The organism is Adhaeribacter rhizoryzae, from assembly GCF_008629685.1.
GTDB classification, from domain to species: Bacteria; Bacteroidota; Bacteroidia; order Cytophagales; family Hymenobacteraceae; genus Adhaeribacter; species Adhaeribacter rhizoryzae.
Genome location: NZ_VWSF01000015.1, coordinates 1 through 115,343, shown reverse-complemented (window position 1 = coordinate 115,343; position 115,343 = coordinate 1). Strand labels below are relative to the sequence as shown.

Genomic DNA, 115,343 nt, shown 5'->3' with positions numbered 1-115,343 from the left:
CGATCCGTGATCTGGACCCGCCAGGCCAGTATGAATGCCGACCGGTATTCTGTATTTTTCTGCTAATTCGTAATAGGGATATAGCCGCTCATCTGAAGGGGAGATGCCATAATATTGGCTAAGTACTTCTCCAATAAACTGAATTTTATTTTCTTTAATTAACTGTTCTACTAAATTAATATTGGGAAAATCTTTTTTGTCTTCAAAACAATATTGATTGCTGTAGGGAACCTTCCCATTTGGACAAACAAGCATTATGCCATGAAGGAAAGTAAAATCAGAAGTTGACTTGTAAGTACTTTGAATATTCCAAGATGTACTTATTGCCGCTTTGTATACTCCTGCCGCTTTTAATTTGGTTATTTGCGTAGCCGGATCGGTATTCCCATGAATATGTGTGTCAAATACTTTTTGCGCATGCACATAAGAAATAGTCGAAAGCAGCACTATGATAAGCTGAAAATATTTAATCATTCGGCAAATATTTTATTGTTCGATATTTTGGTATTGGTGGCAACGGTTGGGCTAGAAATGTTTTAATAATTTTTAGCTGTTGTGTGCGCCCAGTATGGGCATCAGGTACTGTAAGGTACCAAAATATTCCAGCGGGTGCAAGTCTCTTAGAGGCAAGTTGGTGGAGCCTGTTAATAAGCCGCAAGCTGGTTTACCCTGAGGTAAGCAGTAAAGCAAGCGGGACTGCAAAATCCGGTACTGACGAAAAGAAATACATAAGAAACCAATTAGTGCGGGTAAGCCAGCACCTCTTTGTAAAGCCCCTGACCAACAAGCGCTAATAGATGTACCAGGAATCGGAGGAAGGAGTATGTATGGTACCCCAAAAAATTAGGACAGGTGGATTAAGAATAAAAGCTGTTACCGACCAGGGAAGCCAGTGCACCTGATAATAAAATGCTAGAGTCGTGTTTAAGCCTTATCGATTAGCTATTTACGCCTATTCTTATTACGCTTCATTTTTAGATAAAATTTATTTGAAGAAATAAGCTTTTGCAAAATTAAATTAAAAAAGACTTGGAATAAAAAATTAAACCTTGTACTTTGGTTATGTAAGACATAATACAGGCTTTAAATAGCTGAACGCTTGCACTATAATTGAATCTGTTCTTAAAATTTTAATCGGAGCGGGTTTAACTTTATCATTCAGCTTATAACTAGTGTTCTACCAGTTTAGTCTTTAGAATCTTCTGAACGGTTAAGTTTTTCAATTTATCCTTTTTTATGGGGTATTGTCTGCTTAGTAATAATTAGTTTGGTGTAGTAGTGGTAAGTAAGCAGATAGTTATAAATAAATTTAAAATATTGATTATCAATAATCAATTAAATAATAGTAGAATTTATTTTTGTCTCTTTGCTTATGAGTTGCTTATGAGCTTTAACCATTTAATGCCTTAATATGTGTACCGATGACGTTCAGTTATGGCCAGACGAGAAACTACTTGTATTGATGCAATCGGATGATCAGGCTGCTTTTGAACAGATTTACAACAGATACTGGTCTAAACTCTATCTTTCGGCTTACAATATTGTGCGCGACAGACAAGCTGCAGAAGATATTGTGCAGGATGTGCTGGTGAGTTTATGGATGAGAAGAAACAGCCTGGTGGTTGATTCGCTCAATTCTTATTTATACACAGCTGTTCGCTACCAGGTATTTAAGATAATACGTGCCGGTCAGATGCGGGAGGCTCATTCTTATGTAATTGAAAATCCTGCTGTGGTTAATGTAGGAGAGAGTGCTCTTATGACAGCGGATATGGACCGGTTGCTGGAAAAGGGTGTTACGGAGTTACCGGAAAAGTGCCGGCAAATATTTCTGTTGAGCCGGAAAAAACATCTCTCTACCAAAGAAATTGCAAATTGGTTGGGAATAGCACCTAAAACTGTAGAAAACCAAATAACCATAGCTCTGAACCGACTGCGTACCACTTTAGGTGATTTCCTCCTCTGGACCGCTGTTTCTTTCATAAATGGGTGGTTTTAAATCTTTACAATTCTCCTGCTAATATTCTCCCACTACTTCGGATTGCCGCTTTATATTGTGTTCGTTTAACTGTTTAACGCACCTCTTTTAAACATCCCAGACGCAGCGTAACTTGCTAAAAGGTTACTTAGTAACCAACTCCTGTCTTCTTGTTTCATGCCAATAATTTAAACCACTAAACTCCTGTTCTTAGTTAAATCAACCGCTATCTGATACAGAATAGCAGAATTTTTGGTTAATGCACTAGTTGAGCTTTTGGTCTTATTTGTCTAGCCGGCGGCTAATACCCTGTTATGAGGTTACCTCTTAAGGCTGCTAAAGCTGCTTGTGCCTTGAAAGCGGCTGTAATATTTCTTTATTTCTTATTTGCCACTCCTTTAAGTTATTGCTCCTAAGCTTAACTCGTGGTCTGGTTGTGTTAATTTATCATACAAAAACATTTTTTACTTCTCTTTGGGGGTATGCCTGCCCTTTAGGTACCTACTTATGATTCCGGGTGAATTTTAATATGATGGATAAAGAAGAATTCGAAGAATTAGTGAAGAAATACCTTGCCGGTGAGGCGAGTAAGGCAGAGGAAACAATGCTATTTGAATATTATGATAAACTACAAGAGCAGAATCTAGATTGGAATACGGCCGAAATGGGGGAGCAGGGGAATATAAGAAATAAGCTTTATCACCAGATTTTACAGGATATTAAACATCGGGAAAGAAATAAATCCTTTATGCCGCGCCGTTGGATGGTGGCTGCTGCAATTATGCTGGCGGTGTTATCATCGGTTTTGTTCTTTTATCAACAATTCTCCCACGAAAGAGCTGTTGCCGAAAAAATAACCCTGTCCTCAAATAAAAAAGATATTCTTCCAGGAGAAAATAAGGCTACTCTGACTTTAGCTGATGGCTCTAAAATAGCTTTAGATGATACTGGCACGGGCGAGTTAGCCCGGCAACCAGGCGCCAGCATTATTAAAAAGGCTGATGGCCAAATTATTTATAATGTAACTGAGCCGGCAGTTGCGCATCAGGGGAAGGCCGAACTGGCTTATAATACCATTGAGATTCCCAAAGGGAGCTATTACCAGATAAATCTGCCTGATGGCTCGCGGGTATGGTTGAACGCCGGTTCTTCGCTGCGCTTTCCTACTAGGTTTACTGGTGCGGAGCGCGCGGTAGCATTAACCGGAGAAGCTTATTTTGAAGTGGCCAAAAACAAAAAGATACCTTTCCGGGTGGTGAGCCCGAAACAAACAGTAGAAGTATTAGGCACCCACTTTAATGTAAGTGCTTACGCCGATGAACCGCTCCTGAAAACCACTTTACTCGAAGGTTCGGTGCGGGTTTTGCTGCCCAACGAAACTAAAGGGAAATTGTTGGAGCCGGGCCAGCAAGCGCTTGTTCCGGCGGCCGGCAATTCAATCGCGGTTCAGCCGGTAGATGTGGAAGCCGCCATAGCCTGGAAGAACGGTTATTTCATGTTTGTAGAGGAAGATCTGCCAAGCATCATGCGTAAACTGGAACGCTGGTACGATATAGAAGTTGCTTACGAAGGCGACCTGGGGAATATGAAATTCGGAGGCATTGTCTCGCGCTCCAAAAGTTTGGCCGAAACGCTGAAAATATTAGAACTGACCGGCAATGTTCAGTTTAAAATAGCAGGAAGGAGGGTAACGGTTATGCCTTAACGGAATGCTTCTGCCCAAGAGTAATTCAGAAAAAGCCAGAAGTGCTGGTAACACTTCCGGCTAACACTAAGAATGCTCACCGAAATAACTCGCTTGCAACAGTCATCTCAATGAATAATTAAACATCCCCTAATGTATGAAAATATATAATTTAAAACCAGGCTGGTTTACCGGCCCGGGAAGTAATGTTTTGCTTGTTCTAAAGCTTACTTTTGTCTTGATGCTGTTTGCGTTAGGGCCGGTAAGTGCCGGCAGAAATGCCCAGAAAATTACCCTCTCCGAAAATAATGCACCACTGGAAAAGGTGCTGAAGGAAATCAGAAAGCAAAGCGGATATGATTTTTTTTACAACGAAGCCTTGCTGCAACAGGCCAAACGCGTTAGTATTCATGTGCGGAATGCTAGCCTGGAAGAAGCCCTGGCCCAGTCTTTTGCCGGGCAACCTTTTGTTTATACCGTGGCCCTGAATACCGTAGTAATAAATGAGGCCAAGAAACCCGAAAGTGTCAAAGCCACGCCACCCATTGATGTAAAAGGTAAAGTGGTGGATGAAAGCGGTAGTCCGCTACCCGGCGCCACCATTCTGGTTAAAGGAACACAAAACGGTGCTTCTACCGATGCCCAGGGAATTTTTGTTCTGGCTAATGTTCCGGATAATGCGGTTTTGGAAATAAGTTTTGTAGGCTACCTGAACAAGGAGGTAAAAGCCGCCACCGATCTGGGCACCATCAGGCTGGAGCTAAACGCTTCTAAACTCGAAGAAGTGGTAGTAGTAGGTTATGGTACGCAAAAGAAAGCCAACTTAACCGGTTCCGTATCCACGATCGATGCCAAAACGCTGGATTCCCGGCCGGTGCAAAACGTAGGGCAGGCCCTGCAGGGGCTTATCCCGGGCCTTAATTTACAGACCGGCGGTTTGGGTGGTGAGCTAAACCAAAACCTTAATTTTAATATCCGGGGTGCCGGCACCATTGGCGCCGGTTCTAACTCGGGCCCGCTGGTATTAATTGATGGCATGGAGGGGAACATGAATACCATTAGCCCGCAGGATATTGAATCGGTTACGGTTTTGAAAGATGCGGCAGCAGCCTCTATTTACGGTTCCCGGGCTCCTTTTGGGGTTATTTTAATTACTACTAAAAAAGGTAAGGCCGGTAAAACCAGTGTTAGCTATACGAATAATTTTCGTTCTACCAGTCCCATTGGTCTGCCCACCATGATGGATTCCCATACATTTGCCCAATATTGGAACGAAGCGGCGGCTAATGATGGCGAAGGTCCCAAATTCTCGCAAGAGGTACTGGACCGGATAGTTCAATACCAGCAAGGAGAAATTGACTATACCACAGTGGCGAATGCGAACGGCGACCGGTGGCAATATTATACTGGCTCCAATGCCAACACTGATTGGTTTAAAGAGCAGTATAAAAAATCAGCTTTCTCCCAGGACCATTCCCTAAGCATAAATGGGGGCACCGAAAACACGCAGTTTTTTGCTTCCGGTAGTTTCCTGGACCAGGGCGGTTTATCCCGTTATTCCGGCGACGAATTTAAACGTTATAATATTTCTGGTAAAATTAGTACCAAGTTAAGCCAGAGAGCCAAATTTGATTACACCACCCGGTATATCCGCGAAGATTACACGCGCGCCTCTCATCAGGATGGTTTGTTTTATCATAATATTGCCCGTCGCTGGCCTACCGTGCCGGCTAAAGACCCAAATGGCTTTTATTCTGACCCAAGCGAAATAGCCCAGTTGGTAAGTGGTGGTCGCTACAACGATCAAACCGATTTTCTTTACCAGCAAGGCCAACTAACGCTTACACCCCTGAAAGGCTGGAATATTATTGCCAACGGTAATTACCGGGTTACTAATACCAATTCTCACAACGATTTTTTACCGGCTTACAGCTATGATGTGGCAGGCAACCCATTTCCGGTTGCCGTAGGTAGTAATTCTGCCGGTTTAAGTTCGGTTTCGGAGTATGTCCGGAAAGATAACTTTTTTACTACTAATATTTTCTCCGACTACGTGTTCGCTATAAAGGAGAATCATCAGTTTAAAGTAATGGCCGGGTTTAACTCCGAATTAATGAAGTATCGTACTTTGTCTGGTTCCCGTACCGGTTTAATTACGCCTACGCTGCCCACCATTAGTACCGCTACCAACGATAGCCGGGCCAATGAAGGGCAATATCAGCACTGGGCTACCGCTGGTTTCTTCGGACGTTTGAATTATAATTATAAAGAACGTTACCTGCTGGAAATTAATGCGCGCTACGATGGGACCTCTCGCTACACCAGAGATAAACGCTGGAACCTATTCCCTTCTATATCTGCCGGCTGGAACGTGGCCAACGAAAGTTTCTGGGCTGTTAATGCAGTAAAACTGTTCAAAATCCGGGGATCTTACGGGGAACTGGGCAATCAGAATACGAGCAACTGGTATCCGTTTTATGCTAAAATGCCCATTGGGGTTAACAACGGTACCTGGTTAATTAATGGAGAAAGACCCAACACTGCCAGCGCACCTGGTTTGGTAAGTAGCCTCTTAACCTGGGAGCGGGTAACCAGCTGGAACGTTGGGCTGGACCTGGGACTTTTAGATAACCGCTTGTTTATAAACGCCGACTACTTTAAACGCAAAACTTTTGACATGGTAGGCCCCGCTCCGGAATTGCCGGTTACGTTGGGTACGGCGGTTCCGCAGGTAAATAATGCCGATATGGAATCTTATGGTTTTGAAGTAGAAGCTAAATGGCAGGATAAAATTGGCGAGTTTGGTTACGGCGTGCGTGCGGTATTAGCCGACGACCAGCAACGGGTAACCAGATACCCCAATACTACGGGCAATATCAGCACCTGGTACGATGGCCGGAAAGTAGGCGAAATCTGGGGTTATACCACCCTTGGCATAGCTAAAACCCAGGAAGAAATGGATGCCCACATCGAAAAAACAAAACAAAATATGGGCAGCAGATGGAGTGCCGGCGATATTATGTACGCAGATTTGGATGGGGATGGTAAGGTTGATGGCGGCTCGGCCGTGCTCGGAAATACCGGTGACCAGACCGTTATCGGTAACAGTTCGCCCAGGTTCCGGTATAGTCTGGATCTGACTGCCGACTGGAAAGGCTTTGATCTCCGGGTGTTTATGCAAGGCGTAGGCAAAAGAGATTATATGCCTAATGGCCCTTACTTTTGGGGTGCCAGTGGTGGTATGTGGCAATCAGCCGGTTTTAACGATCACTTAGACTTTTTCCGGGATGAAACTTCCGGTATGGTAAAATCCGGGATAGCAGGCGTTAACCTGGATTCTTACTTCCCTAAACCCTATTTTAATACCACCAAAAACCAGCAGACCCAAACCCGCTACCTGCAGAATGCAGCCTATTTAAGACTGAAAAACCTGCAGTTAGGCTATTCGCTTCCGCAAAACCTTACTGCTAAGGCGGGCATTTCCCGGGTACGGGTTTACATCTCCGGCGAAAACCTAATGACCATAACTAAATTAATTGGTGTATTCGACCCCGAAACCGTGGCTCTGAGTGGGTGGAATGATGGTAAAACGTATCCGTTGGCAAAGGTTTATTCCTGCGGCGTAAATATTAACTTCTAATTAATCTATTAACTAGATGATGAAAAAATCAATCAAAAATAAAATATGTACCTGTTTGGTACTCCTGGGCTTTTTGGGGGTAACCAGTTGTAACGAGTTTCTGGATCGGGAGCCCTTATCTGATGTAACGCCGTCTAATTATTTACAGAGCGAAGCCGATTTGGCAGCCTATACCATTGGCCGGTATAATTTCCCTACCCATAGTGGATTTACGGTTGGTACTTTCGGCAACGATAACCATACCGATAACCAGGCGACCAGCGGGTATGCCACGCGCTGGGTACCCGGCGAATGGCGGGTGCCGCAAGCAGGTGGTAGCTGGAGTTTTGATAACATCCGCCAGAACAATTATTTTATCGAAACGGTGGTGCCCCGCTGGAAAAACAGTAAAATTACCGGTAATGTGGCTAATATTTCCCACTATATTGGCGAAGCTTATTTCCTGCGGGCTTATGAATATTTTAGCAAGGTGCAGGCCCTGGGCGATTTCCCGATAATAAAGAAAACGCTTCCGGATAAATTAGAGGAGCTTACATTGGCGGCCAAGCGCCGGCCCCGTAATGAAGTAGCCCGTTTTATTCTGGCTGATCTTGATTCGGCGGTTATGTTGTTAAGTACCACGCCTCCCGGCGGCAAGAACCGGATTTCCAAACATGCCGCATTGTTGTTCAAATCGCGGGTTGCCTTGCACGAAGGCACCTGGCTCACCTATCATAAAGGTACTGCCCAGGTTCCTGGCGGGCCAAACTGGCCGGGCGCTGGTAAAGTAGAGAACTTCAGTATGAACATCGATACCGAAATCGACTTTTTCCTGACGCAGGCTATGGAGTCGGCCGCCCAGGTAGCCGATGCCGTTCAGTTAGTTAAAAACACGAAAGACAATGGTTATAATTCTTCTCAGAATACTTATTTAACCATGTTTGCCGATGCCGATCTGAATAAATATTCCGAAGTGTTATTGTGGCGTAAGTATGATCCGGCGAAGGGAATTAACCATAATGTAAACCATTATATTAACCAAAATGGTGGTAATACCGGTTATACCAGGGGTTTGGTTGATAACTTTCTTATGCAAAACGGCTTGCCTATTTACGCAGCCGCGTCCGGTTACCAAGGCGATGATACTTTCGAACAAGTTAAAGCCGACCGGGATAACCGCCTGCAACTGTTTATGAAAGCGCCCGGTGAAATGCGGTTATCGGACCGGAAAAATTCCGATGGAACCCCTATTTTGGAAGGTCGTCCGGACATTGTAGGGCTGGCCGAAACCCGTTACGTAACCGGCTATGGCGTTAAAAAAGGTCTTTCTTACCTGGGTGCCGAAGTGGAAGGCAGTATGGGATCTACGGGCAGTATTGTTTTCCGGGCCGTGGAAGCTTACCTGAATTATATTGAAGCTTCTTACCTGAAAAACAAAACCATCGATGCCAAAGCAGATCAATATTGGCGAGCTATCCGCGAAAGAGCGGGCATTAATCCGGATTATAATATTACGGTGGTGGCTACCCGAATAAACGAAGAAGCTAAAAATGACTTTGCTGCTTATTCGGCCGGTAATTTATTAACCGATGCCACCCTGTATAATATTCGCCGGGAACGCCGCAACGAATTAATTGCCGAAGGAATGCGGTTTTCAGATCTGAAACGGTGGCGCGCCCTGGACCAACTTAAAACCAATCCTTATATTATTGAAGGTTTCAAGATTTGGGGACCAATGCAGGACTGGTATAAAGCAACTAATGGTACCTCTTTGTTAATTGAAGCCGGCACCACCGGCAGAACGGCCAATATTTCTAAGCAAGCGGAGAGCCAATATTTGCGTCCTTACCGGATAAACCTGGCCAACACCAACCTGGTAAGAGAGGGTTACAAATGGACGGCGGCCCATTATCTAGATCCGATTGCCATTCAGCACTTTATTATCACTGCCGGTAATGCTACCGACCTGAGTTCATCGGTAATGTACCAGAACCCCGGCTGGCCGTTGCAGGCGAATGCCGGCCCTACGGAATAAATTTAAAAGCTACTTAAACAGCAATGCCAGCATATTTCTCGTTGCACTGCCAAAGTAGATAAATAACCAAAGGCTGACCTTAAGGCCAGCCTTTGGTTTATAGTTAAATATCTTGCGCAAGCCTGCAGCATATAGATAAGAATATTAACTGAATAATTAAATGATAATGCCAAGCCGGATGGTAAACCAATTGATTTTTGCAGGTTTGAAATAGGCTGTTAGATAAAGCTTTAGCATCAGAAATTAATAAGATTAGGACTTTCGCAAAACTATTGAAAGTCCCCCTTTGGAGGGGGTAGGGGGAGGATTTAAAGATTGAAAGGGCAACTTTGCATATATCCTAAAAATATTACTTTCCAGCCGGATATACATAACGGCAGAATTTAATAGAGAAGCATACAAAATAACCAAATTAGCATAGCACTAAACAACCATAAAAATATTTTAATGCGCCAGCGAATCTGCCTTTTTCTCTTGTTCTTATGTACCGGTTGTATTTCCCTGCCCCATAAAGAGAAAGCAGCCGGGTGGGTATTAAAATGGGAAGATGAATTTGAGCAGGCCGGCGTACCAGATCCGACCAAATGGGGCTTCTCTGGCCGCAAGTCGCCAAACTGGGCCTGTTATTGTGCCGATACTTCGGCCGTTACTTTTGTGAAAGGGGGCCAACTTTATTTACGGGGAATTTTAAACAGGGATAAAACAGATACGGCCCGGTACAAAACGGCCTGCATCCAAACCAAAGATAAATTTTATTTTAAATACGGTAAGATAGAAGTAAAAGCCAAAATTCCCCAGGGGAAAGGCTCCTGGCCAGCTATTTGGCTAATGCCCCAGGATAGCAAATACGGTGGCTGGCCTGCCAGCGGCGAAATTGATATAATGGAGCACCTGAATTACGATCCTTATATTTACCAAACCCTGCATAGCCAGTATATTGATAAACTAAACCAGAAAACCAGCCCGGTACACTCGGCTACTCCAGCTTATAAAGAAGGAGCATTTAATATTTACGGGTTAGAATGGTACCCAGACCGGCTGGATTTCTTTGTGAACGGAATAAAAACCTTTACTTATCCCAAAATAGCGAATGCCGATCATCAGCAATGGCCTTTTGACCAGGAATATTATATAATTCTGAATCAGGCCCTGGGTGGTAATTGGGTTGGTGCTATTGATGATAATGACCTGCCTGTACAGATGACCGTGGATTGGGTGCGGGTTTACCAAAAAGAATAAAATATTCCGTTAGCGGCAGATGAATAACATTAAAAGCAGCCGTTAATCTCTGAATATTAAATATCGGTATAAAAATAAGGCCGGTTAATATTTAAATATAGCCCCAGGAAGAGGCGTAGTTATAATGAGAATATTGATTAACTAGGCTACTGGCAATATTGATCAATCAACAATTAGAAAGAATAAATAGCGGCAAAATATTAGCCTTAAACCGAGTTATAATTTAAATGTAATAGCAGATGAGAAAGCTACTTTTATTCCTGATGCTCGGTATAACGCATTGGGGTTATGCGCAGAAAACCCCCAACGTTGTATTAATTTATGCTGATGATTTAGGTTACGGCGACCTGGGTTGCTACGGCGCTACCAAAATATCGACCCCAAATTTAGAGAAGTTGGCAAAAGAGGGTATCCGGTTTACCAACGGCCACTCCTCTTCGGCTACCTGCACGCCCTCCCGCTATGCCCTCATGACTGGCGAATATCCCTGGCGAAAACAAGGAACCGGCGTATTGCCCGGCGATGCAGCCCTGATTATTCCTACGAACAGATTAACGTTGCCCGCATTATTCCGGAAGGCAGGCTATCGCACCGGAATGGTGGGTAAGTGGCATCTGGGCCTGGGAGGGGCCGTCGAAAAGAACTGGAACGAAGATATTAAACCTGGTCCGAACGAAACCGGCTTCGATTATTCTTTTATTTTCCCGGCTACCGCCGACCGCGTGCCAACAGTTTTTATGGAGAATCACCGGGTATTGGGTCTGGATGCCGCAGACCCCATCGTGGTTGACTACAATAAAAAAGTGGGTAATGACCCTACTGGTAAAGATAATCCGGAATTATTAAAGATGAAGGCCTCACCCAACCACGGCCATAACCAAACCATTGTGAACGGCATTGGACGCATTGGGTATATGAGCGGGGGTACCAAAGCCCGTTGGACCGACGAAGAGGTACCTTTAACCTTCCTGCAAAAAGCCAAAGATTTTATTCAGACGAATCAAAAGAGACCTTTTTTCCTGTTTTATTCCTTAACCGAGCCCCACGTGCCCCGTATGCCTTCTACTATTTTCAAAGGTAAAAGCAGCCTGGGTTACCGGGGCGATGTTATTCTGCAGCTAGACTGGGCGGTTGGGGAAATCAGAAAAGAACTGGAACTTCGGGGGCTTTCTAAAAACACCATTCTTATTTTTACCAGCGATAACGGACCGGTACTGGACGATGGCTACGAAGACGAAGCGGTTACAAAACAAAACGGCCATTTACCTGCCGGGCCGTTGCGCGGGGGTAAGTACAGCGCCTATGAGGGCGGCACCCGCGTTCCCTGGCTCATGAGTTGGCCCGGAAGAATAAAACCCGGCGTTTCGGATGCCTTAATTTGCCAGATTGATTTAATTGCCTCTTTCGCCGATTTGCTGCGCCAGCCGCTGGCCGCCACCGATGCCCCCGACAGCTACAACCTGATGAACGCGTTGCTGGGCAAAACCAAACAGGGTCGGCAGGTACTGGTACAACAAGGGGGCGCTTTATCGCTGGTAAAAAACAACTGGAAATATATTGCGCCCAATAAAGACATACCCTTTAATAAACTTACCGGCATTGAAACCGGAAATGCCGAAGCGCCCCAATTATATAATTTAAGCACCGATATAAGTGAGAAAAATAATCTGGCCGAAAAGCATCCGGAAAAAGTAAAGGAATTGTCGGGGTTGTTGCAGCAGATAAAAACCGAGGGAAAGAGCAGATAATACAATTTAAATTAATACACATGAAGAAGCATTTATTTTTACTGATGGTGGGCCTTTTAACGGGCTTTACCACCTTTGCGCAGCAGAAAAAGAAGCAACCCAATATTCTTATTATTGTTTCCGACGATCACGCTTACCAGGCTATCAGCGCTTACGGCAGCAAGCTAATGCAAACCCCTAATATTGATCGGATTGCCAAGGAAGGGGTGCGGTTCAATAAAGCCTACGTTACCAATTCCATTTGCGGGCCAAGCCGGGCGGTACTCTTAACGGGTAAGTACAGCCACAAAAACGGCTTTAAAGATAACGAGAACTCCCACTTCGATGGGAGCCAGGACACCTTTATCAAGCAATTAGGGGCAGGTGGCTACCAGACCGCCTGGGTGGGCAAGTGGCATCTGGAGAGCAAGCCCCAAGGCTTCGACTTCTGGCAAATATTACCTGGCCAGGGCCACTACTACAACCCTGATTTTTTAATGATGGATGGTAACCAAAAACGAATAGAAGGCTATGTATCGGATGTAACGGCTGACGTGGCCGAAAACTGGCTAAATAAACGCAACACCGACAAACCCTTTTGCCTGGTAATTGGTCATAAAGCCACCCACCGCACCTGGTTGCCAGCCCCGGAAGATATGGGCATGTTTGATAAAGTCACGTTTCCGGTGCCTTCTAATTTTTACGACACTTACGAAAACCGCGAGGCTGCCCGGGTGCAGGATATGAGCGTAGCCAAAACCATGCAGATGGGTTATGACCTGAAAATGTTTCCGGCCGGAGAAGAAATAAAAGACGGTAACATTACGCGCATGAATGCCGCCCAGCGCGGTAAGTTTAATGCTTATTACCAACCTATTCAGGCCGATTTGATTGCCCGTAACTTAACCGGTCGGGCCTTAACCGAGTGGAAGTACCAGCGCTATATGCGCGATTACCTGAGCACCGCCGCCTCGCTAGACCGCAGCATCGGGCGTACCCTGGCTTACCTGGACGAGCATAAATTAACGGACAACACCATTGTTATATACCTCTCAGACCAAGGGTTCTTCCTGGGTGAGCACGGCTGGTTCGATAAGCGTTTTATGTACGAAGAGTCTTTTCGCACCCCCATGGTAATGCGTTACCCCGGGGTAGTAAAACCCGGCACTGTTTCTAACAACATGGTAATGAACCTGGATATTGCGCCCACCATGCTGGAAGCGGCTGGTTTGCCGGTACCGCGCCAAATGCAAGGTCAATCGCTGCTGCCGGTACTAACGAATACAAATGCCAAGGGGCGGGAGGCGCTGTATTACCATTATTATGAAAATGGAGAACATTCGGTTTCGCCGCACTTTGGCGTAAAAACCAGCCGGTATAAACTTATCAGATTTTATAAAAGGGTTGAAGGCTGGGAACTGTACGATTTGCAAAAAGATCCGCAGGAAATGCATAACTTATACGGCCAGAAAGGCTACGAAAAAATTACGGCCACTTTGCAAAACCAGCTCACCGGCCTGATAAATAAATACGAAGACGAAGACGCTAAAAAGTTATTGGCGAGTAACTAAATAGCCGATTTTACGGAAAATAATGATAAGAAGAACAACGTTATTTTTTTTGTTTGGGCTTGGCTTCTTAACCAGCTTCGCCCAAAATAAACCCAATATTGTTTTTATTCTGGCCGATGATTTGGGCTACGGGGATATTGGCGTTTACGGTCAGAAATTAATTAAAACACCCAACATAGATAAATTGGCGGCCAATGGCATCCGTTTTACCCAGTTTTATGCGGGTACCTCGGTTTGCGCACCTTCCCGGGCCGCCCTCCTGACCGGCAAACATACTGGGCATACTTCAGTGCGCGGAAATTATGAAATAAAACCCGAAGGGCAGTTTCCGTTAGCCGATTCTGTTTTTACCATGGCCGAAATGTTCCGACAGGCCGGTTATGCTACGGGCATATTCGGCAAGTGGGGATTGGGGTTTCCAGGTTCGACGGGTGAACCCAACCAGCAAGGTTTCGACCAGTTTTATGGCTATAATTGCCAGCGGCAGTCTCATAATTTCTTTCCGGACCATTTGTGGCATAACCAACAACAGGTAAATTTAATTAATACCCCAACGGTTCAGCAGCAATATGCCCCCGAACTGATTCAGGAAAAAGCCCTGGCCTTTATGGCGGCCCATACCCAAAAACCTTTTTTCCTGTACCTGGCCTACACCTTACCGCACGCCGCCTTGCAATTACCAGCCAACGATAAGGTTTTTGAAGCCTATAAAAAACAGTTTAATGAGCAGCTCAAATCTATTCCGGCTACCTGGAATGGCGTTGGCTATCAGCCGCAGGCTTACCCGCTCGCTACTTATGCCGCCATGGTTACGCGCCTCGACGACTACGTAGGCCAAGTGGTAAAAGAACTCAAAACGTTGGGCATCGAAAAAAATACGTTAATTGTTTTTACCAGCGACAACGGACCCCACCGCGAAGGCGGTAATATGCCGGAATATTTTAACAGCAGCGGCGGTTTAAGGGGCATTAAGCGCGATTTGTACGAAGGCGGCATCCGCACCCCCATGATTGTAAGCTGGCCGGCTGTAATTAAAAAAAATCGCCAGTCAAATTTTGTGGGTGCCTCGTGGGATTTTCTGCCCACCTTTGCCCAATTGGTAGGGCAATCTGTTTTGGCCAACCTCGATGGTGTTTCCATATTGCCCACCCTCCGGAACAAAGGAAAACAAGTGCAGCACGAATTTTTGTACTGGGAGTTTCATGAAGACGGCGGCCGGCAAGCTGTCCGGATGGGCAACTGGAAAGGCGTACGACTGAACGTAAAAAAAGACAGGAACAGCCCGGTGCAATTATTTAACCTGGCTACAGACCCGGCCGAGAAAAAAGATGTAAGTGCGGCGCATCCGCAAGTGGTAAAACAGATAGAATCTATTATGGCGCGGGAGCATACTGAAGATAAAAATTTTCCACTACTGGCTACAGAATAGGTTAATCAAAAGTAATAAGATTATTAGGGTAGAAATCTTGACAGAAGTATCTGGATATATTTAAATTAAGTAAACAGACAACATTAATTCTATTTTCAGGACTTACGCAACACCGGCGACCTGGTTGAGTCTAATGACCAGCTTGGGGAACCCGGATGTGTTTGCGTAAGTCCTGTTTTTATTTAGCGGAGTTAGTAAGCTTTCGGTTGTTAATAAGAAGGAAGGGGCGCTTACGGCGCAGTATATTTTTTGGTTGTTGGCTGAGCGCATAGTCAAACTACCAGAAAAATGCCAGCAGCTATTTTGGCTGAGCCGGAAAAAGCATCTCACCCAAAAATATTGCGCTGTAGCTAGGAATAGCGCCTGAACTTTGGGCAAAAGGGTATGCTTTACTCCAGTTAAAATTAAAACTTTTTTCCTCTCTTTGGGGGTATCCTCCCGCTAGTGGTACTTACATATAACCACAGTATATTATTTATTAAGGTACCGGGTCAGCCCGCTGAATTTACTACAATGCCTAATTAAATACCCAAAGATGTATGGAAATTTACCTCTCTAGCACCGGCAGATTTACCTGCCCGAAACCCAAAATCTTGCTGGGCCTGAAGCTAACGCTGGTCTTAATGCTCTCGGTCTTCATGCCGGTAAGCGCTACCGTTTATGCCCAACGGGTAACCCTTTCGGAAGATAATGTACCTCTGGCCAAAGTTTTAAAAGAAATACGGAAGCAAACCGGCTACGATTTTTTCTACAACGAAGCCTTACTGCAGCGGGCCAAGCGGGTAAGCGTGCACGTGCAGAATGTTACACTCGAAGAAGCTTTAGAAAAATCATTTGCCCAGCAGCCCTTTGTTTATACAATAGAGCTGAAAACTGTTATTATTAAAGAGGCAAAAAAAGCCGGGAGTAGCAGCGTTGTGCCGCCCATTAATGTGAAGGGTCGGGTGGTAGATGAAAACAACGATCCTTTACCCGGGGCTACGGTGCTGGTAAAAGGAACCAATAAGGGCGCTTCTACGAATGCACAAGGGACCTTTACTATACCTGATGTGGCCGATGATGCGATACTGGAAATTAGTTTTGTAGGCTACCTGAACAAGGAAGTTAAAGCCGCCGCCGATTTGGGCACTATTTCGCTGGAATTAAACGCTTCTAATCTCGAAGAAGTGGTTGTAGTGGGTTATGGTACCCAAAAAAAAATTAATCTGACCGGTGCGGTATCGGTGGTAAGCGCCACCGAACTGGAAAACCGGCCGGTGGTAAATGCTACCCAGAGTTTACAAGGGTTAGTACCGGGTTTAAACGTGAACATAGGCGGCAATACTAAACCGGGGCAAAGCTTTAATTTAAACGTGCGGGGTATGGGCAACATTAGCGGCAGCGACAACCCTTATGTGCTGGTAGACGGTTTGGAAATGTCATTAGCCGATGTTAATCCCAACGATATTGAATCCATCTCGGTTTTAAAAGATGCTTCGGCCTCTGCTATTTACGGATCGCGGGCCGCTTACGGGGTTATTCTGGTAACCACCAAAAAAGGCAGCGCCGACTGAACTAACTTGTCTTATACAAATAACGTGGGCATAACCACGCCCAATCGGCTGCCCAATATGGCTAATTCATTACAATTCGCTAATTTTTTTAATGCGGCTACTTTTAATGCCTTGGGTACCCGGCAATATTCCGAAGAAAAATTGAAACTGCTGGAGCAGTTTATTCAGAATCCGGCCGGCATGTCTATTTTCCCCGAAGTAAACAGCAACGATTACGCCAACTGGGAAAACAGCGCCAACGGCGTGGCCAATACCAACTGGTTTAACCTGCATTACAAACCTTATTCCCTAAAGCAAAACCACAACGTGAGTCTCAGCGGCGGCAACAAAACCACTCAGTTCTTTGTGTCGGGCGGTTATTACACAGAAGGGGGCAGTATGCGTTTTGCCGATATTGATTACAACCGGTATAACCTGAATGCCACGGTAACTTCCCAGGTACAGAGCTGGGTTAAAGTAAAAGCCAATACCAAATATACCCAATCAAAATATACCAGCCCGTTTTCCGGGTTCGAAAACCTTTTCTTTCATAACCTGGCCCGGATGCGGCCCAACGTATCGCCGTACGATTTAAACAGCAACTGGACCGAACAGTCGATGGTGCCTTATTTACAGTCTGGTTCCGAATCCAGGGAAGATGAAACCAACCTGGCTATTTTAACCGGTCTGGAGTTTGAGCCTGTAAAAAAATGGAAGATCAACGTAGATTTAAACTTACGCCAATCTACCTCAGAACAAACCAACCTGAAACTGCCGGGCACCATTTACGGCATAAACGGCGCGCCCATAACGGTAAACCGCTCCGAATACAATATTCCGCTGAAAGGCAGTTATGGCCGTAACATGTTAAGCTCCCGCTACATTTCGCCCAATATTTATTCTTCTTACAGCCTTACTATAAAAGAAAACCATGGTTTAGATATTCTGGTAGGGTTTCAGCAGGAACTAAATGAATTTAAAAGCCTGGCTGCTACAGCCCAGGATCTGATTAGTAACAGCCGGCCCGGTATTTCTTTGGCTACCGGTAGCCAGGCCATTAGCGAATCCCGGACGCACTGGGCTACGCGGGGCGGGTTTGCCCGCTTATCTTATAATTATAAAAGTAAATATTTGCTGGAGTTAAACGGGCGTTACGATGGTTCCTCCCGATTTGCCGCCGACTCCCGTTGGGGATTTTTCCCCTCTGTTTCGGCCGGGTATAACCTGGATCAGGAAACTTTCTTACAGGAAAATGTGGCCTGGTTAAACCAGTTAAAAATCCGGGGTTCGTACGGTTTCCTGGGTAACCAGTCCGGTGCCGGTTTGTATTCTTACGCCGAGAACATGGGCATTACCGTACCGGGAATTGGAACGGGTGGCCGCTGGTACTACGGTGCCGGCCGCGAAGCCTATATTACCGTTCCGGGCGCTTTTAATCCATTTATTACTTGGGAGAAAATAGAAAATGCGAACGTTGGCCTTGATTTTGGCGCATTTAACAGCCAGCTTACCGGTAGCTTCGATATTTATCAGCGGAACACCCGCGACATGCTGGGGCCATCGCTGGATATTGCCGATATGTATGGCGCTACGCCGCCCCAAACCAACAACGCCGATTTGCGCACCCGCGGCTGGGAATTATCCCTGAACTGGCGGGGCCGCATCAACAGCAATATTTCCTATAGTTTCGGTGGCTTGCTGGCCGACAATAAATCGGTGGTAACCAAATACCAAAACCCGAATAATAATGATCCGCGGGGTGCCTGGTACGTAGGTAAAACCGCGGGTGAAATCTGGGGTTTCCGTTCACCGGGCCTGGTGCAGAACCCGGAAGCAGCCGATGCCTTTAACCGCCTCGACCATTCTTTCTTGTCGGCGCAACCCTGGAAACCCGGCGATGTAATTTACGAGGACCTGAATAGCGACGGCAAAATTAACCAGGGCACCAATCAACTGGGCAACATGGGCGATTTAACCATTATTGGCAACAGCAATGCCCGCTACTCTTACTCCCTGAACGGATCTGTTTCCTGGAAAGGGTTATCGCTAAGTATGTTGTGGCAGGGGATAGGCAAGCGCGATTTTGCGCCGGCCCTGCTGGATGCTTATTTCTGGGGCTCGGGCTCGCTGGCTCAGGTAACGGTATTTAAAGAACACCTGGACTACTGGACACCGGAAAATCCGGGAGCTTATTATCCCAATCCTTACGCCTCGCCGGTAGGTTCCATTAATTCTTTTGTCGGAAAAACCCAGCAGATTTCGGACCGCTATCTGCAGAATGCCGCTTACCTCCGCCTGAAAAACCTGACCATTAATTACAACCTGCCGGTTAGCTGGGTACAAAGAGTAAAATTGAGTAAAGTTAATGTATTCTTCTCCGGCGAAAATTTACTTACCCAAACCAAACTGGCAAAAATGTTTGATCCCGAAACCCTGGTGGGCGGCGCCGCGCCCGGTAAAATATACCCATTAAGCAAAATTTATTCTTTTGGCCTTGGCCTTAGCTTTTAATTCTGATCAAGATGAAATATATTCTTAAAATATACTTTTTAGCGAGTGTTTTTGCAGCTTTTTCCTGCCAAGACGACTTCCTGGATCGGGAGCCGCTCGATGTGCTGTCTACCGCAGGTAGTTTGGCTACCACCAACGAACTGCGGCTGTACGTAAATCAGTTCTACGAAAGCTTTCCAGGCCACCCAACCATAACCGGTAACACCGGTATTGCCTTCTCCGATGCTACCAGCGATAATATGATTATTACGGCCGTGGATACTCGGCTAAACGGTAACTTGTCGCAGGGTAATGCCGCGCGCCTGACCGAGTACAACAACATTAGGTCGGTTAATTATTTTCTGGCTAATTATAAAAATGCCGGCGGCGACCAAGCCCTGATTAACCAATACCTGGGAGAAGCCAAGTTTTTCCGGGCCTGGTTTTATTTTAGCCTGATTAAAAAATACGGCGATGTAACCTGGGTAAATACCGTGTTACCCGCCGATCAGGAAATGACACAGTTGGCCCGGGATTCGCGGGTGGTGGTGGTTGATTCTATTCTGGCCGATCTGGATAAAGCCATTGCGCTTATACCAGCGGTGAGTACTAACGCCGGCATGCGCGTGCACAAAGATGTGGCGTTGGCATTTAAATCGCGGGTAGCCTTGTTTGAAGGCACCTGGCAGAAATACCACAAGCAGGACGCCGACCCATTCTGGACTAAAGATATTTCGGATGATAAAATCGCGAATTATCTGGCCCAGGCCAAACAAGCGGCAGAAACCATTATTACCAGCGGCCGCTGGAGCATTTATACTACCGGCAAACCCCTCGAAGATTACGGCAATTTATATACCACCCTTAACCTGGCAGGTAATAAAGAGGTAATGCTATGGCGGAAATACGATGCCAACGAAAATATTGGCCACAGCATCAGTAAATATTTATCTACCGGCGGCGGCGATATTGGCGTAACCTTGTCTTTGGTTGATGATTACCTTACCCGGACCGGAACGCCATTTGTAGGTGCTGCCCGCACCGAAGCACAGGCTGTTTACGGCCGCGAATTATCTCCCGACCTCCGCGACCCACGTCTTTCCCAAACGGTGGCCGTGCCGGGCAAACCCCTGAAGCCAAGTGCCGTGGTGCCCGCTTTTCCGCCCATTAATCAGAGCGGGTTTAACCGCAGCACCACCGGGTATCCTTTGTATAAATATATAGAGTACAACAGCGCTTCGGCTACTTTCGACGATAATAAAAGCTCGGTGCCGGCCATTCTGTTTCGGTACGCCGAAGTTTTACTAAACTATGCCGAAGCCATGGCCGAACTAGGTGAATCACCGGCCTTGGTAGCGCAAGCGCTGCAGCCGCTGCGGGCCCGCGTTGGTATGCCAGACGTGGATTTCGACCGGGAATATAACAATGATCCTGATTACTCTTTCCGCAACCTTGATAAGGTTATTCAGAGCGTTCGCCGTGAGAGAAGGGTAGAACTGGCTGCCGAAGGCATGCGGCTGGACGATATTTTCCGGTGGTCGGCGGCCGATGTGCTGATTGCGGGCAAAAGGCCGCTGGGCGTTTTGTTTGTGGGCAGCAATATTGCCCAGGAAAACACCGCCACCGGTCTCTACAAAGACGCCCTGTTGTATTACGATAACGCTCCATCCGGCAAATCGGTTAATTTTTACTTAACCGGCAATGCGCAGGCTTCGCTCCGTTATGTCGATCCTTACCAGCGGGTTCTTCCCAACGGCTTTGGGTTTAATCTATCCCGCGATTATCTCTTACCTATTCAGGACCGGATGATGCAACTAACTAACGGCTTATGGACTCAGAATCCGGGTTGGTAAAATATTATGTACAAAATAATAGCGCTAGAAATGAAAAATACCAAGATAAATTACCTCGCGGGCTTAACTATACTGTTGTTGCTGTTTATTACCGCCTGCAAAAAAGAACCCATGCCGTATAAGCCGGAACCTTCGGCCTTTACCGTAGAACCTAAAGGTACGCTAGCAGCTTTGCCGGCTGCTGGCGGCAAACTAGATGTAGTGGTTAATGCCAATTCGAATGGGTGGTGGATAGTGTTACCGGAAGAAAGTAAAGCCTGGTGCAAACCAAGCAAATTATTTGGGTCCGGTAACCAAAACATTGCCATTACGCTTTCGCCCAATACCTCGAATGTGGCCCGTAAAACCGAACTAATAGTTAATCCCACATTTAACCTGGAGCCGGTTAAACTGGTAATCGAACAACTGCCTAACTAAATTATCTCTCAAAAGCTTACAAAGAGGAGCTTAGTTAGAGAACTTTTATCATGACTATGGCAAGCCGGCCTACTCAATAAAAAGGCTCCTTCTTTAAATAAGACTAAAGAAATTAAATATTAGTCCTAAGCGGCATGCCTGGGACAGGGCAAAATCAGCCTGAAAACTAGCATACATATTTATTACCAATAATGATTCATAACCAAAATAGCATTACCTGTTTTCTTTTATTTTTCTTATTTGGATTTTTATTTCCGGCCCGGGCACAAGTAAATATTATTCCCCAACCGGCCAACCTTAAAATGAACAGCGATCATTTTGTTATTGATAAGTACACGGTTATTCAGTACAAACGCACAGATAAAGAGCTGGCAGCCCTGGCCACTTATTTTGCCAACCAGGTTAAAAATATATCGGATTATGCGTTGCCGGTGAATAAAAAAGAAAAGAAGAATATTGCGTTTGTGCTGGAGAAAGTAGCTGAAGTAGGCCCTGAAGGGTATAAAATGGCCGTAACGCCAACAGCCATCCAAATAAAAGCTAATACCAAAGCCGGTATATTTTACGGCTTGCAATCGTTGCTGCAAACCCTGCCGGCCCTGCGCACGAACGAGCCGCTACAGGTGCCCTGTATGGAAGTAACCGATGAGCCACGCTTTGGCTGGCGGGGCATGATGCTGGATGTAAGTCGGCATTTTTATTCGGTAGCAGCCATTAAGGAATATATTGATTTGCTGGCGCGGTACAAAATGAATGTGTTTCACTGGCACCTGACCGACAACGAAGGCTGGCGGCTGGAAATTAAAAAATATCCAAAGCTTACCGCGGTGGGTGCCTGGCGCAAAGAAATTCCGGGCAGCATTTATTACAAACCCGATTCTGCTTATACCCAACCTTTAAACAACACCCCTTACACCTACGGCGGATATTATACGCAGCAGGAGGCCAAAGAAATTGTGGCTTATGCCCAAGCCCGGCATATTACTGTAATTCCGGAAATTGAAATGCCCGGCCACTCTGGCGCGGCTTTAACCGCGTACCCGCAGTTTGCCTGCGCACCACATGCGCAGGAAGTGCCCAATGCCTATACCTGGAGCGGGGCCGTGGATGTAAAAAAACTGAATTTGAATTATTGCGCCGGCAACGACAGTTCTTTCCTGTTTCTGCAGGGTGTGCTGCAGGAAGTAATGGCCATCTTTCCCTCGGAATATATTCATATTGGCGGGGATGAAGTAGACAAATATTACTGGAAACAATGCCCGCGGTGCCAGAAACGGATTCAGGCCGAAGGCTTAAAAAATGAAGAAGAACTGCAGAGTTATTTTATTCGCCGGATGGAGAAATATTTGTTGGCGCATAACAAAAAATTACTGGGCTGGGACGAAATTCTGGAAGGCGGCCTGGCGCCATCGGCCACTGTTATGAGCTGGCGGGGCGAAAAAGGCGGCATTGCAGCGGCAAAAATGGGGCACCACGTGGTTATGTCGCCGAGCAACCCGCTTTACTTTAACCGGTACCAGGCCGACCCGGCCGACGAACCGTTAGGTGCCAAGTTTTCGCTGAACACCCTGGATAAAGTTTACCAGTATAATCCGCATTCGGCGGCGCTGAGCGAAACCGAAAAAAAATTAATTCTGGGCGGGCAGTTCGCCATCTGGACCGAATTTATTTCGTCGGTAGCGCACCTGGATTACATGTTGCTGCCCCGGATGCCCGCTATTGCCGAAGCCCTCTGGACCCCAGTAGAGAAAAAAGACTTTAACAGTTTTGTAAACCGCTTAAACCAGGGGCATTTCCCGAACTGGGAACAGCAAGGTATCCGGTTTCACCCGCTATTTTATAAAAGCCGGTCGCACGAAGCCAACCGAAAATAAACCAACACTTATGCGGGAATTTAGACGCTAACAGACGCACGCCGGTGCCTGTTCCGGGTGCTCTGTTGCCCTGATAAACCAGCAACCGGAATAAATATTCTGGTTGCTTGGCCCCGCTAAGCCTTGGGTTTGCTGCAACTGTAGGTTTTGGCCTGCTAAACCCAGCATTAAATCATAACCTGATGCAAACGGATGGGGCTCAGGAAAACTATCAACGGGCAATACCCCAGAACTAAACGCCTGCCGCACCAGCAACGGTTTTAAGCAATACCCTATAAACCTGAATAATAAAATACCACAGTAATATTTCTTTTTAACCCTAAACCATAATAGACGCAGCCCACAGAAAGAATAAAATATTACCGCCGCCCAAAGGTGCCTGGTTGCCGCAACCGGTAGCATAACCCGACTTAACCGGAATAAGCACCACCATTTTAACTAACCTCGAACCCGCTCAGGCAAAAAATACCTGATTTTCTAACCACCACATTCACCTGCTGTCATGGCCGGATAGCCTTTATGCACCCGGCAACCCAATTTACCTGATGATAGCTTTAACAGGCAAGTGCATGTTTATAAGTAGTTTACTCCTATTTAATTATGTATTATTCTAAAGCTTAGTTATGAAGAAAATAATTACCTTATTGTTAATGCTCACTTCAGCTTTTACGGTTGCCGGGCAGGTTCAGAATAAAGCCGCTAGCTTTGCCGGCGCTGCTACGAGTAAGGCGTCATTCGGAAATATCAGCGAAATAAACGGGGTATCCCAGTTCACTTTTGAGGCCTGGCTGTACATCGATCAGTGGCGGGAAAACAGTTATGTATTCAGTAAAATTGGTTCAACGAGCAGCCGGATTGACATGCAGCTGGGTACGGCAGCTAACCGTCGCCTGTTTTTTCACGTGGCTAATGGCACCAATAGCTATGCGGCCGCCGATAATTCAACTATTTCGGTGGGTAAATGGCACCATGTGGCCATAGCCTACGATGGCTCGCAGGGCGCTTACAACATGATAAAAGTATTCATCGACGGCGCACCAATAAATTTGTGGTATAGCGGGGGCAATGGTTTATTGCCTGCCACCACGCCGGTTAATGCGGCCAATTTTGAATTAGGCAGCGGCTTTGCTGGTAAAATTGATGAAGCCCGGTTGTGGAATACCCACTTGGCCGCCACTGACCTGGATCGCCAGAATACCCTGAATAATTATCATCCTTTATACGCCAGCCTGGTAGCGTACTGGAAAATGGATCAGGATGGCAGCAATATTATAGATTACAAGGGCAGCTACAATGGCACAATGAGTAATGGGAGTTTAGTAGCTGTTACCGATAATCCGACTTTTGTATACCGCCGGGTCAGCACCTATATCCGGTCTAATTTTTACGAAACCGGCCGCATTAGCGAAGAGTCGCTGCTGAATAACAACGATATTATTTACCTGACCACCAATACTTATGCCAACGGCGATTTGTTTTTTGAATATCCGGTAAACAACGGCGTATTAGCCAACGCTGAGCAGCTTTGCCGGCCGTAGCGGGGTACTGGATTTTGCTGGTAACGGCTCTGTCATGAATACCGGCAAAGATTTGCTGAACCGGCCCAATGCCGGTGTACCAGCCTTTACGTTTGCTTCATGGGTATATGTAGATGAATGGGTGCCTGGTAGCTATATTTTCCGGAAATACGAATCTGCCACCAAAACCATTGATTTGCAATTGGGCGCGGGCAGCACCAACAGCCTGATTCTGCACCTGGCCAATGGCGCCGACAATTATGTAACCCTGGATAACTCCGGCCTGACCCCCGGCCAGTGGCACCACGTGGCGGTAACCTATAGTGGTAATGGTGCGGCTTACCAACAGGCTAAAATTTATGTTAACGGCGAGAGCAAAGCCGTGACCTATAAAAATGCCGACGGTCTGCTGCCCCGCACCGGTCCTTTTATTCGTACTGATTTTGAACTGGGCGTGAACTTCGACGGTAAATTAGACGAAACCAGCTTGAATTTATTGAGCTTAAGCGCCGGCGAAATTACCGGCCTGAAAAATAATCCTATTGTAGCTACTTCCTGGAACGCCAGTAAAACCAATGCCTACTGGAAATACGACGAAGCCGCCCAACCCGGCAAAGATTCTCGAACCTGGGTAAGCGTGCTGGATGGTTTAAAAACATCTTTACAAGGCAAAGCCGGGGCTACCCTGCGCCTGGGCGTTACCGGCGGCGATTGGAAAGTAATGATGAAAACCGATGCTGCCCGCCGTAATTTTGCCAGCCAGGTGCAAGCCATTGTGCAGGCCTACAATTTTAGACGGGGTAGATTTTGACTTTGAATGGTGCGAGACCGCGCAGGAGTGGGCCGATTACAGCCTGTTGATTGAGGCAATGAATGCCGCCCTGCCTGCCAGTTCGCTTTTTTCGGTATCGCTGCATCCAGCTTATTATAGTATAACCCCCGCCGCCATTGCCGCCGCCGATTATATTTCGATTCAAAGCTATGGACCACGACCTAACCGGTTCCCTTACGACCAGTTTGTAAGCGACCTGAACAACATGCTGGCTTACGGTTATCCCCGGCATAAACTCGTCATGGGCTTACCCTTTTACGGTACCACATCCGATAACACGCTTATAACCACTGCCTATACCGATATTGTGAAGGCGCACCCCAACCTGGATCCCAACCTGGATGAAATTGCCGTAACCGCCAATGGTGTTACCAGAACCTATACCTTTAACGGACAAACCACTCTTATTAAAAAAGCCAAACTGGTAAGAGACCAGGAACTGGCCGGCCTGATGTACTGGGATATTGCCACCGATGTAAATTATACGAACCCATTGGCGTTGTTAAGAGCTGTTAACACCATTATTAATGCCAATCTGGATGTTGATACCAGCACGCCGGTAAGTGCGCAAACCATTAATTTCCCGGCGTTGCCGGAGAAACGGGTAGATGATTTGGATTTTGATGCAGGAGCGGTGGCCAGTTCGGGTTTGCCGGTAAGCTATACTAGCTCTGACCCCGCGGTGGCTACTATCCTGAACGGCAAAATTCACCTGACCGGCGCCGGTACCACTATTATTACGGCCAACCAAACCGGAAATGCCTTATACCAGGCTGCCGAGCCCGTATCCCAAACCCTGGTAGTTATTGCCGATACAGAGGCCCCCACCGCTCCGGCTAATCTTACCGCCACTGCTACCGACGAAACTGCTACCTTAACCTGGGCTGCCGCAACCGATAATTTTGCCGTTACTGGTTATAAAATATTCAAAGCCGGTGAGTTGATAGCAGAACTGAATGCTACAACCTATACTGTTAATGGTCTGCAGTCGTCGATAAGTTATGATTTTGTGGTTGTAGCCACCGATAAAGCTGGCAATATATCCGGTCCGGCGGCTATAACCATAACCACTCCCGATACCCAGGCGCCTGGTGCACCGCTGGCGCTTACCGGTAAAAAAACAATAAAGCACGAAATTGAGCTGACCTGGCAGGCTGCTACTGATAATGTAGCCGTAGTCGGCTATTGGGTTTATTTAAATGGCACGCCGCTGCATACCACCCCAATTACCGGCACTACTTACAGGGTGCCTAGCCCCAAAGGTCGGGATGCTTATGAGTTTACCGTTAAGGCCGTAGATGCGGCTCAGAATTTGTCGGCTGCCGGCAACAGCCTGATTGTAGTAAAAGGGATTATTGTAGAGCCAGGTGCTACGGCCAGCCGCCAGCCCAAAAGTGCAACCGAATCTTTTGTTCATCCGGATGGCGTGGTAGTTTATCCGAATCCTTCGCCGGGCCGCTTCCGGGTAAATTTAAACAGCCCGCAGAACGGCGAACTCACCATAAGCCTGTATAATGCCAATGGCCGGTTGCTGAAAGAAATAAAAGATGTAAAAAATGATGCTTACGAAAAAGAATTGGACCTGCGCGCTTTTGCTGCCGGTATCTATTTTATTCGGATTTCGGTGGGCAGCTTCGTGCAATCCCAAAGAATAAATATTGAATAAAGAAAAGTAGTATCCCCAATTTTGATGAAGTTCATAATTAAAATAATGTAAATCAAAGCTTTATCAGTTGAACTAGGGCTTTACTTGTAATTTAAAATACCCTGCTGCTTTAAGTAGCAGGGTATTTACCGATTTCCTGGGTATCGGTATTTCAATAATAGGAAACATACCCGTTTGAAGAGTTGCGAAAATCTGCTCCTGATTTAGGTCAGACTAGTAATCCGGATAGGAAATATTTGATTATTTCTATGCTGGTTTTTAAGTTAAATATACATAAATAAAAAAAATGAGATTTATTACCAAAAGTTTATACTTACTGCTGCTGGCTGCTCCGGCAACCGTATATGCCCAAAAGAGTAACAGCAATAGCGATAACCGTAATTTTGCTGTTATCAAGCCCGAAGATTCGGCGGCCGAAATTGTTCGCAAAGCCGCTATGGTGGTGCCTTCGCCCGCGCAGCTCCGGTGGCAGCAGTTAGAGCTTACCGCATTTTTTCACATGGGCGTGAATACCTTTACCAACCGCGAATGGGGTACGGGTAAAGAAGACCCGGCTATTTTTAACCCAACCAACCTGGATGCCCGCCAGTGGGTGCGCGAGGCAAAGGTCACCGGCATCAAGCAGGTTATTCTTACGGCCAAGCACCACGATGGCTTCTGCCTGTGGCCTACTGCCACAACCAAACATTCGGTAAAAAGCAGTCCTTGGAAAAACGGTAAGGGCGATGTGATGAAGGAAGTAGCGGCGGCTTGTAAAGAATATGATATGGGGTTAGGGGTTTACCTGTCGCCCTGGGACATGAACTCGCCGCTTTACGGCACCGATGCTTATAACGATTTATTTGTAGATCAGCTTACCGAATTGCTTACCCAGTACGGCAAGATTGATGAAGTGTGGTTTGATGGGGCCAACGGCGAAGGTTCGAACGGTAAAAAACAGGTCTACGATTTCGACCGCTGGTACGCCCATATCCGCAAACTACAGCCTGCTGCTATTATTGCCATTATGGGGCCCGATGTGCGCTGGGTGGGCACTGAAACCGGTTACTGTCGCGAAACGGAATGGAGTGTAGTGCCCACGGCTAACCTCGACCAAAATGTTACCGCTGCCAATTCGCAACAGGGTATTGCCTTTAAACCGCAGGGCGATATGCGCGGCAATGATTTGGGTAGCCGCGAGAAAATTAGAAATACCACGGGCCTGGTATGGTACCCCGCCGAAACCGACGTTTCGATCAGGCCGGGTTGGTTTTATCACCCCGCCGAAGACAATAAAGTAAAATCACCGGAAAAACTGCTGGATATTTATTACAGTTCGGTGGGGCGCAACGGCGTGCTGCTGCTGAATATTCCGCCGGATACCCGCGGGCTCATCCACGAAAGTGATGTGAAAAGCCTGCGCGAATGGAAACGGCTGCGGGATGCAACCTTCCGGACGAACCTGGCGGCCGGTGCCAAAATAAAAATTAGCGCGGGTAAAAACAGCAAAGCCCTGCTGGATGGCAAATACAACACCTATTATACTACCAAAACCATTAAAGATACTACCGCAACCATTGAGCTGCAGCTGAAAGGAAATCAGACTTTTGACGTGTTGCTTTTGCAGGAAAATATTGCCGTGGGCCAGCGTATCGAAAAATTTACGTTTGAATACTGGGATAACGGGCAGTGGCAAAAGGTTACCGAAGGCACCACGGTTGGTTATAAAAGGCTGCTGCGTTTCGAGCCGGTAACAGCGAGTAAAGTGCGGTTACGCATCGAGTCGTCGCGGCTGAACCCTACGGTGTCGGAGATAGGTTTGTACAAAAATGCGTTAATTCAAAATAATTAAAGCAGAAGAATTTAAGATAAAAACAGATTAAAATAATTCCTTGATGTTTCGGTAAAGCTGCCTGGCCGGAAAGCAAGGCCCGGCCAGTGATGATAATTATACCAAAAAGTAAATGTGGTATTCCATGACAGCCTAACGAATAATATTTCCAACCAGTCATTCTATAGAATTCGAAGAATTACAAAAGAATCTACTGCTTGAGTTGGAAAAACAGGTAATAAATTAAGTCTGGCATTTACCTGTAACGCCTTCTATACAGAAGATTCCTCTGGAATGACGGGTGATTTCTTTAAGCCGCTATGGAAGTCCCTGCTTATTAGCTGGTATTAGTACGCTGTCTTTCGACTGGGGCTTTATTGGCCGCTACCAAAGCAGCCATGGAACCCTGTAGATTAAAGCTATGAACAATCGCTAATAACAAAAACAAAGGGTGCCAATAAGAGCACCCTTTGTTTTTGTTTAAAATATTGTTTTCACTGCTTCAAGAACCATTTAGGCTTCTCCACCAATTCTTGTTACGACTTTGCTAATCATGTTTAACCGCTAAGGTGATATTTTCGGCCTATCAGATTCAGCTATAAAGGTAGGGCCGGAACTTAATGAAATAACCGGGCGAAATGGTTTTCGAGGTGGCTCCGCATGCCATTGCGCAGCATCTCAGCCGAGCCGTGTTCAATAATATCTACCAGCCCTTTGTGCGAAACAAATTTCCGGACAACGGCATCTTTTTTTAACAAGCCGCTTTTGTGCACATAATCAAATACCGGCAGCAGCATTTTCTGAAACTTTTTCAGCGTTTCGTTGCCCGATATTTCGTACAATTTGCCGTGGAAAGTAATTTCGTGCTGAATCTGAAATTGGTACGATTCGGTATGTGTGGGTTCATTGGCAACAATTTTCTTTAATTCGGCAATTTGCTCCGGCGTTACCCTTTCCATTATTAAATCAGCCATGCCTATTTCCAGCACCAGGCGCAATTCAAATATTTCGCGTAATGTTCCATCATCCAGCACCTGCGGAATCATTCTTTTCTCCAGCAGAGCCAGCAGGTCCGGGTTGGTAATAATAGCACCCCGGTGTTTTTTAGATTCAATCAGCCCTATCATTCGTAGCCGTACCAAGGCTTCCCTGATAACGGACCGGCTTACGCCCAAAGCTCCGGCCAGTTCAATTTCGGTTGGGATAGCGTTGCCCACCTTTAAATTCTTTTTTACCAGCAATTCAATCAGGTTCATTTCGACTCTATCCACCAGTGAGCTGGTATCAATCATCTCTAATTTATTGATCATATTCTCCATAGGTTGTATTTATTGCGGAAGATAGCCTAGATATATTCTGTTAAGGCAGATTAAAAAAAAATTGAGAATTAATTAAGACTTTGTTTGGAAGCAGGGAAAATAATTTTAATCTTTATTATGTCTTACATAAAGCAAAAACAGTAAATACGTGAATCCAAACTAATTTTAATTAAATAAATACTAATTAAAAAAAATAAGTTTCAGAACACCAATTTACTTGTAATAAAAAGTACTTCTCCTAGCTGCTAAGATACAAATTTATAAACACAACTAGCTGCTAACTATTGGAGTTGTAAGACTTGAGCTAATAGTTTAAATGAATTTATAATAGTCTATTCACTTATTTACTATTTATGTCCTACTTAATACAAATTCATCACCATGAAATTAGATATCCTATGCCAAATTATTTTTTAAATAATAGCTTTCTCATTAGCCATTTTTTAGTGCCCAGGTACCAGGAGTGAGTGGGCGCGTTATTTCTGATGGGAGATAATTACGTGTATGCCCATACCACGCTATCGCCGACTGAAGCTTATAAATTGCTGTGGCCAATAGACCGGAACTCTTTAACGAATAACCGGGCCCTGGAACAAACCCCCGGCTACGCTAAATTCTAACACCTCCGGAATTTTTCCGGAGCTTTTAGCCTAAAAAAGCTGTGAGGAACAAACTTGGTGGGTTTCTAAACCCGCCTGGCTTAACTACACTGGGCTTCAACAAAAAAAAGAAAGAAATTATTATTAATTAAAATCAAATGAAAATCAATCAATTAACCGGGCTTATTGCGGCTCCTTTTACGCCCATGCACCCCGATGGTAGCTTAAACCTGGACATTATTCCGGACTATTACCGCTTGCTGAAGGCTAACAATAATACGGGAGCTTTTATCTGCGGCTCTACCGGCGAAGGCGTTTCGCTAACCCTCGAAGAAAAGAAAAGTGTAGCCGAAGCCTGGGCCCGCGCTACGGAGCAGGATAAGGATTTTAAGGTTATTACGTTGGTAGGAGGGACCTGCCTGCAGGACGCCATAGACCTGGCTCGCCATGCCCAAAGTGTTAATTTATACGCCGTTTCTTTTACCGCGCCTTTCTATTTTAAACCGGCAAATGTGCAAATGCTGGCCGCTTGTTGCCAGGCCGTAGCCGACGCGGTACCGGAAATGCCATTTTACTATTACCACATTCCGGTACTCACCGGCGTTAATTTTTCCATGATTGATTTGCTACGGGAAGTGGATGGTCGCATTAACAATTTTGTCGGTATTAAATATACCCACGAAGATTTTATGGATTTTCTTTCGTGCCTGCATTTTGCCAATAGTAAATACGATTTGCTGTGGGGCCGCGACGAGAACTTGTTATCGGCATTGGTATTGGGCGCCAAAGGAGGAGTAGGCAGCACCTACAACTATGCCGCGCCTTTATACCACCAGTTGATTGATGCTTTTAACCAGGGTGATCTTAAAAAAGCGCAGGCGTTGCAGCAGCAATCCATTGATATGATCAGCTTGCTAGGCAAATACGGCGGCATTGCTACGGGTAAAGCTTACATGAAATTAGTAGGACTAGATTGCGGTGAATTCCGCCTGCCGGTAAAAAATATGAGCCCACAATCGTTTGAAGCTTTTCAGCAGGAGGTACAGGCCCTGTCGTTCGAGACTTATAAATCCAGAAACCCACAATTGGTAGAAAGTAATAAGTTTTAAGTTATACGTTGTACGTCTATAATGTTTTGTTTATCAAAGCATTATGCTCATTATGGTTGAAGGGTGTACAGGTAGTATTTACTATAAACGATTGCTGATGAAATTTGAGTTGCTCCACATAATTGTTTTGTTCTTAGTAATGATAATGCATAATCAAACGATGGCCCAAAGCCAAACCGTTCAGGCTATAAACTGGAAAGTGGCCGCTGAACTGCCAGCCCTAACCGGACAAGCCAAGGCCTTAGGCCTGGCCGGTCCGGTTGCGGGCGTTCACCACCAGGTGCTGGTAATAGCGGGCGGCGCCAACTTTCCGGATAAGATGCCTTGGCTCGGTGGCACAAAAAAATATTACAACGATATATACGTGTTTGAAAAAGAGGCTAAAGGAAATACTATTAAACCCAACCCAAAGCTTTTTCATTTGTCCAACCCGGTGGCGTACGGCGCCAGTTGTTCCACGCCTTCAGGCATAATTTGCGCCGGTGGCGAAAACGATAAGGGCATCACTAACCAGGTGCTATTAATACAATGGGATACAGCCACTAAAAAAATAGCGGTAAAAAACCTGCCGGACTTGCCCATAGCCATTACGAATGCCGCTATTACAGCTGTTGAAAATACCATTTATGTGGGTGGAGGTGAAATGGCAGACGGGGTTTCCAATCAGTTTTTTAGCCTTGATTTAAACCATCCAACGGCAGGGTGGCAGCAACTGCCTTCTTTGCCAAAACCGGTTTCCCACGCGGTAATGGTGATGCAGGCCGGCGGTGGTCATCAATACATTTATTTGATAGGCGGCAGAAAGAAAAACAGCAATGGCATCAGCGACTTATATGATTCGGTATACCGGTATGATTTGAACAGTAACCAATGGCAGCAAAAGCAATCCCTGCCTTATGCTTTATCGGCTGGTACCGGTATGGCAACCCGAGCCGGTGAAATATTATTATTTGGTGGCGATAAAGGCGAAACGTTTCATAAAACCGAACAGTTGCTAGCGGCTATTGCTGCCGAAAAAAGCGAAGCGAAGAAACAGCAACTAATTGGGCAAAAAGCCAATTTACAGTCAGCCCATCCGGGATTTAGCAAGGAAGTACTGCAATACAATGCCCATGCCGATACCTGGAAAAAATTAGGCACGATTCCTTATGAAGTGCCGGTTACAACCACGGCCGTTAATTGGGCCGACGGAGTACTTATACCCAGTGGTGAGATAAAAGCCGGCGTACGCACCCCGCAGCTATTACTCGGGAAATTTCTTCATAAATAATATAGGTGTTCGCGCTGATTGGTGCTGACAGAAACCTCTTTTTTAACAAATGCAGATGGTGGCTACACAATCAAAATTCCGAAAATATTACCCCTGGATAGTGGTAGGTTTATTATGGGTGGTAGCCTTGTTAAACTACATGGACCGGCAAATGCTGTCTACCATGCGGCCTTCTATGCAAATAGATATTGCGGAATTACAGTCGGCTACCAATTTCGGTTATTTAATGGGTATTTTTCTGTGGATCTATGGCCTAATGAGTCCCGTAGCGGGCATTATTGCCGATAAATTCGACCGCAAATGGATTATCGTGAGCAGCTTATTTGTTTGGTCGGGCGTTACGTATGCAATGGGCTATGCCGATACCTTCCAGGAGCTATATTGGTTGCGGGCCATTATGGGCGTAAGCGAAGCCTTGTATATACCCGCGGGCTTATCCCTCATTGCCGATTTTCATGAAGATAAAACCCGATCCTTGGCCATCGGTATTCACATGACGGGGCTTTATATGGGGCAAGCATTAGGTGGTTTCGGGGCTACCATTGCCGCTACTTATTCGTGGCATACCACTTTTCATACGTTTGGCTTAATAGGTATTGGGTATTCCGTGGTCTTAATATTTTTTTTAAGGGAGAAGAAAGATGCGGCGGCGGCGGCAAATTTTAATAGCATTAATCCGGAAGATAAAACCTCTGTATTGAAAGGGCTGGGCGTGTTATTTACGAATATTTCCTTCTGGGTTATCCTGTTTTATTTTGCCATTCCCAGTTTGCCCGGCTGGGCTACTAAAAACTGGCTGCCTACCTTGTTTGCCCAAAATTTAAACATCGACATGGCCACGGCCGGTCCTTTGTCTACCATTACCATTGCAGCTTCTTCGTTTTTAGGAGTTATTTTCGGCGGCATTTTATCCGATAGATGGGTGCAAAAAAATATACGCGGCCGGGTTTACACCAGCGCCATTGGTCTGGGCTTAACTATTCCGTCTTTATTGCTGATTGGTTTTGGCGATTCGTTGTTTAATGTAGTGGGAGCCGCCTTTTGCTTTGGTTTTGGCTACGGTATGTTCGATGCGAATAATATGCCTATTCTTTGCCAGTTTGTTTCGGCCAAATACCGGGCTACCGCTTATGGCCTGATGAATATGACCGGGGTATTTGCCGGCGCTTTTATTACTGATTTATTAGGCAAGTCGACCGACGCCGGCAATCTGGGTAAAAGCTTTGCGATGCTGGCGGGAATTGTAGTGGTGGCGCTCCTCGTACAATTATATTTCCTTCGCCCGAAAGTCAACAATTTTGTAAATGCTTAAGAGTCGGATGAACCGAATATACAATGCCAGATAGTATCAATCTACTGCCACCAGTAATAGTATTATATAAGAGTTTCTTCCAAAGAAGCTGATTATTACCTAAAAAAGCCTTAATACTTTTTGGTATTAGAAGCGCTGATATTTTAAAAAATAATGAGAAAGATAAAAGAACATAAGTTACTATGCTTTATGCTGGTTGCATTAATCAGCAGTTTTGGTTTTGTGGGAAAACAGCATAACCGGGTGTCCGAACCGGAAGTAATAATAACCAGTACGGATCCGGCCAACCCGGTATTATTGGGCGTGGCCGCGAATCCGTTGGTGCGGATTGGTATTTACGTACCGGCCGGGGTATCGGAAGTGTCGTATACCGGCATCCAGACTAGTTTGAATAAATCGGCGGTGCCGGCTATAAAGCAGCTAGACGTTTATTTCACCGACCAGGAACCTAAATTTGCCGCTACCAAACCGATAGCAACGTTTACCCCAACCAGTACCGATTTTAAAATTCCGGTGCAACTGACCCTGAAACCAGGATGGCATTATATTTGGCTGAGCGCCAGCTTAAAAGAGACCGCCGACATCAGAGAAAAAGTTGAGGTACACTGTACGCAACTTTTTAACAGCCAGAACAAAGGGCAAAAAATAACCGAAGATAAATCGGCTTACGTGAAAAGAATTGGTGTACCGATACGGCGCGCCGGCGACGAGAAAGTACATACCTACCGGATTCCGGGTATTACCACCACCGATAAAGGTACTTTGTTATCGGTGTACGACATCCGCTACGAAACCTCGCGCGACTTACCCGGCAATATTGATGTGGGCATGAGCCGGAGCACCGACGGCGGCAAAACCTGGGAACCCATGAAAATAATTATGGACATGGGCGCACCGCACGAAAACAATGGCGTGGGCGATCCGGCTATTTTATTCGATCCGGTTACCAAAAAAATATGGGTAGCCGCCCTTTGGAGCAAAGGAAACCGGTCTATTGCGGGTTCTAAACCCGGTCTTTCGCCCGACGAAACCGGTCAGTTTGTGGTGGTGAGCAGCGCCGACGACGGTAAAACCTGGTCGGAGCCCGTGAGCATTACCCCCCAGGTAAAAAATCCGGCCTGGAATTTATTCTTTAATGGTCCCGGCAACGGCATAGCCATGAAAGATGGTAAACTGGTTTTCCCGGCCCAGTACTGGGACGAAAAAGGCATGCCTTATTCCACCATTATTTACAGCGCCGACCACGGTAAAACCTGGGCTGGCAGCCTGGCCGGCCCCAAAGCCAACACCACCGAGAGCCAGGTAATAGAAACCACGCCGGGCACCTTAATGCTGAACATGCGCGATAACCGCGGCGAATTCCGGAGCGTAGCTACCACCACCGATTTAGGTAAAACCTGGGTAGAACACGTTACCTCTTATAATACTTTGATCGATCCGGTTTGCATGGGCAGCCTGATCAAAGCAAATGTAAAAGTGAAAGGCAAGCTCCGGGAGGTAACATTTTTCAGCAACCCCGATAATTCTTTTAGCCGCAACAACATGACCATCAAAGCCAGTCTGGACTTAGGCGAAACCTGGTCTCCGGTAAATAAAACCATGGTAGACGAACGCCCAAGCTACGGTTATTCGGCACTCACCAAAATAGATGACAACACCATTGGCATGATCTACGAAGGCATCCGGGATTTATATTTTGTAGCCGTACCGGTAAGCGAAATAATTAAGTAACCCCACCGAAGAATCCCGGACATGATAAAGCTTTTCCTGATTCTGTTTTCGGGTATGCTTGCCCTCCCTTGCCTGGCCGCACCAAGCCAGCCAAGGGAGAAGGTGGCCTGTATCGGTAATTCTGTTACTTATGGAGCCGGTATTAAAGATAGGGAACAAAATTCCTATCCGGCCCAATTGCAAAAGCTACTCGGAACTGGCTATGAGGTAGGAAATTTCGGTTTAAACGGGGCCACTTTGTTGCGCCAAGGACACCGGCCCTATCATAAAACCCAGCAATATAAAGAGGCAATTGCTTTTAGACCCGATATTGCTATTATTCATCTGGGCCTGAATGATACCGATCCCCGCAACTGGCCCAATTATCAGGACGAATTTACCGCCGATTATTACCGTTTAATTGATACGCTGCGCGCAGTAAACCCGAAGGTGCGCATCCTAATCTGCCGGCTCACCCCAATATTTGCGGGCCATCCACGCTTTGAATCCGGTACCCGCAACTGGTACTGGCAGATACAAAACGTTATTCCGGTAATTGCCCAGGCCAGGAAGGTTGAACTGGTTGATTTAAATGGCCCTTTGCATAATCGCCCCGACTTATTTCCGGATGAACTGCACCTGACAGCCGAAGGCGCCTCAATAATTGCCAAAACGCTTTTCGGTCAACTGACCGGAAAGTACGGTGGATTGCAACTGGCTGCGGTATTCACCGACCACATGGTGCTGCAGCAAAAAATGCCGATACCGGTGCAAGGCACTGCCGATGCCGGCGAAGAAATTACGGTTAAGTTTGGCAAGGAGCAGCTAAAAACCAAAGCCGGCGCCGATGGCCGCTGGAAAGCAATCCTGGCACCAAAAAAAGCGGGAGGACCTTACCAGCTGGAAGTCGCTACGGGTACCAAAAAAATATTGGTGCAGGATATTCTGGTCGGGGAGGTTTGGTTGTGTTCGGGTCAGTCGAACATGGCTTTTCCGCTGCAGGCGGCCCAACGAACCGGCGAGGAGATGAAACGCGCGCAACAATCCGGCAATATTCGCTTTCTCCGAATGAAACCCTTAGCCGAAACCGGCAATTTTGCCTGGGATTCAGCCACGCTCCGCCAGGTAAATCAACTCCAATATTTTTCCGGAAGCTGGCAACGCTGCGATTCGGTAAGTGCCCGCGATTTTTCGGCTGTAGCCTACTTTTTTGGCCAGCAATTACACCAGAGATTAAATATTCCCATTGGCCTGATTCAGGTGGCGGTGGGCGGTTCTAACACCGAGTCTTGGATTGACCGCTATACACTGGAGCATCATCCGCAATTGGTAGATATGTTGCCCAAATGGCAGACCTCCGACTTTATAATGGACTGGTGCCGGGAACGGGCTGGAATCAATATAAAAAATACGACGGTGGCTAAACAGCGGCACCCGTACGAGCCGGCCTATAATTATGAGGCCGGCATAGCGCCCTTCACTTCCTTTACTATAAAAGGAGTAATCTGGTACCAGGGCGAAAGTAATGCGCATAACCAGGAGTTGCACGCCGAATTATTCCGGACGCTGGTGCGCAGTTGGCGGCAGCAATGGGGCTACGAGTTTCCGTTTTATTATGCCCAGCTATCCAGTCTCAGCCGCCCCAGTTGGCCCTATTTCCGTGATAGCCAGCGCCGGCTGCTCACGCAGCTAAATAAAGTGGGTATGGCAGTAACCAGCGACATAGGTGATTCTACAGACGTACATCCGCGCTGGAAACAACAGGTAGGCCAGCGTTTGGCCGCATGGGCCTTAGCGCAAACCTATGGTAAAAATATTGTTTACAGCGGGCCGCTGATTAAAACAGCCAAGGTGAAAGGCCCTGAAGTAAGCTGCACGTTTTTTTCTGGCAAAGGAATGCAAACCAGTGATGGGCAAGCGTTGCGCGGGTTCGAAATTGCCGGCAGCGACCTGGTGTATAAAAAAGCAAAGGCCACCATCCGCCGGAACAGGGTAGTGGTTTCTTCGCCGGAAGTGCCGCACCCCCGGTATGTTCGCTACGGCTGGGAGCCATACACCAGGGCCAACCTGACCAATGAAGCAGCTTTACCAGCTTCTACTTTTAAAATGGAAGTGACAAATTCTGATTAACCAAGCTTATAACTTGCTTTGGCAGATTTCAGGTAGATAAAAATTAGCACTAAATGCAGACGGAGAAATGTAGCGCCTGGAATAATATTTAAAGTCATGATAACTGCTATAAAGCAAAAATTAATAATAAAATTTTAAGCAATTCACTCGTGTCATTCAGGAGGAAACTATTTGGCAATCTGCTACATAGATTCCTCCTGAATGACACGAGTGGACACCAAAGTCTCAAAAACGATTTACAAGCAAATATTGCGTGCTATCAGATAATAATATAACCATAAAAGTAACCCACTTATGGAAATCTCTTCCGAACCAAATTTAAAATATTACCAGAATTTTTATAAGCAACAACTGCTGGAAGATACTGTTCCCTTCTGGTTTCCCCGGTCCATCGACGAAGAATACGGGGGTTACCTGTTTATGCGCGATGCCGATGGCACCCTGCTCGACGACGACAAAGCCGTTTGGATCCAGGGCCGGGGCGCCTGGCTGCTCTCCACCCTGTATAATACCGTCGAGCCAAAACCAGAGTGGCTGGCGGGTGCCAAAAAGGGCATTGATTTTCTGCGGCAATATTGTTTCGATACCGATGGCCGTATGTTTTTTCATATGAACCGGGCCGGCGAACCCATCCGGAAGCGGCGGTACTTCTTCTCCGAAACCTTTGCCGTTATTGCGTTTGCCGCCTACGCCAAAGCCTCCGGCGATGAGGAAATTGCCGCCGAAGCCCGGCAGCTCTTCGGCAAATGCATAGAATATGCCACCACGCCCGGCCTGATCACGCCTAAGTTTACCGGTACCCGGCCCGCTAAAGGCATTGGCATACCCATGATTATGATTAATACAGCGCAGCAACTGCGCGATACCATTGGTGATGAACGCTGTGATGAATGGATAACCCGTTGGATTGCCGAAATCGAAAAGGATTTTGTAAAGGACGACATCCGCTGCGTGATGGAACAGGTAAGCCCGACCGGGGAAATTATTGATCATTTCGACGGCCGAACCCTTAACCCGGGGCATGCCATTGAGGGTGCCTGGTTTATTTTACACGAAGCCAAACACCGCCAGAACGACCCGCATCTGATTAAACTCGGTTGCCGGATGCTATATTATATGTGGGAGCGGGGCTGGGACAAGGAGTATGGTGGCATAATTTATTTCCGGGATGTATACAACAAGCCCGTTCAGGAATATTGGCACGACATGAAGTTCTGGTGGCCGCAGAATGAAACCATTATTGCCACGCTGCTGGCTTACCTGATGACCGGTGATCCAAAATACGCCGAGTGGCACCGCCAGGTACATGAATATGCCTATGCGCACTTCCATGACCGCGAGCACGGCGAATGGTTTGGCTACCTGCACCGGGACGGGCGTTTATCCTCCAGTATAAAAGGCAATTTATTTAAAGGGCCGTTCCATTTGCCGCGTCAGGAGTGGTATTGCTGGCAGATTCTGAATGGATATTTAAATACAGCGCCAGCAGCCGCCAATAATGCTGCTGCCGAACATAATGAGCCATTAGCTGCGAGCCGGTAACGGCGGTCAGCAATATTTAAAGGTTTAAAAAACCAGGGGCCAACGCAGGCCATTTAGGTTTTCGGGTTAAGAATAAATTTGCCCTGATAACTTTAAATGGCAGCGCTGGCTTCCCTGATGCTTGCCGGATACTAATGCGAGCAACATCTTTAGCTAACTAAATTTACTTACCTTACCATGTTCAGAAAATTACTTTTTTTATTCTGTTCGCTTACCTTTTCTTTTACCGGGCTGGCCCAAACCAGCCGGAAGATTAAACCAGATTCTGTTTTTTCTACTTATTACCACCAGCGTGTGAGCCATTTCGGCAACCTGCCGGCAACGACTAAGGATATTGTTTTCCTGGGTAACAGCCTCACCGATGGCGCGGAGTGGTCCGAAATATTCGCCGATGGGCGCATTAAAAACCGCGGCATCAGTGGTGATGTATCGGCCGGAATCTTGCACCGGTTACCCCAAATAGCTGCCGGCAAACCTGCTAAAGTTTTCCTATTGATCGGTACCAACGACCTGGCCCGGAATATTCCGGCCGATAGCGTCTTGCAGAATATTTACCGCATTGCTGCTTACCTGCGCCGCGAAACTCCCCAGACCCAACTCTTCGTTCAGAGCATATTACCGGTTGATGCTTCGTTCGGGAAATTTGCCGGTCATACCAGCAAAGGGGCTCAAATCAGAAATATTAATATTCAGTTGCAGCAAAATGCCGGAGCACATAAATATTCTTTTATCGATTTAGCAACCGAGTTTGCAGATGAAAAAGGGAACCTGGCGTCGCAATTTACCAACGATGGCCTGCACCTGACCGGTGAGGGCTATGCTTTGTGGAAACACCTGGTTTACCCGCTCGTTTTTGGGCTGGAGGCGAAACCGGCGCTTATTCCTTTGCCGCAGCAGTTAAAATGGAACCCCGGTTATTTCCGGTTACAAGCCACGCCTAAAATTATAAAAAAAATTATGCTTTGCAAACGGAAGCAGAGCGGCTTCGCCAGATTTTAAATGCCAAAGGAGTGGCTGCTACCATTGCCAAAACCGCTCCCCGCCACGAACCCTATCTGGAGTTACGGCTGGGCAAAATAAAAGTACCCCTAAATGAGGCAGAAGCTTTCGAACTGGAGGTAACAAAAGATAAAATAATATTAACCGCTAATTCCGCCCACGGCTTGTTTAACGGTATTCAGACCCTGAACCAGCTTATCCGGGACAACGTGCTGGTGGATGCCTGCCACATTACCGACTGGCCTGCTTACGCCTGGCGCGGGTATATGGTAGATGTGGGGCGCAATTTTCAATCGGTAGCCTTGCTGAAACAGCAGATAGATAAAATGGCCCAGTACAAGCTTAATATTTTTCACTTTCACCTGACCGAAGACATTGCCTGGCGTCTGCAAATTCCGAAATATCCGCAGCTCACTGCGCCCGAACACATGCTCCGCAACAAAGGCGCTTATTATTCGGTGGCCGAGATGAAAGATTTGATTCAATATTGCCGCGACCGCCACATAACGCTGGTGCCGGAAATTGATGTGCCGGGCCACAGTGCCGCTTTTACCCGGGCCATGGGCGTAGAGATGCAGAGCCCGGAAGGGCTGGCGCTGGTGAAAGAAATATTTACCCATGTAAGCGAAACTTACGACGTGCCTTACATCCACATCGGCGGTGATGAAGTTAAAATAACCAATCCGGAATTTTTACCGGCCGTTACCAAGTTGCTGCACCAATTGGGTAAAAAAACCATTGGCTGGGACCCGGGCGGAAATCTGGCAAATAATACTATCCGGCAACTCTGGATGACCGAAGGCGCGCGCCAGCCGGAACTTAAATATATTGAATCGCGGCACCTGTACATCAACCACATGGACCCGCTGGAAAGCGTTACCACCATTTTTAACCTGCGGCTAGGCGATACAGATAAAGGCACCGACCAGGTGATGGGCGCTACTTTTTGCGTGTGGCACGACCGGAACGTACTGAAAGAAGAAGATGTGCTGCACATGAACCCGGCTTACCCGGCTATGCTGGCCTTTGCCGAACGCAGTTGGCAGGGGGGAGGCTACCCCGGCTGGATGACCAATGTCAATCCCCAGGCCCACTCCCAGCTGGCCGCTTTTAAGTATTTTGAAGACCGGTTATTAAACCACCAGCAGCAATATTTTGCTGGGTTGCCGTTTCCGTATGCCGCGCAAACTGGGCTAAACTGGCAATTGCTGGGCCCTTACCCAAACGAAGGCGATATCACCAAGGCTTTTGCGCCGGAGCAGAAAGGTTTTAAACCCGAAAAGGCAACTGTATCAGCCGTGGGCGGCACCGTTGTACTGCGGCATTTCTGGCACCCGTTGGTTAAGGGCGTCCTGGAAAATCCGCAGGAAAACACAACCTGGTATGCCTACGCGCAATTCTGGAGTGAGGTAAGTGGCCCGAAAAAGTTCTGGATAGGCTTCAATAATTTATCCCGGTCCTATAATTCAGATTCGCCAGCTGCCGGCACCTGGGATAACCGCGGCAGTGCCGTTTACCTGAACGGTAAGGCCTTAGAGCCGCCGGTCTGGAAACGACCTGGCCAGAAAGGCAACAGCGAAATTCCGCTCTTGGACGAAGGCTACGAATTCCGGGAGCCCACCGTGACCCAGGTCCGCCAGGGTTGGAATACCATACTAGTCAAACTGCCGGTAAAAGCTTTTAAAGGAACCGATTGGCAAAACCCGGTTAAATGGATGTTTACGGTTGTTCCGTTAAGTGAAGAATAGTAAAAACAGGTGCTATTTTGTCTGGTAAACTCCTGAAATAGCTTTACACCAAGTATGTAAAGCTATGAATAAAAGGAACTTAGAATGTGACTTTAAAGAAACATTTTCAGCTTTAGAAAAAAGAAAGATTGTCGAATAAATTAGTTCTGGTATACTTACCATCCGGCAACATGCCGTACTTACCTCCCTATAAATAATTGAGTCTATCTTCGGAAAAATATTCCGGAACAAAAAAGCCGCCCTGTTTAAAGAGCGGCTTTTTTCGGTAGTTTGCCTATTATTTACCGCAAAACCAGGGCTTTGCTGTTTAGGTCTTTGCCTTTAGAAACCTGGGTGGCCGCATTCTTAAAATCTTCTTTAGCTAACTTCACATTTTGGGTTTTGGAGCCCATTATTTGCACCACCGGCGCGTTGTTTTCAAAAAACGTTAAGCCTTTAATATCAATATTTTTGCTGTTGTAAACCGTTATAGCGGGGCCTTTTTCCGGTATTACTTTTACGTTTTTCAAGGTAATACCATCGGCATCTACCGCCGAAATGCCTTGCTTGGCCTTAAGCGTGGCATTTTCGAGGCTTACGTTTTGCAGGTTCATTTCGGGTAAACCTTGCAGCACCAATGCTTTGTCGGCCCCGGCCACGTTAATATTTTTCAGGTAAATATTTTTAAATGACGGCGTTTCTTCCGTTACGGGCAATAATTTTTCGTCGCGGGCTTCGGTGCTGGCTTTCTGGTCGGCTTCCAGTACCGGCGAGTTGCCGCCGTAAAATAAATTAAAGCTAATAGCTTCGGTCGGGATGTTTATCATATCGATGTTCGAAATCCAAATATTTTCGACTACGCCGCCCCGGCCGCGGTTACTTTTAAAGCGCAAGCCAATATCGGTACCCATAAACAAGCAGTTAGATACGTGCACATTTTTAACGCCGCCCGACATTTCGCTACCCACCACAAAACCGCCGTGGCCGTGGTACACCACGTTGTTTTTCACAATAACATTTTCGGTGGGTATGCCGCGCGCGCGGCCGTCTTTGTCCTTACCCGATTTAAAGCAAATGGCATCGTCGCCGACGTCAAAAATATTGTCGTGTATTACCGCGTTTTTGCACGATTCCAAATCCAGGCCGTCGCCGTTCTGCGAGAACCAGGGGTTGCGCACGTTCAGGTTCCGGATGGTTACGTCTTCGCACATGAGCGGGTGCAAATTCCAGGCCGGCGAATTCTGGAAAGTAGGACCATCTAATAACACTTTTTTGCAGCTAATCAGGCTTACCATTACGGGGCGCATAAAATCCTTAACGGCTTCGAACTGCTCTTTGCGGGTAAAGTTGGGCACGTTAAAATTATCTTTGGTATCGCCTTTTTTAGAAATGGCCGTAGGGTACCAAACGTTGCCGTCGTCGCTTAAAACGCCGCCCGATTTAACCAGGTTATTCCATTGGGCCGCCGTCATTTTGCTCTTTTTTACCGGTCGCCAGGCTTCACCCGACCCATCAAAAGTACCTTTACCCGTAATTGCTACGTTTTCCAGATTCTTACCCGATATTGGTGATTGGCAGCGGTAGGTATTCAACCCCTCAAAACTGGTTTGGACCAGCGGGTAATCGTTGAAATCTTTGCTGAAAATAACCATGGCCCCGGCTTCGGCGTGTAAATTAATATGGCTGCGCAACACAATGGGCCCGGTAAGCCACAAGCCCCGCGGAATAACTACTTTGCCGCCGCCTTTAGCCGCCGCCGCCGCAATGGCTTTCTCGAAGGCCTGGGTATTTTTGGTAAGCCCATCGCCCACGGCTCCAAAATCGGTAATATTAACCGCATTATTCGGGATTTGGGGCTCCTGCACCCGGGGCATGTTAAATTCGAGGCCGGTGTATAAATCGGTAGCAGTAGTATTATTTACCGGAATGCCGGGAGTAGTAGATATTGCCGGGGTTGCGGCAGTTGAACTACCTGGCTGGGGCTGGCAGGCCGAAATAAATATTCCAATAAGGCCAATAAATAGGCCCAGCCGGTTGAAAATTTTACTATTAAAATTCATACGCGTATTTGTTAGCTATTAAAAATATTAGTTCTTATTGGGTGTTGGGTACATTGGCCGGGGAGAAATTATAGGGAGCTAAACCCGAAATAATTTACATTGGTATAATTCTATATTTTCTTTCTGAATAATTCTTTCATTCATTTGCGCCTGATTTTAGACATACCCCGGGCTAAAGCACCGGGGCAATGCAAGGCTGGCCGGTTGTTATTCAAACCAGTACTATTTAGTTAAGGGTTGCCAGGAGGTTTTGCCGGCAAAAATATTCGCCAGGGTATATTTTTTTACTTCGCGGGCGCTTAATGCCTTGGCCCATTTTACCCGGCCGGTATTATTTGCACCGGGTCCGGTACTTCCGTATTCGGCGTAAAACGCGGTTTGCTCGTTCTCCGGATTGCGCCAGTTATCCCAGCCTTGGGGCACAATGTGGCTGCCCATTTGAGTGCGGATAAAAACGGTTTTGGCATTTGGCCGCCAGGGGCGACCCAGGAAAACTTTTTTCGCAGCTGAATCGGCTACTAACTGGCAATCGAAGAACACGTAACCAAAAGGCTGCCGGGGCGTGGTAGAGGCGGCGGTAATGTAAGAGTTACTCAGGCTGTTAATAATGCAGCTCTGGAAAACAGCCGTAGCTTCGCCGAAAATAAAATCAGTAGTGCCCTGAATAAAGCAATTCTGGTAATATTGGCGGCTGGTTTCGGTACCGGTGTACAGCGTATCCTGGTTACCCAATAACCGGCAGTTTCTTACAATGGCGCGGTCACCTTCTACGTGCAGCGCTACGGCTTGCCCTACGCGGCCCGCTGTATTCTCAATGGTCAGGTTTTCGGCAATAAAATCGTTGCCTTGTACCAAAACGGTGTAAGAAGTAAAAGTCATGTACTTGTCGCGGCCCGAAGAATCTTTACTGCCCGGAAAAGGTTTGCCAGTGTGGTCGTTGTTGGTAATAATGGTATTTTCTTTGCTTTCGCCGCGCAGGGTTATTTTGGTTTTCCAGGATGGGATTACCAGTTTTTCGGGATAAATGCCGTTTTTAATATGAATGGTAACCTGCTGCTGCGAAAGGTCCCGGACGGCATTTATGGCTTCCTGAATGGTTTTAAACTGACCACTGCCGTCTTGTGCTACCGTAAAAGTATTGGGGTAGGTAGTAGGCTGGGCCAGCAAAGAAGTAGCCGATAGTAAACTCCAAAAGAATATTAGTAATATTTTCATTAATTTTTTTGGTTCTGTCTTTCTGATTAAACCTAGCGCGCGGGTGCTTTGTATTCCGAGCCGGGTTTCCAATCGCCTAATACTATTTCGGGGGTAAAGGCTTTGGCTTCTGCGTCGGTGAGTTGTTTGGCCCATTTTACCCGGTCTTTGGGGTTGGCGCCGGGTCCGGTGCTTTTGTATTCGGCGTAAAAAGTAGTTTTCTCGGCTTCGGGTTTGTCCCAGTTGTGCCAGCCCGCGGGTTTTATTACCTTGCTTAATCTGCAGTTTAAGAACACGGTTTTGGCGTACGGCCGCCAGGGCCGGCCCAGGTAAAAAGAACCATCGGGCGCGTTGCCGGTAATTTGGCAGTTCCGGAAAACGTAGCCGTATTTGGTTCTGGGCAGCGTTGAAGCCGCTGTAACGTAGCCGCTCTGTTTGCAGAATATTTCGCAGTTATCGAAGTAAGCAGTAGACCAGCCAAAAATAAAATCGACGGTGCCCTCGATGTAGCAGTTCTGGTAATATTGCCGGCTGTTTTCGCCGTAGGTGTACAGCGTATCCTGGTTGCCTAAGAAACGGCAGTTCTTAAAATATACCCGGTCGCCCTCAATCCTAACGGCTACGGCTTGCCCCACCGGGCCGGCGCTGTTCTCGAAAGTAATATTTTCGGCGGTGAAATCGCTGCCAAAAATATAGAAACTCGCCGAGCCAGTAGTGCCTACTTCTTCGCCAAACTGGTTCTTTTTCTGGGCAAAATCATCGTAAGTCAGAATGGTTTTTTTTACATCTTCCCCAACAAACGTAACCAGGGTTTTGGAAGTAGGCAAGGTTAATTTCTCTTTGTAAACCCCGTTTTTAATAAAAATAGTTGTTACTTTTTTCCGGAAATCGGGCACGGCGTTAATGGCTTCCTGCACGGTTTTAAACTGGCCGCTGCCGTCCTGGGCCACTACAAAATCGTATTGTGGCCGGGCTATTGCGGTGAGTATAAATATTAAATGCAAGCTTACTAACAGGCAATATTTCGGGCCATAATATTTAATAATCTCCATCTTAATTACTTTGGGGCTTGGCAAAACGGCTGGCTAAATCCAGGTTCAGGTTTTTAATTTCGGTGTAAACCAGTTGGGCCATCAGGCGGGCGCCTAACTCGCTAAAGTGGGTGTTATCGTCTTTGCCATCGGGGTAATTGGGGTGCTCGCCGGGGGCTAGTTGCAAAAACAATAATTTAGAAGTTTCGGGGCCAAACTGCTGCAACAAGGCCTGGCTTTTTACGTCCATATCAATCAAAGGCACTTTCTCGGCTTTCGCTACTTTCCGCACCAGTTCGGCATAAACCTCGTGGGTACCCACTATTTTACCTTGCTCATCGAACTTGCGGCGGGCTACCGGCGTGAATAATATAGGGATGGCTTTTTTGCGGCGGGTTTCGGTTACGTAGCGTTTTAAGTTCGTTTGGAATTCTTCTTCCGTAGAATAACTTTTCTTGGTTTTTACCTCATCGTTGTGGCCAAACTGAATAAACACATAATCGCCGGCTTGCAGGTTATCGGCTACGGGCTGCCATAAGCCTTCGGCAATAAATGTTTTGGTACTGCGACCGTTTTTGGCCCGGTTATCTACTTCTGCCGTGTTGTCGAAAAAGTAGCTAAAAGGCATGCCCCAACCGGTTTCGGGGTAAGCTTTTGTCTCTTTAATGGCCATGGTTGAGTCGCCGATTAAATATACCTTTAACTTTTTTTGCTGCGGCCAGGCAAAAGCCATTAAGCACAAAAGTGTAAAAAAGCAGGTGGTTTTAAATAAGGTGGTTTTCATGGGCATTATTTTTTAACAAAATGCTAACTGCACAGCCGGTAAATATTCGGGAAGCCTTAATATTGGCTCAACTTAGCTTATCTGGTAACGGTTAATTCCAATTTTACAGCATAATGGCTAATAAACGGCGGCACCAATCATATTTTTTTATGCAATCGATGCCGGTATCGTTTGCAACACCCTTGGTACATAAGCTTGGCAGCATAAGCCCCGTTGTATAAATAGCGCTACCGGTTTAAGGTTGTTCTCTTATTTATTCCTATATTTAGGTTCTAAACAGTTTAAGATTCTGCCGGCTGGATGTACAAACCTACCACCATTAAAGATATTGCCAAAGCACTCGGATTATCTACTTCTACGGTTTCGCGGGCCCTCCGCGACAGCTTCGAGATAAGTGAAGAAACCAAGCGCTTGGTAATGGATTATGCCGAAAAAATACATTACAAGCCCAACCCAATTGCCTTAAGTTTAAAAGAACGAAGAAGTTATTCTATTGGGGTAATTGTGTGCGAAGTGGCCAATAGTTTCTTTTCGCAGGCTATAAACGGCATTGAATCGGTGGCTTACAAAAAAGGGTACCACGTTATTATTTCGCAAAGCCACGACGCTTACGAAAGAGAAGTAATTAACGTGCAGCACCTGGCTAACCGCTCCGTAGATGGTTTGCTGGTTTCTATGTCGGCGGAAACCACGGATTTTACCCACCTAAAGCGCTTACACGACGAAGGCTTGCCCATGGTATTTTTTGACAGGGTAATCGCGGATTTTAAAACCCATAAGGTAACTGTAAATAATAAAAAAGGTGCTTACGAAGCCACGGAGTTGCTGATTAAAGAAGGCCACACCAAAATAGCCCACCTGGCCAATGCACCACACCTTTCCATTACCCCCGACCGCCTGGAAGGTTATAAAGAAGCATTGCAGGCCCACGGTTTGCCTTTTAACCCCAATTATGTGCAATATTGCCACCACGGCGGCATGATTTACGAAGAGGTAGAAGCGGCGGTACAACGCATCTTACAAATGCCCGATAAACCCGATGCTATTTTTGTGGCCAGCGACCGTTTAAGCACCGGCTGCCTGACGGCCTTAAAAAAGTTTAACCCCGGTAACTTACACGATATTGCCATTGCCGGGTTTTCTAACTCCGATGTAATTAATTTGCTACAGCCCTCTATTAGTTACGTGCGCCAACCGGCTTACGAAATGGGCCAGATTGCTACCGAAATGCTCATTCAGCTCATCGAAAGCAACAAACCCATTAAAGAATTCAGCAATGTTGTGCTCGATACGCAGCTTTTCCCGCACAATGCTCCACCGGTTTTGAAAGCATCTTAGGGCTCGGTAAAGTTCTTTTTCGTGCCCCTCTGGAGGGGGTATGGGGCAGATTTTTCCCGGACGTATTTCAAAACTTGTTTCCCCGGAATCAGTTAGCGTATAAGAAGTAGAAGGGGTAAGCGGTTCGACAGCATTGGTGGTATTAGTCCTCCCCCAACCCCTCCAAAGGGGGACTGATCAATATGCGGGTAAATAGGGTTTGGTAGCTACAAAATCTTCGTAGAGCTGCCTGTGAAAATCGGGTTGGCCTACCAGCATCACAAGGGTGAATTTCTTTGCGTGGACAGCCGAAACGAGCCTTGTGGTAAAAATAGAACAAGTTTTAAATTGGTGCTAGTTACAAACTAGCCCTATTGTAGCCATAAGTTACGGCAAAGCCTGAACTTGCGGCATGTGTTGTATTGAGTCCGGAAGTACTAAATAGCAATTATTAACATACTATCTAGGAGCTAAATAATAGGTAATTTCATCTATAAAGTCCCCTCTCATAGAAATACCGCTCCCACCAGAACCTATATTAATATTTTTTGACCTCAAACAGGCTAATTCTTTTACCCCATCCGAATCATAAACTCTGCCCTCTAAACCTTCACCAGTAAAGGTAACTTCTAGCCTATACCATTTATCAGGCAAAGAAATGAATTCAGCAGGGACCACCATTCTATATGGATGCCATACATAACCTGGAATCCCATGAAAGGATATTTCGTTACCTCCTAAAGCAAAATATTGTGTTCCATGTTGGCCGGCAAAGAATCCTAAACATGCCCAATCCTTTGCCCACATTGAAATTCTGTCTCCAGGTTTTCCTAGGGCAACATCATCCCTATAGAACCAATCCACTCCAACCATCCCGTAATTGCCGGAAACGGCCGCAGAAGTGGAAAGCTGTCCGCTCAAAAGTGGACTTTTCCATGGAAACCAAGGCCAAGGATTGGGTCGCTCAAAATCTTCCAGTACCTGCCAATTAATACTAGCACGAGAGGCGTAGATAGTAAGATTATTACCATTATCTATACCCAACACATTAGTTTTAGAATTTATTACTCGGATGCGGTACCCTGTTCCGAAGGGAGTGTTGGCAGGAATGGTACAGCTGATTTGCCAAAAATAACCTGAGTAGCTAACCCCTGTTCCTATAGTAACGGGCGAACTGAAGCTGCCAGTAGAATTAGATAATTGAGCTATATATTTATCCCTCTGGTCATAATTTTCCATTGTGATACTTTCCGTTGTGAAACCAACTATGATATCTTTTTGACCAACGTAAAACACGTTACTCGGAAGTGAAATAGTTTCAATTTCAGCCTTAAGTGGAATGGATACTAAAATTGGTTCGTTACTATTTGTAGTAGTTCCATTTCTCAATTGTCCAAATTGATTATAACCCCAAGCGTAAACGGTTCCGTCTAACTTACATGCTAGAGAATGAAAAAATCCTCCAGCAATGGCAACAACATCTGAAAGTTCCTCTACCTGCTTTGGTTCTAATCTGCCATTAAAAGTAACACTCCCATCTTGTCCTTCACCCTCCCCGCCCCAAATAAAAACATTTCCATCTACCTTTAAGGCTAGTGAATGTGAAACACCTGCTGCAATAGCCACAATACCTGTGAGGTTATTTACCTGTACAGGAACTTTACTATTAGCATAATTATCTGATCCCCAAGTAAAGACAGTACCATTTGCCTTTAGAGCTAATGAATGATTGGCTCCAGCAGAAACAGAAATAATTTCGGATAAATTATTTATTCTTTGAGGTTTAGCACTAGCATTTAAATTAGCAGAATAGTGGCCGTTCGGATGATTATAATCATTACCTAATTGACCATAACTATCATCCCCCCAAGCATATACCGTGCCGTCCGATTTAACTGCTAAACAATGATTAGCCCCTGCAGAAATGGCCGTTATATCAGAAAGGGAACCCACCGGCATTGATCTTGATGGGATATGATAATGTCCTAAATCAAAATGACCATTGCCTAATTGACCATAGCCGCCGTTTCCCCGAACGTAAATAATACCATCTATTTTTAGAGCCATAAAATGAGAATCGCCTACGGTAATATCCTTAATTCCGGAAAGTCCTTCCACTTCAATAGGTAATTCACCATAATTTCCTCCCCAAGCATATACCTTCCCATCCAAATCTACAGCCAGCGTATGATTACGACCACTTGCTACTTTTAGAATAGTTTTTCCAACTAGTGAACCATAATCTGAAATATTTACTGGAGTAGCACAATAAGAAATGTCACTTTCTGATTGCACATTTACATTTTCTCCCCATCCATATACTTTGCCATCCTGAGAAACCGCATAAGAACTCTTACTTATTCCTCCGCATCCATGTGCTAAAAGTCGAGCAAATTGGCGGTAACGCCCTTCTATTAATTCCTTAAAGTTTTGCTGATTACCTAAATTTGGGTTATAGTGGAAGTCTTGAGAGCCTTTCTCTTCCTCATGAAATGATTTGATAGCTAATAAAGGATATCTTTTTTGTTCAAGTAAGGTGTTAACATAGCCAATACGAATACATAAAAAACAATTAATAGGTACGTATTCTGTAACTATTCCAAGTAAAAGGCTAGTGTCTTCGTTTATAAAAAAAACAGGACCTCCTGAAAGTCCTTGAACATTCTCTTGTGCATCTGCAAAAGGAGTATCTAAAGGTTGTGTAGATAAAACTCTAAAATGCTTAGGATTACCAGGTATAAACTCTTCAAATCTACCTTTAAAAGACCTATTTTCCTTACTGTGTATTAATTTGGGGAAACCTCGTACAGAACAATCTAATAAGCTGTGTTCATCATTTATATAAACAGCCTGCTTTATGGTGTTCATATCAAAGACGGTATTGTTATTAATCACTATAATAGCAAAATCATCTTCATTCCTATCAGATATCAAGACATCATCTGTTTCCTGGACTTGATATGATAAAAACTTATGCGCTCCGGATAATATATTATCAATTACAATTCCCGTTTTTATTAATGGAATTTTAAAGTCTTTTCCTAAAAGTACATGTTTTGCTGTTAGTATATAAATATATGCTCCATTTTCAGGCATGGCAAGTACGCCAGTACCAGTTTCGCCATTGCACTGGATTCTAACAGTTATTCTTTGTTGTAATTCTGACGATTTTAAATTATTCATATTAACCCAAATCAATCAATAAGTAAGGAGAGCTATTATAATAGCAAGTAAAATTGTACTGTTCTTTATCATTATCCACCTCGAAAATACTCCTTAGTGAATCATTGTCATCATTGAAATAAAATTCAATTTTATCGTTTGAACGATTTGGATTGGTTATGATCTGAGCTAAGGTCCACTTGTTTGGAAGATTATGAGATACACCGTTAGCAAGTATGATAAATCTAGAGCAATTAACAATTTCTAATAAGGCAGGATTAAAATTACGTTTGCTTCCATGATGTGATAGCTTAATATAATCAACGTGTAGTTTATTCGTATCCGAATACCCTATTTGCCTCAAAGCATCAATAATAACTGATGGAAAACTATCAGCTAAAAATAATATTTTCTTTTCATTTTGCTCCAAAAGAAAAGCGATACTCCCTCCGTTCCATACGTCCGTATCTTCCTCGTAAGGCAGCTTCAGTAAAGATTCAATTGTATTGTTATAATCACTCAGACCAGCACCTAATAGTTTATCTGATTCCTTTTCCTGCCATGCAATTTTACTATTTGTAAGCCTATCTAAATCAGGAGATAGAATTGTAAACTTTAAATTATGCCAGATTATAGGTTGACTATCTGAGGAAATATCTATTTGCTTAAGTTTTCCTGTCTTGAATAAGTAATCTCTAAGAGTTATTCCTTGGTTTACACTTATTTTATCTGAGTAGGGAATAAAGTCATAAGTACTCCAATTAAACCAGTATTCCTTTACTAAATGTTCTTTATTTGGCAAGGTAGGATCTTTTAAGAAAGCTTCAACTCCGCCTATATGATCTCTGTCCGTATGGGTAATAATCCATATGTCAACAAACTGACTTTTAGATTGTATAGCAAGTAATTTCTGTTTTATCGTTCGCAAATAGGTTCCTAAGTATCCACCATCTATAAAAATATTTCTATTTATTTTATCTATATCTTCAAAATTTATCGTGATTGCATCACCACATCCAACTTTCCAAAACTTAATCTTCATTTTTTTCGATTATAATGTGATTTTAAAATCAAACCAACCTGACCTTGCCATTACGGTTTCGAATTAATTAAAATATTTAACGGCGGGTTCATGTATAGCCGCAAAATAAAGTAAAACAAAGTGGAGGCTGAGTACAATTTTACGCATCTTCAAAAATAGATTAATACCTATGTTTAAAAAATACCCAGTTTTAGGTATTTAGGTGGTGAGAACACTAAATAATTTTTCCTGGAGTAGAAAAATTTCGGAATGCTGGTAGGTTTTTGGTTTGAATCCAAACGGGATCACAACGCTAGTGTAGCTATACCTGTAGGAACCTTAATCTAAAATTTAATGAAGAAAGCTATATTTATTGCTATTACGGCTCTGTCGAAGAAAGAGCTTTAAATAATCCAACGCTGTCATTCAGGAGGAAACTATTTGGCAGGTAACTAAATAGGTTCCTCCTGAAGTACAAGGGTGGGCTCCTTAGGCTAATAATTTATTACACGAAGATTTTGCGGAATAGCCGTTATTTATTTTGCGCTGTAAAAATGCAAATAGGTAAAGGCTTACTTCTACGCAATCAGGTAAATAAGCCAGGCGGCTAAAGCGCCGGCGGCCGTGTTTAAGAAATTAACCCCGTTATTAGAAAGCAAGTGGCCGCGTTCTAAAGTAGCGCCCAACACAGAATCGGTGAAGTTGCCAAGGGTGCCGGCAATTATTATGACAAGTATATTCCCGCTCCAGCCAAAGCCGAACGCGTAAACCAGGCTAATTAGTGTACTGCCCAGCAATCCCAGCAAAGTGCCTTCCAGGCTAATTACGCCGTTTAAGCCACGGCTATCGGGTTTAAGCGTTGTAATGTTGTAAAAGCGCTTGCCGTACACATTCCCTAACTCCGACGAAACCGTATCGGCGGCGGCCGCAGCAAAAGCAGCCGCCAACATTACCCGCAATATTTCGGCTTGGGTTGGGAATAGCCAGGCGCATAAAGCCAGTATAGCGGCTACGCCCGCGTTGGCCCAGGCCTGACCGGCGGTGCGCCGGCCTTTGTTTTCTTCGGCCAAGCCTAAGCGGGCTTTGTAAGTATGCTGCCAGGCGGTTGCGCCGGTACCCACTACAAAAAATAAGGCCAGCATAGCCAAACCTGTAAAACCCGCTCCCTGAAATATTGCCAGGCCCAGTAAGCCGCCCGTAAGTGCACCACCCTCGGTCAGTTTCTCTTTTTTTACGCTAGCGTACATGCCCAAGGTTAGTACAAATATTACAAATAGGTATTGCAGGAGCATGTTGGGGTTAAAAAAGCTGGATTATTTTTCAAATTACCGGCATTTAGGCCAGAAATCAAATGGAGCCCAGCCGGTTAAAGAACAATATTTTTATGAGGCACACCATAAGCTTTTTGCTACTATGTTTTTAATAAAGAAGTTGCTTTAGTCCCGGGTTTTAAAAATACTCCCGACAGAAATCAGGGACAAATTAAAATCAAAAGGGCATGTAGTGAATTGTTCGCTTAGCCTGCTTGCCTTTGGTATTCTCATTGGCAATATTAAGGCTGCTGCTAAACTACTGGCCGGCGCATCTGCAGTAAAACAGCAGTTTTATTCAATTTACAACAGGCTAAACCACCTCAGTATTTTATGCAAACGTACGCCGCTAAAAAGGTAGCAGGTAGGCGCACAACTGGTATAAATTTACTGCCAGCTTATTAATTGGGTTAGCAATTATTAAGAATAACTTGCCAGTTAACTCTAGGCTGCATTTTATTGTATCGTAACATAAATAGTTGTGAAAACGTAATATATTTTAATTTAATATTATTATATTTATAGAATTTGTAGGTTTATTGGGCTTTTTATGAGCTATACTTGCTAATCGTGTTCCAACTCAAATACACCAAGTTAGGGAAAAAAGCAGGGTATGTTACCTTATGATTCAGGTTAATAGCTATAAAAAAGTTTAGGTTGTTTATTACGGTAGTGGTATAAATTGTCAGCCAGCGTGTAAGGCCTGCCTTAAAGTTTAGTGTATTAAATACTTACGGTTGCTCGCAGGAGGAGCCCTCTTAATATTTGGATCGGTTACCTGTATTTTTATTATGATTATATTTTATACCAATCTACTTGTAAGCTTTTCCGGTGTCCTTATCCGGTATGGTTAAGTTTGTTTAAAGCGAAATTTACAGTTTTCCTGCTCCTGATTTTTTTTAAGGCTTATTCCTTTTCTAACGTCTAACACCTGCCAATCGCTTTCGCTTAGTTGCATTCGCCTGCTTTTCTTTTCTAAAGTCCTGACCCGATTACCAATTTTATTATTCTACCACAACTAAATCAAAAAACTATTACCCATGAAAAAGAATTTACTGCTATTACTTGCTTATTCCCCGGCACCTGGTACTGCGGGTGCTAATATTTTGCGCTACCCCTGGGGCCAGTTTTATGCTGGTACTTTAACTGTTCTAAGAAAAGCAGCTTTTGTTTTTGCATTAATTTTTGCCTCTTTAAATACCCTCTTGGCGCAACCAACTATTCAATGGGAAAATACCATTCAGGGAAGCGATGGCGAAGATTTTGTAATGGCAAAACAAACTCCGGATGGTGGCTATGTTTTGGGAGGCTCTTCTAGTTCTAATGCTGGACTAGATAAAACAGAAAATTTGAAGGGTGTGGCCGATTATTGGATTGTGAAACTGAATGCGGCTGGAGTTAAAATATGGGATAAAACGCTAGGAAGTAACGATTTAGATTTATTGCGTTCTATTGATGCCACTGCCGATGGTGGCGTTATTGCGGCCGGAACTGCGGGTCCTACTGCCAGTGGAGATAAAACGGACAATATTGGGGGAACCTGGATTGTGAAGCTGAATGCCGCCGGCGGTAAAGAATGGGACAAAACAATAGAGAACGCGGGCACTATAATAGAGCAAACGCCCGATGGCGGATATATTTTATTTGGCGGTCCCAGAATTCTGAAGCTGAATACCGTGGGCGGCATTGTATGGGAAAAGGTGCCCACTTACGCCAGCAATTTACAACAAACCGCCGATGGCGGGTTTATATTAGTAGAACCTACTTCGGCTACTAAATTAAATGCTGCCGGGGTTACCCAATGGGTACAACCGCTGTCCGGAACAGGAAATTTTTATTTTTCGCAACAAACTGCCAATGGTGGCTATATTTTGGCTGATAGCCGGAATGGCTATTATATATTAAAGCTAAATGCCGCCGGTACAAAGGAGTGGGACAAATTTTTTACAGGAAATATGGGAGCTACTTTAAAGGCGGTAATCCAGACTTCGGATGGCGGCTATATACTGGGCGGCGAAACTTCTTCGGGTGCCGGTATTGATAAATCGGAGGGTAATAAAGGCCCCTGCAATGGTACCTTTTGTTATTACCGCGATTTTTGGCTGGTAAAAATAGATGTAGCCGGTAACCGGGTTTGGGATAAAACCATAGGTGCAATTTTTAATGAAGAATTGCGATCTATAGAGCAGACCACTGATGGGGGCTTAATTATAGGTGGCCAGTCGGATTCTCCTGGCAAGACGGGAGGAGGTGCTTTTGATGCGGTTAGCGATAAATCAGAAAACTCCTATAGTATTGATTATTGGGCGGTAAAACTTAGTAATGTTAATACTGCGCCGCCTAACCAACTTTGCAATTTAGCGCTTACCAGTAAAGTTACTCAAGCCGAACCCTGGTACGGTATATACCCAGGTGGCGGCGGTGGCATTGACTTAACCGTAACCGGCGGTACCCCTCCTTACAACTATACTTGGAATAATTTTCGCAATTCACCCGAAGATGCGCCTGCTCCTGTTCTCGCGCCTGGCGTGTACACGGTAGTGGTAACGGATGCCAGAGGCTGTACCGCTAGAGGTACGGTAGAAATAGGTAAAAAGAACGACCCTATGCGTTTACATACTTCTAAAATTGACTTGAATTCCAACGGCGACCCGATGGGTTCCATTGATTTAAGTGTGGTGGGCGGCACCGGCCCTTACAAATATTTGTGGAGCAACGGCGCTACTTCGGAAGATTTAACCAACTTAGCGGCGGGTACTTACACTGTTACTGTCACGGATGCTTTTGGCCGCAAATTATCTACCTCGGTTACCATTGTTAACCCAGGTAATCCAACCCCAGTGGTTTGTAATCTGGTAGCTACCAGCAAAGTTACACCCGCGGAGTCGTGGTACGGCATGTGGGGACCTACTTCGGGGGCGGGTGCTATTGATGTAACACCCAGCGGCGGCACGGCGCCTTATACTTACAAATGGAATACCGGCGCCACCACCGAAGACTTAGCTGTTGCGGCACCGGGCGTGTATACCCTTATCATTACCGATGCCAAAGCCTGCACCACCACTACTACTATTACGGTCAGCCGCAAAAATGGGCCACTTTCCTTAGTTGAATCCCACACCAACGTAACGGCTGGCGGTACCAACAACGGCTCCATTGATTTAACGGTAGTAGGCGGCACCGGTCCTTTTAAATACCGCTGGAGCAACGGCGCTACTACCGAAGATTTAACCGGATTAGCACCGGGTACTTACAGCGTAACTGTAATTGATGCTTTTAACCGGACGGCTACTATTTCGGTGCAAGTACTTGGAGCGGGTACAACCGCCCTCGCTTCAGCTAAAAAGCCAACTGAAACCGAAACCTTCCTGATAAACGAAAGCGGCTTAACCGTTTACCCCAATCCGGCTAAAGCCCAAACAACCGTTGCTTTTACGCTAGCTACTGCGGGCAGATATACCCTGGACCTTTATGATATAAGAGGCGCTAAAGTAAGAACTATTACTGCGGGGCAAGCTCAGGCCAATAAAGCATTAACCGTAGAAGTGCCTTTGGGTAACATTGCTGAGGGTATTTACCTGCTCAAACTCCAGACTGATAAGGGTATTGCTACTAAACGGATTTCGGTTATCCGGTAAATTCCTGGTCTCTTGCCAGTACTAATTGTAAAATTAGTAAAACTGCCCTGCCCTTTAGGTGGGGCAGTTTTATTTTGTAGTAGAATAATCAATAATTAATATAATAAAGTTTAATATTTAAATTAATTGGCATATAAATATAACTATAAAGCTATAAAAAATAAAATTTCTTTATATATTGCCAGTCTAATATTTGACTATAATAATTTTGTCTTTAGTTTGCAAAACCTACTATTCCTGAAGAAGCCTTTAAGTTTATACCAAATAATAAAGGCTGCCTCAGTTTACTTATTTTAAAAATTTATGATTAAAACACTTACTAAACAAATGGCTTTAACCAGCCAATCTTTACAGGTAATAAAACGAATCAGCTTTGCACTATTGCTTTTTGTTTTATGGTACGGTATTTCTATTAATAACCTATTAGCCCAGCCTACCAAACAGTGGGATAAATCGTTTGGCGGCAGTGGTTATGATGAATTAAAAACGGTTCAGCAAACCTCCGACGGCGGCTATATTCTGGGTGGAAACTCCAAATCTAAGATGAGTGGATATAAGAGCGAGGATTCTGGCGAAAGTTTTTATGGTGATTTCTGGATAGTTAAGCTGAATGCTGCCGGAGAGAAAGAATGGGACAATACTTTAGGGGGAATTGGAACAAACAATTTTACGGCTGTTTACCAAACAACTGATGGCGGTTACATTGTAGGCGGGTCATCTTTGTCTAATGCGGGTCGAGATAAGACTCAGAATTCAAAAGGCTTAAATGATTTTTGGATTATTAAATTGGATGCTCAGGGCAATAAAGTTTGGGATAAAACCATTGGCAGTCCTGCGGATGATTTACTGTGGACTATAAAGCCAACACGCGATGGGGGGTATATATTAGGTGGAGAAACACAAGAAGCAGCGGGTGGGGATAAAACCGGTACACCAAGAGGTAATTACGACTTTTGGGTCGTTAAATTAAATGCAGTTGGTAGCAAAGAATGGGATAAAGTTATTGGTGGAAATAGTTATGATATTCTACGCGCTATAGACCAAACTACAGATGGGGGCTATATTTTGGGAGGACTTTCGACTTCTGAAGCGAGTGGTGATAAAAGCCAAAATTCTAAAGCAGCAGGTTCTACCAATGCTATGGCAGCTTATGACTATTGGGTAGTAAAGATAAATGCATCGGGTATTAAAGAATGGGATAAGACCATAGGTGGTAACGGCTTGGATGATTTCCGGCAAGTTATACAAACCAAAGATGGGGGCTATATCGTGGGGGGGGAATCTAATTCTACCATCAGTGGAGATAAGAGTGAAAACCCTTATGGTGGCATAGATTGTTGGTTGGTAAAACTAGATGCCTCCGGCACAAAAGAATGGGACAAAACAATTGGCATGTATTCTGATGAATATTTACGAGACTTGCAGCAGACTGCTGATGGCGGCTATATTCTGGGAAGAACAGATCCCGCTTATACGGGGGTAGGAAACGATTACTTCCTTTTAAAGTTAGATGCATCTAGGAATATAGAATGGGAAAAATACGTAATTGCAGGAGGGCCATTAGGCTCTTTTAGGCAAACGGCTGATGGCGGCTATATCATAGGAGGGTCTTCTAACTATAATATTGTCTTAGCCTCTAAAGGAGACTATGATTACTGGGTTTTTAAATTATCCCCTGCAACCGCTGAGCGAAGTATTAAAATCAATAATGCTTTTTCCTCAGGTTATTGCACTGACACCCTGGTCCCTATTTACTTTACCACCACTGGTACCTTTAATCCGGGAGAAACATTTATCGCGCAGCTATCCGATGCTACAGGTTCTTTTTCCTCTCCCATAACTATCGGTACTAGCCAAGGCAGCCCGATTGCTGCTACAATACCGGCCAATATTAATTCGGGAAAGGGTTATCGTATCCGCATAGTATCGAGCTTAACACCGGCGGTTGTAAGTTCGGATAATGGTACAGATATAGGAATTTCGAAAATGAGTACATTGTCCTGGATTAATATTGAAGGACCAATGGAGCCTTGTGCCGGAACAACCGTTACTTATTCTTTTACGGACCTTATTGATTTAAGCCATCTGTTCTGGTCAGTTCCTTACGACTGGACGGTCATTGGTAGAGACTCCAATAAAATTACCGTCAAAGTCGGAAATACTCATGGTCTTGTTTCAGTAATGGCACAAAACTTTTGTGGATTAAAGTTACGTGGTGAACTTTCAGTATTTCCGGTGGTGGTGCCTTCAGAGCCGGGTATTATTACAGCTAGTGCTACCTCGGTTTGTGCGGGTGATACTGTGGTATACAGTACCTCCTCTCCGTACGAACCTAGTCTTCAAAACCGGAACTTATTTAATTGGACCGTGCCAGCTGGGTGGACTATTCTAAACGAAAAAGATATTACCAAGATTACTGTTAAAGTGGGTACTGGGTCTGGATTCATTAGGCTTATTATTTTTAATCAATGCGGTGTAAGTCCTGAGCAAAGGTTAGCGGTCTCCAGTTCAGGACCGGCAGCGCCGACGGTTACTTCTAAAACTATTTGTGGTCCTGGTGCTATTACTCTTACAGCTTCAGGCGCACCTACAACAGGTTCTTACCGGTGGTTTACCAGCAGTACCGGTGGCACGCCAATAACCAATGCAACCTCCGCAACTTTTACCACGCCGGTGCTTTCCACAACCACTACTTATTATGTGTCGGTGGTAAATGGCACTTGCGAAAGTGCCCGCGTGCCGGTTACTGCTACGGTAAACCCGTTGCCAAAAATATTAGTTGCCACCAATGCCACTACTATTACGAGTGGCGGCACGGCTACTTTAACGGCTTCCGGTGCGAGTACCTATACCTGGTCGCCGGTAACGGGCTTAAGCAGCACTACCGGGGCAACCGTTACGGCTAAACCTACGGCCACTACCACGTATACTGTTACCGGTACCGATGTTAATGGTTGTTCCGGCACAGCCAGCATTACCATTACGGTAAATACTTCCGGCTTACAAATGCAAACCATTACTTTCCCGCCTATTGCAGATAAAGTGTACGGCGATGCGCCATTTACCTTGAATGCCACGGCCAGTTCTGGTTTAAGTTTATATTACAAGATTATTTCAGGGCCGGCTACTGTATCGGGTAAAACCTTAACCATAACCGGGGTGGGTACTGTAACAGTACGGGCCTACCATCCGGGCAACGACCGCTACCTGGCGGCTACGCCAGTAGATGTAAGCTTTAATGTACGGTCTTCTGCTGTCAAACAAAGCCAGACTATTAGTTTCGCAGCGTTAGTTAACAAAGAATACGGCGATGCACCGTTTACCGTAAGTGCTACCGCTTCTTCTGGTCTGCCGGTAAGTTTTAGTGTGGTGGCCGGAGGCGCTACAATTTCGGGTAACACCGTAACGCTAATCGATTCCGGTATGGTAACCATTCGGGCCTCCCAGGCTGGCAATGCTAATTACTTGGCTGCCCCAAATGTAGACCGCAGCTTCCGGGTATGGGGACCTGCGAAGATGAGTCAGAGTATCAGTTTTGCGGCTTTACCGACCAAAACCTATGGCGATGCGCCGTTTACTTTGAGCGCTGCGGCCACCTCCGGGTTGCCGGTTAGCTTTAATATTCTTTCGGGACCAGCCACTATTACAGGCAATACCCTAACTATTAACGGAGCCGGAATAATAACCGTGCGGGCCACCCAGGCGGGTAGTGGAACCTATCACACGGCTACTCCAGTAGACCAAAGCTTTACCGTAAATAAAGCCAGCCAAAGCATTACTTTCATGAACTTAGTAGATAAAACTTATGGTGATGGCCCAATTTATTTAGTAGCTAATGCGAGTTCTGGGCTGCCGGTTAGTTATAGAGTCGTTTCAGGTCCGGCGAGTATTACGGGTAATATCCTCACGCTCACAGGCGCTGGTACCGTTACGGTGCAAGCCGAACAGGGAGGCAATACCAATTACTTAGCTGCCAATGCCGTGCCGCGTTCTTTCACAGTAATCAAAGCAAACCAAACCGTAGTGCTGGCTACTATTGCGGATAAAACCTATGGCGATGCACCTTTTACTTTAAGTGCGACTGCTTCTTCCGGTTTATCAGTTACCTACAGCATTGTATCCGGGCCAGCAACTATTTCAAACAATACTGTTACTTTAACCGGGGTAGGTACCGTAACCGTAAGAGCTACCCAAGTCGGCAATACCAATTACAACCCGGCTGCAGCCGACAAGAGTTTCACGGTAAAAAGTGCCGGTCCAACTCCTTTTCCTCCTTTTACTTGCAGTTTGGCCCATACAAGCAAAGTAACCCAAGCTGAACCGTGGTTTGGCATGTGGGGACCATCCACCGGAGCCGGTGCGATTGATTTAACGGTGAGTGGGGGAACTACCCCTTATACTTATCAGTGGAGCAACGGTCTGAGCAGCCAGGATGTGGCGATAGCTGCGCCGGGAACATACACCGTAAAGGTAACCGATGCCAGAGGCTGCACAGCTATTACAATAGTAACAGTAGGCCGGAAGAATGACCCGATAAGACTGGCTGCTTCGCAAATAAATGTTTCAACAACTAGTGGCCAAGATGGCTCAATTGACTTGAGTGTGGTAGGCGGAATTGCTCCTTTTACTTACCGCTGGAGCAACGGCGCCACTACCGAGGATTTAACCGGATTAGCAGCTGGTACTTACACCGTTACGGTTACCGATGCCTTTGGTCAGAAAGTTAGTATCTCTGTGCAAATTTTATCTCCGGGACAAGGTATCTTAGCCGCTGTTAAAAATCCGGATGTTTCGGAAGAAATATTGGTGAATGAAAATATTTTATTGGTTTATCCGAATCCGGCTAAAGACCAAACAACTGTAAACTTTACTTTAGCTACTACTGGTTATTACACCCTCGATTTATTTGATATTCGGGGCGCAAAAATTAAAACAATCGTTGCGGGTCAAGCCTTAGCTAATAAATCTTTTGATGTTAAATTAAAGGTAAATGATTTAGCTGAAGGGGTATATTTGCTCAAACTTGTAACCGATAAAGGTGTAGGTATTCAGCGTATTTCGGTAAAACGGTAAGCTTATTGTTATTTTTATTTTTTAATTGGATTAAAAGAACAGCCTTACCAAAACGGGTAAGGCTGTTCTTTTTAAGATTAAAGGGTAAAACTTTCGTTTCAAATTATTTTATCAATTATTGCTTTAAATTAACCTGATTGACTAGAATATTTTATAATTGCCTGTAACAAAAAAGCCTTCCCAAATTTGAGAAGGCTTTTTTGTTATTCAATTTCTAAATTATCTGTCCAGCGGAATCTCAATATCAATATTCACAAAGTGAATTTTATCGTCAATCAGCACCGCTTCTACCACGGCATCCTTCCGGATATTACCCGCTAGAATTTCTTTCGATAACTCGTTCAGGATTCTGGTTTGCAGCACGCGTTTCAGCGGACGGGCACCAAATTGCGGATCGTAACCTTGCTCGCCGAGGTAATCCAATACTTCTTCGCTAGCTTCCAGACGGATACCGGCTTCCTGTAAGCGGTCCTGAATATGACGGAACTGGATGGTAACAATCTGGCGCAACTCGTTCTGGCTCAGCGGACGGAACATAATCAGTTCGTCAATCCGGTTCAGAAACTCCGGCCGCACAGTTTTCTTCAGCAATTCAAACACCTCGTCTTTGGTCCGCTCAATTACCTGCTCGCGGTTGTAATCTTCCATTTCGGCAAAATTGCTTTGGATGATATGGGCGCCAATATTTGATGTCATGATGATGATGGTGTTCTTAAAGTTTGCTACCCGGCCTTTGTTATCGGTTAAGCGGCCATCATCCAGCACCTGCAACAAAATATTAAACACATCCGGGTGCGCTTTCTCAATCTCATCGAGCAATATTACGGAGTACGGCTTCCGGCGCACGGCTTCGGTTAACTGGCCACCTTCGTCGTAACCCACGTATCCCGGAGGCGCTCCAATTAAACGGCTCACGGCGTGGCGTTCCTGGTACTCACTCATGTCAATCCGCACCATGGCGTTCTCGTCGTTAAACAAGAAATCGGCCAGGGCTTTGGCTAACTCAGTTTTACCTACACCCGTGGTACCAAGGAAGATAAACGAACCAATGGGCCGTTTTGGGTCTTGCAGACCAGCCCGGCTCCGGCGTACGGCATCCGAAATAGCGGCAATCGCTTCTTCCTGACCGGCTACGCGTTTACCCAATTCTTCTTCCAGGTTCAATAATTTTTCGCGGTCGCTTTGCAGCATTTTGCTTACCGGAATACCGGTCCATTTGGCTACCACTTCGGCAATATCTTCGGCGGTAACTTCTTCTTTTAACATGGCATCGCCGGCGTGCAGTTCCTCCACTTGTATTTGCAAGTCTTTCAATTTCTGCTCGCTTTCCTGAATTTTACCGTAACGCAGCTCCGCTACGCGGCCATAATCACCGGCCCGCTCCGCTTGTTCGGCTTCCAGTTTGTAGCGCTCAATATTTTCTTTTTCGGTGGTAATATTGGTAATAACCTGTTTCTCGTTTTGCCATTTGGCTTTCAAGTCATCGCGTTTGCCACTCAATTCCGCAATTTCTTTCGATAAGACAGTTTCTTTGTCTTTGTCGTTTTCGCGCCGGATGGCTTCGCGCTCAATTTCGAGCTGCATTATTTTCCGTTGTACTTCATCCAGTTCCACGGGCAAAGAATCAATTTCAATGCGCAATTTAGCGGCGGCTTCGTCCATTAAGTCAATGGCTTTATCGGGCAGGAAACGGTCCGAAATATACCGGCTCGACAATTCCACAGAAGCAATAATCGCATCGTCTTTAATGCGCACGCCGTGGTGCAGTTCGTATTTATCTTTAATACCGCGCAGGATAGAAATCGCATCCGGAATAGTTGGTTCATCTACGGTAACCGCCTGGAACCGACGCTCCAATGCTTTATCTTTTTCAATATATTTCTGATATTCCTTTAAGGTTGTAGCACCAATCGCGTGTAATTCGCCGCGGGCCAAAGCTGGTTTTAATAAGTTAGCGGCATCCATCGCGCTTTCGCCACCACCGCCAGCCCCAATTAAGGTGTGCATCTCATCAATAAAAAGCACAATCTCGCCTTCGGCATCAATTACCTCTTTAATTACCGCTTTCAACCGTTCTTCAAACTCACCTTTGTACTTGGCGCCAGCCACCAATAAACCCATATCCAAACTCATCAGGGTTTTAGATTTCAGGTTTTCGGGCACGTCGCCGGAAACAATGCGCTGCGCCAAACCTTCTACAATAGCGGTTTTACCTACCCCGGGCTCACCTAATAAAACCGGGTTATTTTTGGTACGGCGCGATAATATTTGCAGCACGCGGCGTATTTCTTCGTCGCGGCCAATTACCGGGTCTATTTTACCGGCGCGGGCCAGTTCGTTTAAATCTTTGGCGTAACGCTTCAAAGAGTTGTATTTGGCTTCGGCGTTCTGGTCGGTTACCTTGTTGCCGCCGCGTAGTTCTTTAATAGCGGCTTTTAAATGCTTTTCGGTAAAACCGGCATCTTTCATTAAAGAAGCTACCTGGTCGCGGCCCGCCAACAAGCCTAATAATATATGTTCAATGGCGACAAATTCGTCGTGAAATTCTTTTAGGTAAGTTGTCGCTTTTTGCAGGGCGGCGGCCGCCTCGTTGCTTAAATACGGACTGCCACCGCTTACTTTAGGGTAAGCCGTTACAAGCGCGTCTAAGCGGGTGTTCAGCATGTTCTGGTTAACGCCTAACTTCTTTGTCAGGAAGTTAATCACGTTCTCATCGGTTTGCTGAATACCCTTTAATATATGACCGGTTTCAACCGCTTGCTGCTGGTTGCCGCCGGCAATCTCAGTGGCCTTCTGAATAGCTTCCTGAGATTTGATGGTATAATTATTAAAGTTCATAGCCTTATATTTTCCTGTTCCTATCTGTTATCCTGCTATAATCAAAATACTAGCCAAGGAGCAAATAGGTTTAAAATCGGAAATAATGGCGTGTAAGTCTAAATTATTTGGATTTATTCAAGACTTTTTGTCGGTATTTTGCGCTCTAATAATAAATAAAAATGCCACATTTTAGGTTTTGCCTTAACGGGCAACCATAAAGCCAATCAGCATCGCAATAAATCCGAAGGCATAAAATCCTAAAATGATGATAAACAAGATTCCCCAGAACTTGAAGAAAGATTTTAAACGCGAGAAAGCAAATGCTAAATCTACTTCTTGGTTGTGATAAAGGGCCGATTTGATGCGGGAAGAAAATTGGTATAAATAAAAGGTCGGGAAGAAATAAAGTAGAGCAATTAAAAGCAAGTAAATCGTCGGAATAATGCCCATCCGGCCATAGTTAAACGGCCCTGAATCGTCAGCATTTACCATGGTGGTCATCATGGTAGTCATAATTTTGCCAATGGTAAATGCGCCTACCACCATTAAGCCAATCAACAAAAAACCCGCAATCGCTAAAAACCTACCCCATTGGGCCGTGGCGAGTAAATGATTTTTCATTTCGCTGTTTATTATTAGGGCATTAGGGCCAGCATTGTAGGCACCAGGGGAATAAGGATTTTCTGTTTCCATTAGCTTTTAGCTTTATCAAGGGTCTTGTTATAACGTATAAATATAAAATAATAAAACAATTTTCATATAAAACTATATATAAATTTAAGGTTGCTATGTAGCATAAAGCCTTGCCTTGAAAAAGTTAAACAACCAACAGCTTTAATCATAATTAAAAGAATTTATTACAATAAAAATATTGCTGTTCTATTGGCTTCGTATGATTGATAGAGAAGTTCGAATAAAGTAGTTTGCTGATGCGCAGATATTCATCTATAATTGTAAGGGCTTGATAAGTCAGAAAATAGGGATAGCGGATAAGTCTGCAATTTTATAACTTTATTACCTAAATAAATACCACGCGCTATTTTAGCATTAAACTAAATTTTGGATAGTTTTTGAATAAAGTAGCTTTAGCCAGAATTGCGCTTGTAAGACTAATAATTTATAAAATATAATATTCCGGTAATTATGGAAAAAGCTGCTCCGCCCTAAATTAACAGCCTACAAATTGCAATTATATTATTTAAAACTATTTGTAGTTTAAGCATAATCGAATGCTGCACTATTTTAAGTGTGCGATAATTCCTGCTATACTCTTTTTATTATTTATCCTTAAATAAACTATATGAAAAAAAAATTTACAGGTCTGTTTTTCCAGGCAGTAAGAAGTTTACCAGTAGGGTTGGTATTTCTGGTTATTTCCTTTCCCGGTTTAGTGTCTGCGGGGCCTTTAGCGACAACAACAGGAAACAAGGCTTTTAAAATAATGGTGAACCCGGCTGCAGCTATTACCGGCCGGGTAACCGGCGAAACTGGTGAAGGACTGCCGGGCGTTACGGTTTTGGAAAAAGGTACCAACAATGGTACCGCCACCGACCCCAACGGCGGTTTTTCCTTAAATGTAGCTAATAGTAATGCCGTACTGGTTGTTTCGTTTATTGGCTATTTAACCCAGGAAGTGCCGGTAAATAACCGTACTACCCTAAATATTGTGTTAAGCCCCGATGCCAAAGCGTTGGACGAAGTAGTAGTAGTGGGGTATGGTACCCAGAAACGCCAGGATGTTACCGCGGCCATTGCTTCCGTGCCCTTAAAAGAAATTCAGGATATGCCGGTATCTAACGTGGCTACGGCCATTCAGGGTAAAGTACCGGGCGTGGTTATTCAGCAAAATAGCGGCTCGCCGGGCAGCACGCCGGCCATTAAAGTAAGGGGTTTTGGTTCTATAAGCGCCGGCAATAACCCCTTAATTGTGGTAGATGGCAATATTGTGAGCCCCAACGTTTTTAGTTTACTCAGCAGCAATGAAATAGAAAGCATTGATGTTTTAAAAGATGCTTCTTCTACCGCCATCTATGGTTCCCGGGGCGCCAACGGCGTAGTAATTGTAACCACCAAAAGAGGTAAATCGGGCCGCAATAATGTAAACCTCGATGTGTTTACCGGTTTTCAGGAAGTATCTAAAACCCTGGACCTATTAAATTCGCAGCAATTTGCCGAGTTTGCCAAAGAAGCCGCTAATAATGGTTATTTAGATAATGTGCCGGGGGGCAGTGCCACCGACCCTAATGGCGTGCGCCCCAGTAATTTTTTGCGTTACCGCTACCCCAGAGGCGAGGCCTTTGATTGGTTAAATTTTGATGATCCGGCCCGGATAGCGGCTTTGCCCTACCACGATTATCAGGATATGATTTTCAGGCGGGCCCAGATGAGCAGCTACCAGGTTTCGGCTTCGGGTGGTACCGATAAAGTACAGTACACGGTAAGCGGCGGGTATTTAAAACAAGAAGGTATTGTAAAAAAATCGGCCTTAGACCGGTACACCTTGCGGGCCAATGTAGATGTAAATGTAACTTCTAAATTTAAGCTGGGTTTAAACCTGAACCCGTCTTATAAAATAACCCAAGATGTAAATACCAACGGGCATTGGGCTGATAATGGTATTATTAATGCGGCACTGGCAGCCGTACCCATGGCCCCGATTTACGGTGCCGATGGTACTACTTACTCTTCGCAAACCGCTTTGGCGGCCCCTTACAACTGGCCCGGCGTAACCAACCCCATTGCCAATATTACCGAGAACAACAACGAATATTTATCTACGAATATTTTGGGCAACGCTTACGCCGAATACCAGTTTTTAGACGAACTGAAATACCGCGTTTCGGGCAATGTGAACTTAGGCGGCAACCGGCGTAATACTTACCGCACCTCGCGGATGCCTTTAAACCAGCTTTTGCCGCCCAATGCGGCTACGGCTACCACCTTATCGGACCAGAGCATAAGCTGGGTATTTAACCAAACTTTAAACTACAACAAGGCTTTTAGCGACGTGCACAACCTGGATGTATTGGTGGGGATGGAAGTATATAAATTACAATTTCAGACCAGCAATGCCGCCGGAACAACCTTTGCCAACGATATTGTGCAAACCTTAAACGGGGCCGGATTACCAACTGCGGTTAATTCTTCTGAAGTCGAAAATGCAACTACCTCTTATTTTGGCCGGGTAGGCTATAATTACAAAGGCAAATATTTATTAAATGCTTCTATTCGGCAAGATGGTTCTTCTGTTTTCGGCCCCGAAAACCGTTGGGGAACTTTCCCGGCGGGTTCTATTGGCTGGCGGATATCCGAAGAATCGTTTATGAAAGGATTAGCCTTTTTATCGGAAACAAAACTGCGTTTAAGTTATGGTTTAGCCGGCAATAATGCTTTCAGTAATTATTACCCCTATGTTGCTTCGGTGGGCAGCGATAACTACAGTTTTAACAACAACCTGGCCACGGGCTTAGCTCCTACATCGCTGGGCAACAACCAATTAAGCTGGGAAAAAAGTCAGCAATTAGATGCCGGTATTGATTTTGGCTTCTTCAACGACCGCATTTACTTTAGTGCCGATTACTACAACCGCATTACCAAAGATTTATTATTGTCGGTAAATGTGCCTACTGTAACCGGGTTTAGCACCGCCGTTAAAAATATTGGTAAAATGGAAAACAAAGGTTGGGAATTTGCCTTAAACACGCATAACCTTACCGGCCCCTTTACCTGGGATACAAACTTAAATATTTCCTTTAACCGGAATAAAGTGCTGGCCTTAGGGCCCTCCGGCGACCCGATAAAAAGTGGCAGTGGAGTAGGCGAAACCAATATTACCCAAATTGGCTCGCCCATCGGTAGTTTTTACGGGTACAAACAAATTGGTATTTTCCAGAGTCAGGAAGACCTGAATAGCTACCCGCACGATCCAACTTCCCGGCCGGGCGACATTAAATACGAAGATGTTACTGGTGATGGTAAAATTAACGCCGATGACCGCACCGTAATTGGTAATAACCAACCCGATTTTATTTACGGTTTTACCAACACTTTTGCTTTTAAAGGTATTGACCTGAATATTTCGTTGCAGGGCGTTCAAGGAGGCGAAATATTAAATTTGAGCCGTCGCTTTATTGAAAACTTAGAAGGAGCGCAAAATCAGTTAACCACCGTCTTAAATCGCTGGCAATCGCCCACCAACCCAGGCGATGGCATAACCCCACGGGCTAATGGCCGGCCAACCGGTAATAACAATGCTATTTCAACCCGCTGGGTAGAAGATGGTTCGTATTTGCGCATCCAGAATATTAGCCTGGGTTACCAGTTGCCAAAAGCGTTTATCGAAAAAGCCCGCTTAGTACAAGCCCGCGTTTATGTATCGGCGCAAAATTTACACACCTTTACCAATTATTTAAATTATAACCCAGAGGTGAGTAACTACGAAGGTCCGCTTACCGGCGGGGTAGATTATGGCGCTTACCCACTTCCCAGAACCTTTACCTTAGGCGTAAACCTCGGATTTTAAGCAGCGTGGGTAATTCAACAATAATTTAAATATTAAAAAGATGAAAATTAAAAACCTCTATATATTTCTGATTTCCGGCGCCTTGTTAAGTTCGTGCCAGGATAATTTCCTAGACTTACAGCCCATTTCTTCTGCCACCACCGGCAACTTCTATAAAACTGCCGACGATATTAAGAATGCTGTTAGCGGGGCTTATGCTTCCCTGCAAGCCGGTGGTATCTCTACGAATAATTACGTTTTCGGCGAAGTGCGTTCGGATAATACCTTGCCGGTAGCCTCTGGTTCGGTAACTGACCAAGACGAATTTGACCGGTTTTATATCCGGACCACTAACCCGTATATAAACGACCGCTGGAATAATGCCTATAGGGCCATTGCGCGTTGTAACGCTATTCTGGATAGAATAGGTGCTATTTCTATGGATGAAAACCTGAAAAGCCGCTACACCGCCGAAGTGAAATTTATTCGGGGGCTGGTTTATTTTGAGCTGGTGCGTTCGTTCGGCGATGTACCTATTATATTAAAAGAAGTTACCAATCCCGATGAAGGGTATGCGTTTGGCCGGAGCCCGGTAGCAGATGTGTATACCCAGATAGAAAAAGACTTGACCGAAGCGGAAGCCGTATTGCCAACTACTTACGCCAGCGCTGACGTGGGGCGAGCTACCAAAGGTGCGGCCAAAGCTTTGCTCGGAAAAGTTTACTTAACCCAAAGAAAATTTCAGCCGGCAGCAACTAAACTAAAAGAGGTGATTGATTTGGGCGTTTACGGACTTTTGCCGGAGTACGCCGATGTTTTTGATTCTAACAATGAAAATCACCGCGAGATAGTTTTTGATATTCAGTTCCGGTCCGGTGGAGTAGGCGAAGGTAGCCCCTGGCCAAATGCTTTTTCTCCGGAAAACTCTGGTAATGCGGTAATTCCGTTTGGCGGTGGCGGTAATAACCAGCCTACTACCGATTTAATTAATAGCTATGAGCCCAACGATAAACGCAAGAATTTTTCTTTAGCCACTTCTTACGTAAACGCCAGCGGGGCCACCATTCCTTATAATTTTATCCGGAAATACCGCGATGTGCCGGCTACTTCGGGCGATAATGATAATAATATTCCCGTTATCCGGTACGCCGATGTAATATTAATGTATGCCGAGGCTTTAAATGAAATAGGTTACCAGCCCACCGGCGATGCCTTTAATTACCTGAATCAGGTTAGGACCCGGGCGGGTTTAGGGCCGCTAACTGCCAATGAAGTGCCCAATCAGGGAGCATTCCGGCTAGCCATGGAACAGGAACGCCGGGTAGAACTGGCCTTTGAAAGTCACCGCTGGTTCGATTTGGTCCGTACCGGCCGGGCTATACCGGTGATGAACAGCAAAAAAGACCAGTTCCGGCTGGTTAAAACCCTCACCGAAACCGATTTAATATTCCCAATTCCACAAAGCCAGATTGATATTAACCGCGAAAAAATACAACAGAATCCGGGGTATAATTAATAAAGCCAGGAAAGCAGATTCTGTATTTAATTCGGGCAAGTTCTAATGAAGTGAACATAAACCGGTTTCTACAGAATCTGTTTCTTTTTAACTGAACTAGACTTACGCAAACAAGTTTAAAATTGCGTTTGCGCGGGTTCTATTTATCTTATTTGTATTTAAACTTTTAGCTCCTTGGGTTGAGACAGCATTCAGTCCAAGGAGTTGTTTTATACTAATAGTTAATAAGTGAATTATGTTAGGCAAAAGTTTAAATTATATAGGTTTAAGTAACCCACATCTGTTATTCAGGAGGAAACTATTTAGCAGGTAGCCAAATAGTTTTCTCTGGAATTCTATGAATTCTCCTGAATGACAGGTGTGGGGTTTAAGATACCAGAAATTAATATTTCCACTACTGTTGCGTAACATCAGTTAATAATAGGGGCGCTTTAAAATGAGTTTTTGTCATCCTGAGCTTGTCGAAGGATCTAACACAATTATTGAGTGTTATATTCAGCTATTTCAACAAGCCCAATATATCTACATTTCTTTAAGTGCATTATCTACTTAATGATGGTATAATATTTTACAAAGCCAAACAACTAAATGAATTTATAGCGTAATATTTTCATGAGAAAAACTTTTTGGTGTATTGGGCTGCTGCTGTTTTTTTATAGTGGTGTATCTGGGCAAAATCAACCCAAAATAGATTATAAGCAATTAATAAATCTACATGATATTCCGCAGCTAGCTTCCTGGGGACCTTACGCAAAAAAATACGCCGGTATTTCGCACATACCACATTTAGAAAAAGGCTTGCGTTTTGATTTTTCGGTAATGCCGGGCTATTACCGCAACAAGGTGCTTATTCCCAATGTCCGGTTCGAGTCGGGTTATTTTCCCTGGCAAGTAAACCCCGAAATGACCTCTTTGACTTACCGCTACGAACTGGAATGGAAAGACCAGGTGTTTGTAGATGTAACTTATACGGTGCTGGATACCAGCCAAGTACTGGTAAAATTAAGGAGCGTAAATAATACCAACCTGCCCCAAAACCTGGCGTTGCACCTGATGGGTTATTTGGCTTACCCAGATGTTTATCCGGCGCTGCAAGTAAATAATACAACCGAAGCAACCTGGCAGAATGCCGTTAACTATAAATCACTAACATTTGCCAAACCCCGCCCTTCGGATAACCTGGTTTATGACGGTTGGCTGCGCGGCGAAGCCCGGAATAATAATTATATTGACGGAAGCGCGGTTGCCCAAAACTTTGGCCGCGATAAAGGCGATAAAGTAGAATACGAAGTAACAATACCCAAACAAAATTTAAAGGGGCAATTAGCTATCCGCTACCGCTTACCCGAAGAGAAAAAATTTGGATTTAATTTAAACGGCTTCATAAACCAAATCATTGAACTAACCGGTACCGGCAATTTCGAATGTTTAAAAATTCCTTATGCTGTAAATAAAGCCGGAAAATATCGTTTAACCCTAACCTCGGAAGGTGGCAATGGCGTTGAGCTAAACGGTTTTTTTATTTCGTCGCCGGGTTATACCGTAGAGCAGAATATTATTCCGCAGCCCAAAGAATTTCAGCCGGAACTAACCCAGGGAAATTCTGCCTCTGAATTAATATTAAAATACCCCGACCTGAATAATTATTACGGCATAGCCTGGGATTTTTCGCCTTCGCAGGTAAGAGAACTGCTGAACGATGAATTAGATATTTTCTTTAAGGAACAAGTGCATAACCACGTAAGCGCCCGGATTATGGGGAATAACCAGGGGCATTATACCGATGTTTTTTTGCGCCCCGTTGCGTTAGCAGCAAACAGCGAACTTACTACTTATGGCTTGATTTGTACCGGCAGCCAAAACCAAGTTAAGAATTTGCTCGCAGCTTTTAAAGCTAAAAATCAGGCGCAAATCCAAAGCCTTGCTAATAATAAAACAACGGAACCAAAAATATTGCCCGAAGGCGAACCGTTTCGTTTTAGCCAGCAGTTAATGCAAGCCGCTACGCTAAACAATGTGGTCTATCCGGTTTATACCCAGGGGAATTATATTAGGCATTTTACGCCCGGCAAATGGTGGAACAGTTTGTATACCTGGGACTCGGGCTTTTTAGGTTTAGGTTTAAGCACCATCGACCTTCCGAAAGCCATTAGTAATTTAAATGCTTACACCACGCCTGTTGGTAGCCAGTCGGCTTTTATTCACCATGGTTCGCCGGTACCGGTGCAAATGTATTTGTTTCAGGAGCTGTGGAATAAAACGCAATCGCGGGAGTTACTCGCATACTTTTATCCGCGGTTAAAACAATATTATAATTTTCTGGCGGGTAAATCCGGTAGTTCTACTACCCGGAATTTACAATCGGGCCTACTCCGTACCTGGGATTATTTTTACAACTCCGGTGGCTGGGACGATTATCCGCCGCAGGCAGGGGTACATGCCCAAAAACTGGAAAGTTCGGTAACGCCGGTGGTTACTACCGCTCATTGCCTCCGGACAGCTAAAATATTGCGGCAAGCGGCTTTGGCTTTAGGACTTAAAAACGAGGCAAAAGCTTTTGATAAAGACATAGCTGCTTTTACCAATAGTTTGCAGCAATATTCCTGGGACGAACAAGCCGGATATTTTAGCTACGTGGTGCATGATGCAGCCGGTAAGCCATCCGGTTTCTTTAAACATTCCCAGAGTGGCTTAAATTATAATATGGGTTTGGATGGCGCTTACCCGCTGTTCTCAGGTATCTGTACCCCTGCCCAACAGGAAATATTACTCGAAAAAATGTTTTCGCCCAAACACCTCTGGACCCCGGCCGGCATGAGCGTAGTAGATCAATCGGCGCCTTATTACCGCATAGATGGTTACTGGAATGGCTCGGTTTGGATGCCCCACCAGTGGTTTATGTGGAAAACCATGTTGGATTTAGGTCGGGCCGATTTGGCCTACAAAATTGCGCAAAAAGGCCTGGAAGTATGGAAAAAAGAAACCGATGCCTCTTATTATACTTTTGAACATTTTTTAGCGCAATCGGGCAGGGGAGCCGGTTGGCACCAGTTCTCGGGTTTATCTACCCCGGTGCTCTCCTGGTTTGATGCTTACTATAAACCCGGAACAGTTACCACAGGGCTGGAAATCTGGCTGACAAAAAAAGCCTTTAACCCCAACCAGACTATTTTCAATGCTTCTTTGGAATTTGATACCGCCACACCTGCGCATACCCGCTCGTTGCTGGTTTGTATGAATCCCGAAGCTACCTACGAGGTTTTGTTTAACGGAAAAAGTATTGCAATCACTTCCCCTTACAAAGGGCTGTTGCAAATAAATTTACCCGCTACTAACCAACCCGGTAAACTCGTAATTCAGCCTGTAAAAAATAAAGGTTAAACCAGGTGGTTAAGGGATAGTTATCGTAGCAGGTTTTAGAATTAAAAAGTTGGTATTTATATTAAAACGAAATGATGGCGGCGCTTTAAAATAAAGCAAAGGCCATTCTACCCAACGCTGTCATTCTGAAAGAATCTTATTGGCTGCCTACTGGCAAGATTCTTTTGGATTGACAGCGTTGGACAGGATATTCTTTATAGAATATTAATATAGAAGCTTAGGTGCATTTTTAATTTAATAATGGTATTTAATATAAAACAGAAAAGGTAGTATTGATGCTACCTTTTCTGTTTTATAATCAGCTTAAAAATAAATGCTTTAATCAATTATATTATGCCTTTTTCTTCCGGCTGCTGGTTTTAACAGGAGTTTCAGTAACCCCTTCACTAGAGCCTAGTTCCGTTGGGGCAGCTTTGGTGCTGCTTCTTTTCCGGGTTCCGGTGCTGGTTACCGGTTCGGCCGATGTTGTTGATGTTGGCTCTTCAGGCGCTTTGGCAGTACTCGCTTTCTTGGCCGTTGATTTCTTCGGCTTTACTTCTTCGGATTGCTTGTGCATGGCGGTGGCCATAACTGAGTCGGGCAGAATATTGCTGGCGGCTACTTCGGCTTTGGCTTTAAAAGTTGGTACGGCGCGGGCTTCGCCTTTCTGCAGGGCCGCGTAACCACCAGCCGCCACTTCTTCGGCGCTGGCCAGGTTGCCTTGGGCTATTTTGCTGTTTTCAGCGCCAGCCACTTTAAAGAAATTTGTATCGGTAGCCGGCGGACACAATACGGTTAAAGTAACGCCCGAATCTTTTAACTCTTCCTGCAACGCTTCGCTGAACGACAAGATAAAGGCTTTAGTTGCTCCGTAAACCGATTGCAGCGGCGCCGGCATGAAAGACGCTACTGACCCCACCTGCAATATTTTACCAGTTTTGCGGCTAAGCATATCGGGTAAAAATAATTTAGTTAAGTGCACCAGCGCAATTACGTTCAGGTGAATCATGGCCAATTCTTTTTTCAAGTCAGATTCGCTAAAAGGGCCGTACTCACCAAAGCCGGCATTATTTACCAGTACATCTAATTGCCACCCTTGTTGTTGCACTTCGGTAAAAACTTTTTCGGGCGCATTATCTTTAGATAAATCAGCGGCAATGTGGTGAATATTTACGTGCTGGAATTCTTCCTGCAATCGTTCGGCGGCTTCGCGTAACTTATTAGCGTAGTGGGCTACCATAATAATTTGGTAGTGGTCGCGGGCAAAACAACGGGCCAGTTCGTAACCAATACCACTCGAAGCCCCGGTTATTAAAACAGTTTGTCCGGTTTTATTTTCCATAGCTTTAATTTTTAGGTTAAAAGATAAAAAGCTCCCGGTTGTGGCCGGGAGCTTTAGAATATTATTTTTTTACGTCTTCCAGTTGCTTATGCACAATGGCGGCATTAACCGAATCGGGTAAGGTAATGCCTTGGGCAGCGTACAGCTTCGCAACAAAAGTTGGCAACACGCGGGCATCGCCTTTCATTAATCCGGCATAACCAGCTTTGGCTACTTCGTCGGCTTCCTGCACCTGCGAGGAGTTTGCAATTTTAGAATTCTCCATGTTAGCCACCTCAAAAAAGTTGGTTTCGGTGGGTGGCGGACACAAAATTGTAATGCTAACCGGCGTGTCTTTTATTTCGTTTTGCAGCGACTCGGAAAAAGACAATACAAATGATTTACTGGCGGCGTAAACAGCCAGCAGGGGGTGCGGTAAAAAAGCTGCTACCGACGAAACCTGCAATATTTTACCCGAACCACGGCTTACCATTTCTCTTAAATACCGTTTGGTTAGGGTAACCAGGGTAATTACGTTCAGGTGAATCAGGGCTAATTCTTTGTCTAGTTCGTTTTCCAGGAAGGGTCCTCTTTCGCCGAAACCGGCATTATTTACCAGGAAATCTACCTGAAAGCCTTTGTCCTGCACTTCGGAATACAGCCGGTCGGCGGCGCCATCGCGGCTTAAATCAATTGAAACTGTTTGGATTGTTACCAGCGGAAATTCGGTTCTTATTTGCTGCGCTGCTTGCTGCAGTTTGTCTTCGTGGTTAGCCACCATTATTACATTATGGCCATCCTGGGCAAAGCAGCGGGTTAGTTCGTAGCCAATGCCGCTGGAGGCACCCGTTATCAGAGCATTTTTTCCAGATGAAGTATTCATAGTTTTAAGGTTTTGTTTTAGTGTGATTAAAGTTTACCTTAATCCGGTGTTAATGGTTTTGGATTTTTTAATTCTAAATTATTGACTTTAAACACCTCACCGGTTTCGAATACCGGTTAAGGATATTTCTTACCGTACTTGTTTCGATTAAATATTACCCGAAATAGCCGGCCAAAGAGATACGCTGCAGGTAGTAAATCTTAAAAATATTGATGATATTTATCTGGCTGTTAAAACCGGGAAACAATAAACACAAAGCGAAAACTGTAGCAGCTTATAGGAAGCCGCTAATTCTATATTTTACCCTAATGTTTGTTGATTTTTATTACCTAAAAGCCTGAACAAAAACTTTCTGTTCGGAAGCAAAGGTGAGCAGTGCAAAAAATCCCGGAAAAATAATAAGGAATTTTGTAGCTATATAATTTTAAATTTATAAATTTATAATAATCTTCTTTATAAAGGAGGAAAGCAGTGGTTAGCCATTTTTTTCTTTTCAAAACCGGAACACCGCTCGCTGCTATTCCCGCATCTGTTTAAATTATTTTTCAGCGCTTTAAAATTAGTGCTGATTAGTAAAATCCATTAAGATAACTTAACCTGGTTTTCTTCTAAGCCTATGCAGCTAACCGGCAAACAAGTTCTGAATGCAGCTCCTGCCCAAGTATGGGAAAAATTAATGGACATAGATACGCTTGCCAGAATAATGCCGGGCGTAAGTTCGCTGGAACAAATCGGTGAAAATTCTTTTGTATCTACGCTCCAAATTAAACTGGGTCCGGTAAATGGCTCCTTCTCCGGTAACATGCAATTGGAAGACATAACGGAAGAAAAAAACTTTACCTTAAAAGTGCAGCAGAGCAGTAAAGTGGGCAATGCTAACGCGGCCGTAAAAGTGAATTTAGTGCCCGTAGATGATAACCACACCGAAGTTTCTTTCGATGGGGATGCCCGGCTTTCCGGTATATTGGCCGGTATGGGTCAACGGGTTATTGGCGGCGTGGCTAATACCTTAACCAAGCAATTTTTTACTAACCTGGAAAAAGAACTCGCTCAATCTGCTTCTTAACAGAATAGTGGGCAATAGAATATTCATTATTTTAATATATAACGCAAAGCACCTGATCTGGATTTTATAACTCTTTAGGTAAAGGATTAGGTACTTATCCAATGGCTGTAGTGCCAGAAAAGCTTCCATCCTAATAGTAGAAGGGTAAAGGTGGCTATATAGGTCTAGCGAAAATCTTGTAGTTAATTAAAATATTATTCTCTGTTCTGAATTAGTCTATTACCGGCTTAATCAGGTTTTCCTTTTCAATATTTCTAAAGCTGAAAGGCAGAAAAGGAAAACCTAAGTTGTATTCAAGGTTCTATTTCTTCAACCATAAATCCACCACTATGCAAATTAAAGTAAAAGTCAACGGCGTTGATTATACCCACGAAGTTGAACCGCGGTTATTGCTGGTGCATTACCTGCGCGAGGTATTGCACCTGACCGGCACGCACGTCGGCTGCGATACCAGCATTTGCGGTGCCTGCACGGTTCAGGTAAACAGCAAGCCCACCAAAAGCTGCACCATGTTTGCCGTTCAGGCCGATGGTTGCGAAATACTTACGGTGGAAGGATTAGCGCCTAACGGAGAAATGCACGTGCTGCAGGAAGGGTTTAAAGAAATGCATGGCCTGCAATGCGGCTTTTGTACGCCGGGCATTCTGATGACCATGACCGATTTTTTGAAGAACAACCCCGACCCATCTGAAGAAGACATTCGCCACGCCCTGAAAGGCCATTTATGCCGTTGCACTGGTTACCAGAATATTGTGAAAGCGGTGCAATATGCAGCTGCCAAAATAGCTAATAGAGAGGAGGTACCCGCATGAGCACCACCAACGGCATGATCGGAAAATCCGTGAAACGGGTAGAAGATAAAAGATTTATTACCGGCAAAGGCCGGTATACCGATGATATTGTGCTGCCCTTGCAGACTTATGCCTGCTTTGTAAGAAGCCCTTACGCCCACGCCAAAATAGTTGGGGTAGATTTAGAAGTAGCCAAAGCCATGCCCGGCGTAGTAGCCATTTACACCGGTGCTGATGTAGCCGCCATTAACGGTGTACCCTGCGGCTGGCAAGTAAACTTTAAAAACGGCGATACCATGAAAGAGCCAAAGCATGCCTTACTGGTTGAGGATAAAGCCCGGTATGTAGGCGATGCGGTGGCGGTAGTTATTGCCGAAACCCGCGAACAGGCTAAAGATGCGGCCCAAATGGTACTGGTAGATTATGAAGAATTACCGGTAACGGTAGATGCCGCCAAAGCCGTTAAACCCGGCGCACCATTGGTACATGATCTGGCTCCTAATAATATATGTTTTGATTGGGAATTGGGCAACCCGAAAGAAGAAGTAGACCAAGCCTTAGCCGATGCCGCCCACCTAACTACCCTGGAGTTTGTAAACCAGCGGGTGGTGCCCAATGCCATAGAACCCCGCAGTTATAACGCCGCTTACGATGCCGTCAGTGAAAAATATACCCTGTATACCAGTACCCAAAACCCCCATGTAATCCGTTTGCTCATGTGTGCTTTTGTACTGGGTATTCCGGAACACAAAGTTAGGGTAGTTGGCCCCGATGTAGGTGGTGGCTTTGGCAGCAAAATATTCCATTACCCCGAAGAAGCCTTGCTGACCTGGGCTACCAAAAATATTAACCGGCCCATTAAATGGACCGCCGAGAGAACCGAAAGTTTTTTAACCGATGCCCACGGCCGCGACCACGTTACCAAAGCCGAAATGGGATTTGATACCACCGGAAAAATATTAGGCTTGCGGGTAAAAACCTACGCCAACCTGGGGGCTTACCTTTCTACTTTTGGCCCTTGTGTGCCCACTTACCTGCACGGTACCTTATTGCAGGGATTGTATACCACGCCTAAAATTAATGTAGATGTTACGGGCGTATTTACTAACACCACGCCGGTTGATGCTTACCGGGGAGCCGGTCGGCCCGAAGCAACTTACCTGCTGGAGCGCTTAATGGATTTGGCGGCGCACGAAATGGAAATGGACCCGGCCGAACTGCGGTTGCGGAATTTTATTCCGCCTTTCGATGGCGTAGAACAGCCGGGTTTCCAGACCCAGGTAGCCCTTCAGTACGACAGTGGTAATTACGAAGGCGTGCTTACCAAAGGATTGGAAATGTTGGGCTACAAAGAATTTCGGCAAAAGCAGCAGGAAGCAGCGCAGAACGGTAAATTATTAGGGGTTGGTTTTTCTACTTACATCGAAGCCTGCGGCATTGCGCCTTCGGCGGTAGTTGGTTCGTTGGGTGCCCGGGCCGGGTTATTCGAAGTAGGCCAGGTGCGGGTGCAACCTACCGGAAAGGTAAGTGTATTTACGGGTTCCCACGCACACGGCCAAGGCCACGAAACAACTTTTGCCCAAGTGGTTGCTAGTAAATTGGGTATCCCTATGGAAGACATCGATATTGTGCACGGCGATACCGATAGCGTGGCTTTTGGTATGGGCACGTACGGTTCCAGGAGTTTAGCCGTGGGCGGTTCGGCCATTATCAGAAGCCTGGAAAAAATAATTGAAAAAGGTAAAAAAATAGCCGCCCACCGACTGGAGGCCAACGCCGATGACATGGAATTTGAGCACGGCCAGTTTACCGTTAAAGGTACCGATAAATCCGTTAGTTTTGGCGATGTGGCCTTAACCGCTTACGTGCCGCACATCTACCCTAAAGATTTAGAACCGGGTCTGGACTTCAGCAGCTTTTACGATCCGGCCAACTTTACTTATCCGTTTGGTTGCCATATTGCGGTGGTAGAAGTAGAAAAAGACACTGGCAAAGTAGCCCTGCAGCGGTTTATTGCGGTGGATGATGTTGGTAATATTATTAACCCCATGATCGTGGAAGGACAAATTCACGGGGGTGTGGCGCAAGGTGTAGGGCAAGCTTTGTTTGAAGGGGCCGAATACGACAGCAATGGCCAGCTAACCAATGCTACCTACATGGATTATTGCATGCCCCGGGCCGACGACTTCCCGTTGTTCGAAACCGCTACCCAGGTTACGCCTTGTCCGCATAATCCGCTGGGCGTAAAAGGAGCCGGCGAAGCCGGTACCATTGGTTCTACGCCTGCGGTGGTTAACGCTGTAATTGATGCCTTATGGAGCGGCGGCCACCAGGTGAAAGATATCCGGATGCCCCTCACTTCCGAAAGGGTTTGGCGCGCCATGCAAACGCCTGTTAATACATAAGCAACAGGAATTTAAAGGTGGAAAGCATATAACTGAATACCTCCTTAACACCATCTTACGCTGTTTTTAACCTCTTAATTCTGAAAAATGATACCTGTAGCATTTGAATATAAAAAAGTATCCAGCGTGGAAGAAGCTCTGACTTCTTTGGCATCCGGAGGCGAAGGCAAATTATTAGCCGGTGGTTACAGCCTGATACCCGCTATGAAACTACGTTTAAACCAACCCGCATTGCTGATTGATATTGGCGATATTCCGGCCCTGAAAGGCATCCGGGAAGAAGACGGCGAAATAGTAATAAATGCCGGCACTACCCACAACGATATTCTGCACAACGACCTGATTCAACAGCACTTGCCGTTTTTTCACGAAGCGGCCAAAATGATTGGCGATGAACAGGTGCGAAACCGGGGAACCATGGGCGGCAGCCTGGCCCATGCCGACCCGGCCGCCGACTGGCCGGCCCTGGTGCTGGCGGCGGATGCTAACATTGAATTAGCCGGCACCAGCGGCAAAAGAACCCTAAAAGCAACCGAATTTTTTACCGGCCTTTTCTCTACCGAATTGCAGGAAAACGAAATTATTACGGCTATCCGGGTGCCTATTCCGGCAGAAGGGTCCAAATCGGTTTACTTAAAATTCGAGAATCCTGCCTCCCGGTTTGCCATTGTGGGTTGTGCGGTGTTGCGGTTACCCGATGGCAGAATAAATATTGCCTTCACCGGCGTAGCAGATTTTGCTTTCCGCGATGCGGGCGCTGAAAAGGCTGTTTCGGGCAAAACCATGGATGATGCTGCTATGCAGGAAGCGCAGACTGCGGCCGTAGTGGGGGTAGATATATTAAGCGATAATTTTGCCTCGGCAGAATACCGGAAACACCTGGCCAAAGTGTATCTGAAAAGAGCCCTCCAGGCGGTAATGTAGACGGCGGTAAAGTTTCTGGCTGTGGTTTAAGTAACAGCCTATTAAATTTAAAAATATTAATAATGAAAAAGTTAAATCAAATTTTACCCGTTGCTGTTTTTTTACTGATAGCGGTTTTAGTAATTATTTCCTCGGCCTGGGTACCCGCCATTAGAGGCTGCCATAAAATAAATGCCAAAGGCAACGGCGTTATTCTTAGCGCCCCTACGGAAGTTGTTACAGTTACCGAAGCGGAAATTATTGGGGGTGGTTTGTTGCACGGTACTACCCGAGCCGAATTTACATCTCCTGTAACCCCAGATACGTTTATCGGCACCCTGGTATTTACTACCAGGCAAGGTACCCTGGAATTCGAAATTAACAACGGGCAGTTTATCGGAACCCAATTTTTTGCTACCGCAGTAGCCATAGAAGGTAGTGGTACTGGAAAGTTATCCGGCGCAACCGGCACGTTGGTGCTGGAAGGCGCAGTAAACCCAACTAACGGCTCCTTCACCGAAGATGTAACCGGAGAAATTTGCTTTGATTAATTTTATTAAACTATAACCTTACATGGAAGCTGTATAGCATAATAATTATAGGCTAGTCAGTACCCTTGCTGTGAGTTTTCACCGGCAAGTAGTCGGGCAAAGCTTTAATTTTTAGCAAGAGTTTAAAAGGATAAAAGCTTATGGAACTTACATCTGTCATTCAGGAGGAAACTTGTTCGTGACTTACTAACAAGTTTCCTCCTGAATGACAGATGTGGGCTTCAAAGACTTATAGAAAGTAAATAGGTAAAAGCTATTTTATTTTAATAATTGTTTCCCCCCCTTTCCCAAATATTTTTTTAAATATTCCAGCTTGAATAATCAGAGCAGTCAAAATCAAATTACCCTAACCAATATTAGCCACCTGTTGCAGCAGCAAGGTTATATCACTGATCAGTCGGTGGCGATGTCGGTTTTTCTTTCGTTTCAACTTAACAAGCCTTTATTAATTGAAGGGCCGGCCGGCGTGGGTAAAACCGAAATTGCCAAAGTAATGGCCCGGGTGTTGGAAACCGATCTTATCCGGTTGCAATGTTACGAAGGCTTGGATGCCAGCCACGCGTTGTACGAATGGAACTACCACCGGCAACTGCTGCATTTAAAAATGCTGGAACAGGAAAAGCAATCGGTAGAAGAAAAAGAGAAAACTATTTTTAGCGATACTTTTTTAATGAAAAGGCCATTGCTGCAGGCCATCACTTACCACCAGCAACCTGTATTACTAATAGACGAAGTAGATCGTTCGGACGAAGAATTTGAAAGCTTTTTACTCGAAGTGCTGAGTGAATGGCAGATTACTATTCCGGAAATTGGCACCATTACCGCCACGCATATTCCGCAGGTAATATTAACCAGTAACCGCACCCGCGAATTATCCGAAGCCCTCCGTCGCCGCTGTTTATACTTGTACATCGATTACCCGGATTTCGAAAAAGAATTAAATATAGTTCGCCAGAAAGTACCCGGTATAGATGCTAGGTTAAGCCAGCAGATATGTGGTTTTATGGCGCAACTCCGCCTGTTGAAATTAGAAAAAACTCCCGGCATTGCCGAAACCCTGGATTGGGCCCGGGCTTTAAGCATCTTGCACATCGACCACCTGGATAAAGACATGGTAGAACAAACCTTAGGCGTAGTGCTGAAAGACTGGCACGATACCAGGCAGGTACAAATGAGTTTAAGCCAGTTGCTGGAAAAAACCGGGATACACTCCAAATTAGATAATCTTTGATTCTGCGCCAAACCTCACTCTCCGGTAATATCGTGCAATTCTGCCGGTTTCTGCGGCAGAAAGGGTTTGCCCTTAGTGCGGAGGAAGAAGCTACTGCCCTTAAAAGCTTAAGCTTTATTGATTATCAATCCCAACCCATTTTCCAGCAGGCTCTGAAAGCCGTTCTTTGCCGAAGTAAAAGCCAGCTAGATGAATTTGACGCTTTATTTTTGGAGTATTGGCAGGAAATTAACCAGGCGGTAGACGCTAAAGTGAAATCCAAAGCGGCCCCTGGCGCAAAGCCGGTTACCAACCCACCTTCTTTCCAGGCGCTAAAATCCTGGCTGAACGGCAATAACCACCAGGAGATTGAACAAACGGCGGCGTACAGTATTCACCAGAATTTATCCCGTCAGGATTTTTCCCGGATTCCGGCCGATGATATAGTGGAAATGATGAAAATTATTAAAGCTTTATCCAGGCGGTTGGCCGCGCAGGCCAGCCGGCGTTATGAAAAAACAGCTAAGATAAAGCAGCCCGACCTGCGCCGAACCTTACGAAAAAATATTCGGTTAGGGGGCGAGTTAATGGAAATTGCCTTCCGGCAGCCAAAGTGCAACCGCCTCAAACTGGTGGTGCTATGCGATATAAGCAAGTCCATGGAATTGTACACGGCCTTTCTTTTACAATTTATTTATTCCTTTGGGCAAGTATTCCGCCGCCTCGAAACTTTTGCTTTCAGCACCTCGCTGCATTCTATTACCTCTCTTCTTAGCCATCACGATTTTGCTAATGCGTTACAAGCTTTGAGTGTCCAAAATTTCGACTTACAAGGGGGTACTAAAATTGGAGAAAGCCTGCACACTTTTGTTACCGACTATGCCGCCCGGCTACTGGACAAACGCACCATGGTGCTAATACTAAGCGATGGATGGGACACCGGTGATATCCCATTACTGGACCAGAGTATGAAAGTGCTGCAGGAAAAAGCAAAGAAGGTTATCTGGTTAAATCCGTTGGCCGGTTATGCCGGTTACCGGCCCGAGGTGGCCGGTATGCAAACTGTCCTTCCGTATATTAATGTATTAGCGCCCGTGCATAATGTCGCCAGTTTACGAAAGCTGGCTAAGTGGTTATGAGTTTGCAGAAATAAATATTATCAAATATTTATTAACGCACTTCTTTCTTCAGTTCCTCGGCGTAGTGGTCAGCCAGCCGGGTGGGTTCGGGCAGTTTGTGTTTACGCGCCGTCTCTAGCGCTATGCGTGTGGCCGTTTCCAAATCCATCAGGTGTCCGGCCGAGACAAAAACTGGTTTTACGTTATCTTTCGTGCGCAGGGTATTCGCAATCAGTTCGTCGCGGTGAAATATTGGGGTAAGATTGCCTTTCTCCGGAGCGGGCAGTTCGTATTTACCCACCAATATTTTTTTGGCTACGCCCATGGTCGGTTTTTGCAGCAACACACCCAAATAACTGGCAATTCCTAACCGGCGCGGATGCGAAATACCGTGCCCGTCTACCATAATCAGGTCGGGTTTGGTTTGTAGTTTTTCGTAAGCCTTCAGCAAATTAGGCGCTTCCCGGAATGCCAAAAAACCCGGCACATAAGGCATTTCTACTGGTGCATAGTTATACTGTATTTCCAAAATATCTAGTTCCGGATAACGCAGCAACACAAACACCGATAAAATATTCTCGCCGATAAAAGACGAGTCGCAACCCGCCAGGGTACGCAAGGTAAACTCAGGCTTCTGAATAATTACCTGCTGGATAAGTTCTTTTTGCTTTTGGGTAAGGGTGCGCAATAATTCAGGGTCGGTGGGAGGTTGCGGGCGATAATACATAAACAGATAAACAGAAGGTTTTAAGTATAGCAGAATATTCCTTAATTCTGTAACACGTAGGCTTCCGGGTTTTAGTTACTTACCGGTTTCGGAATAGCAACTGGCTGATTTTAATAATTTATTTAACCCACTTGCAACCAATGAGCTATTACCGGAATCATTCACACACAGACCTAAATATTACCCCTGAAAACACTATGAAAAATTTTAACTTGAGTGCCGTTTTACTTTGTTTATTATTTGCGATTGCCTGCAAAAACGATGAGGACGTAGTAAAACCCGATAAAGATTTAAATATCTGCCTGCTTACCAACATAACGTTTGCCGGCACCGATGCCATTACTTACGAATACGACAATCAAAAGCGGCTGAAAAAAGCCAATCATGCTAAAGATGCGGTTAGCAACGAAAATTATTATAAAGAATACGACTACGACGCCGCCAACCGGGTTATTAAAGAAAGTTTTAAATTATCGGATGGTACCTTATTCAGCTATTTTGCTTTTACTTATAACAACAAAAACCTGCTCGAAAAAATAGCTTTTTATACCAAATCAGCCGGTAATAGCTTTAAGCACGAGTATGATAAAATTTTAATTTATTCCGGCACTAATAAAATAGAGCAGGTAAAATCTTTAAATCCAGACGACCCTGCTACAGATTATCGCGTGGCTGAATATACTTATGATGCTAAACAGAATATCAGCAAGGTTCAAGAGTTTGTTGTAAATGGCACTTCTAAACTTAACGACTTAACCACGGAATATACCTACGACAACCAAAATAATCCTTACCTGAACGCTACTTACCTGGGCATTGGGGCCGAAACAATTTCCCGAAATAATATTGCCACTGAGAAAGAAACGTATCACCTTTCAGGTTTAACAAAGAATTATACTTACACCTACCAATACAACGCGAGAGGTCTGCCTACAAAACAAATTCGGCAATCCGACACCAATACGCTGGAAATCTTGCGGGAATATGCCTGTACCGAATAAATCTAGTCGGTTCTAAATAATTTGCTGTTATCCTCTTATTTCATCGATTGAGAATGAAGTTAAACCGAAGCTTTCTCCGGGATGAAATCAGTATTATATTTCTTTTTCTAATAATGATTTACGAGTGCACCTCAGGTCCAAAAGCGCGTTAACTTCCAGGTTTATTTAATACAAACTCACGCCGCAGAAATAATTAGTTAAATTTTCAGGCTTGCATGTAGATTTATTCTTTTGGATTAAATAATTTAGGCCTATTGAGATAAAATTATTAAAGATTACACGTTAGGGCTAAATTTTTAATATTCAGCCGGGGTATTCTGTATTTTATCTCTGAAGCTGATATTATCCTGCATGTTCAAGAGATTAAGTATTCGCAGTAGCCTTACCTTTATATTTATATTGTTGGCTTACTTTGCCCAAGGGCAAAATCAGGTTTTAACCATGACTGAGGCCTTACAAACGGCCTTAACTAACTATGGTACCCTAAAAGCCAAAGCCAATTATACCCAGGCATCACAGGCGGCGGTCCGGCAGAGCCAGCGCGATTATCTTCCGAATTTCAGCGTTTCGGGACAGCATGATTACGGCACCATTAACGGGCAAAACGGTGCTTTTTACGGGTTCCGGGGGTTGAATTCTTCTTCGTCGGGGCCGGCCATGGAAACCCAGAACTGGAACGCTGCTTTTGGTGCGCTGTACCTCGCGAATGTAAACTGGGATTTTTTCTCATTTGGCCAGGCCCGCGAAAAAATACAAGTTGCTAAAGCGGTGAATAACCAGGACCAAGCTGACCTAGTACAGGAACAATTTCAGCACCAGGTGCGGGTAGCCGGGGCTTATTTAAATTTACAGGCTGCGCAACGGCTCACTCGCTCGCAGGAACGAAACTTGGAACGGGCAGTGGCCCTGAAGCGGGTGGTGGTGGCCCGGGCCAAAAACGGCTTAAACCCCGGTGTAGATTCCTCGCTGGCCATTGCCGAAGTATCGAACGCCAAAATTGCCCTGACCCGCGCGGTAGATACTGAACAGGAACAAGCCAATCAACTGGCGCAATTATTGGGCGTAGCGCCGCAACCTTTTGTGCTGGATAGCCTGTTCTTTACCCGCGTGCCGGTAGCTTTTGCGGCGGCAACCACCAACCCCGCCGACAATCACCCGGTGTTAAGTTTTTACCGCCAGCGCCTGAACCTAAGCCGGCAACGTGAGAAATATTTCCGGACCTTTAACTATCCCACTTTTTCGGTATTCAGCGTGTTACAAGCCCGGGGCTCGGGTTTTAGCCACGATTATAATATTAATCCGGAGGCTTATACCAAAAGTTTCCGGCAGGGCATTACGCCTACCCGGGGCAATTACTTGTTTGGGGTGGGCATGGTCTGGAACTTAACCGATAATTTGCGGGTGCAGCAGCAGGTACAAGCCCAGCAATATACCTCGCGAGGCCTGCAAAATGAATACAATTTGGTAAACCAGCAGCTTACCGCCCAACTATCTTTAGCCGAAACAAAAATTCAAAATGCCCTGAGTAATTACCGCGAAGCGCCAAATCAGATTCAGGCAGCTTCGAATGCTTACACCCAAAAAAATGCTTTATACCGGAATGGCCTGGCTACTATCGTAGATATTACCCAGGCGCTTTATACCCTGAACCGGGCCGAAATTGACCGCGATATTGCCCACAGCAACGTGTGGCAAGCCTTGTTGTTTAAAGCGGCTGCCGCCGGCGATATTTCCTTATTTACCAACGAGTTTTAAGCCACCAGATAATCAGAATTAGTCCTCCGGAAACTTAAAACTTACTACTTAAAACTTACTACTTTTTTAAATGGATTTAATAAGAGGAGCGCTGCGGAAACCCATCACCATTATGGTGCTGGTAGCTGGTTTATTTTTCTTTGGGATTAACGCTATCCGCACTATTAAAATCGATATTTTCCCCGACCTGAACCTGCCGGTAATTTATATTTCGCACCCGTACGGCGGGTACGCCCCGGCCCAGATGGAAGCTTATTTCGGGAAGCAATACGTAAACCTGATGCTGTACGTGGCTGGGGTAAAAAGCATTGAAACCCGCAATATTCAGGGCTTAACGCTCATGAAATTAACCTTCTACGAAGGCACCAACATGGCGCAGGCTGCCGCCGAAGTAACAGCTTTCACTAACCGGGGACAGGCACTCTTTCCGCAAGGGTCCCAGCCGCCGTTTATCATGCGCTTCGATGCTTCTACGCTGCCCGTGGGGCAGTTGGTACTAAGCAGTCCTATCCGCTCGAATAACGAGTTGCAGGATATGGCCAACACCTACTTGCGCTCCTCGTTTACTTCTATTCCAGGCTTGGTTACGCCGCCACCCTTTGGGGGTAATGTGCGATCTATTGTGATTAAAGTAGACCCACAGTTATTGCGTGCCCATAATCTCACGCCCGATCAGGTGGTATTGGCCCTTCGGGATTATAACCAAACCTCGCCTTCGGGCAACGTGCGCATTGGCGATTTTAATTATATTACCCCAACCAACACCTCCATTAAAAACCTGAAAGACTTCGAAAATATTCCTTTGTACAAAGGGGCTATTCACAACGTGTTTTTGCGCGATGTGGCTAAAGTAGAAGATGCCGCCGACGTTACGAGTGGTTACGCACTGGTTAACGGCAAACGGTCGGTTTACCTGGCCATTACCAAATCTGCGAATGCCTCTACCTGGGAGGTCGTTAAAAATTTAAAAAAGGCGTTGCCCCGTTTCCAGAGCATGTTACCGCCCGACGTGAAACTTTCTTACGAGTTCGACCAGTCGGTTTACGTGATTAATTCGGTGAAAAGCTTAATTACCGAAGGGGCCATTGGCGCAATATTAACCGGGTTAATGGTGTTGCTTTTTCTCGGCGACCGCCGCGGGGCTTTAATTGTAATCTTAACCATCCCTACTTCTATTATTTCGGGAGTATTATTTCTGCACCTGTTTAACCAAACCATTAATATCATGACCTTAAGTGGTTTGTCGCTGGCCATTGGTATTCTGGTAGATGAATCGACGGTTACGATTGAAAATATTCACCAGCATCTGGCTATGGGCAAGACCAAAGCTTTAGCTATCTGGGATGCCTGTCAGGAAATTGCCTTTCCGAAGTTATTAATCTTGTTTTGTATTCTGGCGGTATTTGCCCCGGCTTTAACCATGAAAGGCATACCGGGCGCGTTGTTTTTGCCCTTGTCGCTGGCCATAGGTTTTTCGATGGTAACCTCCTATTTACTCGCCCAAACCTTTGTGCCGATTATGGCGAACTGGCTGATGAAAGAACATCACCCGGCCGATGCGCACGCTGAACAAAAGAAACCAGGACGTTTCGAGCGTTTCCAGTTACGTTTCCTGACCTGGATTGACAAAATGCTGCCGGCCCGCAAGGCAGTGGTAAGTATTTATATTTTGGTGGCTCTTTTTATAACCGGCTTGATGCTGGCGGGTATTGGCCGCGATGTATTGCCCAAGGTAAACAGTGGCCAGTTTCAGGTGCGGTTGCGGGCTCCGGACGGTACCAGGATTGAACGCACCGAAGCCCGTTTGGTAAAAACCTTACGGGTGCTTGAAGATATGGTGGGCAAAAAAAATATTGAAATTACTTCGGCTTTTGTGGGCCAGCACCCAGGGCAATATTCTACCAGCCCCATTTATTTGTTTATGAGCGGCCCCCAGGAAGCCGTGTTGCAGGTAAACCTGAGCGAAGGTTACCACGTGGACATGGACGAACTGAAAGATAAGTTCCGGCGGGAAATTAAAGCCGCTATGCCCGATTTGCAGCTTTCTTTTGAACCCATAGAACTCACCGATAAAATATTAAGCCAGGGTTCTCCGACGCCCATTGAGGTGAAAGTCTCGGGTAAAAACAAAAAGCAGAACGAAGAATATGCCCATAAAATTACCCGGAAATTAAAGGAAATTGCCTACTTGCGCGACGTACAAATTGGGCAAGCAATCCGGTATCCTACCATTAATATTAATATCGATCGGGCGCGGGCTTCACAATTAGGATTAAGTATTTCGGATATTTCGCGTTCGCTGGTGGCGTCTACCTCTTCGTCCAGGTTTACTGAGAAAAACGTTTGGATTGATGAAAAAGCGAACCAAACCTACAGCGTACAGGTTTCGGTACCGGAATACAACATGGCCAGCATTAACGACCTTCGCGAAATTCCCTTAATGGCGAACCGCGCCCGCCCTGTATTAAGCGATGTAGCCGACATAGAACCCGCTACTGCCTACGGCGAAAACGACAACCTGGGAGCCATACCGGTGATTTCGGTAACCGCTAATTTAAACCAAACCGACTTAGGTACCGCTTCCACCGATGTAGATGCGGCTATTGCCTCGCTGGGCGAATTGCCCCGCGGCTTAACCATCGAATCGAAAGGCTTAAGCCAGACCCTGAACGAAACCCTCGATAGTTTGCAATCCGGTTTATTGGTAGCCATTGTGGTAATATTTTTGATGCTGGCGGCTAATTTTCAATCTTTTAAAGTATCGCTGGTGGTGCTGTCGACGGTGCCGGCGGTATTATTGGGTTCTTTGGCTTTGCTGCTTTTAACCGGCTCTACTTTAAACCTGCAATCCTACATGGGCATGATTATGTCGGTAGGGGTGTCGGTATCGAATGCGGTATTACTCATCACCAATGCCGAGCAATTGCGCCTCCAGAGCGGTAATGCGGTTGCAGCGGCACGCGAAGCCGCCGGTATCCGGTTACGACCTATCTTAATGACCAGTTTGGCCATGATTGCCGGGATGATTCCGATGGCGGCCGGTTTAGGCGAAGCCGGGGAACAAACGGCTCCGTTGGGGCGGGCAGTAATAGGTGGCCTGGTGGCTTCTACATTTGCGGCGCTCCTGATTTTGCCCTTGGCTTTTGCCTGGGTACAAGGTAAAGCCACCACCCAATCGGTGTCGTTAGACCCCACCGACCAAGAAAGTAAATATTATATTCCAGCGTAGTAAGATGAAGAATTTAATAAAATATACCCGGCACGGAGGTAAGTTGGTTGTAGCCGGTAGTTTTTTGCTTCTGCATAGTTCGTCGGCTTGCCATACCGCCGATTCTAAATCGGAGCAGCAGGTGCAGGTAACTGAGCCCGAAGTGGAAGTAATAACCCTACAGAAAGGCAAATTATCTTCGTCGCTACAGATTCCCGGCGAATTATTACCTTACCAGGAAGTAGATTTGTACGCGAAAGAAAACAGCTACGTCCGGAAATTATACGTGGATATTGGCTCGGAAGTAAAGGCTGGGCAAATATTGGCAAGCCTGGAAGCGCCCGAACTAAATTCCCGTTTGGCCGAAACCCAATCGCGGTTAAAATCGCAAGAAGCGCTGTATACCGCCAGCAGAGCCCATTATAACCGCCTGTACGAAACCAGCAAAACGCCAGGCACCATTTCACCCAATGATTTAGACCAGGCCCTGGCGAAACAAAATTCGGATAGGGCCAATTTAGAAGCCGCCAAAGCGGCTTACCGGGCGGTGGTGGCTACCCGCAATTACCTCGAAATCCGGGCACCTTTTAATGGTGTAATTACCTCCCGAAATGTGAGTCCGGGCGCTTATGTGGGGCCGTCGGGCAAAGGCTCAGAGCTGCCGTTGCTGGAGTTACAGGAGCAGAAGAAATTGCGTTTGGTGGTATCGGTACCGGAAATGTACACGGGCTTATTAAACCACCAGCACGCCATCAGCTTTACGGTTAAATCGGTACCCAACCAGGAATTTAAAGCCGTCGTGAAGCGCATGGCCGGTGCCTTGGATACGCGATTGCGGGCCGAACGCCTGGAAATGGACGTCGCGAATCCGGACCATAAATTGTTGCCAGGGATGTATGCAGAGGTAAATATACCGCTCCCGGCCAAAGACAGCACTTTTGTGGTACCAGCCAGCGCGGTAGTGGCTTCTACCGAAAAGGTTTTTGTGGTGAAAGTAGCCAATAACAAAGCCGAGTGGGTAGAAGTACAAAAAGGCCGCCAAGCTGATGACAAAGTAGAAATATACGGCAAATTAAACCCCGGCGATAAACTAGTGGCCGTTGCTACCGACGAAATTCGCGATGGGGCCGAACTCAAGAATATAAAAGTAAACGCCCAAACTAAACTATAAAGCAAAGACAAACCCAATCGTAAAGTAAAGACAAGGGCTTGATAACTGTAAAAACGCTAAACCAGATCCAAGCCTCAAAGGGGCGAAATATCCTAACACGGGGTGCAGCCCTGTGCCAAGCTAACTCTTAAAGGTTCCAAGCCCTGAAAGTGCGTAATATTCTAGTTATAAATTGCGTCCTGCACTGTACTTCGAGCTAGTACTTCGCCTTTCAGGGCTAAGCCGTAGGGTGGTCTTAATGACGATGGGCTGCACCCATCGCTAAGATATTACGCCCCATCGGGGCTGTTAGGAATTTAACTTTGCAATTTAAACTGATGCTATTGTCAGCTTCCTTTTATACCAACTTAGCTATTACTTTTTTGTCCGTAGAATAAAATATTGAAAAGAGGACAAGATTATCCCTGGATGAAACAGGAAAACAACCCGTAAGTTGGTATTAGTAGGTAATCTGAATTTTAATATTTATTTTGGGTTTACACAGGGTATGCGAAAATAGTAAAAGACCTTAAGAGATTGGTTCACCGAAAAATATTCCGCAAAGGTTTACTTAAGTACCAACCCATGCTGCCTGTAAGTTAAAAGGCTATTTTTTTAAGTAATAGACGTTTCCAGACACTAATTAAGCACCACCACAAATACCATTAACAATGGGTAAACATCCTTATTTACTGGTTTTAACCTGTCTGCAGTTGCTTTTTCTGGCTGGCTGTGCTCCCAAACAAACTCCTACGGTTACCAATTCGGCTCCTGCTCCGTCCGCAATATCCGGGGTAGAACAGGCCAAAGTTGCGGGACAAAAGCCTACAGATTCGGTTCAGGCCACCAGTCCGTACGCCTCTAATCCGCAGGTTATTGCTCAAGGCGAGGCTTTATTCCAGAACAACTGCGCCGCTTGCCATAATTTCAAACAAAAAAGCATCGGCCCTAACCTGGCGGGTGTTACCGCCGAGGTTTCGCATACCTGGATCACCAGCTTTATTCGCAATGCCCCGGCGGTTATTGCGAGTGGGGATGCTCGGGGAAAACGCCTTTTTGCAGAATATAACCAATACATGCCGCCTTTTACAAGCTTAAGCAATGCTGATATCCAGGCCCTAGTATCGTTCATAAACACCCATAAAAAAACGGCGCCCCTCACCGTAAGTAGCACCCAATATGGCGAAGCCATCAAAGACCCTATACCAACTAAAATTCCGAAGTCTAACCTGAAATTAATACTGGACGAAGTATTAACCGCACCGGCTACGGCCCAGAAAATACCTTTGGCCCGCATAAACAAAATGCGGGTATTAACCGGTGGTAAAAAAGACCGGCATTTTATACAGGAGTTGCGGGGGCTGATTTATGAAATAGAAGGTAAAAAGCTGAACGTATTTATGGATATTACCAAAGAACGTCCGGGTTTTATTCCGCAACCAGGGTTGGCCACCGGCTTCGGGAGTTTTGCTTTTCACCCGGAGTTTTACAAAAATGGTTTGTTTTATACCACCCACACCGAGAAAGCCAAAGCTGCCCCAGCTGATTTTGCTGTTGCCGATTCTCTAAAAATAGCCCTGCAGTGGGTACTGACTGAGTGGAAAATGAACGGCCCCCATGCGGCAACTTTTGCCGGTACGGGCCGGGAAATGCTGCGGGTTGACATGATGACCCAAGTTCATGGGGTGCAGGAAATTATTTTTAATCCTTTGGCCAAACCAGGTTCGCCGGATTATGGCTTATTGTACATTGGGGTGGGCGACGGCGGTTCGGCCGAAGGCGGCGCTTACTTTATTTGTAACAGCAACAAAACCATCTGGAGCTCGGTGCTGCGCATCGACCCAAAAGGCAGAAACAGCGAAAACGGCAAATATGGTATTCCGGCCCAGAACCCCTTTGCCCAAGACAACGACCCCCAAACCCTGGGCGAGGTTTATGTACGGGGTTTCCGCAACCCCAACCGCATTAGCTGGTCACCGGATGGTAAAATGCTGATTTCGGATATTGGTTTAAATAATATTGAAGAACTAAATATAGGCCAGGCCGGGGCCGATTATGGCTGGCCAGCCCGGGAAGGCACTTTCCTGCTAGACTACCGGGGCAAAATGGACCGGGTATACGCCTTACCGCCGGACGATAATAAATTTAACTATACTTACCCGGTCGCGCAGTTCGACCACGACGAAGGCAATGCTATTTCGGGTGGTTTTGTTTACACCAATCCCAATATTGCGGTTTTAAAGGGTAAATATATCTTCGGCGATATTGTGAGCGGCCGCGTATTTTTCGTGGATAATAGCCAACTTAAGCTGGGGCAGCAAGCACCCATTCAGGAAATGGATCTGCAAATTGCCGGCAAGCGCACTACTTTAAAGGAAATAATGGGCGGCAAAAAAACCGACCTCCGCTTTGGCTTAGGACCTAAACAGGAGCTTTATATTTTTACCAAATCCGATGGCCGCCTTTATAAAGTAACGGGCTGCTCAACTAAGGATGAAATATAATCCTAAAATATGCCCGCAAACTAAGGCAAAGCCCTGAAGGGGCGAAATCCCCCAACACAGGGTGCAGCCCTGTGCCTGTCAAGCACCCAAAACCAAAGCCCTGAATGGGCGTAATTATCTTTATTCTAAGTATTTCGCCCATTCAGGGCTTTGCTGTCGGGATTGGTGTAATTACGATGGGCTGCACCCATCGCTGATATCTTTCGCCCCTTTGGGGCTATTCGGAATTTATAGATAGCTTACTTAATATTCAGTCAAATTTCTAATCAAAAATATTGCTCCAAAAGTTTTTAACAACCTTTACGGATTGCCTACTATAGCTGTACTATTCCCAAAAGACTATTATATTTGCCGCTGTAACTATTGGGTTCTGTTGTTCGAATAGTTAAGTCCATCATACTAAAAAATAAACTAGTCATATAACTTATATGCACCACCTTTTGGTGTTTATAAAACCTTAAACCAAAAGCATAACATGACCAAAACCGCAAAAATTGTTTACACCATAACCGATGAAGCGCCGGCCCTGGCAACGTATTCTTTTTTACCCATTGTACAAACCTTTACCAAGGCCGCCGATATAGCAGTTGAAACCCGGGATATTTCGCTGGCCGGCCGTATCTTGTCGACCTTCCCGGAGAACTTAACCGAAGAACAAAAACAAAACGATGATTTAGCTTACCTGGGCGAACTAGCCAAAACCCCGGAAGCCAATATTATTAAATTACCCAATATTAGTGCGTCGGTGCCGCAGTTAACGGCCGCAATTAAAGAACTGCAAAGCCAAGGCTATAATATTCCGGATTACCCGGCCACGCCGCAGACCGATGCGGAAAAAGAAATTCAGACCCGTTACGGCAAAGTACTGGGTAGTGCGGTAAATCCCGTTTTACGCGAAGGTAACTCAGACCGCCGCGTGGCGCCGCCAGTTAAAGAATACGCCAAGAAAAACCCGCATTCAATGGGTGCCTGGTCCTCTGATTCTAAGTCGCACGTATCGCACATGGATGGCGATGATTTTTACGGCAGCGAGCAATCGGTGGTAATAGAACAGGCCGGCTCGGTTAAAATTGAATTTGTAGGGGCCGATGGTACCATCAAAACCTTAAAAGATAATTTAGCTTTAAAAGCCGGCGAGGTAATAGATGCTTCGCGGATGAGCAAAAAAGCATTACGGGCTTTCTACGAAAAAGAAATTGCCGAGGCTAAGGCCCAAGGTGTTTTGTTATCGCTGCACCTGAAAGCCACCATGATGAAGGTTTCGGACCCGATTATGTTTGGCCACGCGGTTACCGTTTTCTTCAAAGATATTTTCAAGAAACACGCTGACACCCTGAAAAGCATTGGCGTTAACCCGAACAACGGTTTAAGCGATTTGTACGCGAAAATCCAGAACTTACCCCAGGACCAGAAAGCCGCCATTGAAGCCGATATTAAAATGGTTTACGACAATGCGCCGGCCTTAGCCATGGTCGATTCGGACAAAGGTATCACCAATTTACACTTCCCGAACGATGTAATTATTGATGCTTCTATGCCGGCCGCTATTCGTACGTCGGGCCGCATGTGGGGTACCGATGGCAAAGCGCACGATACCAAATTTATGATTCCGGACCGCAGCTACGCCGGTATTTACGAGGCCGTAATTGACTTCTGTAAAGAAAATGGTGCTTTCGACCCGAGCACTATGGGTACTGTGCCGAACATTGGTTTAATGGCCCAGAAAGCAGAAGAATACGGCTCGCACGATAAAACTTTCCAGATAGCCGAAAGCGGTACCGTACGGGTGGTAGATGGCAGCGGCAAGGCTTTAATGGAGCACAAAGTAGAGGAAGGCGATATCTGGCGGATGTGCCAGACCAAAGATTTACCGATTCAGGATTGGGTGAAACTGGCCGTAACCCGCGCCCGCATTACAAACACACCGGCCATCTTCTGGCTCGATAAAAACCGGCCGCACGATGCCAACCTGATTCAGAAAGTTGAGAAATATTTACAGGACCACGATACTAGCGGTTTAGAAGTAAAGGTTATGTCGCCGGTAGAAGCCATGCGTTATACCTGCGCGCGCGCCAAAGCTGGTCAGGATACGATTTCGGTAACCGGTAACGTACTACGCGATTATTTAACCGATTTATTCCCGATTATAGAGTTAGGCACCAGCGCCAAAATGCTTTCGATTGTGCCATTGCTGGATGGTGGCGGCTTGTTCGAGACCGGTGCCGGTGGTTCGGCCCCGAAACACGTGCAGCAGTTTACCGAAGAAAATTACCTGCGTTGGGATTCGTTGGGTGAGTTCCTGGCCTTAGCCGTTTCGCTGGAAGATTTAGCTTACAAAACCAAAAACGAGAAAGCGGCCGTATTAGCCGAAGCCCTGAACCAGGCCAACGGCAAGTTCCTGGAAAACGACAAATCACCTTCCCGGAAAGTTGGCGGCATTGATAACCGCGGCAGCCATTTTTACCTGGCGCTGTACTGGGCCCAGGCCATGGCCGAGCAAACCGAAGACCAGGAGTTGGCTGCTAAATTTGCTAACCTGGCCAAAACCTTAACCGAAAACGAAGCCAAAATTGTAGAAGAACAAATTGCCGTTCAAGGTAAACCCGTTGATTTAGGTGGTTATTTCCGTCCGGATGCTGCTAAAGCTGAAAAAGCTATGCGTCCGAGTGAAACTTTGAATAATGCTTTAGCTAATTTCTAGTTGTAATAAACTAATTTAAAAAGGCTACTGACATTTAAATCAGTAGTCTTTTTTTTATTTAAGTTTGTATATAAATAGCTGAATATTCTTCATCTATTTCAAAATAAATTTGAATTATCTTCATTTAAATAGTAAATCAAAGGCTATTAAAACAACAAATAATTGAAGATTATTACTTATATATGCCGGGAACTGGGGATAAACGGAGGAACTCTGTATAATCAGTATTAAGCGACTATTTTAATGATGAATGAAGTACTGATACTACTTGTTTATTAATTAGAATTGAAAAGGTAGAGTTTATTCGTTTATTGTAAAGTAAATTTATCTTATCCAAAAAGTAAGTAAAGGCATAATGATTACAATTAATACTTTTACAGGTTATGGCGTACATAGTGATTTAGCATCTTACTTGATAAATGCTGGTGCAAACATAACTGAATTTAGAAAGTTGGCTAAAAGAGAGCTAATGGAAAAATATTCACTCTCTGAGCAGCAGGTTATATTCATCAAGAAATGTGTTAAAAGGAAGCCTATTGAGGAAGATGTCAGTTACAAATTACTTAGAAATAGTAATTTTACATGTTGCATTTGCAAAGGTAAAAAAAGCGATAGCTTTATTTTACATCATATTAAAAAGTATTCTGAAACCCAAGATAACTCATATGAAAACCTTGCAGTACTTTGTCCAAATGATCATGATATTGCCCATAGAGAAGGTGATGATATAACCCGAAAATTAACTCGGAATGATATTATAAAGGCAAAGACTGATTGGGAGCAAACTGTTAAAATGTATAATGAGGAGATGGCAAGTAGTCCAAAACCAAGAATTATATGGAATGAAATAGCGGGTAAAATTGCTAATTATGTTAGGAATTCACATTTTAATGTACATCGTGGTGCAATACTTTTCGATGTGAATACAACAGCTGTTTTTGGCAATGATGGATTCGAAGTTGAAGAGGGGCAAGATAATCGTGCTAAAATTGAAGTTGAGATTTTAACTAAAGTGATGTCTATAAATAATTTTAGTGAATTAGGTTTTGGTTTATCTAATGATGGGTATACATGGTGTATGTTAATACAAACGAACAAGGTAAAGTTCTTAAATGATGTAGTTTGGATGTGTTATCCATTAGGAGGTTCAAATAATCCTATTCAACACAAAATTTCGAATTCAAATTTATTGAAGTATCAGGATAAGCTTCTTAAAGAACAGGAAAGCTTTTAAATAAATCTTCCACATTAAGGCGCAGAAAATACTTTCGCGACTTGCTTACGACTCAAAATAGCTCTTAACTCTTATTTATACACTTTGTCATTCAGGAGGAAACTATTTGGCCTATTCAAGGCCGCTGACTACAAGGAAGTCTAGGTAAGGATTTATTAATTTGATTAACTCTAACTTCTTATCCCGGCTTATATCTTTGATTTCTTTTTCTCTATCAATAGCAATATTTACATCAGAATACCTTTCGTAGTAAAGTAGTTTATAGCAGTAAAATTTGCCGGCAAAAGTGCTTGAATTTCCTTTGTTCTCAAAATGTTGTTGTAGCCTGGTTGGTAAATCATTTGTAACGCCAGTATAAAGAACTGTCTTTTTCGGATTGGAGGTTATATAAACGAAATAGTTGCCTTTAAGCATTGTAGCTAGCGCTTTTGAATAGGCTAAATAGTTTCCTCCTGAATGACAAAGATGAAAAAACATAATTGCAAATTCTAAAAGAAAAAGGACAATATTGTATTGTCCTTTTTCTTTTAGAATTTGCAATTATGTACCTGTGATAATATTTAAAGTTAAGAACTTATTATTAAGGTTTTCCTGCATATAACAGCTTATCAATACCCAAACAGTTCTTTCAAACTCAGCTGTTTTACTTTGCCGTATTTCTGCAACTCTTTAAAGTTTAAGCGCTCTTTGGAGCCGATAACCAGGATGACCTGGTTTTGGCCTTTTACAAATTGCTCCTGAAATTTCTTCATATCGGTAAAGGTGAGGGAATTTACACTTTGGTAAATATCCTGCCGGATGTCGTAATCCAGGCCTAAGCGTTTGGACCGCTCATAATCAAATAAAATATCGGATTTGGTGATGCGCTCGGTAGAGATGCTGTTGAGGATGCTTTCTTTGGCGTTGGCAAAATTGGCTTCGGCCTGGGGCATTTCGTTGAGCAGGGCCTGCATGCCGGCTGTTGCTTCCGGTAATTTATCCGATTGCGTACCAATGTAAGATAAAATGTAGTTGGCCCGGTCTTTCCGGCTGGCGTTGGCGTAACGCGAACTAGCCGAGTAGGCGAGGGCCTTCGATTCGCGCAATTCCTGGAATACAATAGAACCCATGTTGCCGCCGAAATATTCGTTGTACAACGTAATGGTGGGTACCAGGTTTTTGTTGAAGTTAAAGGATTTCGTCAGGAAAAGCAGCTCGGCCTGTACCATGTTAAAATCAGTCCAGTAAACCTGGCGGTCGGTAAAGTCTTTTTCCGGGAATACTTTTAAAGGAGGAACGGGTTTTAAGTTGGCCGGCACGATATGACCGGTGTTTAAAGCCGCTGTTAAGTTTTCGGTAGCGCGTGGGCCGTAGTACAAAATGTGGTGCTCGTAGGTCGGGATGCTTTTAATTAAACTTACCAACTCTTGCGGCTTAACTTTACGCAGTTCTGCTTCCGGTATAATATTCGTAAACGGGTTTTTAGGGCCGTATTTGGCGTAGTTCACCATGGCCTGGGAATGAATAATGCCTTTGTTCAGTTTGGCATTGGCCCGTTCTTTTAACACGCCGGCTACCATGTCTTGTAAAGCTTGCTGATCGGGTTGTGGGTTTTGCAGCACGCTTTCGAACAAGGCCAGCCCTTTTTCAAAATTATCATCCAGGCCGGTTAAGCTTACATACACCTGCTCCTGCGACGAGAAAACATCGAAAGAAGAACCCAGTTTGAAAAATTCCTTTTGTAATTCCTCGGCGCTGAACTTATCGGTGCCTAAATACTTCAGGTAATTAACCGCCAGGCCCAGTTTGGGGTTGTTGTTGGTGCCGGTTTCGAGCACGTAGTACAGGTTAAACAAGCCGTTTTCCTGGTTGCGGGTAAAGTAAACCGGAATATTATTTTTGATTTTGGTTTCACCTACGTCTTTTTTGTAATCCAGGAATACCGGTTTCAGCTCCGGGGTTTTGCCAGCCATAACGGTTTTGTAAAACTCCGACTGCACATCGCGGTTAACGGGTACCGCCGTAATGGTGGGCTTTTCTACTTTCTGAATATTCGGGTCTTTGCCGGTACGTTTGTAAACCACCACGTAATTATTCGGGCCCAAATATTTATTGGCAACATCAACTACTTCCTGCTTGGTTATTTTGGCAAATTCATCGCGCATCGCCAGGTAATCTTTCCAATCCAGATGGGCAATATAGGCGCTCACAAAAGCATCGGCTCTAGCTTCGTTGCTCTCGAAGGCTTTCATTTCGGCAATTTTGGTGTTGTTTACGATGGCCGGTATCAGCCAGTCTTCAAACTTGCCTTGCTTTACCAATTCCACTTGACTTAGCAAAATATTCTTTACTTCGTCGAGGGTTTGGCTCTGGCGCGGCGTGGCGCCCAGCAGCAGCACGCTGTAATCGTTCATGGTGTACTCGCCGGCCGAGGCACCCAGTACTTTTTGTTTCTGGTTCAGGTTCAGGTCGATTAAGCCCGCCTGGCCATTTGATAATAGCTGGCTAATCATTTTCAGAACCAGTGCCTCTTTGGATTTTATACCCGGAAACCGGAAACCCAAGCGAATGCTTTCGGCACTCGGGCCAAATACTTCTTTCACGATGGGTTGGGTAATGGGTGCTTCGGCGGGTGGGTTGTAAGCCGGAACCGGCTGGTTTTTTAGTTTACCAAAATATTTATCGATGGTGCGAATAGTCTGGTCGTAATCCAAGTCGCCGCTCATGGCAATGGCCATGTTATTGGGTACGTAATAGGCCTCGAAATATTTCTTGATCTCGGTAATAGACGGGTTTTTCAGGTGCTCGACGGTACCAATGGTGGTTTGGGTTCCGTACTGGTGTTTCTGAAATATTCCGGCCATTAAGGCCTCAAAAACCTTACTGCCATCACTGTCGAGGGAACGGTTTTTTTCTTCGTAAACAGCTTCCAGTTCGGTATGGAAAAGGCGCGGCACCAGCTCCCCGAAACGTTCGGCTTCTACCTGGGCCCATTTTTCAACCTGGTTGGCCGGGATATCGCCGGTATAAACGGTTTGTTCTACCGAGGTATACGCATTGGAGCCGTTGGTACCAATGGCGCCCACCATTTTATCGTATTCGTTGGCAACGGCATAACTGGCCGCTACCCCAGAAATGCTATCTATTTGGTAGTATATTTTTTTGCGTTCGGCCAGGTCGGTTTTAGTCCGGTATACATTGTAGAGGTTTTCTATTTTGGCCAGCTCGGCTTGTTCTTTAGCGAAATCGCGGGCACCCAGGCGGGAGGTACCTTTAAATACCATGTGCTCCAGGTAGTGCGCTAAACCCGTAGCGGTAGCCGGGTCGTTTTTGCTGCCCGCCCGCACCGCAATATAGGTCTGGATGCGCGGCGCATCTTTGTAATCGCTGAGGTAAACGGTTAAGCCGTTATCGAGGGTATAAATACGCGCCTTCAGCGGGTCGTTGGGTACGGTGGTATAGTTGTACTTTTTTTCTTCGGGCGCAGCCGGTGTTTCGGTAGCGGTAGAAGCCGATTGGGTATTGGGGGTTTTACATTGCGAAAGGGCTAAACCCGACAGCAACGCTAAACTCATGAATATTTTTTTCACGGAATTGGGGTGTTTTAAGTTATGGAAAGTACTATCGAATATACAAGAATGGCACCAAAATAAAAATCCCTGAGTTGCGCAGGGATTTCAGCTTTAAAGCTGTTTACCATTTTATTTAATGGTAATAACCGTTTCCCTTGCTGCGGAGGCACCAGCAAGTAGTCTGGCAGAAGCTTTCGAATTGGCGGTGAAAATATCACCAATGGTACCGGATTCTGTTCGAAACAGAAATACTAAACAGCTTATTTCCGCTTCAGCTAATCAGGTATTTTAGAAATCAGTATCCAGCATCAGCCGTTTTCTGAGTTCGGGTAAAATCGGGTGCTTCTCCGATAAATAATTAAACTTATCTTGCGAGGTGTAGAGCTTACGGCCGCCTTGTTGTTCTTTTACCTCCAAACGCACGTTCAGGCGGTTGTTGCGGAGACGCTGGCGTAAGGCGGATAAGAACTCGGCCCGGAACTCATTAAACTGGTCTACCTGCACTGGATTTTCTACCTGAAGCAATATTTCCTGCTTTTCGTCGAGGGTAACCGGGCGATCCAAAATAATATATTCCAGCATTTTGTTTTCGGCTCGCTTCTGCATCGTCAGTTCGCGCCAGGCCGCCTGAAAAGCTTCCGGGCTAACGACAGTGGCTGGACCAGTAGGCTCTTCTTCTGTTGATGTGGCCGTGTGAGTTTTTTGACTTACGGCAGGATTGCTTAACTGGGCCTGAATATCTTTCAGACTAGGCATTTTTACCATCTTTTTGGCACCGGGCAAAGGCACGTTGCGGTCCGGTGCCCGCGACGGACTTGGTTCTTCTACTACCGGCGGGGGCGGAAAATTTACCGTTGGCACCGGCGGCATCTTGTTGATGGCCGTTGGCGAAGTTTCCGGCGGTACTACCGTGGGTGGTGCCGCTGGGGCTGGTGTTTTAACAGTGTGGCCATTGTGGGCCGCAGCTAAAGACTGCCCGTTGCCATTGGTGGGCCCACTTGGAATCGAATCCGGCACTGACCGTGTAGCTGTTTGGTTTTCGCTGGTTCTGCTTTCCGCGGCCGGACTTACACTAGTTTTTTTTTTGACGTCTCCGTTCAGGGAGAAGTCTTTGGCAAAATTAACGGCCTGATTCAGGTGGGCCAGTTTTAAGAGGCAAAGTTCTACGTGCAGCCGCTGATTTTTGCTGTTTTTAAAGTTCGCATCGCAGGCGCTTACTACGTTTAATCCTGATAGCAGGAACGATAGCGAAGTTTGGTTAGCCTGTTGGGCATAGCGGGCTTTAATATTATCTGAAACCTGCAGCAACTGCACGGTTACATTGTCTTTACTTACCAGTAGGCTCCGGAAATGTTCACCAATACCCGTTATAAAGTTATGGGCATCAAAACCGTTTTTCAGAATATCATCGAACAACAGCAAGGTGCCGGCAATATCTTGGTTCAGCAGAAAATCGGTTAACTTAAAATAATAATCGTAATCCAGAATGTGCAGGTTGGCAACTGTTTCCTTGTAGGTAATATTATTACCCGAAAAAGTAACCATCTGGTCGAATATAGACAACGCATCCCGTAAAGCACCATCGGCTTTCTGCGAAATCAGATGCAGCGCATCGTCTTCGGCTTTAATTTCTTCTTTGCCGGCAATATTGCGCAGGTGCTTTACCATATCCTCAATCTGGATGCGGTTAAAGTCGAATATCTGGCAACGCGACAAAATGGTGGGAATAATTTTGTGCCGCTCGGTGGTAGCCAAAATAAAAATAGCGTAGGAGGGGGGCTCTTCCAGCGTTTTCAGGAAAGCATTAAACGCCGAGTTCGAGAGCATGTGCACCTCATCTATAATATAGATTTTGTATTTACCGGCTTGCGGGGCGTACCGTACCTGCTCTACCAGGTTCCGGATGTCTTCTACGGAGTTGTTAGAAGCCGCATCAAGTTCGTGCACGTTAAAAGAAGCATTGTTGTTAAAACTCCGGCACGATTCACATTCATTACAGGCTTCGGTCTGCGGCGTTAGGTTCTGGCAATTAATGGTTTTGGCCAGAATACGGGCACACGTGGTTTTACCAACCCCCCTGGGGCCGCAGAACAAAAAAGCCTGGGCCAAATGGTTGCTGGTAATCGCGTTCTTAAGCGTAGTAGTAATATGGTGCTGGCCTACTACGCTATCAAAAGTAGCTGGCCGGTATTTACGAGCTGAAACAACAAAATTTTCCATCCTATTACAAAGATACGCAAATGCGTTAAAGGTTAAAAGGTAAATATTTTGGGTTTGTATAAGCTTTTAAATATTAAACAGTTAACTTAATTAATTTAGAAAACCTACCTGATAACTGGTTACTGTTAACGGAAACTAGTATCTTTGCTCTACCAATCAGGTTAAGCAAATGAATTTTTCTTAACTATTGGCTGTTTATTTAGTACAAGTACCAATCCGGGGCTGACCGGAATTGACAGCTTGAGCAGGCTGCGTGTAAGCATGTCGGGAGTTGAATGAATCTCCTGTTAAAAAGTCATTCGAACAACAATCGGCGAGTCTAACTACGCTATGGCTGCTTAATCTAGGTATTAAGCAATAGTCATTGTCCCGCAGCTGCTACTCCAAACCGCGGCTGGGTACGGGGCATCGAAAACGCTTGGATAGCGATTGCGAAGGTGTGGCGCAACCGCGAAACTAAACACCTAAGGTAAATCAATAGGTCTGGTGCCGACCTTGATTTATTCGAAAACCCAACGGCAACTAAGCATGTAGAAAGCGCGACAGTTTCCTTGTCTGGACCAGGGTTCGACTCCCTGCAGCTCCACAAAAATTAACACCCAGCTTTAAGATAAAGAGCTGGGTGTTTTGTTTTACCCTTATCCTATATTTTTTATTATGAGTATTTAGGAATTTAAAGCCCCCAGTTCGTAATCAAAAACGCTCCATTTGTTTTAAACTAAACCCAACCCTACAGGTAATATTATGCTTAGTGTGGTTTTTGTTGACTTAAATTAATGCAATTATTTATAATTTGTTTATTTTAGAAATCAATGAAGCTGTTTAGAGTTTTTTTTGTTAATTTTTCGGATAAAGAGGACCATAAAAGCTAAGAGCTGGAGGTTGAACCAGTGCAGGGCTTTAGTTTCAAAGCGTACGAGTAAAGCTTTAAAGCTGTCTAACCAGGCATTGACCCTTTCTATAGCGTCCCTTCTTTTAAAAAGCTGTTCATCAAAATATACATAATCATCCGGTGGGTTTCCATTCCTGGGATTAAAAGCAATATTAACCTCTATTTACATTTTGGCGCACAAGCTTCTAAATTTAGCTGAATCAAAGCCGGCGTCGGCATTTAAAAATAAGCCTTCTGTTTCAATGCCTGCTTCTTTTAACAAATTAAAGAGTTGTTTAGATACCGCCTCTATCTCATATAAATCATGATGGGCACCTGATACGGGCGGGCTGCATGCCAGCATCTGCCCCTTATTATCAGTTAAAAACAGGCTGTTGCAACTGTTAGCGACTTTCCTGGTTTGATAACCAATGCTTTCCCCGCCATTCTTGCAGATAGTCTGGCTACTATCTAGTTGCACGCTGAACAAGTCTATTAGCCGGCGCTGGCTTTTAAGAAGCTCCACCCAGGCCTTGGTCAGGCTGCCGTCACAGGGCCATTTGCGAAAATGGCGGCTTATTGCTTTCTGAATTTTTGATAATCAAAAAAATGCAAATAAATTTTGCTGGTTGGCAGTAATATGCAAAAATATGCTTTTTTTTCTATATCTTCATCCCGAACCAAATCAGCTGAAAATAACCTCTTAATACCAGGTGCTTTATGAGTATTTTTTCTGAAAATAATGTTACCTACCTATAAACTAATTCATGCTCATAAATTCACCCTTTACGGAACTACAAAATAGTACTATTACCTGGCAGGAATTCAGAACAAACCGGGATAACGCCCTATTAAAACCGATTTATCGCGATACAGGCCAAAAACCGGAACGCATGCGCCGCCAGATTTTTCATTACGAAATAAAGCAAACGTATTACATCCATCAGCAGGATTGCCTGTTAGATGAACGCTACCCACTAGTGCAGGCCCAGGCCGAACTGGAATATAATTGTTATTGGTATGCACCATTTTTGGGCTTGAACTTGCCCGGCATTAAGGACATAAGTTTTTACCAGGATGCTGAATTAAATATTGCCCACATGGTGCTGGCTACGCAAGAAGTGCCGGGTACCCGACTGGCAGATATTTTGCAGGACGAAACAATTGCCGAAGCCCTCCGGAAAGAACTGGCGCACCAGGCCGCCTGGGATGCCACTAAAATTACATTAGGTTACGGAGACAATGACCGCAAGCCGAAGAATATGATTGTTTCCAATCCATTCACGCCGGAATGTGCATGCCATCATGTTGATTTTGAATACGCTATGAGTGCTGGTTATACCGGCTTAATTGATAACTGGTTTACAGAAGACATGCCGCGGGAGTTTGGCCGGGAAATCCGGTTTGACCGGCAAGCGGTTATGGAGATGGTTTTGGATTTATTGAACCGGGTGCAGTGCTTACCAATGGGGGATTTTAAAAACAGAATTATTCAAAATCTGAACCAGGCTATTCCTTTAATAAAAACCCACCCGTCTTTAACGGGTCCTGTTTTATAACTGGTAGCTGGGGTCTTTAAGTTTATAGCCCTCCGCTATCTGGGTAAAGACCTCACCTATTTCCGATACTGTTTTTACCGGCAAAATGGTCGCCTGGCAATCGAAACTCAGGGGTAAATCGCCTACCTTTATAACGACTCCGGTTTCTTTTAGAAACACATCCATCGGAGTATCGCCGGCCCCAATAAAATTTTTTAAGTTACGCCCAAGCTGATTTACAAAAGCGTGGGCACCGGCAAGCTTGTTTACACCGGCGGTGGTGTAAAAATCTTTGAGGTTATGTTGCAGGTGCGTACCTGGAATAAGGTCTTTCTTAACCAGTAAAAAAATCATGCTGATTTCTTCGGCGGCTAGATTCTTTTCTAAAGTTGAGAGGCTACTGCTGTAAACCCTCGAAGCGCTTTTATACGTTTGCGCCATTTCGGCAACCCGGCTTTCCTCTGCCGACCAGATAATCTCTCCTTTGGTCCAATCCCGTGGATAATAAAAAGCGGCTATGTTGGGTACCTTTTGTTGTATCAGGAGCCGGATATCATCCATAAAGCGCTTAATTTCTGCGGGCTTTAAAGGTTGCGCTCCGGCTTCTGAGAAACTAAACTCTTCGTTTTCCCCTGGCGAAATATAACCCCATTGGCTGCCGTTTAACGAAATTACCGGAATTGGATTCTGGGCAATCGGATATAAAACAGCGGCAAAGGTTTTGATGATGGAAAGGGGAAACCGGATGGTATTTAGGATGATGGGGCAATTAACCCGGTATAAATTATTTAAGCCGGCCTGCACCTGGGTGGGTACGGAATAATTTCCGTCTAGGTGCTGCACAATGGTGCCATCTAAATCAGTTATTAACCCGCCATTTTGCCTGAAAGCGGGTTGAATGACATAATCCTGAATTAGTTTTTTCTGTTCTTCCGTTAGCGCCATATACAATTTCCGAGATTACCTCTACCAACTTACCTTTAAAAATAAAAGACAGTTACGTTGATGGAATTTCGTATACGATAGTGGGCTAAATAGTTTGGACTTTGCCCTGCCGGAATATGGGCTATGTATAGCCAGGACAACTTCGATTTCCCTTAAGAATGTTTATGGGTCTGTTTAAACAAGTAATTTCCTGTTAGTTGCCTTATATACCGGGTTATGTTAATTAGCACCCGAAATTAAGATTATTACGACCCTTCTACATTTAGCCAGCGCTTTTACCCTGTGCCTGGACATTATTCAGGCTCACTACATCTAATCTAAGGACCGAATCCTGTCGGTGGGCAATAATATAAGCACTAGGCCATGGCTGCCATCGTATAACAAGGTAGCACCTAAACCAATTAAATAACTTTGCCCAACACAAATTAAAGCTTATTAAAATGGACCCCTAGCCGAGGACCGTTATGTGCCAAAGTTCAATTCCTAATTCTGTTATATGTCAAAAGAAATTAAGTTGAGAATAGTACTACAGAACCTGGTTGAGGGTGTGATGTATGGATTACAGAAAGGGAAAGGGGCCGATTACGATACTGAGCAGGCGCAACTCGGAAAAAGAACGGATTCTACCTTTGATTTTGCCATTCAGGTAACGCAAGCAAACGGACAAGGTGTTCCTCTTAGGGGCCATTTGTCCAAGGCCTGGCCGGGAATCGCTTTGTTTACATTAACATTGGCTGCTATGCCGGACAAACTGGAGCACCCTGGAGCAGCCGCCTGAAGGTTCCCTTTCTCGAAGCAGACTTTCAGGACTCTTTATTAGATGAAGATGCGTATTGCAGGTCCTGCATAGTGCCTGGCAGAACGGAGGACGGCAGGCTTGTCTTTGCAACGGTGAAGCCCTTTGGCGGATGGTCTATGCTCAAGCTTTACGACTTAGCGGGCGCATAACATAGTATTGCCGCAACCAAGGCGGAGAGAATACTATTGCGGTGACAAACGCTAAGGGAACTATATATATTTATGCAACTTCGGTAATGCCCTGGCTGAGGCAATACCTGCAATGTGGTGGCGATAATGTAGGACTAAAATATGTTAACTAGTTGCCTTAAAAAAGGACCAAAAAATGAGAAGTAAAAAGACTTGGCATCACCAGGTCTTTTTTATTGCCTATTCATTTTATTAAACCATCTTTTAAATCAGGGTATATTTATGAATACTTAGATGGACAAAGTGATACAGAATTAAAAAATCAAATTTTTGTAGCTTTTTATAAGTACCGGTTACTAATAAGAGAGTAATCAGTTTTACCATGACGGAAAAGTTAGACCATCGTTTTCTGGAAGCCATTAATGAGAACCTGGGCATAGTGCATAAGGTGCTTCGCGTATATTTTCAGGATGCTCACGACCGGGAAGATGTCTTGCAGGAAATGATGTACCAACTCTGGCGTTCTTACCCGTGTTTTGATGGCCGAAGCAAATTTTCTACCTGGATGTACCAAGTCTGCCTGAACACCGCCCTAACGATGAAGCGCAACCAAAAAAGAAAAAAGTTTGAATCGCTTTCTTGGGCGCACTATGAAATTGCTGCCGAGATGCCGGAAAATAAAGAAGAAGCGATAAACCTGCTGCTGGATGCCATTGCCTTTCTTTCCCCGTTGAACAAAGCCATTGTGCTGCTTTACCTAGAGAGTATGAGCTATGAAGAAATAGCTGCTATCGTGGGGCTCTCCCGTTCTAATGTGAGCGTCCGATTAGTCAGAATAAAAAAAGAACTAGAAACCCAATTAAAAGAAAAAATTAAATCCATTAATAATGTCAACACTTGAAGAATACAAAAGAATATGGGAGCAAAAAGAAAATGCAGGGGCTAATCAGGGCACTATTACGCAGGCTTCTCTTGTAAAAATTATTCGTAATCGGGTTCAGCAACACACCAAAAGCGCGTTGAACTATTTTTGGGCCTCATTTACCTTGCAGTTGATTGTTTACGCACTGCTCGGTCATGTAATGGTGAAGTACGGGCAAAGCAGCAGGATTCTTTATTTGGCTATAGCGGGCATTTTATTGTATATCCCTTTTACCATAGTGCTGTTGCGCAAATTTAAAAAGCTGGTTACAGAAAAACCGGTGCTGCAGTCAAACATCGACACCTCTTTGTATAATTATGTGTTTGGCCAGCAGGCTTTGTTACGCAGCTTTTACCATTTTAAAAAATTGTATGAATTTCTTTTAATACCCTCCAGCTGTGCCATCGGAGTTTTCCTCGTGTTTGCCTTGTATGTGCCGGGAGGCGTTCACCAGCATTGGTGGGGCGCTATTATCACCTTCCTTCTTTCACTTGCCTCCTGCATAGCCGCTATCTATGCGGAAAACAAAAAGAGCTTTATCCTTCCGATAAAGCAACTTCAAACTATTCTGGATGAATTTGAGCAGAAAGACTAAATGAAGCTCATCCATTATAAAGCAGCTGAGGCGGGGAATAACAGCGGTTAATTCTAGTAACTCAGGTTAAAATAGCAGGAAGTACACCTCACCAGGCGTACTTCTTCTTATACCAGTATTAATGTTATCCAGACTCCTGGTTAACATAACCACACTTATCAGCTAAACCCCTTTTGCAGTAAATGGAGTGGAGCTTTTTTGGAGGCTTTTTCTGGTACTTTATAAGGGAATCTCCTTTCTTAAAAACCTGCCGGTACCAACCTTGAATATATAAATTTTATACTATATTAACGGCCGCTATTACGTTTAGCCAACTACCGTTTGGCGGCTAAACCTAATAACTCCTTTATACTACTAGATGACGGTCATGCGGTGAAAGAAATCTGAAAACGAAAACATTTTATAATATAAATAATTTTTTGTATCATCATAGAGGTTTATGTTGGTCAACTGTACCAATCTTTTTCTTTCTTCAACTACAGTTCTGTAAAGTTAAATTCAGCATTTTTAAGTTTTCAATCTTTCAGATTTAGAAAGTAATTTTTTCTATAAACAAAACCTGACGCCAATGAAAGCCAACTTCCATACAGCTTTGTTTATCCTCTTGGGATTTATTTCATCCTGCACCCCAAAGCAGGACAAAGAACTTAATACCAGTCTATTGCTTGGAGCAGGATTTGGCATTAATAGTGCAACATTAATTATACAAGACTTAGATAGTGCCCGAAATTATTATGCAAAAGTTCTCGGATTTAATATGCCTCTGCCTGAAAAATCTCAAAAAGGAATATATGACGGAACTCTTAGCGCTTCTGTTAGTTTCCCGGACTGGTCATCGTTAGAACTTCTTTCGGTTAAGGATACAGCACTAGTTACAGCAAAGCATTCATTTATTCCATCTTTTTTAAAGCATTATGAGGGTGTGCGATTGTATTCACTATCTACATCTTCAGTTGACACAACCCGAAATTGGCTCCATTCACAGGGATTTAAAACGGATGCACCCCAGTCTGGCCGTGTTACAACAGAAATGCCTAAGGGATGGGATTGGGATGATGGCGGTCCACAGTGGCGCAGTATAGAATTTAACAGTAATAACCCGCCAGCATATCTTCCCAGCTTTAAGGAAGTAGTTGGTCTTCCTTACCAGGAAGTGCAAAAAGCCTGGAAGCCCTACACCTGGCGCAAATACTATGAGAATCATCCTAATGGAGTAGTGGGAATATCCTCTTTGCGGATTGTTGTTAGCGACTTCAAAGTTGGGCGTAAAGAATTTAAAAAGCTCGGATTGAAGGAACTGGAAGTAAACGACACATTAGTACGTTTTAAAATAGCGCATAACCAGGAGTTGCACTTAATGGCTCCCAAATCACCCGGCGATGAACTTAGCAACTTTTTGAAAACACGTGGACCAGGTGTATATGCCATACGTTTTGAAGTGAAAAATCTTAAAGACACGCGTGCGTTCCTGAAAAAAAAGGTACCAGCCAAGGCTATACTCGCTGACACATTACTGAAACAGTTGAGCGTATCAAAGGAATATGCTTACGGTGTTCAGCTTGAATTTATAGAAGAATCAAAAGAGCAGGCAGATCTAGCTAAAATATACAATTTTAAAGAAGGTTCGAAACTCGAAAGTGCTTCTATACGGTATGCATCAGGCATGTATGCAAAATACTGTGCCTTGTGTCATGGCAAAAATCGCGAAGGCTATGCTGCAGATTTTGCCCCTTCATTACGTTCTCATTCGTTGATAGCGACAACTCAGTTGCCCAGATCCAGTTACAATTATCTCAGGCATGCAATTTCATACGGACGCTCAGGTACTGCTATGGCTCCTTATGCGAAAAGCCAGGGTGGTCCGTTAGAGGACGTTGACATCGATTTATTATTACAATGGCTTCAAGAGTCAAGCGGGGTGAAAAAACCTATTGAAATGTCAGCAGAGCCTATCACCGGGAATGTAGCGCTCGGGAAAGAGTTGTATGGTAAACACTGTACAGGCTGTCATGGTACAAAAGGAGAAGGTGTTAGTGCCCCTGCATTGGGAAACCCCATGCTGTTAGCCACGGCAAGCGATGCATTTTTACGTTATGCCATTTCAGAAGGAAGGGATAATACGCCAATGCCATCATTCAAAGACAGTCTCAGTAAGGTTGAAATAGATGCACTTACGGCCTATCTCAGAAGCCGGGCTTCGGGATGGAATGCTCCGGAAGCAGTTACGGTAACAGAACCGCTTCCGGAGAATTATGTATTAAACCCCCACAACAAAGCACCGAAGTTTTCATTGCGTGATAATCGTTACGTATCTGCCGAACAGCTTCGTAAAGCATTAAAAAACAGTTCGCGTATGATTATACTTGACGCAAGGTCGAAAGCAGCTTGGTACCAGACCCACATTCCAGGTGCTATTTCTGTGCCTTTCTATGAAGAGCCGGATAAATTTATTAAGGATATCCCCAACGACAGTACATGGATTGTTGCTTATTGCGCCTGTCCTCACGCAGCATCTGACAAGGTTGTAAATACATTGAGGCGTTTTGGCTATAAACATACAGCAATCCTTGACGAAGGAATTCTTGTATGGGCGCAGCGTGGTTATCCTGTGCAATACGGACAAGACAATAAGACAAAAAAATAATGTATAAACAAAGAGGAAAAGGCACGAACCGCCAACATTGGTAGGGCCAAAAGCGTGGCTGATGTAATGCAATTGGGCTGACCGAAGAAACTGAACATTTGTTACCCTATTGAGCAGTAGTACTGAACTACCCGGTCTTTGGCAATACTCGACACATTGGTAGTAAGTGTAAGAGAACAGAGATATATCAGCTTAGCTTATCGATAAAATATTTAAAATAAGATAAACTGTAAAAGTGAATACCAAAATAGTAATGACCACGAGTGCCATTATCTTAGGAATTATGGGATTGGTCTTGACCTTTATTCCTGATGAGATATTGCATTATTTTAACTTAAAAGAAAGCAGAATTACTCTGTTGCAAATGCAAATTCTAGGGGCGCTTTATTTGGGCTTTGGGATGCTTAATTGAATGACTAAGTCCAGGCTCATCGGTGGAATTTACGATCGTCCAATTGCTATTGCAAATCCTTATCATTTCTTGATAGCAGGTCTTGCCTTAACAAAGGGGCTGATTACTTATCCCAGTTTACCGCTCAGCATTTATTTAGTAGGGATATATTATGCCGGGTTTGCGGTATTATTTGGAATTATATTATTCAGGCATCCAATAAAGGAGCCCAAATATAATTACCAACTGAGTAGCTTGTCATAGGTAAAATTTCCACGGTGAGGCTCTCACCCCCAGATGCGGGGTAGCTTTTGGAAGGTTCCTGAAAATACTTTACAGGTTAAACGGTTAAAGTACTATTTAAATTATTTACTATCTGGCTTGTATTGGTAAGGTTCTTTCTTCCATATTTTCGCCACCGCTTTTTTAGCGGA

General features: G+C 45.0%; 70 protein-coding genes, 1 other RNA gene and 1 pseudogene (1 of these 72 running past the window's edge). 52 read left to right on the top strand and 20 right to left on the bottom strand.

Going from position 1 to position 115,343, the window contains the following annotated elements; translation table 11 throughout:
• A protein-coding gene (locus tag F0145_RS17760) for an amidohydrolase family protein (protein WP_150090394.1) crosses the window boundary here: on the bottom strand, nt 1-474 show its 5' portion. It extends 378 nt beyond the left edge of the window; only the first 474 of its 852 coding nucleotides appear in the window; the start codon lies at nt 472-474; the stop codon falls past the left edge of the window.
• 937 nt (nt 475-1,411) lie between these two features.
• Here F0145_RS17760 and F0145_RS17750 point away from each other — a divergent pair.
• From F0145_RS17750 to F0145_RS17690, 13 genes are all read left to right on the top strand, one after another.
• Complete coding sequence (locus F0145_RS17750) at nt 1,412-1,999, top strand: RNA polymerase sigma-70 factor (RefSeq protein ID WP_150090392.1); 588 nt, start codon at nt 1,412-1,414, stop codon at nt 1,997-1,999.
• Between the two features lie 508 nt (nt 2,000-2,507).
• Nucleotides 2,508-3,683 (top strand): FecR domain-containing protein, encoded by a 1,176-nt coding sequence (locus F0145_RS17745; protein ID WP_150090390.1) that lies wholly within the window; start codon nt 2,508-2,510, stop codon nt 3,681-3,683.
• Between the two features lie 136 nt (nt 3,684-3,819).
• Nucleotides 3,820-7,302: a TonB-dependent receptor gene (locus F0145_RS17740; RefSeq protein WP_150090388.1), complete on the top strand. Its 3,483-nt coding sequence runs from the start codon at nt 3,820-3,822 to the stop codon at nt 7,300-7,302.
• A 16-nt stretch (nt 7,303-7,318) separates the two neighbouring features.
• Nucleotides 7,319-9,316, top strand: coding sequence for a RagB/SusD family nutrient uptake outer membrane protein (locus tag F0145_RS17735; RefSeq protein WP_223816136.1), 1,998 nt, complete (start codon nt 7,319-7,321; stop codon nt 9,314-9,316).
• A gap of 447 nt (nt 9,317-9,763) precedes the next feature.
• Nucleotides 9,764-10,555: a glycoside hydrolase family 16 protein gene (locus F0145_RS17730; RefSeq protein ID WP_150090386.1), complete on the top strand. Its 792-nt coding sequence runs from the start codon at nt 9,764-9,766 to the stop codon at nt 10,553-10,555.
• Nucleotides 10,556-10,794: 239 nt separating this feature from the next.
• The gene (locus F0145_RS17725; RefSeq protein ID WP_150090384.1) at nt 10,795-12,303 is read left to right on the top strand and encodes a sulfatase family protein; all 1,509 of its coding nucleotides are present in this window, start codon (nt 10,795-10,797) and stop codon (nt 12,301-12,303) included.
• A 20-nt stretch (nt 12,304-12,323) separates the two neighbouring features.
• Nucleotides 12,324-13,853 carry a sulfatase family protein gene (locus F0145_RS17720; RefSeq protein ID WP_150090382.1) on the top strand — a complete coding sequence of 510 codons (1,530 nt, stop codon included), beginning with the start codon at nt 12,324-12,326 and terminating at the stop codon, nt 13,851-13,853.
• A gap of 22 nt (nt 13,854-13,875) precedes the next feature.
• On the top strand, nt 13,876-15,282 hold the full coding sequence (locus F0145_RS17715; RefSeq protein ID WP_150090380.1) for an arylsulfatase: 1,407 nt from the start codon (nt 13,876-13,878) through the stop codon (nt 15,280-15,282).
• Between the two features lie 539 nt (nt 15,283-15,821).
• Nucleotides 15,822-16,835, top strand: a complete 1,014-nt coding sequence (locus F0145_RS17710) for a SusC/RagA family TonB-linked outer membrane protein (RefSeq protein ID WP_150090378.1) — start codon at nt 15,822-15,824, stop codon at nt 16,833-16,835.
• Between the two features lie 6 nt (nt 16,836-16,841).
• Complete coding sequence (locus tag F0145_RS17705; RefSeq protein WP_150090376.1) at nt 16,842-19,325, top strand: SusC/RagA family TonB-linked outer membrane protein; 2,484 nt, start codon at nt 16,842-16,844, stop codon at nt 19,323-19,325.
• An 11-nt stretch (nt 19,326-19,336) separates the two neighbouring features.
• On the top strand, nt 19,337-21,157 hold the full coding sequence (locus F0145_RS17700) for a RagB/SusD family nutrient uptake outer membrane protein (RefSeq protein WP_150090374.1): 1,821 nt from the start codon (nt 19,337-19,339) through the stop codon (nt 21,155-21,157).
• 6 nt (nt 21,158-21,163) lie between these two features.
• A complete protein-coding gene (locus F0145_RS17695) occupies nt 21,164-21,574 on the top strand; it encodes a BACON domain-containing protein (RefSeq protein WP_223816135.1) in 411 nt (136 codons plus the stop codon).
• A gap of 191 nt (nt 21,575-21,765) precedes the next feature.
• Nucleotides 21,766-23,448 carry a beta-N-acetylhexosaminidase gene (locus F0145_RS17690; protein WP_150090370.1) on the top strand — a complete coding sequence of 561 codons (1,683 nt, stop codon included), beginning with the start codon at nt 21,766-21,768 and terminating at the stop codon, nt 23,446-23,448.
• Nucleotides 23,449-23,475: 27 nt separating this feature from the next.
• On the opposite strand, the gene F0145_RS26665 is transcribed toward F0145_RS17690, so the two are convergent.
• Nucleotides 23,476-23,697, bottom strand: a complete 222-nt coding sequence (locus tag F0145_RS26665; RefSeq protein WP_150090368.1) for a hypothetical protein — start codon at nt 23,695-23,697, stop codon at nt 23,476-23,478.
• Between the two features lie 374 nt (nt 23,698-24,071).
• Between F0145_RS26665 and F0145_RS17680 the strand changes: the two genes are divergently transcribed.
• From F0145_RS17680 to F0145_RS17665, 4 genes are all read left to right on the top strand, one after another.
• A complete protein-coding gene (locus F0145_RS17680) occupies nt 24,072-24,986 on the top strand; it encodes a LamG domain-containing protein (RefSeq protein WP_150090366.1) in 915 nt (304 codons plus the stop codon).
• 34 nt (nt 24,987-25,020) lie between these two features.
• Complete coding sequence (locus tag F0145_RS17675) at nt 25,021-25,776, top strand: LamG domain-containing protein (RefSeq protein WP_150090364.1); 756 nt, start codon at nt 25,021-25,023, stop codon at nt 25,774-25,776.
• Nucleotides 25,739-27,463 (top strand): glycosyl hydrolase family 18 protein, encoded by a 1,725-nt coding sequence (locus tag F0145_RS17670; protein WP_190277589.1) that lies wholly within the window; start codon nt 25,739-25,741, stop codon nt 27,461-27,463. The genes F0145_RS17675 and F0145_RS17670 overlap by 38 nt, the downstream gene beginning before the upstream one ends.
• A 286-nt stretch (nt 27,464-27,749) precedes the next feature.
• A complete protein-coding gene (locus F0145_RS17665) occupies nt 27,750-29,294 on the top strand; it encodes an alpha-L-fucosidase (protein ID WP_150090359.1) in 1,545 nt (514 codons plus the stop codon).
• Between the two features lie 596 nt (nt 29,295-29,890).
• Here F0145_RS17665 and F0145_RS17660 read toward each other — a convergent pair.
• Nucleotides 29,891-30,583: a FadR/GntR family transcriptional regulator gene (locus F0145_RS17660; RefSeq protein ID WP_223816134.1), complete on the bottom strand. Its 693-nt coding sequence runs from the start codon at nt 30,581-30,583 to the stop codon at nt 29,891-29,893.
• A 494-nt stretch (nt 30,584-31,077) separates the two neighbouring features.
• On the opposite strand from F0145_RS17660, the gene F0145_RS26660 reads away from it, so the two are divergent.
• From F0145_RS26660 to F0145_RS17615, 9 genes are all read left to right on the top strand, one after another.
• The gene (locus F0145_RS26660) at nt 31,078-31,212 is read left to right on the top strand and encodes a RagB/SusD family nutrient uptake outer membrane protein (protein ID WP_223816133.1); all 135 of its coding nucleotides are present in this window, start codon (nt 31,078-31,080) and stop codon (nt 31,210-31,212) included.
• Between the two features lie 137 nt (nt 31,213-31,349).
• On the top strand, nt 31,350-32,300 hold the full coding sequence (locus tag F0145_RS17650; protein ID WP_150090355.1) for a dihydrodipicolinate synthase family protein: 951 nt from the start codon (nt 31,350-31,352) through the stop codon (nt 32,298-32,300).
• 145 nt (nt 32,301-32,445) lie between these two features.
• Entirely contained in the window at nt 32,446-33,570 is a 1,125-nt protein-coding gene (locus F0145_RS17645) for a kelch repeat-containing protein (RefSeq protein ID WP_190277588.1), read from the top strand.
• Between the two features lie 55 nt (nt 33,571-33,625).
• Nucleotides 33,626-34,882, top strand: a complete 1,257-nt coding sequence (locus F0145_RS17640) for an MFS transporter (RefSeq protein WP_150090351.1) — start codon at nt 33,626-33,628, stop codon at nt 34,880-34,882.
• Nucleotides 34,883-35,035: 153 nt separating this feature from the next.
• Nucleotides 35,036-36,613, top strand: a complete 1,578-nt coding sequence (locus tag F0145_RS17635) for a sialidase family protein (protein ID WP_223816132.1) — start codon at nt 35,036-35,038, stop codon at nt 36,611-36,613.
• 21 nt (nt 36,614-36,634) lie between these two features.
• Nucleotides 36,635-38,722: a GDSL-type esterase/lipase family protein gene (locus tag F0145_RS17630; RefSeq protein WP_150090349.1), complete on the top strand. Its 2,088-nt coding sequence runs from the start codon at nt 36,635-36,637 to the stop codon at nt 38,720-38,722.
• 294 nt (nt 38,723-39,016) lie between these two features.
• A complete protein-coding gene (locus F0145_RS17625; RefSeq protein ID WP_150090347.1) occupies nt 39,017-40,264 on the top strand; it encodes an AGE family epimerase/isomerase in 1,248 nt (415 codons plus the stop codon).
• Nucleotides 40,265-40,441: 177 nt separating this feature from the next.
• Nucleotides 40,442-41,263, top strand: coding sequence for a GDSL-type esterase/lipase family protein (locus F0145_RS17620; RefSeq protein WP_150090345.1), 822 nt, complete (start codon nt 40,442-40,444; stop codon nt 41,261-41,263).
• Nucleotides 41,227-43,011 carry a family 20 glycosylhydrolase gene (locus F0145_RS17615; RefSeq protein ID WP_150090343.1) on the top strand — a complete coding sequence of 595 codons (1,785 nt, stop codon included), beginning with the start codon at nt 41,227-41,229 and terminating at the stop codon, nt 43,009-43,011. The genes F0145_RS17620 and F0145_RS17615 overlap by 37 nt, the downstream gene beginning before the upstream one ends.
• Nucleotides 43,012-43,292: 281 nt before the next feature.
• Here F0145_RS17615 and F0145_RS17610 read toward each other — a convergent pair whose 3' ends face one another.
• The 4 genes from F0145_RS17610 to F0145_RS17595 all read right to left on the bottom strand — a co-directional run bounded on the left by F0145_RS17610 (nt 43,293) and on the right by F0145_RS17595 (nt 48,059).
• Nucleotides 43,293-45,050 carry a glycoside hydrolase family 28 protein gene (locus F0145_RS17610; RefSeq protein WP_150090342.1) on the bottom strand — a complete coding sequence of 586 codons (1,758 nt, stop codon included), beginning with the start codon at nt 45,048-45,050 and terminating at the stop codon, nt 43,293-43,295.
• Nucleotides 45,051-45,272: 222 nt separating this feature from the next.
• Nucleotides 45,273-46,265 (bottom strand): pectinesterase family protein, encoded by a 993-nt coding sequence (locus F0145_RS17605; protein ID WP_150090340.1) that lies wholly within the window; start codon nt 46,263-46,265, stop codon nt 45,273-45,275.
• A 32-nt stretch (nt 46,266-46,297) separates the two neighbouring features.
• The gene (locus F0145_RS17600; RefSeq protein ID WP_150090338.1) at nt 46,298-47,296 is read right to left on the bottom strand and encodes a pectinesterase family protein; all 999 of its coding nucleotides are present in this window, start codon (nt 47,294-47,296) and stop codon (nt 46,298-46,300) included.
• A 1-nt stretch (nt 47,297) separates the two neighbouring features.
• On the bottom strand, nt 47,298-48,059 hold the full coding sequence (locus F0145_RS17595; protein ID WP_150090336.1) for a rhamnogalacturonan acetylesterase: 762 nt from the start codon (nt 48,057-48,059) through the stop codon (nt 47,298-47,300).
• Nucleotides 48,060-48,359: 300 nt separating this feature from the next.
• On the opposite strand from F0145_RS17595, the gene F0145_RS17590 reads away from it, so the two are divergent.
• Complete coding sequence (locus F0145_RS17590) at nt 48,360-49,397, top strand: LacI family DNA-binding transcriptional regulator (protein ID WP_150090334.1); 1,038 nt, start codon at nt 48,360-48,362, stop codon at nt 49,395-49,397.
• Nucleotides 49,398-49,835: 438 nt separating this feature from the next.
• Here the strand turns inward: F0145_RS17590 and F0145_RS17585 are convergent, their stop codons facing one another.
• The 3 genes from F0145_RS17585 to F0145_RS17575 all read right to left on the bottom strand — a co-directional run bounded on the left by F0145_RS17585 (nt 49,836) and on the right by F0145_RS17575 (nt 54,851).
• Entirely contained in the window at nt 49,836-52,559 is a 2,724-nt protein-coding gene (locus tag F0145_RS17585; RefSeq protein WP_150090332.1) for an RCC1 domain-containing protein, read from the bottom strand.
• Between the two features lies 1 nt (nt 52,560).
• Nucleotides 52,561-53,580: a ComEC/Rec2 family competence protein gene (locus tag F0145_RS17580; protein ID WP_150090330.1), complete on the bottom strand. Its 1,020-nt coding sequence runs from the start codon at nt 53,578-53,580 to the stop codon at nt 52,561-52,563.
• 557 nt (nt 53,581-54,137) lie between these two features.
• A complete protein-coding gene (locus F0145_RS17575; protein ID WP_150090328.1) occupies nt 54,138-54,851 on the bottom strand; it encodes a DUF92 domain-containing protein in 714 nt (237 codons plus the stop codon).
• Nucleotides 54,852-55,909: 1,058 nt separating this feature from the next.
• On the opposite strand from F0145_RS17575, the gene F0145_RS17570 reads away from it, so the two are divergent.
• On the top strand, nt 55,910-58,507 hold the full coding sequence (locus F0145_RS17570) for a T9SS type A sorting domain-containing protein (RefSeq protein ID WP_150090326.1): 2,598 nt from the start codon (nt 55,910-55,912) through the stop codon (nt 58,505-58,507).
• Nucleotides 58,508-58,810: 303 nt separating this feature from the next.
• Nucleotides 58,811-63,580 carry an Ig-like domain-containing protein gene (locus F0145_RS17565; RefSeq protein ID WP_150090324.1) on the top strand — a complete coding sequence of 1,590 codons (4,770 nt, stop codon included), beginning with the start codon at nt 58,811-58,813 and terminating at the stop codon, nt 63,578-63,580.
• A gap of 219 nt (nt 63,581-63,799) precedes the next feature.
• On the opposite strand, the gene clpB is transcribed toward F0145_RS17565, so the two are convergent.
• Both clpB and F0145_RS17555 read right to left on the bottom strand, forming a co-directional pair.
• On the bottom strand, nt 63,800-66,418 hold the full coding sequence (gene clpB / locus F0145_RS17560; RefSeq protein ID WP_150090322.1) for an ATP-dependent chaperone ClpB: 2,619 nt from the start codon (nt 66,416-66,418) through the stop codon (nt 63,800-63,802).
• 183 nt (nt 66,419-66,601) lie between these two features.
• Nucleotides 66,602-67,093, bottom strand: coding sequence for a DUF5362 family protein (locus tag F0145_RS17555; RefSeq protein ID WP_150090320.1), 492 nt, complete (start codon nt 67,091-67,093; stop codon nt 66,602-66,604).
• Between the two features lie 748 nt (nt 67,094-67,841).
• Between F0145_RS17555 and F0145_RS17550 the strand changes: the two genes are divergently transcribed.
• From F0145_RS17550 to F0145_RS17540, 3 genes are all read left to right on the top strand, one after another.
• On the top strand, nt 67,842-70,922 hold the full coding sequence (locus tag F0145_RS17550; protein WP_223816131.1) for a SusC/RagA family TonB-linked outer membrane protein: 3,081 nt from the start codon (nt 67,842-67,844) through the stop codon (nt 70,920-70,922).
• Nucleotides 70,923-70,962: 40 nt separating this feature from the next.
• Complete coding sequence (locus F0145_RS17545; protein WP_150090316.1) at nt 70,963-72,417, top strand: RagB/SusD family nutrient uptake outer membrane protein; 1,455 nt, start codon at nt 70,963-70,965, stop codon at nt 72,415-72,417.
• Between the two features lie 612 nt (nt 72,418-73,029).
• Complete coding sequence (locus F0145_RS17540) at nt 73,030-75,798, top strand: MGH1-like glycoside hydrolase domain-containing protein (protein ID WP_150090314.1); 2,769 nt, start codon at nt 73,030-73,032, stop codon at nt 75,796-75,798.
• Nucleotides 75,799-76,129: 331 nt separating this feature from the next.
• On the opposite strand, the gene F0145_RS17535 is transcribed toward F0145_RS17540, so the two are convergent.
• Both F0145_RS17535 and F0145_RS17530 read right to left on the bottom strand, forming a co-directional pair.
• The gene (locus F0145_RS17535; RefSeq protein WP_150090312.1) at nt 76,130-77,119 is read right to left on the bottom strand and encodes an SDR family NAD(P)-dependent oxidoreductase; all 990 of its coding nucleotides are present in this window, start codon (nt 77,117-77,119) and stop codon (nt 76,130-76,132) included.
• 61 nt (nt 77,120-77,180) lie between these two features.
• Nucleotides 77,181-77,981: an SDR family NAD(P)-dependent oxidoreductase gene (locus F0145_RS17530; RefSeq protein ID WP_150090310.1), complete on the bottom strand. Its 801-nt coding sequence runs from the start codon at nt 77,979-77,981 to the stop codon at nt 77,181-77,183.
• 616 nt (nt 77,982-78,597) lie between these two features.
• Here F0145_RS17530 and F0145_RS17525 point away from each other — a divergent pair.
• The 7 genes from F0145_RS17525 to F0145_RS17495 all read left to right on the top strand — a co-directional run bounded on the left by F0145_RS17525 (nt 78,598) and on the right by F0145_RS17495 (nt 86,046).
• Nucleotides 78,598-79,047, top strand: coding sequence for a CoxG family protein (locus F0145_RS17525; RefSeq protein ID WP_150090308.1), 450 nt, complete (start codon nt 78,598-78,600; stop codon nt 79,045-79,047).
• 329 nt (nt 79,048-79,376) lie between these two features.
• Entirely contained in the window at nt 79,377-79,859 is a 483-nt protein-coding gene (locus F0145_RS17520; RefSeq protein ID WP_150090306.1) for a (2Fe-2S)-binding protein, read from the top strand.
• Nucleotides 79,856-82,243 carry a xanthine dehydrogenase family protein molybdopterin-binding subunit gene (locus F0145_RS17515; protein ID WP_150090304.1) on the top strand — a complete coding sequence of 796 codons (2,388 nt, stop codon included), beginning with the start codon at nt 79,856-79,858 and terminating at the stop codon, nt 82,241-82,243. The genes F0145_RS17520 and F0145_RS17515 overlap by 4 nt, the downstream gene beginning before the upstream one ends.
• Before the next feature lie 87 nt (nt 82,244-82,330).
• Nucleotides 82,331-83,167, top strand: coding sequence for an FAD binding domain-containing protein (locus F0145_RS17510; protein ID WP_150090302.1), 837 nt, complete (start codon nt 82,331-82,333; stop codon nt 83,165-83,167).
• Between the two features lie 62 nt (nt 83,168-83,229).
• Nucleotides 83,230-83,697: a DUF3224 domain-containing protein gene (locus F0145_RS17505; protein ID WP_150090300.1), complete on the top strand. Its 468-nt coding sequence runs from the start codon at nt 83,230-83,232 to the stop codon at nt 83,695-83,697.
• Nucleotides 83,698-84,010: 313 nt separating this feature from the next.
• Entirely contained in the window at nt 84,011-84,928 is a 918-nt protein-coding gene (locus F0145_RS17500) for an AAA family ATPase (RefSeq protein ID WP_223816130.1), read from the top strand.
• On the top strand, nt 84,925-86,046 hold the full coding sequence (locus tag F0145_RS17495; protein WP_150090298.1) for a vWA domain-containing protein: 1,122 nt from the start codon (nt 84,925-84,927) through the stop codon (nt 86,044-86,046). The genes F0145_RS17500 and F0145_RS17495 overlap by 4 nt, the downstream gene beginning before the upstream one ends.
• A gap of 31 nt (nt 86,047-86,077) precedes the next feature.
• On the opposite strand, the gene nfi is transcribed toward F0145_RS17495, so the two are convergent.
• Nucleotides 86,078-86,752 (bottom strand): deoxyribonuclease V, encoded by a 675-nt coding sequence (gene nfi, locus F0145_RS17490; protein ID WP_150090296.1) that lies wholly within the window; start codon nt 86,750-86,752, stop codon nt 86,078-86,080.
• Between the two features lie 197 nt (nt 86,753-86,949).
• Between nfi and F0145_RS17485 the strand changes: the two genes are divergently transcribed.
• From F0145_RS17485 to F0145_RS17455, 7 genes are all read left to right on the top strand, one after another.
• Nucleotides 86,950-87,753: a hypothetical protein gene (locus F0145_RS17485; protein WP_150090294.1), complete on the top strand. Its 804-nt coding sequence runs from the start codon at nt 86,950-86,952 to the stop codon at nt 87,751-87,753.
• Between the two features lie 351 nt (nt 87,754-88,104).
• Nucleotides 88,105-89,508 (top strand): TolC family protein, encoded by a 1,404-nt coding sequence (locus F0145_RS17480; protein ID WP_150090292.1) that lies wholly within the window; start codon nt 88,105-88,107, stop codon nt 89,506-89,508.
• A gap of 70 nt (nt 89,509-89,578) precedes the next feature.
• Nucleotides 89,579-92,737, top strand: coding sequence for an efflux RND transporter permease subunit (locus tag F0145_RS17475; RefSeq protein WP_150090290.1), 3,159 nt, complete (start codon nt 89,579-89,581; stop codon nt 92,735-92,737).
• Nucleotides 92,738-92,741: 4 nt separating this feature from the next.
• The gene (locus tag F0145_RS17470; protein ID WP_150090288.1) at nt 92,742-93,887 is read left to right on the top strand and encodes an efflux RND transporter periplasmic adaptor subunit; all 1,146 of its coding nucleotides are present in this window, start codon (nt 92,742-92,744) and stop codon (nt 93,885-93,887) included.
• A gap of 650 nt (nt 93,888-94,537) precedes the next feature.
• Nucleotides 94,538-96,370, top strand: coding sequence for a PQQ-dependent sugar dehydrogenase (locus tag F0145_RS17465; protein WP_150090287.1), 1,833 nt, complete (start codon nt 94,538-94,540; stop codon nt 96,368-96,370).
• Between the two features lie 475 nt (nt 96,371-96,845).
• Nucleotides 96,846-99,071: an NADP-dependent isocitrate dehydrogenase gene (locus tag F0145_RS17460; RefSeq protein ID WP_150090285.1), complete on the top strand. Its 2,226-nt coding sequence runs from the start codon at nt 96,846-96,848 to the stop codon at nt 99,069-99,071.
• 355 nt (nt 99,072-99,426) lie between these two features.
• Nucleotides 99,427-100,305, top strand: coding sequence for an HNH endonuclease signature motif containing protein (locus F0145_RS17455; RefSeq protein WP_150090283.1), 879 nt, complete (start codon nt 99,427-99,429; stop codon nt 100,303-100,305).
• A gap of 111 nt (nt 100,306-100,416) precedes the next feature.
• On the opposite strand, the gene F0145_RS17450 is transcribed toward F0145_RS17455, so the two are convergent.
• The 3 genes from F0145_RS17450 to F0145_RS17440 form a co-directional block, all read right to left on the bottom strand.
• On the bottom strand, nt 100,417-100,845 hold the full coding sequence (locus tag F0145_RS17450) for a GIY-YIG nuclease family protein (protein ID WP_317133190.1): 429 nt from the start codon (nt 100,843-100,845) through the stop codon (nt 100,417-100,419).
• A 68-nt stretch (nt 100,846-100,913) separates the two neighbouring features.
• Nucleotides 100,914-103,874, bottom strand: coding sequence for a M16 family metallopeptidase (locus F0145_RS17445; RefSeq protein ID WP_223816129.1), 2,961 nt, complete (start codon nt 103,872-103,874; stop codon nt 100,914-100,916).
• Between the two features lie 270 nt (nt 103,875-104,144).
• Nucleotides 104,145-106,076, bottom strand: a complete 1,932-nt coding sequence (locus F0145_RS17440) for a DNA polymerase III subunit gamma/tau (protein ID WP_150090281.1) — start codon at nt 106,074-106,076, stop codon at nt 104,145-104,147.
• A 218-nt stretch (nt 106,077-106,294) separates the two neighbouring features.
• Between F0145_RS17440 and ssrA the strand changes: the two genes are divergently transcribed.
• Nucleotides 106,295-106,665: a transfer-messenger RNA gene (gene ssrA, locus F0145_RS17435) on the top strand.
• A 466-nt stretch (nt 106,666-107,131) separates the two neighbouring features.
• Here the strand turns inward: ssrA and F0145_RS17430 are convergent.
• A complete protein-coding gene (locus tag F0145_RS17430) occupies nt 107,132-107,428 on the bottom strand; it encodes a hypothetical protein (RefSeq protein ID WP_150090279.1) in 297 nt (98 codons plus the stop codon).
• A gap of 286 nt (nt 107,429-107,714) precedes the next feature.
• Between F0145_RS17430 and F0145_RS17425 the strand changes: the two genes are divergently transcribed.
• Nucleotides 107,715-108,506 (top strand): hypothetical protein, encoded by a 792-nt coding sequence (locus F0145_RS17425; RefSeq protein ID WP_150090277.1) that lies wholly within the window; start codon nt 107,715-107,717, stop codon nt 108,504-108,506.
• Here the strand turns inward: F0145_RS17425 and F0145_RS17420 are convergent.
• Nucleotides 108,501-109,430, bottom strand: coding sequence for an HAD hydrolase family protein (locus tag F0145_RS17420; protein WP_150090275.1), 930 nt, complete (start codon nt 109,428-109,430; stop codon nt 108,501-108,503). The two genes, F0145_RS17425 and F0145_RS17420, sit on opposite strands and share 6 nt — an antisense overlap.
• A 496-nt stretch (nt 109,431-109,926) precedes the next feature.
• On the opposite strand from F0145_RS17420, the pseudogene F0145_RS27025 reads away from it, so the two are divergent.
• The 4 genes and pseudogenes from F0145_RS27025 to F0145_RS17400 all read left to right on the top strand — a co-directional run bounded on the left by F0145_RS27025 (nt 109,927) and on the right by F0145_RS17400 (nt 114,518).
• Nucleotides 109,927-110,378 (top strand): annotated as a pseudogene (locus F0145_RS27025) (DUF5990 family protein).
• A 361-nt stretch (nt 110,379-110,739) separates the two neighbouring features.
• Nucleotides 110,740-111,258: an RNA polymerase sigma factor gene (locus tag F0145_RS17410; protein WP_150090271.1), complete on the top strand. Its 519-nt coding sequence runs from the start codon at nt 110,740-110,742 to the stop codon at nt 111,256-111,258.
• Nucleotides 111,245-111,874, top strand: coding sequence for a hypothetical protein (locus F0145_RS17405; RefSeq protein WP_150090269.1), 630 nt, complete (start codon nt 111,245-111,247; stop codon nt 111,872-111,874). The genes F0145_RS17410 and F0145_RS17405 overlap by 14 nt, the downstream gene beginning before the upstream one ends.
• 568 nt (nt 111,875-112,442) lie before the next feature.
• Entirely contained in the window at nt 112,443-114,518 is a 2,076-nt protein-coding gene (locus F0145_RS17400; protein ID WP_150090267.1) for a c-type cytochrome, read from the top strand.
• Nucleotides 114,519-115,343: the final 825 nt, after the last annotated feature.

Coding starts and splice junctions, on each gene's coding strand:
- F0145_RS17535 (WP_150090312.1), bottom strand. CDS start 77,119: ATGGAAAATAAAACCGGACAAACTGTTTTAATAACCGGGGCTTCGAGT.
- F0145_RS17750 (WP_150090392.1), top strand. CDS start 1,412: ATGTGTACCGATGACGTTCAGTTATGGCCAGACGAGAAACTACTTGTA.
- F0145_RS17480 (WP_150090292.1), top strand. CDS start 88,105: ATGTTCAAGAGATTAAGTATTCGCAGTAGCCTTACCTTTATATTTATA.
- F0145_RS17620 (WP_150090345.1), top strand. CDS start 40,442: ATGTTCAGAAAATTACTTTTTTTATTCTGTTCGCTTACCTTTTCTTTT.
- F0145_RS17525 (WP_150090308.1), top strand. CDS start 78,598: ATGCAGCTAACCGGCAAACAAGTTCTGAATGCAGCTCCTGCCCAAGTA.
- F0145_RS17485 (WP_150090294.1), top strand. CDS start 86,950: ATGAAAAATTTTAACTTGAGTGCCGTTTTACTTTGTTTATTATTTGCG.
- F0145_RS17720 (WP_150090382.1), top strand. CDS start 12,324: ATGAAGAAGCATTTATTTTTACTGATGGTGGGCCTTTTAACGGGCTTT.
- F0145_RS17700 (WP_150090374.1), top strand. CDS start 19,337: ATGAAATATATTCTTAAAATATACTTTTTAGCGAGTGTTTTTGCAGCT.
- F0145_RS17575 (WP_150090328.1), bottom strand. CDS start 54,851: ATGCTCCTGCAATACCTATTTGTAATATTTGTACTAACCTTGGGCATG.
- F0145_RS17530 (WP_150090310.1), bottom strand. CDS start 77,981: ATGAATACTTCATCTGGAAAAAATGCTCTGATAACGGGTGCCTCCAGC.
- F0145_RS17425 (WP_150090277.1), top strand. CDS start 107,715: ATGCTCATAAATTCACCCTTTACGGAACTACAAAATAGTACTATTACC.
- F0145_RS17565 (WP_150090324.1), top strand. CDS start 58,811: ATGATTAAAACACTTACTAAACAAATGGCTTTAACCAGCCAATCTTTA.
- F0145_RS17625 (WP_150090347.1), top strand. CDS start 39,017: ATGGAAATCTCTTCCGAACCAAATTTAAAATATTACCAGAATTTTTAT.
- F0145_RS17585 (WP_150090332.1), bottom strand. CDS start 52,559: ATGAATAATTTAAAATCGTCAGAATTACAACAAAGAATAACTGTTAGA.
- F0145_RS26660 (WP_223816133.1), top strand. CDS start 31,078: ATGGGAGATAATTACGTGTATGCCCATACCACGCTATCGCCGACTGAA.
- F0145_RS17470 (WP_150090288.1), top strand. CDS start 92,742: ATGAAGAATTTAATAAAATATACCCGGCACGGAGGTAAGTTGGTTGTA.
- F0145_RS17420 (WP_150090275.1), bottom strand. CDS start 109,430: ATGGCGCTAACGGAAGAACAGAAAAAACTAATTCAGGATTATGTCATT.
- F0145_RS17400 (WP_150090267.1), top strand. CDS start 112,443: ATGAAAGCCAACTTCCATACAGCTTTGTTTATCCTCTTGGGATTTATT.
- F0145_RS17570 (WP_150090326.1), top strand. CDS start 55,910: ATGAAAAAGAATTTACTGCTATTACTTGCTTATTCCCCGGCACCTGGT.
- F0145_RS17695 (WP_223816135.1), top strand. CDS start 21,164: ATGTACAAAATAATAGCGCTAGAAATGAAAAATACCAAGATAAATTAC.
- F0145_RS17550 (WP_223816131.1), top strand. CDS start 67,842: ATGGTGAACCCGGCTGCAGCTATTACCGGCCGGGTAACCGGCGAAACT.
- nfi (WP_150090296.1), bottom strand. CDS start 86,752: ATGTATTATCGCCCGCAACCTCCCACCGACCCTGAATTATTGCGCACC.
- F0145_RS17555 (WP_150090320.1), bottom strand. CDS start 67,093: ATGGAAACAGAAAATCCTTATTCCCCTGGTGCCTACAATGCTGGCCCT.
- F0145_RS17640 (WP_150090351.1), top strand. CDS start 33,626: ATGGTGGCTACACAATCAAAATTCCGAAAATATTACCCCTGGATAGTG.
- F0145_RS17730 (WP_150090386.1), top strand. CDS start 9,764: ATGCGCCAGCGAATCTGCCTTTTTCTCTTGTTCTTATGTACCGGTTGT.
- F0145_RS17515 (WP_150090304.1), top strand. CDS start 79,856: ATGAGCACCACCAACGGCATGATCGGAAAATCCGTGAAACGGGTAGAA.
- F0145_RS17595 (WP_150090336.1), bottom strand. CDS start 48,059: ATGAAAACCACCTTATTTAAAACCACCTGCTTTTTTACACTTTTGTGC.
- F0145_RS17465 (WP_150090287.1), top strand. CDS start 94,538: ATGGGTAAACATCCTTATTTACTGGTTTTAACCTGTCTGCAGTTGCTT.
- F0145_RS17635 (WP_223816132.1), top strand. CDS start 35,036: ATGAGAAAGATAAAAGAACATAAGTTACTATGCTTTATGCTGGTTGCA.
- F0145_RS17715 (WP_150090380.1), top strand. CDS start 13,876: ATGATAAGAAGAACAACGTTATTTTTTTTGTTTGGGCTTGGCTTCTTA.
- F0145_RS17745 (WP_150090390.1), top strand. CDS start 2,508: ATGATGGATAAAGAAGAATTCGAAGAATTAGTGAAGAAATACCTTGCC.
- F0145_RS17460 (WP_150090285.1), top strand. CDS start 96,846: ATGACCAAAACCGCAAAAATTGTTTACACCATAACCGATGAAGCGCCG.
- clpB (WP_150090322.1), bottom strand. CDS start 66,418: ATGAACTTTAATAATTATACCATCAAATCTCAGGAAGCTATTCAGAAG.
- F0145_RS17735 (WP_223816136.1), top strand. CDS start 7,319: ATGATGAAAAAATCAATCAAAAATAAAATATGTACCTGTTTGGTACTC.
- F0145_RS17510 (WP_150090302.1), top strand. CDS start 82,331: ATGATACCTGTAGCATTTGAATATAAAAAAGTATCCAGCGTGGAAGAA.
- F0145_RS17440 (WP_150090281.1), bottom strand. CDS start 106,076: ATGGAAAATTTTGTTGTTTCAGCTCGTAAATACCGGCCAGCTACTTTT.
- F0145_RS17740 (WP_150090388.1), top strand. CDS start 3,820: ATGAAAATATATAATTTAAAACCAGGCTGGTTTACCGGCCCGGGAAGT.
- F0145_RS17545 (WP_150090316.1), top strand. CDS start 70,963: ATGAAAATTAAAAACCTCTATATATTTCTGATTTCCGGCGCCTTGTTA.
- F0145_RS17475 (WP_150090290.1), top strand. CDS start 89,579: ATGGATTTAATAAGAGGAGCGCTGCGGAAACCCATCACCATTATGGTG.
- F0145_RS17600 (WP_150090338.1), bottom strand. CDS start 47,296: ATGGAGATTATTAAATATTATGGCCCGAAATATTGCCTGTTAGTAAGC.
- F0145_RS17455 (WP_150090283.1), top strand. CDS start 99,427: ATGATTACAATTAATACTTTTACAGGTTATGGCGTACATAGTGATTTA.
- F0145_RS17505 (WP_150090300.1), top strand. CDS start 83,230: ATGAAAAAGTTAAATCAAATTTTACCCGTTGCTGTTTTTTTACTGATA.
- F0145_RS17580 (WP_150090330.1), bottom strand. CDS start 53,580: ATGAAGATTAAGTTTTGGAAAGTTGGATGTGGTGATGCAATCACGATA.
- F0145_RS17725 (WP_150090384.1), top strand. CDS start 10,795: ATGAGAAAGCTACTTTTATTCCTGATGCTCGGTATAACGCATTGGGGT.
- F0145_RS17610 (WP_150090342.1), bottom strand. CDS start 45,050: ATGAATTTTAATAGTAAAATTTTCAACCGGCTGGGCCTATTTATTGGC.
- F0145_RS17405 (WP_150090269.1), top strand. CDS start 111,245: ATGTCAACACTTGAAGAATACAAAAGAATATGGGAGCAAAAAGAAAAT.
- F0145_RS17650 (WP_150090355.1), top strand. CDS start 31,350: ATGAAAATCAATCAATTAACCGGGCTTATTGCGGCTCCTTTTACGCCC.
- F0145_RS17630 (WP_150090349.1), top strand. CDS start 36,635: ATGATAAAGCTTTTCCTGATTCTGTTTTCGGGTATGCTTGCCCTCCCT.
- F0145_RS17710 (WP_150090378.1), top strand. CDS start 15,822: ATGGAAATTTACCTCTCTAGCACCGGCAGATTTACCTGCCCGAAACCC.
- F0145_RS17675 (WP_150090364.1), top strand. CDS start 25,021: ATGAATACCGGCAAAGATTTGCTGAACCGGCCCAATGCCGGTGTACCA.
- F0145_RS17605 (WP_150090340.1), bottom strand. CDS start 46,265: ATGAAAATATTACTAATATTCTTTTGGAGTTTACTATCGGCTACTTCT.
- F0145_RS17410 (WP_150090271.1), top strand. CDS start 110,740: ATGACGGAAAAGTTAGACCATCGTTTTCTGGAAGCCATTAATGAGAAC.
- F0145_RS17645 (WP_190277588.1), top strand. CDS start 32,446: ATGCATAATCAAACGATGGCCCAAAGCCAAACCGTTCAGGCTATAAAC.
- F0145_RS17660 (WP_223816134.1), bottom strand. CDS start 30,583: ATGATCAATAAATTAGAGATGATTGATACCAGCTCACTGGTGGATAGA.
- F0145_RS17520 (WP_150090306.1), top strand. CDS start 79,377: ATGCAAATTAAAGTAAAAGTCAACGGCGTTGATTATACCCACGAAGTT.
- F0145_RS17665 (WP_150090359.1), top strand. CDS start 27,750: ATGAGATTTATTACCAAAAGTTTATACTTACTGCTGCTGGCTGCTCCG.
- F0145_RS17540 (WP_150090314.1), top strand. CDS start 73,030: ATGAGAAAAACTTTTTGGTGTATTGGGCTGCTGCTGTTTTTTTATAGT.
- F0145_RS17690 (WP_150090370.1), top strand. CDS start 21,766: ATGATTCATAACCAAAATAGCATTACCTGTTTTCTTTTATTTTTCTTA.
- F0145_RS17680 (WP_150090366.1), top strand. CDS start 24,072: ATGAAGAAAATAATTACCTTATTGTTAATGCTCACTTCAGCTTTTACG.
- F0145_RS17590 (WP_150090334.1), top strand. CDS start 48,360: ATGTACAAACCTACCACCATTAAAGATATTGCCAAAGCACTCGGATTA.